Here is a 115343-nt window from a genome sequence, read left to right as displayed (position 1 = left end):
GGAATGCGATGAGCAGAGAGAACAAGTTGATGGACACCGTGTTCCATAACAGCCTCCAGAAATAATACGAGTTGAAAAACCGTTCGAAATGCCCGAAGCCTTCCCATGGGCTTCCGAAAATACCCTTTGCCGGATTGAAATTTTTGAATGCGATTTGCAGCCCGTACAGTGGACCGTAGTTAAAGATTAAGTACCAGGCTATCGGCAGAAGCAGCATAAGGTACAGATCATACCGCTTGGCTATATTCCTGACCAGGCTGTTTCCGCGCCTCGGCTGGATATGGGACAGAGCGGCTGCACCTTCTTGCGCGCTCTTCATGAGCATTCACTCCTTATTCATGCGGTGTCGGTCTTATTTCTCCATCTTGTCGTAAGCTTCTTGATAGAGCTGTTCCAGCTCATCGATCTTCATTTTTTTCAAAGTAGCCTGGAATTCCTCCCACTTATCGAAGCTGAGTGCGCCGACGATAAATTTCGTGCTTTGCTCGTCGATATATTTGTCGATGTCGTTGCGCAGAATGTTAACCTTCTGAGCGGTCCCTTCATCGAACATCGGAGCAGCATAGCGGATCTTCGGCATGTACGGCTCCAGCTTAGCGAACGCCTCTTGAACTTGCGGCGGATTGATGAAAGACGCTACCTTGTCGCTGATCAAGTGAGGCGCGCCGCCACCTGCGTACGGTGTCATCTTTCCCTGCGCGCCTGTTATTGCCAGAAAATCCTCTTTGTAATACGGCATGCCGTCCTTCAGCTCATAATTCTCGCCCTCTCTGCCGAAGCGCAGCAGGGTGGAGCCTTCGTCGCTGTAGAAATAGTCGATCCAGCGCATCGTCGCTTCCGGATATTTGTTCACGGATGTAATAGCGAAAGCTCCGAAGTCGCGTGGCACCGGTGCTACCGTGCTTTGCATCTGGTCGCCATGCGGGCCGGCTGGAGGAGCGGTGCCGACATATTGATCCTGGATCGGCAAGAAATTGTTGTTCGTCTGGTCGAAGAATAGACCCGTATTGCCCGATCCTTGCTTAGCAAGATATTGTGCTTCTGTATGCGTGAAGATTTCCGGATCCAGAAGCTTCTCCTTATACAGCTTGTTCAAATACATCAGCAGCTCTTTGTGCTTCTCGTCGCTGCTCCAAATATTTATTTTGCCGTCTTCGATGTTGATGTTATAGCCGAGCTGCAAATCCAGGCCAAACGATCCGGCCATCATGTTTACGATAGGTATTCCCGCTGCCGCCTTACGCGCGGTCATAGGAATTTCGTCCGATTTGCCGTTGCCGTTCGGATCTCCATCCCGGAAGGCGAGGAGCACTTTATATAGCTCATCCGTCGTTTTGGGCTCTTCCAGGTTCAGCTTCTCGAGCCATGCTTTGTTGATCCAGCGTTTGTCCGTACGCGCTGAGCCTGTCGTTACGATGCCAGGGATCGAGTAAATATGTCCTTCCGGAGTCGTAATGCCCGAGCGGATCTCCGGATATTGCTCCATCAAGTTTTTCAAATTAGGCGCATACTGCTCAATCAAATTCTCTAACGGAATCAGCTGGCCGGCCGTCCCGTAGCGAATAGTTTCAAGCGGATTAAGCTCCGATCGGTACAACGCATCGGGAAGCTCGTTGGCCGCGAATAATAGATTCTTTTTCTCTGCGAAGCCGTCTGTAGGAGCTTCGGTAAATGCAACCTGAATGTTGCTTAATTTCTCATATTCTTGGAACACCGGCATATCTTTGAATGGCCCGTTAGCGGGAGCGATTCGAGTGAACATCTTGAGCTTGATCGGTTGTTCCACGATAGGGAATCCTTCCACTTTAACAGCGCTTTCAGATGCAGGCGAAGGCTGGTTCTCTGTCTTTGAGCCTCCGTTATTGTTGCTGCAGCCAGCCAGAATCAGACCGGAAACGATCATCGTGGCTAGCGCACTTCTCCCCCAATGTCTAAGCATATATCTGTGACCTCCAATGTTCTATTCACCGAGTTGTGAAATTGTTTACTCACGGTGTCCACTCATTATAATTCACCCGTTTCGCCGCAAAGTTATAATAATATGACTATTTACTCCACATATTTTACGACCTCGCTTCAGATCCCCCGCCTACCAATCCGTTCAAATACGCCTGGGGTGTCACGCCGGTCATTTCCTTGAACACTTTGAAGAAATAGTTATAGGTAGCAAAGCCCGCTAGATTGCTAATTTGCTTAATCGAGTACTGTCCGCTCCCCAGAAGCTTACGCGCCGCATCGATTCGAACCCGGTTTACGTATTCCGAGAACGTCGTCCGCGTCTCTTCTTTGAAGATCCTGCTTAAGTACGACGAGTTCAGACCGATGGCGCCTGCCGCCAGCTCCAGCGTAACGATGCCCGAATACTTCTCCAGAATGAATACGATCGCTTGCGACACATGACGGGAATACGGTCCCGCTGCATGCGTCTCCTTGAGCAGGCTCAACAGGCTGGCATAGAAGGACTGCAGCCATAGCTCCATCTTTCCGACGCTATCTAACGTGCCCAGCTCGCTCCTTGCTGGAAGTTTATCCATCGCCGAGTCGACCTGGGGCATCCCTTTCTTCAACACTTTATCACCGATATGCAGCAGATCACTGATGATCATCTGCACCGAATGGGAGTGCACGGGTTGCATTCTTATGGAGTCGAATACGGATGAAATCAGCCGCTGCACGCCTTCCTCATCGAGCATCTCGATCGATAGCAGCAGCTGTTTCTGCTCCTCGATGGTTAATGAGACGCGCTGACCGTATACGCCGCTTCCCCATCCAGCCACTTGACCGGTAAGCTCCTCAGCTGGAGAAAAGTCAAGCAATCGCTCTGCGGCACCGTAGCTCTCTCCAATGCGTGACAGGCTGCTGCATAAATGTCCGACGGCATAGACGCACTTTAAATTCAGGAATAGCTCCAGCGCATGGCGAAGCTTGCTCATCAATCGGCCAGCCTCGCTTGCGGCTGCATGCTCGCTTCGTTCCTTGAACGAAAATACGACAACCAGACGTCCGTTCTCAAGGTAAGCAGCTGTATGTTCTTGTATATCACCCAGACTCTGCTGCATGATCTCAACAGCCTGCTGAACGAGCCGATTGGTCTGTACGTCGCTGCAGGATTGCGTTAACAGCAGGAAAGGGACAATCTGAAGAGACGCTGCAGCATAGCTCACCGTCTGAGGATATAGCCCATTCTTCCGTGCAAAGGCTTCAAGCTCCTGGGCGGACTGCGGTTTCCCTCTTACCAAATCGGCAATATAACCACGGATGAGCACGGGATTCATTCGTTCCGCCATCGCCTTCTGATCATTGCGGTCCTCCAGCAACCGATCCTCCTGCTGCAGCTCCAGTACCGCCTTGTTCAACATGCCAATAAGCGTTGCGCCGTCGAGCCGATGCTTCAGAAAATAATCGATGGAGCCATTTTTCAGGCAATCACGCACATAATCATAGTCGTCAAAGCTGCTAAGCATAATCGTCTTAATGGCCGGATACCTTTCTTTGATCGTTCGATTTAGCTCCACACCATTCATTTCGGGCATATTTACATCTATAATTGCGATATGCGGCGGAGACTGCTCGATCATTGCCAAGGCCATGACTCCGTTGTGCGCTTCGCCACATATTTCAAAGCCGTGCTTTCGGAAATCTACTAGCGTCCATAAGTTGTTGCGGGCCAGTGGCTCGTCGTCAACCAGCAGCACTTGAAACATAATCTATATCACCTCTTGATCTGATTTTCCCGTGTCCCGCAGAACGGGAACTGTAATTACGACCTTCGTATACAATCCCATCTCGCTGTACAGCTTGACGCCGTAAGGTTCTCCATTCATGCGAACTATTCGTTCATGCACATTGCGCACCCCCATGCCGCTGAAACGTGAAGGAGCCTCCCCTTTGCTATGCTCGCCCAGCAGCAAGTCCATTTGCTCCAGAGTCATACCTTTTCCGTTGTCCGTCACTTCGATCTTCAGGTTGTGATTGTCTTCGCAAACGCGAATGATGACCATTCCCCCTTCCTCCGTCGAACCGATCCCATGAATGATGGCGTTCTCCACGATAGGCTGCAGCATGAGCTTGGGCACCCGGCATTCCAGCAGGGCTTCATCCTCAATCTCCTCATATACCGGAATCGGCTGCATGTACTTATATTTCACGATGGAAATATAACTTCTTACATAGTCCAGCTCCTCTCGAACCGTAAGATATTCGTTGGAATTGCCTAGAACCCCACGCATCAGCTCGATCAACGAGCCGGATACCTCCTCGATATTGGGCACCCCGTTCAGCTTGGCCAAATATTTGATCGTATTTAGGGAGTTATATAGGAAATGCGGACGTATCTGCGCCTGAAGAGCAGTCAACTCCGCCTCGCGCTTCTCCTTCTCACTGATTCGAATCCCTTCCAGCAACCGTTTCAATTCCTCCACCATGCTGATAAAGACGTGGTACAGCTGACCTACCTCGTCTTTCGTTTTAATTTCCTTCATAGGGAACGTCAGATTCCCATCCTTCACCCGCATCATCATGGACTTCAGGCGACGAATATTTATGGTGATCCGGGAGGACACCTGCAGTGAGCAGATTAACACAACGATCAAAACAAATACCGACACCTCACCCATCAGCTTGCGAAGATTCGCAGATTCCCTAAGCAGCGAATCCATTGGTATAAGCGCCAGCGTAGTCCAGCCCGTATATTCCGATGTACGTCTAACGACGGTATAGGTTCTTCCATCGATGATCATCTCTGCCGCATCACCGGGGCCCTTGAATTCCTGCTTGATGCTTACGATCTTCTCAATAGGAGGAGCGAAAGACGGCGCCGATTCAGACTGATAAACGAATCCTCCTTCCTTATCGAGCACATACAGCATGCTATCGGCGGTCGGCTTCACTCCGTACGTTTTTTTGATAAAATCATAGTTCAAATCCACCATGACAACGCCGATCGTCTCGCGGTTATAACGGATTTCTCTGCCTACGGTAATAGCATCCGACACGCCGGTCTGCTTCAAATATGCATGGCGCGATCCGTTTCTCAGCGTATAATCCATCATCTGTGACCCAAGGATCGTCCGGTCCAGCCAAGGTCCACCGGTGAAAAAAACCTTTCCGTTCAACCCAACAACGGCAATCCTAGAAATGTAGGGCTTATAATCGATCAATACCGATAGAAATTCTTCAATTCGCTTCTGTTCCAAAAACCATTCGTAGCTGATCTCTTCCGACGGACTGAGCAGCGTATCGATCACCGTGTTTTTGTTAGTCACTACTACAGTGTTCAGCCGGTCGATCTCTTCCAGCATAATATTTAGGGATTCATCCGCCTGGCGAATACTATCCGACACCGAAGTGACTGCGTTATTCTTAATAGTCTCGCGCATATTCAAATAGACAATGCTAGATATAGAAAAAATGGAAAGCAGAGCGACTAGACTGAATGCGATAAATATCTTCCCCTGGATGCTTAAACGGGGCGAAATCCATCGTTGAAGAGTGGATAACTTCATATCAAGAAATCTCCTTTATGAACATAAGGAAATGTTTATTTTGTAATCGTTTTCAAATTAATTATAATTACTCGTGATTAACCGTTTGTCTTCCTCAGAGTTAGGGGGGACTCCTTGAAATAAATCTTGAAAGCTCTGGTGAACGTATAAAGATTCGGATAACCAAGGGACAGAGCGATCTCCGTTATCGTCGCGTCCGTATCGATTAGCAGTTGCCTTGCTTTGTCCATGCGGATCTTCTGCATGTACTTCATTGGCGGCATGCCCGCTTGGCTCGTAAACACTTGGGTAAAGTAGGAGCGATGAACACCCGCGAAATCCGCTACCTGTTGGACGGATATTCCCTCTGAGGCGTGCAGCTCTATGTATTTCATGCTTTCATGAATCCAACCGGCAAGCTCGGCCTCTTGAACAGGTACCGACTCCGGGATCAACTCGGCGAATAAGGCATAAATATGACTTTGCAGCTCAAGTGCGACTGCTGGATTCCACCGCTGAGTGCCCTCAAGCGTATGGATGACTCGATCTGCCAATGTCCTGACTCGCGAGGTCAGCGCCTTCTTGCGAAACGGATGCTCATGCGTTAAGCCCGCGAGCTCTAGCAACGATGAAGCCCTATCGCCATCCACCGCCAACCAGCTCATTTGAAGCGGCCGGTCAGAGGGGAGCATGTCGTAGAAATATTTGCGGTAGGGAAATAAACAAAACACGTCGTCCTTCTGCAGCTCCACTTGCTTGCCTTCGTACTGCAGCCGAAGCTTTCCTTCCTGCACGTAGTGAAGACTGTAGCACTCGATCCTCTTGGGCCCTACTTTGTAGTTAGGCTTGGCTAAGCAGCGCCCCGCTCGAACCGGCCATATACGACATTCCTTATCCAGATTACCAGGCGTATAGTAAATGAAATTAGCAAACTCGTAATCGTATTCCTGCATCGCAGCTATCTCACCCATTCCTTAATTATTTTCGAACATTTATAACATAATGACAACTGTATCATTTTTCATCACTCAAAATAAAGCGCTTTATTATAAGCATTATAATAATAGGAGTGGATTGTTCTTGTCCAGTCCACCTGACATAATGCTAATTTATTTTCATTGATAGATTAGATCATAAATTTCCTTGTTATCATGAAATTTATTATTTTCGAATTTAGCATGATATCAAGGCTGGACTGCCGCTTGTCGCGGCAGTTTTTATGCTGTCATTACGAAAAAGTTAGTCATGCGAAAGATGTTAAGTGAGAGATTGGGGCAATTATCCGAAGGTGTTAAGCGATAGATTATTGTAAATGTTCAAGCTGTCGTGGTGGGAGTAAGATGTAATATTGACTGGATATGTTAGGGGAAAGAGAGGTGAAGAAGGGTTTGCCAACCAAAAATCCCGGGAAATCGCGTAATTCTCTTAAACCATCAGAAAAAGGAGGCTCTATCAATCTTGCGTAATTTGAAACGGTACCTTTCTCTCGCACTCATAGTTGCGTTGGTTTTCTCATCCGCCATTTCCGCAACGGCCGCAGCGGGCGATCCCATCTCCGAATCTAAGGTTACCGCTGGGCTGAATTATGATCAATACACACCGCTGAAGGACGTATACAAGGATTACTTCATTATGGGCATCTTCGGCGCGGGCGAGAACAATGCCTTGATCCACAATTTCGCCGCGTATTCGCCCGGCAATGAGATGAAGCCTGAAAGCACACAAAATGTCAAAGGCACCTTTACTTATAACAGCGCGGACAATGCGTTCAAGAACCTTACCGACAAGAACCCGAATATGCTTTTCTACGGGCACACACTGGCGTGGCATTCGCAATCGCCTACGTGGATGTGGGATGCCCCGCCAGCCAGATACGGACAACCGGGCACGTTCGACAAAGACACCGCCCTGGCCAATCTCAATAATCATATCGAGAATGTACTCGAATACTACGGCGGACGTCTTATAGGCATAGATGTGGTCAATGAAGTCGTTGGCACCTCGAACCCGAACGATTGGAAGGCCTCATTGACTAAAGGGGAAGGCTGGTATAATGCGCTCGGCTGGGAGTGGGTTGAACTCGCCTTCTTGAAAGCAGCCGAAGTGGTTGACAGTCACCCTGAATGGGATGTCAAGCTGATCTACAATGACTTCGGTCTTGACTCACCTAACAAAGCTCGTGTCGTCTACGAGATGGTCAAGGACATCAACGAGCGTTACAAAGATGTCCGTCCGAATGGCAAACCCTTGATTGAAGTCATCGGCATGCAGGCGCACTACAACCACACGACGAGCGCCGCGAACGTCGAGAACTCCATCAAGCTGTTCGCGACGCTCCCTGGCATCAGTATCAACATTACCGAGATGGATATCGGCACTCCTCCAGTCGGCGTTCTCACGTCCGATAATGAGAACAACCAAGCCGTGAAGTTCGCCGAATTGTTCCACATTTACAAGAAGTACGCCGCGGGTCCAGCCAACAAGACGAACAACCCGAAGGTCATCGATCGCGTGAGCATTTGTGGCGTCAGAGACGCGACCACCGGCTGGCGTGCAGGTGAATTTGCGCTGCTGTTCACATCGAATGGATTGGCCAAACAAGCGTTGTTGGGGGTTCTGGATCCCGACGCGTATCTTGAGACACATCAATACATTGAGCAGGAGACCGAGCAGGAGCAAAAGCACGTTGACGGCGTCTATGTCTATGACGCGAGCAAAGGAAACATCAAATGGTCTGGCGCGAATATCATCCTGGGCAATGACGCCAATGCGTGGCCATGGTCGACGGCGGGCGCCGACGGCAAAGTCGCCTTCATCCCGGAGAAGGACGCGACATATCGTCTCACTTTAAACTACACCGCGAAAGGTACGACTGCCCTTCGTGTGCGTTGGATAAAAGATGAATCAAACGACGGCTACACCGCCCAAGACGGCCAGGTCGTCAGTACTCCACCCTATAGTAGCTCTCTCAATCCTAATCAAGTAGCTACCGCGATACCCGCATACTTCAACGGCGGTATGGTGAATATGGGAAGCTACACCTTAACCACTGAAGTCAAATTGGATGGTTCCCAGCCCGCCAATGGCTTGATTGGCAACATCGGCATCCGCGGCGGCGGCGGTGGCAACGCCTTCTCGATCAACTGGATCAAAGTGGAGAAGATCGGTACCGATGGCGCGGCCGATAAGCTTCTGGTCAATTGGCCGGACGGCAAGGGCGACGACGATACAACGCTGCCTGCAGATGTTATCTATTATGAAGGCTTTGAGAAAGGAAACACGCTTCAGCAGAACGGCACAGCGACAATTGCCGTGACGACTGACAAAGCTGCGGCCGGCAAGAGCAGCTTGAGCGTCGCTCCGACGGCTGCGAACAACTATAGCGGTGTTTCCCTACGCAACGACTCATTGACGACGCCAATGCTGCCTGGCGGCAAGTATAAGCTGACCGCCAAGGCTTTCAGCGGGAAAGACGCCACGTTGGGTGTGTGCGCGTGGAGACCAAGGACAGCGCAGGCAAAGATACGTATGGCAACGTTGGCAGCACCAAGGTGAATCTAACTGCTGGCCAATGGAAGGATATTTCATTGGAATTCACCGTACCGGCAGACCATAAGTCGGTTAGTGCCATCGTCTTCCACAACGATGGCCAAATCCAGGATTTCACCTTCTATCTGGATGAGGTGAAGCTGCAAATCATAACCCCACCTGTGAAAGAACCTGTGGAAGAGCCAGAGATTAAGGAGTTGCTGAAGTTCAACTTCGACGATAAGGCGGCGCAAGGGAGCCTCTTCACAGCGGCTGCTTCCTCGCAGATTGAGTGGATCAACGAAACAGGCGCGGGGAAGAACGACAACTCCGCCCTGAAGGTAACACACATTGACGGCAAGAGCTATAACAGCGCTGAAAACGCTGTTCGACTGACGCTTGCCGAGCCGCTTCCTGCCGGCGGGGTTTACAATATCTCCGTTTGGGTCTACGCCCCGGCTGCCGGCAACGAAGGCAAGAGCACGCTTACCGGACCCGGCGTGGTGCTTAATGGGGAATACGGCCGAAGCGATTACAAGCTTCCAAGCAATTTCGGCACCCTGCCGATCGGTCAATGGAAAGAGGTAAACATTCGGACACCATTGATGGAAACACCGCTCAAGACGATCGATATTCGTTTGGTTGTCAACGATGCGGATAAACACGCTGATGTCTGGCGCATAGACAATATTGTGATCAGCCAAGTCGGCGACCTGCAGGAGGTTATCATCCCCAAGTGGGATCTTAATCTAGCCTCTATCGCAGATACCTATAAGAACAAGTTCCTGATCGGCAATGTCATGAGTCCCGGTCAGACGACGGATGCCGAGCTTACCGCCATGTTCAAGCATCAATACAACATTATGACGCCCGAGAACGACATGAAGCCCCAGTATTTAAGCTCCGCCAAGGGTGTGTACAGCTACACGAATGCCGACACGCTGGTGAACTGGGCTCAGGCGAATAACATTATGATTCATGGCCATACGCTCGTATGGCACTCCCAGTCGGCTCCTTGGCTGACCACGGGCACGGATAATAAACCGCTTACCCGTACAGTTGCCAAGTCTAATCTGATGGAGTACATCAACAATGTCGCCGGTCACTTCAAGGGCAAAGTTGTGTCCTGGGATGTCGTGAACGAAGCCTTTGACGGGGGATCTGGCATTCCTACGGATTGGAAAACGGTACTGCGTAAGGATTCGCCTTGGTATAAGGCCTATGAGAATGGTGCCGATAAGACCAAGGGAGAGAGCGGCGCCGACTATATCTATGATGCGTTTGTGTTAGCGCGTCTCGCGGATCCTGGAGCTACATTGTATTACAACGACTATAACGAAAACGAGGTCTGGAAACGGGAAGCTATGGCACTGATGGCTGAAGACCTCAACAAAAAGTGGAAAACAGATGAGCGGAATACCGAGCCAGGACGTTTGCTGGTGGAAGGCATCGGCATGCAGGCGCATTACTGGATCGAGAGCTTGAAAACAGACACCGTTGATGCAACCATCGCGCGTTTTGTTCAAGCGGGCGTTAAGATCAGCGTATCCGAGCTGGACATTCCCTCCACTGGCACTACTGGCAAGCTTACGAAGGAAGAGGAAGCTTTACAAGCCCAGCTGTATGCACAGTTATTCAAGATCTACAAGAAGTACGCGAGCAGCATTGAACGCATTACCTTCTGGGGCAAGGCGGATTCCCAGAGCTGGCGCGCCTCGGGCAGCCCTCTGCTCTTTGACAAAGCATTTGCCGCCAAGCCTGCATACTATGCAGTCATTAATCCGGAAGGCTATCTAAACGAGGATCCAGACAACGGAAACACAACACCGCCGACCAATACAGTCGGATCCGGAGGAGAGCCTAACAGCGACGTGAAAGTGACGATTGATTCCTCCACGATGAACAAGGCGATCTCTGAGGCTGAGGCGGGAACCGCTAGGCTTACGGTGAAAGCTGCCAATGGGGCGAAGCAGTTGACGGTCACGATTCCGGCCGACCTTGTGAAAGCAGCGAAGGATTCAAACATTAGTCAGATTGCAATTGTTTCTGATCTGGCTACGGTGACATTGCCGATATCTCTGCTAGACAAAGCCGGAGCCAACGTCGAAATGAAGATCGATAAAGTAGATAACAGCAAGTTATCCGACGAACAACGCGCGAAGATCGGCACAAACACCGTATTCGACTTCAACCTGAGCGTCGGTGGCGAGAAAATCACCAAATTTGGAGAGGGTCAAACGGTCCACGTATCGGTGCCGTATACGCTGCAATCCGGCGAAAACCCGGAACAAATTGTGATCTACTATCTGTCCGATGACGGCAAACTGGAAGTTGTCAAGAATGGCAGATACAATGCCGATACAGGCTTGGTAGAATTCAGAGTCGAGCACTTCAGTAAATATGCGGCTGCATTCGTCAATGTCAGCTTCGGCGACACCGCTTCGATTACATGGGCGAAAGCAAGCATAAATGCGCTGGCGGCTCGCGGTATTATTAAAGGCGAATCAGCGGATACCTTCGCTCCAAATCGCGAGGTAACAAGAGCAGAGTTCACTCAGATGCTCATTCATACGCTGGATCTGGTGCAGCCGAATGCAAAGAGTACTTTCAGCGATGCCAAGGAAGGCTCCTGGTACTACGAAGCAGTCGCATCTGCCCAGAAGCTCGGCATTGCAACGGGATTACCAGACGGATCTTTCGGAATCAACAGCAAGATCACTCGTCAGGATATGATTACGATGGTTGACCGCGCATTAAAGATTGCGGGCATTACCCTGCATGACGAGGTAGCAGCCGTCGCGTTTACAGACGATGCCGCAATCGCAGCATATGCCAAAGAAGCAGTAGCGGATATGCAGAAAGCTGGCATTATCAGTGGCATGGGGAATGGTACCTTAGCTCCGCAACAAGCGACAACTCGCGCACAAGCAGCAGTCATGCTGCATCAGCTGCTGCAAAGATTGCTCTAGTCACGAATTGAAATACCTCGAACAGACGGGAAGCCTCTTGTAAACCTTACGGTTTATAAGAGGCTTCCTTGTTATGGAGGCATATTTGGTGAGAATGATTTTCGCATCTCAAAGTATTCTAACGAGATAATTCCCGCCTATTTTTGAGAATCAAGAATAAACATTGATGCATCCTGTCCCATGAAAATTTTACTTCCATTATAAAAAGTTTTGGATTGAATATTCCTGTACCCTATTTTAGTCATAATGTCAGTTAGCTTTACTTGATTAAATCCGTTATGAACGATATCTGAAACTACTTTCTCATTTTCATTAAAATCTACGATTAATAAATGTCCTCCTTCATTTAGAACATTAAATAATCTGGATAAAACGAATTCAACATCATTAATATGGAGTAGAACCTGAGCCATAAAAATATAGTCAGCATGTAAACCCGATAGACCTTCCTTCTCAAAATCAAAGCATAATGTATCTACATTCTGAATATTAAAATCAGAAATTTTTTGCTTTATTTGATTAATCATATTTTGTGAAGTGTCCAGAAAAAGCATAGAATTGAAATCGTTTAACAAGCTCATTCCAACAAGACCAGTTCCACAACCAAAATCAATAGCATTCTTACTATTAGTGTCAACTAAATATTCACGAATGGCATCAGATGATACCTTTGCAATTTGAATTCTTTCAGAAGTGTCATATATATTAGCTATCATTTCAAACTTATCCGTATTTCCCATTATCACCTCTCCAATCTGCCTTAAAAAATTCTGAATTCTATCGAAGCATTAGCATTTAGTCCACATTCTTATATTATAATCGGTTCTCATCGCTAACTAAAATGACAAGCATCTAAAGCAAGAGGGTGTCCCAAAAGCCATAGGCTTTAGAGGCACCCTCTTTTATTTATTCGGTCCGCAAAAGTTAACGGACACAGGAGCACTTATTTGCTGCAAAAATCACTTTTTCGAGCTGCTTATGGACCTCAGAGCCCTTATTGGCTCGAAAAGCCCCACATATGACCCGATCCAATGAAAATAACGGCTCTCATGTCCGTAAACTTTGCTTTTACAGCTAATTCACTCATATAACGTACCTCATCGGGTTAACCCCCTAATTCTGGACACTACCACGTTCATTCTAATAAGTTCGCATCATAGCGCAATATCTTTAGGTTTTATCAATCCTTGTTTGACTAAAGAAAGATATTCCTTAGGTGGCCAGTCCTTGAGGCTGCCATGAATACGATGGTTGTTGTAGTACTTCAAAAAACGATCTACCTCGGTAAAAGCTTCTGCGTAAGTCTCAAAACAATTACGTTGGTAGCATTCTCTTTCCAAGATGCTGTGAAAGGACTCAATATAAGCATTTTTGTTAGGGGTTCGGTTTGGCGTACGTTCATGTTCAATGCCAGCCTGTTCACAAAAGGCATAGAAAGCCTTGCTAATGAACTGCGGTCCATTATCTGTGCGAATAACCAAAGCATGGTCTTGTACATTCACATTTCGCTTCAGCAGCGCTTTTTGTAAGGTAAGCAGCACAGCCTGCGTATTACAGGCCTTCCCTTTGTAATAGGCGACGATGGCTCTGTCAAATACATCAATAATACTAGCTAAATAGAAATGACGCCGTTTACCTGCTACATAACCGTACTTAATGTCCATTTGCCACAATTGGTTAGGTCCCGTTACCACTCGGTTATTCGCTACACGTTTAGGTACTTTATTTGTACGTTCCCTTTGCGGCGCTAGGATATATAATGCTTTACAGAGGCGGTAGACCTTTTTCTTGTTAATCACGAGTCCATATTTTCGACGTAGAAGAACCGTCAACTTGCGGTATCCAAACGCTTCGTTAGGGCCGCCGATCAGTTGCCTTAAGTAGCTTTTAATCCGCGTGTCTGCCACTTTTTTACCGTTGATGTCAAAAGAGAAACCAGGAATGGGCCGCCCTTTACCGATTGGCTTCTGAGGTTCAGAATGCTTCAGGCGATAATAGTACGAAGAGCGTGGCACCTGGCAGATGCGTAGAACCGTACGGATGGGAAAACCTAGGCTAATCCAATACATCGCTATTTCCAGTCGGGGTACTTTTTTTTAACCAGATCTTTAAGAATGTTATTCTCCAATTCTTTTTCGCCCAGCAGCTTCATCGCTTCGTTGTATTTCTTTTGAAGCCCATCAAGTTTAGCTGCGTCCTTTTTTAGCTTCTCCACATCATCTTGTCTCTTGACCATTAGCTCGCCCACCTCGTCCTGATATTGACGAACCCAGTTGCTTAGCGTTTTAGGAGACATACCATGCTTTCTCGCCACCACCTCTGTACGGTAGCCGGCTAGCACCTCTACGACAAACTCCTTCTTTGCTTCAACAGGGCACCTAAACCTTCTTTTCATCGATCTATTCCTCACTTCGTTTAGTGTATCTGAAGTGGCAGAAAGTGTCCAAGTGGTTTAGGGGGCTTTATAGTCATGTCCGTAACTACTCGTTCAATGATCCTATATGCCTATAACCATCTCATAAATCGTCTATGAAAAAAGGATGGCGTTGAATTTTCCGCTTACCTGCTGTTAGAGAGCGAACTTCATGCTTTTATGACACCCTCCTTGTAAAACCCTTATACCATTGTCAGTCCCGTCCCGCCTCGTAAAGTTTCTGCGCCACCATAGCCGGCCTTGTGCGTGAGTCCGTCATGTGGTCCCCATCGCCGACGATCAGCCGGAACAGACCGAGCCGTGAGGACATATGCGGATTCCAGCCGAAGCCCTCTCCTTGTGGCAATACGTTGTCTTGATAGAAATAGACATAGCTTCTCGGCGTAGGCAATACGTAGAATGCTTTAAGATCCAACTTCTCGAAAAGCGGCTTAGCCGGTTCAGGAGTGACGCCTGCATATATCCATTTGGCCTCATCCAAGGTAGCTGTATTGACGAACAAATCCCGAAACAACGGAAACGGAAGCATAATCGTATCGTCCTTCGAGCTTGCTCTAAGCTGCTCGAATCCTTGCTTCGTTTGAGGCGGTAACTCGTCTGCAAGCGATTCGCCGTCTTTCAATACGAATGCGTCCCAAAAGACGAGGCGCTTAATACGGTCTGGTACCTGTTCGGCTGCCTTCTGAATTACTGTTCCGCCAAAGCTGTGCCCGACGAGAATGATGTCGCGCAAGTTCATCTTCGTAATAAAGTCGACTACAGACTTCGTGATCATCGCATGCGTGACATTCTTATTCGGATCTTCTCCGTGACCGGCATATTCCGGCGTATAGACGGTATGCCCATTCCTATGCAGTACCGCCGCTATGCCATCCCAGAAGTGAGCATCGGCCCATGAGCCATGCACAAGCACGAAGGTAAGCCGCTGCTGCGCATGCAGCTGATAGCTTTTGTCCGATTCCAGGACTCCATGCCCCCAGAACCACTCACCTTCATAATTAGGGGAGTAATATCTGTGAGGCATATACGGGTAGTCTAAATAGGGGAATTGATGAATTTCCGGGTAATAAGGATACATGCACAAACACCCTCTCAAATCAGCATATATCAGCTTATGCCCAACGCTTTTGAGAGGTTCATGCACTCGAATTTCGTTGAGTTGATGAGCCATCGATTCAAATCGTTTTTCCAAAACACCAATCTCATCAGCCCGATTCTGAGATCGTTCCAATGTAAATATCCCCATTTCATCATCGCCGGTACTTCCCAATTACTATCTCTAATCAATCTTATAATGCTTTAGGTACCTACATTAATGGTATCTTTTCCTCCAAATAAGTTACTGCAGGTAGATCCCTTCCATTAAAATGAAATTTCACTACACTTAATAAACGACATTGTTGATAAAAACCAAACATCCTCCATGATAAAATTTATTTCGTTATCATAAACCCGTTTCCATTCGGATCTGTAATATAAAACGGGTTTGCGTACACAAACAAGCCGCCACAACCCTGCACGGCTGAAGCGGCTTTACTCTTTTCTTCTCATAATGCCCGACCGGGGCGCACCTGCCTTAAGTGTCGTAACTAACCAAATAAGGTTGCAGATCCGTCCGGTAATAGCCGATGCTGTACTCGACAAGCCGACCCTCGACATCGTACGTGTGGCGCAGCCGCATGAGCATCGGCGTCCCTGCCGGTATACCGAGCAGACTCGCAGTCTCGTCCGAAGCCGAACCTACCGAGAAAGCGTCGCGGAAGTTGTCTAGTACGATATTTTGCTCTTCCAGCAAATCGTACAAAGACTCAAACGACGGCTCACCTGCCTCCTGCTCTACTTCCGACAATGCAGCAGCAGCCAGATAATGCACGATGTGGATGTACGGCCGGTCATTCAGCTCATACAGCCGCTCGATGCGGAACGCCTCCGGTCCCATCAAACCATGCAGCTCCGTCCCAGACTCCAGCCGCTCGCAGGCCATCGATAGCAGCCGTTTCTCCAAACGGTACCCCTCTTCAACCAGCAGCTCGGTGAACCGCTTGCCCTTGGAGAGGCGGGAGACCGACGTGTTCGTGAGGACAATAGTGCCGATGCCGCTTTTTCTCTCGACGTAGCCTTCCTCCGCCAACTCCCGGATCGCATTGCGCACCGTCATCTTGCTGACGTTGAACTCCTTCTCCAGCTGCGGCTCCGGCGGGATATGTCCGCCCAGCGGATAGATCCCGTGCAGGATGCGATCCTTGACAATCTTCTTGACCTGCAGATACAGCGGGCCTTTCTTGCGTGTGATAGTCATCCTAGCCCCCCTTCCCTTTCCCCGTCTTCGTCTTACCTCTCTACGTCGCCGGCCGTGCGGGACATCGCCTTCACGACATCGGCCTCCGTCGCCATCGGCGTGTCTCCGTGCACCGTGTGCGCCAGCACCGCTGCGGCCGTCGCATAATCGACCGCATACTGCGGATCGTCGCCGCGCAGCCGGGTGTGGATGATGCCGCTCGCATACGCATCACCCGCACCGACCCGGTCGTACACCGAGAAGGTGGCCGGCTGGGAGAAACAGAATGCCCCTTCCGTATACAGATAGCCGGTCAGCTTATGGGTGTTATCCCCATTGACCAGACGATGCGTGCCGGCGATCAGGCCGATCCCGTATTGCTTCGCCGTTTGCGGAATGAGCTCCTGCAGCTGCTCCATCCGGTCGGCGCCGCGGCTCTGCATGCCGAGTGTAAATATCGCGTCCTTCTCGTTCATAAAGACGATATCCGCCAGCTCCAGCATCTCGCGGTAATGCGGCGCTGCCGCCACATAGCCGCCTTCGCCCCAGAGCGATGGACGGTAGTTGCAGTCGAAGATTACCATGCCGCCGCGGCTCTTGACCTCACGGGCCAACTGCTTGATCTGCGTACGCGCCAGCTCGTTCATCGCCAGAGTGATGCCGCAGAAGTGCACCGCGTCCACCGAAGCGCTTATCCGCTCCCAGTCTCCTTCGACGTGGGGCACGGTGTTGAAGCTGCTGCCGAGACGATCGGTGTAGGTCACCTTACTGGGACGGATCCCGAAGCCATGCTCCAGAAAATACATCCCGATATACCTGCCGCCCCGGTTCACAAACGACGTCTGAATGCCCAGCTTACGCAGATACGCCAGCGCGGCGTCGCCGAGCGGATTGTCCGGCAGCGTGCTGGCCAGATACGTCTCATGCCCGAAGCGGGACAGCGCCGAGACGACGTTGACCCCGGTCCCCGAGAAGGAATAAGCAAGATTGCTGCTCTGGACCAGCGTCGAGAAGCCCGGCGTCTCCAGGCGCATCATCACTTCGCCGAATGCGGCAATTCTAGACATACCGATCGACCAACGCTTTCAGCTCGCCGAGCAGCGTCCGTACGTCCTCCGCTCTCGTATCACCGCTCGCTGAATCAATGATCGACGAGTATACATGCGGGATCACCTGCGGAACGCCAGCCTCCAGCGCGATCTCAAGGATCTTGCCGAAGTTGTCCAGATCGATACCGCCGGTCGGCTCCAGCGCGAAGCCTTCCTCGCCACAGGCCTTGGCAACGGCGCGGTATTCGTCTTCTTGCTTCAGTCCCTGCATCGGGAAATATTTCAGTGCATGACCGCCCATATCCCGCACCAGTGCAATTGCTGATTTGACCGGGACGATGGCCTTGTCTTCGTTGGCTGCGCTGATCACGCCCGTTGAGATGTTCACGTAACCCGGTCGGCCGCAGGGCGACACGAGCGCGTTAATCCAACTCTCGCGACTGCCCAGATTGGCGCTGGTGGCGCCGACGGCCGGGAAGATCTGGTTGATGTGATTGCCCTCATACATCTTGACGATCTCAGCCACGACCGCGCCCTGGCGGTTGTCGCCCGCGCCGAGACCGATCGATACCGCATCCTCGATAGCTGCGCCGTATTGCTTCATCGCCGCTGCCGCCGCCTGCGCATCGGGATACGCCTTGGAAAGCACGCCGACGACCACATAGCCTTCCGCCGCTTCGTATATCTCGCGCGCATTGTCGATGCTGCCTGCCAGCACATTGAGCGCTGCTTTATTCTTGTACAACCGGTTATAAATGTCTGCCATTAGTGTTTCCCCCCGATAATGTCTTGGATGCGTGTGATGATCACTTGCAGATCGTCGCCCTGCAGCGAACGTGGATCGAGGTCAAAATACCCCTGCGCCAATCCATAATCCCGCGTATAGACCGCAATGTCGCCGCCGCGCAGCCCATCGTTGACCTCCCGTGCGGACAGGCCTGCCGCCGCTTCGTCGATCTTGATACGCCCCCGGAAGATCGCACGGCCGGCCTCGTCTTGGACGATGCCGACGCTTACGCCCGGTAGCGCGTCCAGTACATCGAGCGCCGCCAGTGCCGCGCGCTCTTCCTCGCTCTTGTCTTCCTTTACAAAATACTCGTCCAGCGCCTGCAGTAGTCCGAAGATCGACTCCTTACCCACCTTCATGCTTCGACCAATGCCGTACAGCTGCGCCTTCACCCAGCTGACATAGCCGGCTTTGCCTGCCACGATACCGGAAGTTGGCCCTTCGATCGCCTTGGAGCCGCTGTAGATAACCAGGTCGGAGCAGGTCACATACTTGCGCAGATCCTCCTCGGCGGCAGCGTCGACGATGAGCGGCACTTCGCAGCGCTGCGCCACTTCCCAGGCATCCTCGACCTTGATCATGTTCTTTTGGACGCAGTGATGCGACTGGACGAACAGAATCGCCGCCGTTCGCTCATTGATAGCCATCTCCAGATGCTCCTTGCGGCCTTCGTTGGCGTAGCCGACCTCGACGAGCTTGCCGCCGCCGAGCGCAACCATCGTCTCCACCGGAGCGCCATACTGGACATTATGTCCCTTGAACAGGATGATCTCGTTATTCGCGGGCAGTTCCTGATGAAGACTCAGACTGGCCCGCTTGTCGCCGCGCGTAACAACGCCCGCCACGGTCATGGCAATTCCGCTGGAAGCGGAATTGACGACGACCGCATCTTCGGCATGAAGAAGCTTCGCCACGTACGCGCCGGACTTGTCGACCAGATCGGCCATCTCCACATAGTTTTGACCGCCTGACTTCACCGCAGTCATTACGCCGTCGGTAGGCGCAGAGACGCCGAGGATACTCATCCGGCCGCTGGCATTGACGACTCTTTTCAACCCGTATTTAGCATGCAAAGTATGATCCATCGATAACTGCTCCTTTGACTTGAATATAAGTGTCCGCCGTACGCGTCTCTCCTTCGGAATCAATCAGTGTCTTGCTGCCTTGCACGACGTCGAACAGCGTCAGATCGGCCACTCCGCCAACCTTTATCTCGCCGAGCTCCGGCCTTCTCAGCCATTGCGCCGCTTTGACCGTAACAGCATCTATAACCTCCTGCAGACTGTAGCCGAGATAGAGAAACTTGCTCATCACATCGGCCAGACTGTAGACCGGCCCGCTGAGCCGGTTGCTCTCGTAGATATCCGTGCTGATCGTATGCAGCGGCAGTCCGGCCGTCCGGGCCTGCTCCGCCACGCGGAACGAGAAGCTTGCCGATCCGTGGCCGACATCTAGATGCACACCGCGCGCTACCGCGTCCAGTAGTACGGGCAGCGGCAGTCCTTCCTCGTTGAATAGATTGTTAGCCTTGCCATTCAAATAGTGGGTGACGATATCGCCCCTCGCGAGCAGCGCCATCACTTCGCCAATCGCCGGCGGTCCCGAGCCGATATGAACCATCAGGGACAGTCCCGTCGCCTCGGAGAGCCTGCGGGCGCGTCTTAATGGCTCGATGCCCTGCTCCTTCACCACGCTGCTGCTAATCCGCGCCTTGAGCCCGACGATGAAGTCCGGGTACGCCCGGAGCGCCTCCCGTACAGCCGTCTCGTCGATCCATGCCGGATTCGACAGCTCGTCGATGCGCTCCAGACCAATCCGGGAGATATTCAGAAATGCCAGCAGTCGGGTGGCCGCCCGGGTCCCTCCTGCCTGTAGCTCGCCGATACGGTCGGCGCCGCAGCTGCCGGCATCGACGATCGTCGTCACCCCTTGCTTCACGCCGATCTCATCGATCGCATCGCCGTACGGCTTAAACTCGCGGAAGGCGTGTACGTGCATGTCGATCCAGCCGCTGGATACGCAGCCGCCCTCGGCGACAACCTCTCCTTCGCCCGTCCCCGGAGGGGCTATCGCGGCGATCTTGCCGCCGTCTATGACAATATCGGCCGCAGATCCGTCCAACCGTTTCATATTACGCAGTACAGTACCCATGTTCTTGAAGCGACCTTCCCTTCTGTGACAACGCCTGAACGTTGTCCAAATATTTCTTCGTCAATAGCTTAACACATCCTAGTATTCAAATAAATATAACGTTATAATGTATAAATAAAAAAATAACTAGCCGAGTCCGTCCAATACTTTGTTTTATCGAACACAAGCCCTAGCAGACCTAATGGAACTGTCTTCACGCCCCTATTGTCTGCAGCGAAATGGCATCAGCCAAAATGGTATACTGATCTGATACACCAAGTAGCACTTATTTCCGGGAGGTCATCATGAAACTATCCGTTAAGCCATCCAGCATGAAATCGGGCATCCGCTTTAATTGGAACCGCTTTAAGTCCAAATTGCTCGTGACCTATACGCTCTCTTATATTCTTATCTTTTTGGTTCCGCTTTCATGCGTCACCTTCATCATCTATCATAACGCGACGACCAATCTGCGCTCCGAGATCGAGCAGTCCAACGTCAACCAGCTGAACCAGGTGAGGCTCTCCATCGACAATCAAATGAACAACTTGCTGGAGACCGCCAACACCATATCATTCGACGAGCATCTCACCAAGTTCATGGTCTCGCATCCATACTACAGCCGGGAAGCCATTGCCTCGCTGGCGCGTTACAAGACCAGCAACACGATGCTCGAGGAACTGTTTCTCTACTATCGCGGTGACGATAAGATCTACTCCAGTCAGGGGATGACTGATCTCGACCTCGTCTTCGGCGACATGTTCCGCTTCGATCGCTGGCAGCCCGAGGAGATCAAGCAGTCGCTCAACGAAACGGCGGTCACGACCGTACGCCCGGCCGAATACGTCACCGTTCACTCACGCAAAGAATCCATGCTGGCTATGCTCTTCCCGATCAAGACCAACGATCCGTACCCTTATGGCACCATCCTCTATCTCATGAAAGAAGAGCAGTTGACGGGCGTCATGGATTCGATATTGAACGACTTCTCTGGAAGCAGCTATATTCTATCGGGCACGGGCGATGTGTTGACGGCCAACTACCGGGGTGATGCCCTGCGCGGTAACGATTTGAGATCGCTGATCAAGCTCGAACCTGGCATCCACAATATAGAGCTGGGCGGCGAGCGCTATTCGGTCGTCACGGTCAAGTCAAGGGTCAATGGCTGGACGTACGTCACGGCCATTCCCAGCTACCAATTTTTCGAGCAGGTCGGCCAGATCCGAACGATCATTCTGCTCGTCTTTTTCATCACGGTGCTGGTCGGCATCGCTGCGGCGATGCTGCTCGCCAGACGGCAGTATCATCCGATCCGCGACTTGCTGGAGTTCGCTTCGCTGCAAGACGGCGTCAAGGAGAAATCGAAGAGCCGCAACGAATGGGACTGGATCAAACAGACAATCCATGATTACCACGCCCGCATCGACATGCAGGAGCCGTTCGTGCGCAACCAATACCTCATGCTGCTGTTCAAGCACGGCAAGCCGGACGATCCCGAAATCGAACGGATGATCGTCCAGTCCGGGCTGGAGCTGCCGGAGCAGGCCTGCTGCTTCACGATCATCCTGAACTTGGACGAGCAGAGCCGCGACGAGCAGTCGTGGGAGGATCAGCAGGCGCTTCGCGCCTGGCTCAATCAGTTGGACCTGTCCGAGCTGCAAGCCCGGATCTACGGCGTCGAATTCTCCGTCACCCATCAGCTTGCCCTCATGGTAACGCTGCTGCCATCGGAGGAGGAAGATATGGCGAGCCGCGTCAGCCTGGTCGTCGACGAGCTCGACGAGCAACTGGCGCAGCGGCTGTCAAGACGGCCTAATCTAGGCGTCGGCACCGTATACGACGATTTGTCCGGTTTGAACCAATCCTTCCTCGAAGCCGCCTCGGCGCTTGAACAGCGGAGGCTGACGTTCAGCAGCCGGGTCGCTTACTTCGATGAGTTGGCGGAGCCTTCGGCGGCCGTCTCCAGCGAGAGCTACTGGATTCCGAAGAAGTCGCTGCTTAAGCTGGAGCAGAGTCTCAAGCAAGGCAACGAAGCCACGGCGATCCAACTGATCGCCGATATGATGGAGATGCTGAAGCGAGAGAACCTCTCGGTCGGCTTGCTTCGCTGTCTATGCTTCGACGTGCTCAACTCCCTGCTGCGGACCGCCGCCGAGCTTGGCATGGACGAGGTGCATGGCGAGATTTCGTCGTTGCATGCCTTCGAGACACTGGAGGGGCTGGAGAACAGACTCAGCTCACTCGCAGTGCAAATCTGCAGCGAAGCCACGCACCAGACCGAGACGGCACAGCCGGCGCTCATGGATGAAATCGTCGCTTACGTCGCTCAGAACTACGCGGACTATACGCTCAGCCTGGAGCATATCGCCCTCAAGTACGATACCTCGACCTCGTACCTGAGCCGAAGCTTCAAGGAGAAGACAGGCCTCAACTTTACACAGTACATCTGGCAGTGCCGGCTTAAGGAAGTGATCCTCCAACTCAACCACACCAGCGCGCCGCTCAAAGAAATTATCGAGCGCGTCGGCTATCTGGATGCGCCAAACTTTATCCGCAAGTTCAAGAAGGAAACCGGCTATACGCCCGGTCAATATCGCAAACTGCACAGCATAAGCGGTTCCGTCCCCACGGAGGAATAATTCCTTAGCTCCCTAGCGTAAACGGCTGATGCCGTCCTTTGGAGGGAAGCAATCGTGTCGCGATGAAATATAAGCAAAGTCTAATGGAAGTTTATATATTCATGTATGTCAACAAAAGGAGCTGTCCACCGTTGTCAGACGTTCAGGACAGCTCCTACTTCTTTACCAGCAATTTACGTATTCAACGACAAAAGCTGAGCCTTACTATTGCCGGCTTGAACCAACGTTCTATTTCTCTTAAGCCTTCGGCTCATTCAGAATGTACTCCACCAGCTCATCCAGCGGGACGGTCGCCAAAGCGATCGCCGTATCTGTCACGCCGTAGTAGATGTAGAGCAGACCATCCTTCACGACATTGCCGGTCGGGAAGATGACGTTCGGGATCTGGTAGCCGAACTTCTCGTAATACGTCTCCGGCTCCATAATGAAGTTGTGCGTCCGGGCGATAATCTTCTCCGGATTATCCAGATCGAGCAACAGCGCTCCGACCCGATAGACGATCTGGTCATCGACACCATGGTAGAGGACGAGCCAGCCCTTGTCCGTCTTGACCGGCGGCGTCGAGCCTCCAATCTTGCGGGATTCCCAGGCCATGTTCTCGGCTTTGGCCAAGAGCCTCGGCGCTTCCCAGTTGATCAAATCGTCGGAGTACGTAATCCACATGGCCGCTTTCTCTGTGCCGAAAGCTTCGCCGACATATTCCTCCGGCCGGCGCAGCAGGACATACTTGCCGTTAATTTTCTCCGGGAACAGGATGTTGTCGCGGTCATTAATGTCCAGTTCGGTCGTATCCGCAACAAACTCCCAATCGACGAGGTTGTCCGACTTGACGATGGACGAGCGGGTCAGCCAATGTCCCTCTTGTTCGCCCCAGCCGTCCGGGTACTTCGGGAACGAACGTTCCGGAACGCTCGTGTTCGTCGGATAATAATTCATCGCGCAGGGCCGAAGCGCATAGTTCATGTAGAACGTGCCGTCGATCTTGACGACGCGCGGATCCTGCACGCTGCCGTACGGGAAGCCCAGCTCGTCGGGTGTCAGTACCGGTTCGTCTTTCACATGGGTGAAGTGCACGCCGTCCTCGCTCTCCAGCAGGCCGAGGTAGTTTTTGCAGGGGGTAAGCGAACCGGCGGTCCGCTCGATCATATAAAATTTGCCCTCATCTATGATGACGGCCGGATTGAACACCGTCGCTTTCCGCCACTCGTATTCGCCGGGAACCACGATCGGGTTGCCGGGATGTCTCGTAATTTTCATGGGATTATTCCTCCTGTGCAGGCGCACTATCTGTAATTTTGATGGTCTTAACTTCATAAGGCCGGAAAGTAAGAACCAGTTGCCCGCCTACTGTTGTCAGCAGGCCGGTCTCATCCTCCAGAAGATTGACCTGGGAGATGTGTTTTGCATCAGCGGTCGAACCGCAGTCTGGTTGTTCAACGGGTCCATGAGCTCGGGGAATGGATCAAACAACTCGATGTCCAGCTGCAGCCTTCCCTCTTGTTCCTCGGGCAGAGGGTTAAACCAGTGGGTCCCCTCCTTCTGATTAATGCCTCATAAATCCCCTACTTTGTTAGGTTTGAAAGAGAAACTCTCCGACAGCAGAAGCCTCGGAGAGTTCTCGATCGATGATAAGGTCCGGTGCTTAGTTGGCCTTCCAGCGGTCGTAGGCTGCTTGGTAAATCTCAGCCATACGTTCGCCGCCCATCTTTTTGATTGTGCCGATATATTTGTCCCAATTAGCTATAGGCTCGGCACCTGTTACGAACTTTGCTTCCATTTGACGCACATATGTGTTGAGGTCGGAGGTCATGGTCGTAACCTCAGCCTGTTCTTCCGGCGTCAGGAACAGCACCGGGAACGGTATGCGTGCGCCGCGGTCGAGAAGCTTGGTCTTGGTCTCGTTCTCGATCCAGGCGTCCACGTCGCCCATCAGACCTTTGGAAATCTCTGGAAGGTTGATCGTCGGAGCCGGAATACCATAGTTCGGCGTAATTTTGGAGCGATATTCCTCTCGGTCTCCGCCGTCCGGAACAGGCAGGTATTCCTTGACGTAATTTTCTTTGTCCGTGTATTGCCACAGGATGCCTTCCGGTCCTTTGCTGAACATGGTTGCGCCTTCAACCGAGTACGAATAGTCAATCCAGCGCATGGAAGCCTCAGGCGACGGATTCGTATTCGAGATGGCGAACGCACCGGTGTTGATGCCTTTGTTCTTGGCAATGGCCGGCTTATCCACGGATTCGCTCACCACCGGGCTGAACATCGGGTCGGACGTATTCGGCTCTTCGCCCATCATCTGGAAGGCGGTCCAGGCCGAGAACAAGCCCACCTGGTTGTTGCGCGCCTTGGCTTCGCGCTGCTCTGCCGTTTGCGAGAAGCTCTCGTGATCCAGCAGGTCTTCGTTCCACAGGCGGTTAAGATACGTCAGATATTCCTTGTATCCCTCTTCCATCGGGGTATAGTGAACTTTATCGCTGTCGTCGACATAAATTTCTTCTTCATAGATGCCGAAGGCGCCGAGCAGCCAGGTGCGGATATCGCGCAGGCTGTTGCCCGGAGAAGCGGAGGACAACGGAATTTCGTCGGCCTTGCCATTCTTGTTCGGGTCTTCTTCCTTGACCCGCTTCAGGTACGTATACAGCTCTTCGGTCGTTTCCGGCAGCTTGTCCATGCCAAGCGCTTCCAGGAAATCGCCATTGTACCACAGCGGATTGCGATACCAGGGCTGGTTGAATTCAATGACCGGCAGCGCATAGATGTGGCCGTCTGGCGCGGTGATCGATTTGCGGATATCCGGGTTCTCGTCGAGAAGCTTTTTGATATTAGGCGCGTAACCCTCGATCAGGTCCTCAAGCGGAACGAGAATGCCCTGTCCGCCGTAATTCACTTGCTCCGCCGGCGTCAATCCCGCAGCATAGAAAATATCGGGATAAGTACCGCTGACGAGCACAAGGCTTTTTTTCGTCTCAAAGGCGTCCTTAGGCGCATTTTGGAATTCCATGTGAATGCCCGTCAGCTTTTCCATTTCTTCAAACAGCGGCATCTTGTCCCAATTCTGGATGCCGACATCAGGTCCCATCATAGTGAGCGTCATCGGCTCTTTGACCACCGGGAAGCCTTCCTTACTCACCTTGTCCGCGGTCTCGTTTGGTTTGTTGCCGGACCCTTTCTCTTCCGCCGAGCCGCAGCCGGACAATATACCGGCAAGCATTACACCCGCTAGCATCAGACCCAACCCTTTTTTTACTGTTTTCATTAAGTACTCCTCCTTTTGATAAAATGCTATTGGTTCTTATAATAAACGAAGACGACGGGATTTCCCTAAAATCGAACGCTCATAGGAGGTAAGAATGACATATGTTTGGGGAAGGACCCGACCTTCGGTTATTAATGCACGAAATTACCTTCGTACCGCATGACGACTGGCATTCCGCCAATTGCCGGTCTGCCGGCGCACGCGGTGGTTCCGGACAGCCGTTCGTTTGACGGCGGCTTTAGGCGGCTAAGCCGGCAGGAAAGCCGGCCCGCCCCTTAGCCCTTCACCGAGCCGATCATCACGCCTTGCACGAAGTAGCGTTGCAGGAACGGATAAACGGCGATTATCGGCAGCGTAGAGACGATGATGACGGCGTATTTCACCAACGAGGCGACCTCCGCCTTGGAAGCTGCCAGCTGCGCCATCTCGCCGCTTAGCGCCGCTCCGTTCGTCTCCGCGCCCATCTGCTGGAGCACGAGAATTTGCCGGAGCACCATCTGCAGCGGGAACTTGGTATCGTTATTAAGATAAATTAGGGCAGAGAAATAGCTGTTCCAGTGCCCAACGCCATAGAACAGCGCCATGACGGCGATGATCGGCGCCGACAGCGGCAGCACGATCCGAATAAACAACCTCATATTGGTACAGCCGTCGATATGCGCCGCCTCCTGCAGCTCCTTGGGAATCGTAGACTGGAAGAACGTCCGGGCTACGATGATGTTCCACACGGATGCGGAGACCGGCAGGATCAGCGCCCACATCGAGTTGATCATACCGAGATCCTTCACAACCAGGTACATCGGCACCAGACCGCCGCTGAAAAACATTGTAATCAGGATCAAAATCATAAAGAACTGCCGGCCAAAGAAGTCGCTGCGGCTTAACGCATACGCAGCCGGCAGTGTTACCGCCAAGTTAATCAAAGTTCCGATGATTGTGTAGATAATCGTGTTGCGGTAGCCCATCCATATCTTGGCGTTCTCGAACACGAGCCTGAAGCCTTCCAGCGTGAAGCCTTTGGGCAGCAGCCACATCTCACCGGAGTTTACATACTTGGGTGTACTGATCGATGCGCTTAGCATGTAGATCAGCGGGTAGAGCACGACGATGAGCGCCGCTGTCAAGAAGAGATAGACCAGGACAAGAAAGATCTTGTCCCCTTTGGATTCTTTAAAAGCCGATATCATCGATGTGACCTCCTATTACCACAAACTGTTGTCGCTAGTCTTTTTGGCGATTCGGTTGACCGTTATAAGCAGGATTGCATTAACCACGGAGTTGAATAAGCCTACTGCCGTAGAGAAGCTGAGCTGATTGTTCAGCAAGCCTGACCTGTACACAAAGGTCGATATCACATCGGAGGATTCGATGTTCAGCGAGTTTTGCAGCAGCAAGATTTTCTCGTAGCCGACACCGAGGATATTGCCCACGTTCAGGATCAGCAGGATCGAGATTGTCGGAATAATCGTCGGGATATTGATATGAATGACCCGCTTGAGACGGCTCGCGCCGTCGACGATGGCCGCTTCATGCAGCTGCGGATCGACGCTCGACAAGGCGGCCAGATAGATAATCGTGCCCCATCCCGCGCTTTGCCACACGCCCGAGAGGACGTAGACCGTCTTAAACCAACGCGGATCCTCCAGAAACGACGCCGGCTCTAAGCCGATCCACTCGATCATACGAATCAGGATCCCCGAGGAAGGACTCAGGAACGTGATGATCATCCCCGCCATGACGACGATGGAAATAAAATGCGGAGCATAAGTAACCGTTTGCACGCTTTTCTTAAAAATACCGTTCTTGATCTCGTTGAACGCCAGCGCCAGAATAATCGGCAGCGGGAAGCCAACCGCCAACTCATACAAACTGAGGCTGAACGTATTCCACAACAGATCCCAGAAATAATAAGAATTGAAAAACCGTTCAAAGTGGTCGAACCCGACCCAATCACTTCCGGTTATGCCCTTGGTTGGAAGGAAGTTTTTGAAGGCGATCTGAACCCCGTACATCGGTACGTAATGAAAAATAATGAAATACAATAAACACGGTGCGATAAATAGGTAGAGCTCCCAATTGTGCATTATTCTTCTTCGCCAGGAGGTCTTCTTGATTCCCGGCTTTGTCTGGAGCGCCAGTTCTTGACTTACTTTCAAATCGTACCTTCTCCTTTCCCTTGGCTCAGCCTCTGTACCGCCCTCGCATGACGGCGGCTGATTTTCCATAAAGCAAACGCATTCATATCCGTCTTGCCCAGCTCATACGTCAAATTGTAGGAGACGCAGCGGGCCTTGGTAAATATGTCGAATGTGCATTGTCATGCCAAAAAGCCTGTCATACCAGGCATGACAAGGCTTTCAACATTTGGAGCGCGATCCCCGAATTGTCATTGTCAGGAGCAAAATGTGTTGTATTTTACCCTCCATTCCACCTTCAAATGATACATATTGTGCTTTGCTGCGGGGTGTGACATTCTTTCTTGAGACCGATTACATCTCTACAGGAGGTTGTCCACCCCATGATTGTACCTGCATCCATAACCCGTTTCCTTGACCAGGCCGACGATCAGCTGGCCCACCGGCCCAAGCTGCAGCGGCTGTTCCGCAACTGCTATCCTAACACGCTTGAGACGACAACCAAGCTGCTCGACGACGGTACAACCTTCGTCTTCACCGGCGATATCCCGGCGATGTGGCTGCGCGACTCCACCGAGCAAGTACGGCACTATCTGCCGCTCGCCAGAGAAGACGAAGAGCTCCAGCGCATCCTGAGCGGACTGATCGCCCGGCAGATGTTCTATCTGACCATCGACCCGTATTGCAATGCCTTCAATGAAACGGCCAGCGATGCGCACTACCGTGCTAGCGACGACTGCGATCTGAACCCTTGGATGTGGGAGCGCAAGTATGAGCTCGACTCGCTCTGTTTCCCGGTACAGCTGCTGTACTCCTATTGGCAAGAGACTGGGCGCACCGATGTGTTCACCGACACCTGCTACCGGGCGCTCACGTCCGCCGTTAATTTAATGATCACCGAGCAGCGGCATATGGAACGGTCACCGTACCATTTTATCCGCGAAACCCATCAGGAGACCGAGACGCTGCAAAACGACGGCCGCGGCCTTCCCGTGAACTATACCGGCATGACCTGGTCCGGCTTCCGCCCGAGCGATGATGCTTGTCTGTTTGGCTACAACATCCCGAACAATATGTTCGCCGTGGTGGTGCTCGGGCATATCCGCCAGATCGCCAGCGAGATCTTCAAGGACGAACGGTTGGCCGAGCGGGCCGAGAAGCTGCGCAAGGAGATCGACTTCGGTATCCGCGCCTACGGCATTGTGAATCATCCTAAGTATGGCCCCATCTACGCGTACGAGACGGACGGCTTTGGCAACTACTGCCTGATGGACGACGCCGGCACGCCGGGACTCATCTCGATCCCGTATATCGGCTACACCGGCACCGACGATCCGGTCTACCGGAACACGCGGCGGTTTGCATTGAGCTTTGACAATCCGTTCTACTTTGAGGGCAAGCATGCGCGCGGCATCGGCAGCCCGCACACTCCGGGAGGCTATGTGTGGCATATGGCCCTCTCCATGCAGGCGCTCACCTCCGACGACGACGACGAGATCCGCGAGCTGATCGACATGCTGGTGAACACCGACGCCGATACCGGCTACATGCACGAGGGCTTCCACCCCGACGACCCTGCGGACTTCTCTCGTCCATGGTTCGCCTGGTCCAACAGCCTGTTCGCTACCCTCATCGTCAAGGCGATGGAGCGCGGTTTGGTGTAGCAAATAGTCTGACGCACTCCCGGTTAGCCAACGTTTGAACAACTAGCCCGGTGGTTAACCATCATGTATACGCAACCGAAGCAGGCAGGCCAACCGGCCTGCCTGCTTCTTGTAGTGATCTTATCAACAATGAAATTTAGAAGGCTACCTCAAAAGCATCACAGCGATAAATTGATTTTAAAAACTTCCCCCTGCATTGCCGCCAAATACGATTAACCCACCTTCTGGCAGTACGACTGAATGGTTCATGCTGTTCTCATAATGAGATACTAGCTGCTCTCCCGATTCGAATAGCTCAATTTCAAATTCTATATTTGACTTTACCGATAGTGTAATCAGGATTAGCCGATCGTCCGTTGCATTGGATTCAATAGAAACTGACAAAAAAGTATCCCAACAGTATAATTGTTTAATATATCCTATAGTGGAACTGACCTGGAGGACGGCATGCAATTTCAACCAATGTATGATAATGGGGAATTATTTTTACCGAAGATCGAATTAAATATGACATCGAACCAATCGATTGGCATTATAACGGACTTGAAGCGAAAGCAGCTTTTAATGAATCAATTAGTCAATTATTCTGAGTATTATTTATTTCGAGCTGGGCAAGGCGAGTATATGCGTTTAACGGTGGAAGAGCTAATCACTTTTCTAATCAAAGTAACGGAGAGGAATGAGCGTGTCGCTTTGTTAATGGATTATTTTGCTTTAAAAGAAGAACGGAAGGTAAAAATCAAGGATCTAAGCTCATCGAAAAGGATGTATGTGACATTGCTGCGTGTCTTTTTTGCGCATCAGCCTACACTTGTACTGGAGGAACCCTATTTTTACTTGGAAGAACAAGATCGTCGTCATTTTAAACGGATTTTAGATGACCTTTCGAAAGAAAAGCAGATTTTAATTTTAACTTCGAATTTAGAGGATGCCATTATTTCCTGTGATGCCATTTATCGATTGAACGAGTCCGGATTTCATCCTTTGGATATTCGGGACTCAGAAGAGGATAAGCAGGAAGTACAGAAACAAGATGAGGCCAATATAACCTTACAGAAGATCTCTACCAAAAGAAATGACAAAGTGATTTTATTTAATCCGCCTGAAATTGATTTTATAGAAAGTATAGAAGGTTCGATCCTTGTTCATGTGGGTGGGGGAAATTATGACTGTGCTTTGACGCTAACCGAGCTGGAGCAGAGATTGTTGAATTTCGGTTTTTTTAGGTGTCATCGATCCTACATCGTTAATCTGCAAAAAGTAAGAGAGATTATTACATGGACGAAGAATAGCTACAGCTTGCGGTTAAATACAGGTCAAGATGCCGTGGTTCCGTTATCCCGTTCAAAATTGCACGAATTAAAAGCACTTCTTAACATTTAAATGGTACCATTCAGGCGATAATAGCTACATTTCGGCGGGTTTTGATGGCTGGAAGCATGCAATCTTAATATACTTAAGCCATCAACGCTAAGGAAGTGGTGTTAATGGATGTTATCCAAGTAGAACATATTCGAAAGAGATTTGGAAATAAGGATGCATTAGCAGATGTCTCTTTTTCAATTCCAAAAGGAGAAATTTTTGGTTTCCTAGGTCCGAGTGGTTCAGGAAAAACAACATTAATCAAGATTTTAACTGCGCAGTTAAATGCTACAAGTGGACAGGCAAGTGTATTTAACCTACCAGCGGAGTTGATGCATCAGTCTGCACAGAAGATGCGCTTTGGCATTTTGACGGATAACAGTGGTCTATATGAGAGATTATCGATAGAGGAAAATCTAGAGCTGTATCGCCAATTATATGATCTTCCTAGATCTTCGATCGATAAGGTCCTGCAGTTTGTAAACTTAAGCGGAGAGCGCAAAAAGAAAGTCAGTCTCTTATCTAAAGGGATGCGTCAGCGAGTCTTGTTGGCATGCGCGATTATCCATGAGCCAGAATTGTTATTTTTAGATGAACCTACTTCGGCTTTAGATCCGGTAAACTCAGCACATATTTATAAAGGCTTACGCTACTTAAATGAGAAAGGGACAACGATTTTTTTAACTACGCATGATATGGCTGAGGCAGATTTGATATGCAACCGTGTAGCGATTCTGTATCAAGGACAAATCCAAACTATCGGCTCACCCGAAGGAACTTAAACGACAGTACCGGGATAACGTGGTTTGTGTTGACTTAATAAATGGGGAAAACTACGAGCTTCCGTTAGATGAGGGAACTGCTGATCAAATAGCCGATTGGATGAAACGAGGGTTAATTGATACATTAGAAACGAAAGAGCCAAGTCTGGGTGATATTTTTATTAAAATGACAGGAAGTGAGTTACTATGAGTATCTCATTAAAACGTGCCCGGGCGATATTTGTGAAGGATTACAAAGAGTTCACACGCAATTATGCCGTCTCCATTATGTTGATTTTCCCAATTATCCTTGCACTTCTTTTTCGAAGTGTAGACCCGTCTGTGCCTGGAATTTTCGCTGTAGTTCTAAATCTTTCGTTTGTGATACTGTCATGCTTCACACAAGCATGCTTGATTGCGGAAGAAAAGGAGCGCAACACTTTACGATCATTAATGATGACTCCGGCCACGACAATGGATGTTTTGTTCGGTAAAAGTAGTTTAGTCTTTGTAATGTCTGCTGTTGTTCTGGGTATTGTTACGTATATATTAGGCTATGAGCCAACTAGTATATGGGCATTTGTGGCAGTAATCATTCTTTCGATTATTCTATACACAGCAGTGGGGACGATATGTGGTTTATTCTCCAAGACGGTGCTTGAAGCATCATTAACTATACTTCCTGTGATATTCATATTCACTGGGGCGCCATGGGGAACGTTACTAGTAGATGATTTTCCGATATTCAAAGTGTTGGAGTACTTACCAAGCACTCAACTTGTGTATTTTCTAGAAGTACGCAATACAGGCTTTACGATGGGAGATTTATTCCCCCCCCTCCTCATTACTTTGGCATGGACGGTTGTATTAACGATTGTATCTGTTGTTTTGTATCAACGACGGTTAAAGGATGAGTAGGAACGGACTATTCGATGTTCGGCTTGCCGTATGGCGTTACCGTGAATTATATTTTAGCCACTTTAGAATCGCGTATTTCTACTGAGGGGAGATCAAATTCCTATGCATATAGCCGTCAAGTTGATGCAAAAATTCAAAGACCGCGAAACCCAGAATAAGCTGAAAGTCTATCAGGACAAAGCGAAGCTCATCAGGAAACGGAATTTGGAAGCATGGGACGATGGGCAGCTTCAAGCGGAATCCCTCCGGCTGCAAAAAGAAGCAAAATCGGGTACGCCTTTGGATGAGCTGCTTGTCGATGCATATGCGTTAGTCTGCGAGGCAGCGAAGAGAAAGCTCCGATTACAGCCTTACGATGTCCAGATCATGGCTGCCATCGCTCTGCACGAGAGATTTCTGATCGAGCAGCATACCGGTGAAGGAAAAACGCTCTCTGCTGTTATGCCTGCTTATCTAAATGCGTTGACCGGCGAAGGTGTTCATGTGCTGACTTTTAACGATTATTTGGCAAATCGAGATGCGGAGTGGATGGGCCCGATCTATCGTTTCCTCGGGTTAACCGTAAACTCGGTTCAAGCGGGCATGAGCCTATCTGAGAAACAGGAAGCGTACGCCGCAGATATAACCTATGTTACGGCCAAAGAGGCGGGATTCGATTATTTGCGCGACACGATCGCACTGGGCGAAGACGATACCGTGCATCGTCCTTTCCACTACGTCATCGTCGACGAAGCGGATTCTCTGCTTCTCGACGAAGCGCGGGTGCCGCTAGTCATTGCCGGCGAGCCGGGCTCTTCCATTAGCGACGGTATTCGTATCGCAGAAGTGGCTCGGCAGCTCAAGCAAGTTGAGCATTACGACTTCGACGAGTTCCAGCGGAACGTTTATTTAAATGAAGTGGGTTCTTGGAAAGCGGAATCGCTGCTGGGATGCGGCAATTTGTACGAAAGCCATAATAGTCATTTGTTATCGTCATTAAATTGCGCGCTGCATGTGGAATCGTTATTGAAAAAAGACGTCGATTATATCGTCCGGGACGGGAAAATCGAGCTAATCGACGAATATACCGGCCGCGTGGCGGAGAACAGGCATTTGCCAGACGGGCTGCAAGCCGCGCTAGCGGCCAAAGAAGGGCTGCAGTCGACAGCCGGCGGGCAAATTCTCGGGACGATTACCCTTCAGCACTTCCTTAGCCTGTATCCCAAGATTTGCGGAATGACGGCTACCGCGCACGCTTCCGCAATGGAATTCGAAGATATTTATGCGCTGCAGGTCGTGCAAATTCTGCCGAACCGGCCAAACATCCGGATCGACCATCCGCTCCGGATTTATACTCACAAAGAAGCCAAACATAAGGCGCTTGTACAAGAAATCTCGTCCGTCCATGCGACGGGACGTCCGATTCTCGTTGGTACGTCAAGCGTTGAGGAGTCTGATATGCTGGCGGAGGCGCTAGCGGCTGCCGACGTACCTTGCCATGTTCTGAATGCGAAAAACGACGCAAAAGAAGCCGAGATCATCGCCAGAGCGGGAGAAGTCGGCGCCGTGACGGTGTCTACGAATATGGCGGGACGCGGCGTCGACATTCGCCTCGGCGGCGGCAACCCCACGCAAGCAGAAATTGTCGCCAAGCTGGGCGGGTTGTACGTGATTGGTACGCATGTGAACGAAAGCGTGCGGATCGACGACCAACTGCGCGGGCGTTCTGGCCGCCAAGGGGACCCGGGAGCTTCCATATTTTTTGTAAGCTTGGAGGACGAGTTGTTGCTTCGCTTCGGCATTGATAAAGAGTTTCGCAATCTTAGGCAGGATGAGGCTCTCGAAAAGCCGGTACTCCGCAGCAAAATCGCGCATATTCAGCGCGTTACTATGGGCCAAAACTTCCATATCCGCCAGGAACTGAACTGTTATTCGGATATGGTAGAGGATCAGAGGCGAATTCTATACGAGGAGCGGCTCGGAATTTTGAAAGGCGAGAAGCAGATGAGCCCTTCTGAGCAGCGGGTACGGCTTTTTTATATCGACGAGTCCTGGGCCGACCATCTGGCATACGCTTCTTACATTCGCGAAAGCATCCACTTGGAGAGCCTTGCTAGCCGCAATCCGATCGACGAATTTCATATGCAAATCGTCCAAGCATACGAGCAAATTCCGGCTAAAATAAATAGAGAGTCGGCGAATATGCTCGCAAGACTCGGAGGTTCGAATGATCCGGCGGAGTGGGAAAAGTTCGGTCTGAAGAGCCCTACTTCCACTCGGACTTATATTATCAACGATCAATACATCCAGAATAATCGCAGCTCATGGACCCCAGGGACGATAATCGCTTATTATATTCGCAAGATTTTGAGTCCAGTATTCGACCGGGTATTTTCTGCACTAAACAAAGGCTGATTGCGTTGTCCCCACTTGCTGCACGAAATAACGGCTGTGTGAAAAAAAAGCATGTACCAATGGATCCATTGGTACATGCTTTAGGCAAGTGATTGTCCTTTTTTCGCGACGATAGAGACAAATAATTTAATAAAATAGCCTACTAAAAATGCGGACACAACCGTGCCAATACCAATGCCATTAAGACTGTGGAAAGCGAAGAGAGAGATTAGTGTAGCAATAATAACGAGGGTCCAGTCAAATGCCATCTTTACAGTACCAAATTCTTTATTTAACTTTCTGGATATCACCTTAACGAGGCCTTCACCCGGATTGATAATGAAATTAGCTTTAACCTGAAGGAAAATGCCCAACGCTATAACCGCACAGCCCCCCACAAGAGCAAATCCTTTAAGGAAGTAGTTGGATGGAGGTGTGAAATCGAATAAGAACATGCTTAAGTCAATAAAGAGGCCAAATAGAGGCCCGACTAGAATCTGTGTATATTGGAACTTTGGAAATGCACGCCCCAAAATAGCAATTTCAATTAAAATAAATACCATGCTAACGATTAGTGTTAAAACGCCAAAGGACATCGGTGAGATCATACTCATTACATAGGGTATTGTCGAAATCGGTGATGTACCTAAATTTGATTTGGTAACTAAAACAATGCCGATGCTCATCAGCATCATACCAAGTACAAAAAGGAGGCCACGTTGTACAATCTTTTTACTCATATGCTAATCCTTTCTTAATTTATTATTTACATCGTTAAATAATGCAATCTTATTATTTTAACACAAAAATAATACGCTTGTTTAAGAACAAGCGTGTTTCCATGTTTTGTTTCTCAATTTAACAAGTTCCCTCATTGAATATGCACGAAAAAAGCGGATCAGGCTGTTAAGCCCGATCCGCTTGCTTTTCATTGAAAGATTCTCTAGTTGTGTTTGAACTCAAGCGCTTTAAGTAGAACCGTAACCGCTTCCGCTCTTGTCGCTGTGTCCTTCGGAGCAAACCGATTGTTGCTACGGCCTTTAACGATACCACTTTCTACCGCTGCTTCAACTGCTGCTTTAGCCCATACCGGAATGTCGGCATCATCAGCAAATGAGGTTGAAGCCCTTGAATCTTGCACGATGCCAAGCGCATTTGCCAGCATCATAACCATCTCAGCGCGGCTAACTTTAGCATTTGGCCTAAAACTGCCGTCCCCGTATCCTTTGACAATGCCTGCTTGCACCGCTTGTGAAATTGCTTTCCTAGCCCACGAGCCAATGGTTGCTTCGTCGGTAAAGTTCAGGACAGCCCCATCACCTTGAAGGTTCAGCGCATTGGCCAGCATGACTGAGAACTCAGCGCGTGTAACAGTTCCATCAGGTTTGAACGTACCGTCAGCATAGCCGCTTACTATGCCTTTAGATGCAGCCAATTTTATGCTATCCATCGCCCAATGGCTTGCAATGTCGCTGAACACCGTATCTGGATTCATAGACTTCTTGTCTACGGCAAAAACCGCAAATTTGGTGAAGTGATTCACTTCAACTGTAACATGATAGCCGCTTGCAATACCTCCGATTTCCACCCAAACCTTTTTATCCTCGTCATAGAAGAATACAGATGCAGTTTGACCTTCTCCAAGTTTATGCGGGTCGATTACGAAGGTGAGCGTAACCGGAATAGAGAAGTTCTTAGTGAAGTTTTTCAAAATTTCAAAGATTGGGCTAAGAAGAACATCCTTATCTGTAATGAGTTGTGAAGTTTCCTTCACTTTCTCTACCGATAAATTTAATTCCTGTTGGGTTGCGCCTTCAGGTATTGTAATGATCATGGATTCTTCAAAGCTAGTTGTTCCGCCTTTACCGGCGGGTAATTTCACTTGGTTCTCTTTAGGAGGTACGATAATGACTGGAATGCTACCGCCGCTGTTGTTTGCAACTGCTCGGTTAACGATAATAACATACTCTTTTTCTGTGTTATCTTCTGCTACCACCTTCACCGTTACCGTGTTTGCCCCTACCACAAGGCCATTTGCACCGCTCACTTCAACAGTGGCATTCTCGTCCTGTTTCGTGTACGATACCGTCACCGAATCGGTGCTATTCGGCACATTCATGACATAGATCAACTTGTCTGATCTAAATTCGCTCACTGTCGTTCCGTTTACCTTCAGGTCGCTCAGTTTTGAATTGCTACTGCTGCTGTTGTTTGCAACTGCTCGGTTAACGATAATAACGTACTCTTTTTCTGTGTTATCTTCTGCTACCACCTTCACCGTTACCGTGTTTGCCCCAACCACGAGATTGTTTGTATTGCTCACTTCGACCTTGGCTTTTACATCCGATTTCGTGTAGGATACCGCTAACGAAGTCGTGCTATTCGGTACATTCATAATATAGATCAACTTGTTTGCACTGAACCCGCTTACTGTAGTACCGTCTATCTTCAAATCGCTAAGATTTGCATTTGACGACGGTGCACGTTTGATTGTGATAACAAAAACTTTCTTTGTTGACAAGTCTTGTGCAGTCACAGTTACTTTTACGGTGTTGTTTCCAACAACCAAATTGCTTCCGCCACTGATGACAACCGTCGCATTCTCGTCAGCCTTCGTGTAAGTTACCACCGTGGAAGAAGTGGTATTCGGTACATTCACGATATAATCCAACTTATTGCTGTTAAACCCACTAACAGTAGTTCCATCCACTTTCAGGTCAGTTAGCTCTGCATTCGATGATACAGGATTTGTCCGATGTCTAGGATAGTCATTTCCTTCATTAATCTCCCATACTTTAACAAAATCCCATCCAACAAATGTAGATTTCATCTTCATTTCCGCTGTCGTTTTACCCGTTCCATAGACACTAGTAAGCTGATTGGAACTTTGGGTATCCCAATAGGATGAAGTTATGGAATACTTCGGTGAAGGACCGTCCTTAACGCCGCCGATCAACCCGCCAACATCGGTTTGTCCGGACACTTCTCCAACAGAGTAGCTATTGGTAACCTTACCGAAAACATCATTTTGGTTATCCAGATATCCAGTGAGTCCTCCAACGTACTGAACGCCGGTTACCTTTACATCTGTGTAGCTATTAGATATCGGTGATCGTTGACCTCCTCCTACTAACCCTCCGACATATTGATTTCCAGTAACCGACCCTGTTACACTTGAATTTGCAATGGACCCGCTTCCGCCCATATAGGCAACCAATCCGCCGACCCTATTCTTCCCGGTTACGTTTACGTCTTCCAATCTAACATTTTTATAATGAATTCCTGTCGAATAACTGAAAAGTCCCACATAGTCCATAGTAGGTCGATTGATTGTTAAACCGGTTATCTTGTAGCCATTACCGTCGTAAGATCCTCGGAATTGAGCAACACTATCCCCAATCGGTAGCCAGCCCAATCCGTCAGCTGCACTATATCCAGACAAATCTATATTCGCCCCTTGTTTAAAGTGGGCAGACAGATTATCCCGGATCAAGTTAAGATGTATCGCAGATGTTACGATATACGGATCAGTAATCGAACCAGAACCCGACATCGTTTCTTCTGGTGTGGGGATATACGGCCCACGTGTAATGACCAATAAATAAATTTGTTTGGTTCCGTCTTCCGCGGTTACTGTAAACTTAACCGTATTATCGGCTACCTGCAAATTGCTTACCGTGTTGCCTGATAGGGCAAGCTTACCGACGACACCAATATCCAGCATTGCATTCGAACCTTCCTCAACGGCTGCTTCTACCGTCAATTCGGTCGTACCGTGAGATACATCCATCATATAATAATGGACACTTGGGTCAAACCCTTCGAACGTTTTTCCATTGACTTTGAGATCCGCCAAGTTCTTTTTCGAAGATTTTACATCCGCCTCACGGCTCACGGTTATCTCATAAGCTTGTATCGTTGAATCTTGTGCCGTTACCGTTACCTTAACAAGATTCGGCCCGAAAACCAAAGCGCTTCCTCCCGTAACCTCGAGCTTCGTGTTCGAATCCGCTACGAATGTCGCAGATACGGTTACAGAATTGACGTCTTTCAAAACGTTCATTGTATAACCCGTTAATTTATCAGCTGAAAAACCAGCCAGAGGGATGCCATTGATGCTTAGTCCCGACAAATTAACATTCTCCATTGCATCCGGTCGCAGGCTTCTGTGCGTTGGATAACTCACTCCTTCGGATATTGTCCATAAGTTGTCGAAATCCCAACCCACAAACGTGGATTGTTTCTTCATATCCGCGGTCGATTTTCCTACGCCGCCGCTAAAGCTTGTTGGTCTAGCCGATGTAACGAGATCCCAATAAGAAGATACAACTTGTGGAGAGGTAGCACTGCCGCCTCCGAGAATTCCGCCTCCGATCGACACCTTTCCTGCCGAATAACTATTAATAATTCTTTCTTTTGCAGCAGATGAGGATGTTTTCCCGGCTAGTCCTCCTACATTACTATTGTTCCCGGTTACATCTACAATCGCATAGCTGTTCAAAATGGTTGTGTGCTGCAGATCGCCAATTAATCCGCCGACTGATCCAGTCCCTTTTACTACGCCGGTGGCGTAAGTATTTTCAATGACACTAGGCTGTTGATCACTCATAAGACCAATTAATGCGCCTACTTCGGTTTGTCCTGTGACATGGACGTTTTCCAGTCTGATGTTTTTGAAAATGACTTTCCCTTTCGAATAACCGAATAATCCCACATCTTTAGAAATGTCCGGACGGTTGATGAACAAATTGCTGATTACATAGCCGTTGCCATCAAGCGAACCATAGAATGGATTAGCCATTGTCCCGATCGGCATCCAACCTTTGCCGTCTCCAGCATCAAATCTATCTAGATCGATGTCAGCACCAAGCTTATAATGCCATGCATAATCCCCCGGTTGACTCGTCTGACCCAATTTATCGCGAATACTATCGAGATGAGCTGCAGTCTTGATAATAAATGGATCACTCTCTTTTCCTGTTCCAGTCATACCCTCGCCGGAACTTCCCTCGCGATTGACTTTAATCGTATACTTTTTAACTTCAGTATCATTCTGATTAATTGTTACATATACCAAGTTTTCACCTATTACCAAGTTATTTCCACCTGTTACAACAACTTTCGCATCCGAACCTGTAAGAGTTGTTGTAACAACGGCAAACTCTATATCATTGCTTACATTTACTTCGTAATCTAGTTGACCATGATCAAAACCACTTAGAGGCTGACCATTCACTTTCAATACACTGATGTCTGCTGATGCTGGTGATGGTACCTCAGATGTATCCGCAGATTGAATCGTGAATGTATCCAATACAACTCCAGAATCACAGGTTCCTTTTCCCTTTTTCGCCAACAATTCTTCTTCTTGTTTCAATCTTTGTTCGGCGTTCATAAACCCTCCGGATGGACCGCAATAAAATTCGCCTGCAATTTTATCTTCTTCGAAGGTTAATTGTAGTGCTCCCCATTGATAGAATCGCTCAGCTGACCAGTCTGGAGCAGGACATTCCGACCATATGCAACCATCTACGATTGGGGGCCCATTAAGATCTACACCGCCGGTTCCTACCGTAATAAAGACAACCCCATCGGTTACTTCCGGATTAGTCCGTTCATAATTATGGTTGTGGCCATTCAAATGCAGTACATACTTAGGATATTTTTTCGCAAAATTTCTGAACATACTCTGAAGCGTTGAATCACTAGTTCGGGATGAAGTTGCCCAAACTTGCCGATGAGTCAAAGTGACAATAAATGTGATGTTCGGATCCAGCTGCGCCTGTTCATAGATGGGATCGACTTGTTCTACCCAATTTGACCAGGTTTCCGTATTGTAAGGTTCAGGCTGAATGATAAAGCGTGTGTTACCATAATCAAACCAGTTCCAATCACCCTTGCCGTAACTGATCTTTGGTGAAGACGCTTCAGTCCGGGAATTTGGCAGATCGAATCGCCCTTTATAATTCGTTAAATTGTCCCCAGGTCTATCCCATTCATGATTACCCCATAATGGCATAAAGGGTACATGCGTACTCCATAACATAACATCGTTAAAGTGACGTTCAACGACGCGCATGCCGAATGTCATATCGCTCTGTGTATTGGCATAGGTGTAATCTCCCAGTCCAAAGTACACATCTGCGTTGAGGCTGGCAATCAATTCATTGATCGGGCCGACAGATCTTCCATGGTTTAGCGTTGAACCAACGTCTCCTGTCGTGACGAACTTAAATCCAGAATTACCGTTCGGCAGTTTCTTCTCAGGCATATTTCCTGGGATCGGTGCAGTTCTAAATGTGTATTCCTCATCCTCGTTAATATAATAATGATAAGTCGTATCGGGTTTAAGCCCGGTGATTCTCGCCTCTCGCCACGGCCCTTCCGAGGACATCGGCACAATGTCCGGTTCGCCGGCTTGAACGGCCTTTACATCACTTGATGTTTCCCAGTAATGAATTTCATCCGGACCGGCCTTCCAATCAAATGTAACGGAATGCGGTCCCGTAAGCGTAAAGTGTATTTGCTCTGCTTTCCCGGAATCCGGTTCTTCCACCTGCTCCTCTACCGCCAAGTTATATCCAATAAACTCGAAACGATCAATTCCTGAATAATAGCTGGTAGAGTCAGGGTGTTTTTCAGCCTTTGGAACTAATTTGATCGTATGGGTTCCTACTTGATCCCATTGCTTGTAGAACAGACTCGATGGTCCTTCCCAAACTGGAGTGTACAAATCCACTGTTGCTTCTTTAACACCGTCTATGTAGACATCTGTTACGCCACGGTTAAGTCCTTTGGCATAATACCAAGAAATTTCATTTCCAGTAAATGTTAATTCTACTGAACTCTCAATTCCCGGATCTGCGTCAATAAAAGTTTGTGTTTGACCGAAAAACCCCGTATTGGTTCTATCCGTATTCCAATGCCCCGTATAAATGAGATTCGGATGAGTATCGTCTACATTAACTGTTACTAGAGGCGGATCCATGAAACGAACTTCATAAGCGTCCAGAGTGATGATTCTACCGTTCACTCGTACATCTCTTGGAAACTTGTATTTGTTGATCAGCATCGTCTTCTCTACTGTTGCCAATACTTCAATATTCGGATCGGAGGATGTTGCTTTCACGAGCCTTTTGCCTGCAGAGAAATAGTCATGCATCCCTTTGTACACATAGTAGTGTGGGGTAGGTTGTCCGCCGCCGGCATTATCTGTTGATGTAAACAGGTTGTGCTTGACAAAGTCTTCACCTTCTGTGGGATTCCACAGAAGCGCATTTATTTCTCTGCCGCCCGCAGCTTTAATCATATGATAGTAAATCGATGCCATAGCGGCGCCGACATATGGGCTGCTATCTTCGGCATTTTGATGCGAATAGTATTCGGAGAACCAAATCGGCAGGTCCGTCTTCGCCTTAATATCTTCAATAGCCTTTCCGTAAACCCATGCCAGCTCCAAGCCGTCTTCCAAGGTTATTTTATTCGGATTGTTCCAATCCTTGAACCAACGGTCAAGCGCAATAAAATCGGCTCCTACTTTGTGCGTCAGCCAATATTCCATTGCATCCATATCTTTGGCGTTGAACGGTACATGAGTATTGTTGCCTTGGTACCTTAGCGTCTCAGAACCGTCACCGGTAAGAGAAAGATAGAAGCCCCCAACAACCGCATCGGGACGTACTTCTTTTACTGCGGTATATACTTTGTTATACATTTCAGTATATTTGATGTAGTCATAATTCCCTTTGGTACCATCACTATTCACGATATTTCCGTTCCAGTATCCTTTGAACTCATTCCAAATCTGGAAGTGCTTTACATCAGGGTAGTTCTTTGCAATTTCCGCGGCAAGATATGCAAAATCATCTACATGCTCATCTTTCACCCGGTCATCCATATTCCAATCGTTGCCGCTTGTCTTCATCCAGCCTGGCGCGGTACAGAACGTAATCACCAGTTCTCCGCCAAGCTCTCTCATCATGTTTATCCGTTTGTCCAAAGACGAATAATCAATATCTTCGTCTTTGGATTTCCACGGATTCTCTGCTCCCCAGCCCATGATATGAACGTTCTGGAAATTAATAACGGGCTTTAATAAATCTTTGGCGCGCTGTACCGCTTCCGCTTCACCAGCCTCCCAAAATTTATGGGTATGAGTGACACCAAGAGAAAGGTTGCTTGTACCGTCCATGATCGTAGTGTCAACATCAACAATGGGTGTAAGGGAACTGGCCTCTGCAGGAGATGGAGCTAACCCTGCGGAGCAAAGCCCCAATATAAGAGCAGCTGCCAATATCATATTTAGCATTTTGTATTTCGATCTTCTCATTTTCCTTATGGACATTTGATACCCTCCTAGTTTTTGGGAGCGCTTTCAATTCCCTGCTTTTTACTTGCAGCCAATTTCCTTAGACAGGTCTTAATTATGAACTACACTGCATAGCATTTCTCCTTTTTCGATAATATCGCTTTCATTCCGATTCTCTACGCCTTCATTTTAGTATGTTATTTCCACAAATTATATAAGAATAATTCAAGATCGATTATACTTTATTAATCATATTCATTTATAGAAAAACCACTCACTTTCGGTAACTTATACCGTAAAGCAAGTGGTCTACAGCCCGGGCTATTCGACCGATTCGGCGCTTAAATGCTTTGTGGTCGCGTACTCCAAATTCCATTTATCTCCTTGGCGAACATATTTGTTCAGCGCACACATCTTCCCATCGAAGCCATCCGGTGATTCTGGGTGGGCGAGCACCCTCGCCGCCGTCTGCGTGGAAGCGCCGTGCCCGACGATCAGAATCGTACCTCCATATTGCTCAGAGATAACATTCAGTGTACTCTTAATCCGCTCGAAAACGCCAACATTATAATCCGTTTCTGGATATTCCGGTTCGAATAACGGTCGATAGCCCGGATTGACGCTTGAAAACACGGATGAGGCCTCTTCTAATGACATAAGAGTGGGATAAGCAGGAAACCACTCCGGTTTTAGCATCTCTATTAAACCGCTTTCTATGTTAACGGTCCGACCCACAGCTTCTGCAACGAAATGAGCAGTCTGCAACGTGCGAAAAAAAGGGGAAGCAAAAATATGATCGATTGGTTCTGACTTTAAAAATTGTCCCGTTTCCTTCGCCTGTGTGATCCCCCGGATCGAGAGCGGCATGTCGTGCGGCCGCTTAAGGTAATGGTGATAATGCTCATCGTCAATATCCAGCCGGATGCCGTGACGTAAAATGATAATCGTATTAAGCTGAGTGCTCGTCGTCATAATTGTTCTTCCACCTTTACCTATTAATTTGACTCATTCCCGGAAGTGAATTGAATCACTTGGTAGGCGTAAGGTTGAATCTTAAGTTTCCCTGCGTTCAATTGCTCACCAGTCAGCATATCCATAGCCTCGGAAGGTAGTGAAACCCAGCCGCCATTTCCGTCCATATTGATTGCAATCCATACTTCTTCACCAGAACCTCCGCGACGCGGCGCCACCACTGTGCCATATGACGTATCAAACCAATGACGAATTCCCGTTTCTTTAGCGTAGTGCCTAACCAATTCCTGGATCATAAGTGAACCTTCTTCTCCCTGCGGCATCGAGCCTAGCATCACGATTTTCCCATTGCCATGTTGATGTTCTGTCAAGAAAGCCATTCCTGGTGTAACCCCGCCTTCGATTGTACCCATGACTCGGGCACCGTTTGTTTCGAAGACAGAACTCCATAATCCCAATGAAGCCGACAAGCCAAAAGCATGTCCAACGGCATCTGATCCGCTCATCGGATACGTGTAAACGGTCTCCACACCTGCCAGCGTGTCCAATCTGCCAAGTCCAGCCCCTGTATGAACAGTATGCTCTTCTGTTCGTCCTCCCGTTAGCGGTCCAACAATCCAGACCCCCCCCTCTTCCACAAATTGCAAGGCTATGTCAATATATGAATCGGATAGGTAAGGAACAAATGGCGTGATCAGTATTTTATACCCCTTCAACTCATGGCCTTCGTGAATCCAGTCGCGATAAATACCTGTACCTAAGACTTCTTTATACCAATGATAAGCCATAGTGCGATATTCCAAATTCTCCAATGGCTCGGTCAAGAAAAACACTCTCGCCCGATCAGAATAGGTCATAGCCACTTCAGCTTGACATATCGTAGTAGAAAGTAAAATTGGCTCTAGCCGCTTTCTCGCTTCACTAACAGCCAGTACATTTTTATATCCAACAGTAGGCTTACCCCACGCGCTCAGAACTGCCCCGTGCGGCAGCTCGCAGCCAGAGCGTTGTTGGCGCCATAGCCAATGATTAAACCCCTCAGCCCCGAATGCGTATGCGGCGACCGCTTCCGCTTCCAAATAACCGTTGCGGTGGGTTTTTTGATATCCAGATAGATTTCCGTTGTGTGAGGTGCTCGTCTCCATGACCCAAAATGGGCGGCCTTTCTTGATATTTCGAAATAAATCATATTGGTGAAGCATGAGTTCATAATTATCACAATCTGGATAATCGTCGAACGATGCAAAATCCAAATTTTTAAATAATAGTTCGTTATCCAATGCAAACCAGATATTGGAGTTATGCGTTATCGGCGCATCCGAATATTGTCGAATAATATTAATCTGCTCGTTTTGGAACTCGGCAATTTTCTCCTGTGTGAATCTTTGGTACATTGTGGTTAATGAAGCATTATGATGAAACGGCGCTTTGAATGGCTGTGGCACTTGATCGAAGAGCTGGTATTTTTCGCTCCATATCTCAGTTCCCCAAGCTTCATTAAGATTATCTATAATACCGTACCGATCTAATAACCATTCATGCCATTGCGCTTTGCAGCTCTCGCACATGCACTCGCTCACGTGACACTTAAATTCATTGTCTGTTTGCCAGCCAATCACCCCAGGCAAACGCCCGATCGCTTCTGCTATAGCCTTGACGATTTTACTAGAGCGCTCGCGGAAATATTTATTGTTCGTACACATATGCTGCCTGGCTCCATGCACCATCGTTGCACCGCTGCCATCCACATGCATGCGTTCCGGATGCCCGTGCGACAGCCATATCGGAGGTGTTGGAGTCGGCGTGCAGAATATCGTTTCGATTCCTTCGTTATAAAATCGTTCAATCATACGTACAAAAAAAGACAAATCGATCTCGTTTTCTTTCGGTTCCATCTTAGCCCATGCAAATTCGCCGATACGAATTACATTTATTCCCGCTTCTTTCATATAACGAATATCCTCAATTATCGCCTTCTCGGGCCACAGCTCGGGATAATATGCCGCACCGTAGTATAATTTTTTCATATTCTTCCCCCCGTATCATTTAAAGGCGGACGCTTGCCCGCATGCTGTACTTCTGTCTTGTTAAATAGAATTAGAGTATTGAATCTTGAACAAGCTGCTAATTTCAAAATCCGGAAATGCAAGCGTTCCGCTGTAATCTTGTGAATATTCCAAGCCATCATGCCAAGGTGATATAAACTGGACATGGCCGGTTTGTTTGCTCCATTCGGACAGGTTGATATTCAACCCCTCCAACTTCTGCGGTTTAATACCCTGAATGAATAATCGTTGCCAATCGTCTCCACGACTTCTTGCAAGGCCGATAAGATGATTTTTTCCGGAAAGCCCCAAAAGCCAAACCTGATCATTCGTAAGTTCGAAAGGAACGAAATTCTCAGATGGAAGATCGATTCCATCCATTAATTTGTGCAGCGGACGGAATAAATGCCATAAATTATTCTTATCCACATATTCATCCCAATGCCATATTTGTCCTGGGCCTGCAGCTCCTGCGAACAGGGCGGGATAAACAGTGTCGTGAAAAATAACGCCTTGATGATCTGCACGATACCACCGAAATGGGCCTGTGTGGCAATCGTTGACTGCACCCGTCTCCGCCAGCAATACTGGCCTATCTTTGCGTTTAGTCTGCTGTACAGCATCAACTCCAAGACGGAATGCTTGATGGCAAATATCCAACTCTGCGCCTTGGTCCAAATATCGATGCACTTGCTGGAATGCCAACTGATCCATATGGAAATCATCATAGACAGGCTTCCATTCTGCCTTATCAAAGCTGCCTAGCGAATTAACAACAAGTTGGTTCGGCACCAATGGCTGTAATTTAGACGCGGTTGTTTTTGTCCAATCTCGCAAGATAGACCAGCTGGAAGTGCTGCAAGCGTTGATTTCATTCCATAGCTCCCAAGCCATAACGACCGGGTCATCCCCGTACCTCGCAACATACGCTTCAACCTTGCGCCACCATAGACTTTGCCATTCCTCGTTGGTGAACCAATCATCCATATCTTTAGGATGTTTGCCGTTTAACGGATGCTCTAAAACCCGATTAGACCATTCGGAGCGGAACGGATCCAATGTACGAAAATGCTCCAAACAAAATTTCAAGCGGATGCCGTAAACTCTTGCAAGCTCCACAACTTGGTCGAGGCGAGCTAATTTCACCAAATCCAGGTCGCCGGCTATGCCTGTTTCGGGTTCAAAATAAGAGCTGGAAAGCCATAAGCGAACGAAATTCCCTCCATTTTCGCTAAATTCGTGAAACCAACGATTATAGTCAAGCAAGCCTAGCGTCCCAAATTGATCAGAGATTTGAAATTCTTTGCCCTCCGATAAAGGATAGCTTGAAGCTGAGCAAAGATTAATCCCGAATACGCAAATGGCTTCTCCGTTGCTGCATTCAAAATAACGCCCATCCCGTTCACTGATGACAACAAACCCAGGATGATTAGAAGTCTCGCATTCGAGTTCCCCTTTCTCAACAACCTCCTGATTGCTATTAAACGCCTTCCATCCGTAGGTCCCAAGTTCTGTTGGCGTGAAACGAACAGCAATAACGATATCGCCATCAGACACGATCCTCTCATATCCATGATCATCGTATACGAGATTGGCAGGCTGATGAAGAAAAGCGCTGCGTACCGTCCTATGCCCAGAAGGTGCGCTAAAAACAACCGATTCGACACCCAAATCCAGCACAAAAAACTTCGTCCACCGATCGTATCGCTTTATAGCATTAGTTATGGTCACATCTTCCCCTCCCATCAATCGAATAAAATTTTAATCCGTCCTGTAAAACCAAATGGAAACACTGTGTTCGGGGATTTCTTTAGAGATCAGATCCCCACATTGCAGCGTTCTGCTGCTCTCTACCCGATTAAGAGGAATCAACTGGCCTGGAACGTTGAATGAAAACTGCGCCTCAGCCATGTCCCCTTCGTTGATCAGGATCAATATTTTTCCTTGCGGATGACCTAATACCCTTAAACGAAGCTGACTACTGCTGTTTATTAACTTAACCTCCTCAAACAGATGTCGGCCGACAAGATTACGTAAAAATGATAAAAGATTAGACTGAGGTTTCGCAAAATAATGTTGAAAGAAACTAGTTCCGATTCGAATCATTTTCCCTTCGCCGATTCGACGTTCCGTTATAGCAGGACGGCCATCGAAAAACGTTCCCAACACGGTTGCCGATTCGTCTGCCTGAAGAGGCAATCGATAATACCAACCTTCCAGGGTGTCATTTTGTTCCAGCGTTATTCGCAGCTTTTCTCGATCTATCTCAATATCTTGAACGATAGAGCCGAATAATTCACCAGATTGCCTCCATACCGTCCGGTTCATATTTCCATTCTCACCCTTCATCGCCGTTAGACCATCTGCGATGACTGTTCCGCCATGACGCGCAAATTTTTCAACCTCGACAAGCATGGACTCGGTTAACACAATCGAGTTCGGCAGGATTAGAATTTGGGCACCTGCAGGGATTCCCTCTTGCTCCAACCGACGATCATTTATGAACTCTGCCGTTATGGATAGATCGGAAAACATCAAATAACTTCCTGCCATAGCGTCCGCGTACATATTTTTGTTTCTCGGATTCAACAGATCATGTCCATCTCCTTCTAACTGACCGAGCGCCCAAGATGGTTCCGAATATAAGATCACTACTTTCCCGCACTCGGGATGAGCGAGTGAGAACAATTTCTCATTCTTTCTTAGAGTCTCGGCCACTTCTTTGACTGCTGCCAGACGAGGTGAAGGCTGTTCCAACTGATTAAGCAATGACCATTCTCCAGCCTCGTACCCGCTGTTTCGTGAATTGAAGCACCAGAATACAACCGCTTTTGCCCCGCTGCCAATGCTTTCCCACATCCAGCTCTGGAGAGTTTCTTTAGACGGTGTATACGTTTGCCCCGCCGAAAAGATGGACGCTCCCCCCTGTAGTTCCGTTACCCAGAATTTTCGCTCTGGGTGCTGAGTAGCACTCTTCATCAGGTCTGCGAAGAAACCGACCGATTGTGTCCAGCGACTTAATGGGAATCGTAAAGAGTGCCAAACGGGATGCGCTGAGCAGCCCAAGAAATCGACGATTTTGCTCTCTTCCCATATGGATTGCCCCATGGATTGCATATCCCCTTGCAAGTTATGCGGGTTTACTTGAACGGGGTGTATGGAATCGTATTTCCGAATCTCATCACGAATGAATATCAAATTTTGATTCAGATTATGAACGGAGAAACGCATCCATTCCAACTGCTCAGCGTATGACTTGAAAGGCAGGTCGTTAACGACGCCACTCGATTGCGTCTCTTCCGCCAATTCATCAAATGAACGATACTGTTGATAAGTCATTAAATTGTAGGTTTCGATTTTTTTATATTTCTTGCGCACATAATCCGCATACGCCCGCATCGCATGTTGGCCCATTGAAATACTTCGGGAAGCTTCATTCCATAAAATCCAGGAATCCAGATTTTTATAATCTTTGTATTTCGTCACTATTCGTTCAATGTAAATTTTCATTCGTTTTTGGTATGCAGGATCGTCCAGATCGGCAACGGACTGCGGCCCTTGCGTAAGACGCATCCACCCCGGTGGACTAACAGACATGAGTGTCGGAACAACCGAAAGACCTAATGACAAAGCTTCATCGAAACAAGCGTCATAATTGTCAAATTGCCATTCCCCTTCTGTCGGTTCCAGCTGCTCCCAGACCATAAATAAACGAATGATGTCCAGTCCGTTTTCTTTCATGCTCCTAACCATTTGTCTTACGTAATTAGGCGTATCATCTTTATTAATATATAACTGACTGCCAAGCAGAACTGGTTCTTTCATATCCCTAAACCCTCCTACGCTTCACGTCTTGACTTTTTAACTTATAAAAAAAAGGACGGAAATCGGAATATACCGACCTCCGTCCTTTGGATGAGTATGAAGTGATTAAGAATTATTTCCCGCCAACAGATTTGTACCAATCATTCACTTCACTAGTCAATTGCACCCCGCCAAGGTCACTCCATTTTTTAACAAAACTATCGAAATTATCTATCGGTGCTTTTCCGTAGATTATTTCCGAAAAGGTTTCTCCTTCTATTTTTTTCAAGGCTTCTCCTTTTTCTAGTAGTGTTTTGGTTGCTGCTCCAGTATACAAATTATGAAGTCCTCTGTCTTTTTGCGCTTCCGCCATTAAGTCGGTTTCATATCTGATTCTGGCGGCCTCGTCGGTTTTAATATTTTCCGCCGTCACTTGATCCCGCGGGGAATCGATCGGTTCATTGTTTGCAATTTTTTTCATCAGATTCAATTCGTGATAAGGATCAAGCGGTGCCTGCATCAAGAAATATTTTTCCGGATAAACTTGACCGCCCGGTACATCGTCTCCGTTATAGCTAGGTTTTCCATCAATCATTGTATAATCGTAATCTTCATGCCAACCATACATGAACTCTCCGTCTTTCGCGATTGCTCCCGCAGCCAGCGTATTCAGATACAAAATCAAGGCATCGATATGCTTAAAATCTTTGCTGATCATAAGCGCTCCATCCGGAATTGGAGAACCGTGTAGGCCTGATTTCCCTGATGGTCCAGATGGTACCGGATAAGCTTTATACTTCGCGTCCGGATTATTCTGCTGAAGCACATCGCGCATCGGCCAACCCGCCATCCACATCGGTCCGAAAATAAACCCTGAGCTTCCATTTGTAAACAGTTCAGAAGCTTTGCTTTCGTCGGACAAACCAGCATCCGGTGAAATATAGCCTTTATTGTACCATTCGTTCATTTTGGCCAACGCTTCCTTGGCTTCTGGTCGAATAGAGCCGTATTGCAATTCGCTAGCACCGTTCCACTTGTTCCAATACCCGGGAATGACGCCATAACCGCCGAAAATCCAGCTGGCATCAGACATCCAGGTTGCATAGCCGTTTTTAATTCCAACCGCCATGCCGACCGGTTTTTTGACATTTCCTAAATTGGCTTCTATGAAAGCGTCCATCACTACTTCCAGTTCGTCAAAGGTTGTAGGCGCTTGCAAATTCAACTGTTCCAGCCAATCTTGTCGAACCCACATTAATGGATCATTCTGCAAGGAAAAATTGAGAATTGGAATTCCATATTTTTTGCCGTCTCTTGCTGCTCCGTACCAATAGGAAGGATCTTGATTGTAAATGGCTTTCAGTTCTTCCGAAGCGTATTGGTCAAAAGCAGATGTGATGTCCATCAGCTTGTCGGCTTCAATTAAGTCGTTGATGAGATTCTGATCATGCATGCGCATGACATCCGGCAGCCGCTCTCCAGAGGAAAGTGCTAAACGAATTTTGGTGGAACATTGGTCATCCGCTGTGACCCAGTTGTATTTAATATCAATTCCTAGCCGATCTTTCGCCCATTTGGTATGTACGTTGTTTTCAAGCGTTTCTCCGTTCTTAAACACATACGCTGAGTTGGTACACCCCGACGTTGTAATGGTTACCGGCGGATCAAATTTCCCTTTCGAAAAATTATCCTCGGTAACGGCCTCTGGTGCCTTACTTGCTTCCGGACTTGAATTTTGCCCTGCGTTGTTACTGTTCGTCTCCTTGCTGCATGCAGTAAATACAGAAAACGAAAGGATTAAGATAAGTAAAACCATTAAGCTCTTCTTGGGTCTATCCAACATTTTGTTTCACAACCCCTTTAATTTATTGTTAATTACACCATAATTTTATATCTGCAATATTGTGCTTAGATATAGAAAACTTTCAATATCCATTCCACTTTATTAACCAAACCCTATTCTTTTACCGCTCCTATTACGATTCCTTTCACAAAATAGCGTTGAAGAAAAGGGTAAACTGCGAGAATTGGCAGTGAGCCAATAAAAATCTGAGCCGCTTTTACCGTCTGCTGAGAGAAGTTTTCAAGAATTCGCGGATCCATATTATTTTGAAGTTTGGTCGGATCTGGCATCACAATCAGCGTCTGAAGCAAGGTGCTCAACGGCCATTTGGCCTTATCCGACAAGAAAATCAAGCCGTCGAACCAGGAATTCCAGTGCCCCACAGCTACAAACAAAGACAGTGTAGCTATAGCGGGCATTGATAAAGGAACATAAATAGAAATTAGTGTCCTGAAATGTCCCGCACCATCGACTAAACTTGCTTCCTCCAATTCTCTCGGCAGTGCGCGCAAAAAATTGATTAACAATATAATATTCCAAGTTCCAGCTAATCCGGGCAGTATCAATACCCATATCGAATTAATCAGCCCAAGCTTTTGAACAAGAATATAGAAAGGTATCAATCCTCCGCTGAACAGCATCGGAAACACGAAGTACCATGTCATCCAAACTCTGCCTTTCATCTCTCTTGCTCCAATCTTCGACAATGGATATGCGGTTAACAAGGTGACCATCATCCCAAGCGTTACACCCAAGCCAACTCTTACGCTGGAATTCCAAATAGAAAGTAAAAAGTGGTTATCGCCAAGCGTTTTTTGATAAGCATCCCATGTGAAATGAACAGGCCATAGAGACACTAGATTTGCGCTGGCTGCTGCTCCCGAACTAAACGAAACTGCTAGGATATGAATGAGTGGAAAAATGCATAGAAGCGAGATAAATATTAAAAAGATACTATTAATGAAGTAAAAAATACGATATTTGGGATTCTTGTAATACACGGTTACTCACCTCTTTTTCAATAGTCATTATTAAAAAATTCGATAATTCGCAAATTTACCTGAAGACCAATAAGCTAATGCAATTAATATAAAGCCAATTACAGATTTGAACATGCCGACTGCTGTCGCAAAACTGAATCCACCGCTAATGATCCCCGTCCGGTACACAAAAGTATCGATAATGTCTCCCTTAGAATAAACAAGCGGATTATATAGATTGAAGATTTGATCAAAGCCGGCATTCAAAATATTTCCCAACGATAATGTGCCGACTACGACAATAATAGGCGCGATAGCAGGCAATGTAATATTCAGGGTTTGCTTCCAGCGACCGGCACCATCCACTTCTGCAGCCTCATATAAGGAGGGATTAACACCAGCCAATGCGGCAAGAAACACAATGGTTGCAAACCCGAATTCTTTCCAAATATCGCTGATCACGACGATAATTCGAAACCAATCCCCATCCGCCAAAAATAATATTGGTTTCCCGTGATTCAATTTTTCAACCCAAGAGTTGATTAATCCGGAAGACGACAGCAAATCGGTGAGAATCCCCCCTAGTATGACCCAGGAAAGAAAATGAGGTAAATAGACTAGGGTCTGTACTGTTTTCTTAAAAAATAATTGACGCACCTCGTTTAACAATAAAGAAAAAACAATTGGAATAATTAAGCCCGCCGTCAATTTCGCACTGGAAATGATTAGAGTATTCCATATAATTTGTACACTGTCATCGCGTAGAAACATCATCGCAAAGTGATCCCACTGCACCCAATTCGATTTTAACATTCCAAGCCATGGTTTATAATCCTGAAACGCAATAACTAATCCCCCCATGGGGAGGTATGAGAATATAAGGGTTAGGACGATTCCGGGAATTAGCATCACATACAAGGCGATGTTTTTACCCCATTTAAAATGCGTTTTTGGTTGGCGTATGACCTTTTGTTGCTCTATGAGCGGTTGATTTTCCATCCATTTCACTTCCTTCGATTGTTCTTCGCTACTAAAAAAAATGGTTGTGTTGTATCATGTGTGTTTGTATCATGTTTAAATAGTACATGATTTTATAGTAGGTCTATAGAACAAAATCTAAAGATACATTGCACTTTATTAACAATTATTTTAGAAAATTATAGGGGGGGAAGGATGTTGTGAAAATTAAATTAAGTTTTTTTTCTAAGATAAATTTACTGATTATTTCTCTCATTGTACCTATCATAGGTTTAACTGCTTATTTAACGAATACTGGTAATTCAGTGTTAAAAAGTGAGATACAGTTAAATAATCTTAGCTACTTATCTTTAATAAACAGTGAAATTGACGCTAATATAAATCAATTGTCTACTTTTGCCGTCACATTAATCAGCGACTCCGCTGTCCGTGAATTCGCTCGGCCGTTTGTTAACCCATATGACCGAGTGAAAACATATTTAAATCTTGAGGAGAAAATAAAGCTGAACAATGCTTCAGCCGCTTGGAAACATCACATTACCATTTACGCTCCTCAAAAACAGGAAGCATTTTTCATGGATGGTTTGATTAGCTATGACGAAGTTAACCTGCAAAATCCATTATCTTTACGCTGGACGTACATAGACACGGATAATGAAAAAGATGGCCATTTTATACTTGATATCGTGGGAAAGAAATTTGATAACCCAAATCGCACAGATCATGAATTAATCATTGAATTGGTCCTGCCTACAGATGATATTAAGGCCATACTTAATAAGATTAAGACCGACGGACGAGGAGATCCATTCTTCTTCTCGCATGAAAACAAGGCATTACTGTTAAACTCTACAGCCAATCAATCACTTACCGAAGATTTATTGAATCAGCTCGATCTTACGAATCTCAAAGTCAATGGCAGTCAAGTTGTTGTTTTAAATCAAAAAAAACATATGGTCATGTATGAATTTTCCAGAACACTTGGATGGTATTTATTCAATTACATTCCCGTAGAGGATATAATGGCTCCGATTACAAAAAGCCTTCAAATCTTTTATGCCACATTAATTGTTCTTGTTATACTGGCATTTCTTGCCTCATTTATTTTTTATAAAAATGTGCAATTACCCATTCGAAGCTTAGTCTCAAGATTGCGAGCGGTCGCAAAAGGAAATTATTCCGTCCGTTTGGATCGAACTTCTAATTACGAATTCCAATTTTTAAATGACCAATTTAATCATATGGCGCAACAAATTGAGGAGCTCATTGAAACAGACTACAAATCACAAATTCGATTGCAAGAAGCTGGCCTTAGGCTGTTGCAGTCGCAAATAGATCCGCATTTTTTATATAACTGCTTATTTTTCATTAAAAACAATGCTAGATTGGGGAATGAAGAAGGAGTCGTGGCCATGTCATTAAATCTGGGGATGTATTATCGATATTCTACTAAACTGAGTAATTCCGAAACTTCAATTAGAGAAGAATTGGAAATGATCGAAAATTACTTAAATATACATAATTTGCGATTAAACCGGATCCGATATGAGATAGAATTCCCCGATGACATGATGAATCTTCAAATACCGCGCCTATTGCTTCAACCTATCGTTGAAAACGCAATCATTCATGGTATAGAGCCTAAAATGAGGGAAGGTCTCATTAAATTGAGGGGAATATCATTGATCGATGAATATCAAATCATTATTGAAGATAACGGCACCGGAATTAGCGATCAACAATTGGACGAATTACTGAAACATATAAACTTCCATAACCCTGGAACGAGTTTCGGTTTATGGAATATCAACCAAAGAATGAAGATTCGCTTCGGCGGTAATAGCCAGCTTTATTGCTCCTCTTCCGCTTTAGGTGGTTTAAAAATCTCGTTAGTTTGGAAAAAACAAACAGGAGAGTGACTATAGTGTATAACCTATTAATCGTTGACGATGAATTCTCGGTAGTCGAAACATTAGCAACTACTCTTCCCTGGACTGATGTAGAAGTTCATACCGTATATCAAGCGACATCAGCTATGCAAGCTCTAGAAATCATAAATACTCACACTGTAGATATTGTGATTACCGACATTAGAATGCCCGAGAAGTCGGGTTTAGAGTTAATTAAAGAAATTTATCAAATGAATACCAAAATAAAGTGTGTCTTGTTAACGGGGTATGCGGAATTTGAATATGCTAAACTAGCCATTACCAATCAGGTAGTCAATTATTTACTAAAGCCAGTAAGTGATGAGGAAGTTTTAAATACAATTAGTGGAATAACGAAACAGTTATCAGAAGAATATAAAAAAATTGTGGAATTACAACGAGTCATGAAAACACTCCAACATCATAAACCAGTTTTACATGCAAATTTCTTGAATGACTTATTGAATGGAAGAAAGTTTTCTAACGAAGATTTGCTTGATAAATTGGCGCTTTTAGAAATTCCATTTGGCTTACATCAAGACTTTACTATGCTTGCTGTTCGGTTAGAACAAGATTTTTCAAGCCATGATAGGAATTTCGCCCTCTTTGAGTTTGCAATAGGTAACATTGCTGAAGAAATTTTTAAAGAAAATTATGATTTGTTTTGGGGAAAAGATTCTCAAGATTATCTTGTCTTCTTGATTAAATATAAATCTCATAAAGAGAATTTATTGAAAGAACGTAATGATTGGGTGGATATAAAAAATAGTTTATTGCATGAGACCGCATTAAAATTACAGACTTCCGTTAAAAAGTACTTAAAGGGTACAATTTCGATGATGGTGAGCAATTGGGGGCTATTTCCGCTTGATATACCTGTTCTGCATCAAGAATGCATTACAACCATTCGAAAACGGATAGGCAAAGATCATGAATTATTTATAACATCAATGGAGCAAGACGCCTCAATTGAATTCCAAACCATTCAAAGCTTTTACGAACCTCCGTCACTGCTACAACTTTTCGACACAGGCCGATGGGAAGCCATCTTCGAAAAGTTATCATTCGTGTTTGAAGAGTTGGTTAATAGATACGGAAACTCGCAAGAGCATATTTTGGAAATTTATTATGGCATTTCTGGAGCGTTTACCTATTACGCCCACAAAAACGGAAAAAGATTAGAGGATATCTTAGGCGAGCATTTCAAGCCTATGGTTTCACCCTCTTTATTTCGATCGGTTTCCATTCTTCAAAATTGGTCGAACAAGGCGTTGAAAATACTAATGGATGACACGATAAAAGATTTCAAACATGGTCGATCATCTGTTATCCAATCCATACAAGAATTTGTAGAAAATCATTTAGAGGAAGATATATCGCTTCAAGTCATTGCGGATCATGTCTATTTACACCCAGTATATCTTTCTAAAACATATAAATCAGAGACTGGCGAAAACTTAAGTGACTATCTCCTTCGGTTAAAAATGGAGAAGGCATCCTACTATTTGAAAAACACGAATGCTAAAATATATGAAGTCTCGACAAAGCTTGGTTACCAAAATCCACCTTATTTTAATAAAGTATTTAAAAAATATTATAACGTTACTCCTCAAGAATATCGGGAGATGGGAACTCAAAGTTAATGACCAGAAAATAGGGAATGGTCAGCGAACGCACACTCAAGCCCTTCATCTTTATTTATATTTTTAGTCAAAAAGAAACGCAGTAAGAATTGGGAATGCAAATAAAGAAGAGGAGTTCACACACAACGTGCGAACTCCTCTTCTCGGTCGTATACAACGTGCGAGCAAACCCATATCCATATAATGTTATCAATTACACGCACCTTAAACGACGTTCCTTACCCTATTTTGTATGCGTTGTTGACTCTAGATTGATTTTTTCTTGCAAACATTCGAATGCGTTGACTTCAACTAATAAAAACCTTAGACAATGAAGTTCGAATCTCATAGTGTCAATATGCTTACATCAAAGTGCGCTCGGTTTAAGGCTATGTGGAAATGGTTTCAAGTAGTGCACGTTGACTCCTATTTGACTTAGATCATATAAAATACATCGCCCAAGGTAACTACCTCAAGTGGCGATGTATTCAAAATTGATATAATGCTATGCTCACTTCATCCCTTATTCCTCTCCCACCGCAACCGGGTTCCCCTCCACCGAACTCCAATCGCTCCAGCTCCCCGCATACAAGCGCACTTTCGTGAAGCCTGATTCCTGTAACGCAATGACGTTCGGCATAGCCGTGACACCGGAGCCGCAATACACGATCAGATCGCCGTTCTTGTCCAGATCATGGAACAAGTGGCTATGCTCTGGCCCGATGCCCGGATAATCGAGCCTCGCGGCGATCGAATACGTCTTTCGCGGCTGACCTTCCTCGTCCAGCAGCACCAAGCAATTGAAGCCGTGAATCATGCCCGGAACGCCTTCCGTTAAGGTCGGGGCTTGATCGGGTTCAACGCCGATCACGCGAACGCTCGGCTCGTCGATGTAATGAGCGAACGCTCCAATCGCATTGCTGCCGCCGCCCGCACAGGCTACCACCTTCGACTCTTCGCTGATGACCGCCTGAAAATGCTTAACTATCGTCGGAAACGGATGCGGGCCAACCGCGGAACTGAGTAAATAAAACGTATTTTTATAATTGCGAACCAAATCGCCCAGCGCTTCGTCTACGGCGTCCTTCAGTCGACCCTGACCCTTATCAACCGGTACGACAGTAGCGCCCGGCGGCGCGTATCTTCGGCTTCCATATAGATGACGCATTCCATAATAAACATAGCGCAGGGCGTTGCCGTAGCGACCCCATGCTGTCCAGCGCCAGTATCAGCGATAATCCGCTTGGCGAGCAGAGTCTGACCAATGGCGTTGTTAATCTTATACGCCCCAGTATGATTCAGATCTTCGCGCTTCAAGTAAATTTTGGGTCCTCCCTATGCTTTGGACAGCCGCTCCGCATACGTCAGCGGACTCTTGCGACCAACATATTCACGTAGGTAATAGCTAAGCTCTTCCTGGAAGTCCGGATCGTCTCTGAACTTGTAAATCGCTTTGTGTATCATACGAAAAAAAACCATCAATTAAGAGTAATAACCCCTTATCCAGTGGATAAATCAACATTACATATCTATTTCAAAAAGTAATCCTGATTTAAACTCAATGGTAAACTTAAACTTATCTTCTATCAGTTATTTTTTCTATTAGCCGTCTCACCAGTTGCTCTTCATATTTCTGAAAGTCGCATGACTGTTCATTCCACTCCCAGCAAGGAGTCTTTACCAATAATTTCGCCCTATTCATGGTACGGTTCATCTTATCATCTATAAAGCGAATAACGGCATCTTTCTGAGGTGCCGTTAAGGATTGCACCTATGCTTGGGCACCTACGTTACAACGTAAAATTGCAACTTGCTTTTAGATCCATTATAGTGATCTATTTTGTCCGGACTTCCGCATCCTTATTAAAAAAATACCAAACAAACCTTTCTTCCCTGACAGACAGATGTCAACAAGGATTGTTTATGATGGGTTCAGATGATTGTTCACCAATCAACTCAGGTATAAGAAGGGAATGGGAGTATATGAAAAACAAATTAACAGCAATCGTTGGAGGACTGCTGCTTGCACTTCTGATGGCGTCTATGGATAACACGATTGTATCAACGGCAATCGGCACGATCGTCGGAGAGATGGGAGGACTCGACAAGTTTGTGTGGGTCACCACAGCGTATATGGTCGCGGAAATGGCCTGCATGCCGATCTTCGGCAAGCTGTCCGATATGTATGGACGCAAACGTTTTTTCATTTTCGGGATTATCGTGTTTATGATTGGTTCGGCGTTATGCAGCATGGCGCAATCCATCGTTGAGCTAAGCCTCTATCGGGCTGTGCAAGGGGTCGGAGCAGGGGCGATGGTGTCCATTACGTTCACGATATTGTTCGATGTAATGCCCCCCAAGGATCGCGGAAAAATGATGGGTGCATTCGGAGCCGTGTTTGGCCTGTCGAGTGTGGTTGGTCCGCTGCTCGGCGGTTACATCACCGATCATCTCAACTGGTCGTGGATCTTCTACATTAATTTGCCGCTGGGATTCATTGCCTTGCTGTTGATTGCCGTGTTCTACAAGGAGTCGGCGACGCACTCACGGCAAAAAATTGATTGGGCGGGTTCGGTTCTGCTCGTAGGAGCTGTCGTCTGCCTTATATTTGGACTTGAGTTGGGCGGCAAAACGTATGCCTGGGATTCCCCGCAAATTATTGGGTTGTTCGCCGGCTTCGCGGTTCTCGCTTTCTTGCTTGTCCTCGTTGAGAAAAAAGCGGCGGAGCCAATCATCTCGTTCAGCTTGTTCCGCAGCAGACTCTACACTACAAGCAATTTGGTCGCCATGCTCAGCGGCGCAGCGTATATGACGGCAGCGATTTTCATACCGATTTACGTGCAGGGCGTGCTTGGCGGTTCCGCCTCCAATTCGGGGCTGACCTTATTGCCGATGATGGTTGGTTCGGTTGTTACCGCGACGCTTGGCGGTATTCTGATGACGAAGCTGCAATACCGGACCATTATGATCGGGACGCTGGTCATGCTTCTGATGGGACTTGCTCTTCTCTCGCAAATTACGGTAGAATCTTCTCGACTTTCGATTACAGGGATTATGATTCTGATCGGTCTGGGGATTGGCGCTTCCTTCTCGGTATTAAGCACTGCGGTGCTTCATTCGTTCCCGGCGGCGCAGCGCGGGGCGGCAAGCGCAACTTTGAATTTCAATCGTTCGCTCGGCATGGCGCTTGGCATTACCATTTTCGGAATTGTCCAAAGCCATGGCCTGCTCTCCAAGCTTACCGAATCGCTTGGCAAAGGCGACATACCGGTTCCGGCCGACTTAAATTTAAGTGATCCCCATTCGCTGCTGAACCCGGCGTTGCGCCAATCTGTCGATCCTCAGCTTCTGGATGCCATTACCGCCGGACTATCCGGCTCCATCGGAGCAACCTTTGCCTGGAGCCTTATTCCCGCCGGTTTGGCGCTGATTGCGGCATTCCTGATGACAAGGGATACGATGGACCCGGCTGCCGAAAGCGATGAATACGCAACCGCACACTAATTCATATATCGGCAGGCTGCATCATGCCGACTTAGGAGAGATGACCATGAAGCTTGAACGGTTAATGACCATAACGATTTTGCTGCTCAATCGAAAGCGGGTGCAAGCGCAGGAATTGGCGGATCAGTTGGAGGTATCTCTGCGCACCATTTATCGCGATCTCGATTCGCTTGGTCAGGCTGGCATTCCCATCGTCTCCTATACCGGCATGGAGGGCGGTTATGAGATTATGGACAGCTTCCGGCTGGATCGGCAACTGCTCTCCTTCGACGAACTGACCGCCCTCTCCACTGCGCTTCGCGGTCTAGAGTCTACAAAAGCTTACGATCGATCGAATATGGATCTCCTCCTCAGCAAGGTTGGCGCGATGGTGGCGCAAGCCGAGCAAGGCCGGGCCGGAGAAGGAGACCGTATTCATATCGACTTTACCCCTTGGAAAAATAGCGAGGAGGATCAAGAACGTTACGATTCGCTTCGCCAGGTCTTAAATGAGCGAAAGCTCATCCGCTTCAAATACACGAGCAGAACGGGCGGCGAACAGGAGCGCGAAGTCGAACCGATGGCGCTTGTGCTCAAGAATTATGCGTGGTATTTGCACGGCTACTGTCGCTTGCGCGACGATTATCGCATATTTAAGCTGACGCGGATTCGGGAATTGATCTTGCATGCCGAAACCTTCATACGTCGTGCGGAATCGCTTGCGCAGTTGAACGACAGATGGAAGACACCTGAGATCCATGAGGCAAATGAGAGGTTTGCAGTTGTCCTTCAGTTCAAAGCGTCGGCTGCCGTATCTGTCATGGACCGTTTCGATGAAAAAGATATTGAACGATTGCCGGACGGTCAGATTCTTGTGCGAACGACCTATTCGAATGAACGTTGGCTGATTCGTACTGTATTTCATTATATGACCGATGTAACCCTGCTTGAGCCTGCCGATATGGCCGCAAAAGTGAAGCAAATGGCTCTGGATATAGCGAAACAGTATGGTGGATTGGATATGGAATAAGTTCAGAGAGGAAGCAGGTGGTCTTTAGGAAGACCACCTGGACGGTTCACCGTATTGTATCGAAGGATAAAGTTCGATTTGACCCTAAGACTCACATTTCTTTATAGACACAAAGCCACTCCAAACAATGGAGTGGCTTTGTTGATGTAGCTTCTCTTTATTTGAAATCGCATTTCACGTTTAATGATGTGACGATTTTTAACAGAGCAAATGATTGCCACGTTAGCGAACATGTCTAAGAAACACCTACATTGCGATCCAATTGAACACGGATCCCTTCACGGTACCATAATGGCACTCCCATATTTTTCGATTCTATCTTAACAATGTAAGTATTTCTTTTACAGAATTATCAACAAATACTCGCTCAGGACGAGATTTCATGAACACAGTAAGTCCTATTACCGATATGACTAGTGTCTGCGCTAAACCCTTCGCGTTAATACCGCTATCAAGCTCACCTGAGCGCAAACCTCGTTCAATCGTTTCTTGGAATATTACCGAGAGATACATCTGATGTTCTCTTGTTAGGATTTCAAATTTCTCATCATGAGGCGCAAGTTCCACCATCGAATTGATGCAAAAGCACCCCCAGTTCGGACTTTTTTCATATTCTTTTGCCACCATATTTTCAAAAAAGGCACGGAATGCCTCTTTAACAGAAGAATTGTTTTGAAGAGTGGTGCGAACATAGGCAGCATGGGAACTCGTATATTTTCGCAAAGCAGCTTCAAATAATCCTTTTTTGTCTCCAAAGGTGGAGTATATGCTTGGACGCTGAATGCCCATTCTTGATGTCAAGTCGCTTAAAGAGGTAGCTTCGAACCCTTTTTCCCAAAATAGTTGCATAGCTGCATCCAATGCCTTTTCCTCATCAAATTCGCGTCGTCGAGCCATAAGCAACCCCCTCTTTTCATATCGAACGGTATATTATAATTATATTAATTGAAGATTATCCTGTCAATAAGATTAAGCTTTTACAGCTCTTAGATCTCACATGATAGCAGAATAAAAAGTGTTCTCGCTCGATTTCAGCTGTCCTCTACAGTAATCTCTTGACAGTTATCTTTTTTTAGAGTTATATTTATCAGGCAACATTTCATACCGATCAGTATTTTATTTTATAAATCTGATAAACATAAATTTAAGGAGGCGTTATCTTTGGGGAAGTTTGTTAAAGAACCGAAAGTCATTACCGCGGATTATACAAGCAAACACGTTGAACCAGCTCAAGAGGCGCTTATAGCATCAGATTCAGCGCCCGCATCTTTAATGTCTCGCAATGTTGCACTCTTATTTGCGATCGCTTGCGGACTGGCAGTCGCCAACATATATTACGCGCAACCCTTGCTGGACGCTATTTCAAACGAGTTCGGTATTACTCATTCATCCGTCGGCATTGTTATTACAATCACTCAAGTTTGTTACGCACTTGGACTGCTATTGCTAGTGCCCCTCGGCGACTTATTAAATCGACGTTGGCTGATCGCTGGACAGATGCTAGTATCCGTGTTGGCTTTGATTGTGGTTGGCATCGCCCCCACCAGCATGGTGTTATTCATAGGCATAGCCGCGGTTGGATTGCTTGCCGTAGTGACACAGACGCTCGTTGCATTCGCGGCAACTTTGGCTGCCCCAGCCGAACGTGGGCGTATCGTGGGTGTTGTGACAAGTGGAATCGTAATTGGTATTCTACTGGCGCGAACTTTCGCTGGCGTATTAACGGATTTAGCCGGTTGGCGTTCTGTCTACCTTGTCTCTGCGATATTAACGCTAATCATGGCATGTGTATTGTTTAGGGTACTGCCGCATTATGAGCACAAAAGAGAATCATTATCCTACCTACAGTTGCTTCGTTCGCTGCTTACATTGTTCGCACAAGAACGAATCCTGCGAATCCGTGCTGCACTAGCCTTGATGATTTTTACCGCTTTCAGTATATTCTGGACTTCCCTAGTGCTGCCTCTCAGCGCTCCGCCGTTTTCTCTTTCACATACTGCGATTGGAGCGTTTGGTCTCGCTGGAGTTGCTGGAGCGTTAGCAGCAGCGCGAGCAGGTCGTCTTGCCGATCGAGGTTTAGGGCAGAGGACCACAGGCGCGGCATTGATTCTATTGCTTATATCATGGTTGCCAATAAGTTACACTCAACATTCACTTCTCGCATTAGTCGTCGGTATTGTCCTTCTTGACCTGGCAGTACAGGCCGTACATGTCACCAACCAAAGCATGATCCTTACTTTGCGCCCTGAGGCACGCAGTAGGCTTACTGCTGGTTACATGATTTTCTATTCCATTGGCAGCGCCATCGGGTCAATCGCATCTACCAGTATTTATGTTTACTCAGGCTGGAACGGAGTGTGCTTGTTAGGTGCAATTGTCAGTGCTTTGGCTCTTCTATTCTGGGTATTGACCCGTCGCCTTAAATAATTAAATTCGGGTGAATACTAAGTTTACTGTTGGTACGCGCATTGAGATGAAGTTATCACTATCGCTAACCGCTAAGCCCAATCACAACGTATTGAAAGGGAAGAGCCCCAGAAATGGGGCTCTTCTTTTACGTGAGATCAGTTAGAATTTACTAACTGAGCATCAATGACAACTTCAAATCTCCGCTTTACCACTATTTGTGATACGGTTCTCCGCGCTGTCTGTAACGGCAAGGGCCATCCTATTGCGGGATGGCCCTTCCAAGACTAAATATTTCGTTTATCATACCCAAAGGGATCTTCGCATGAGTATATTTCATGGAAAAATCCCATATAAGGGATTTCGTTTTCCAACCATTTAATGCGATTTGACAACTCTTCATCGCAATCCGGCTCTTCGCCTTTGTTCCGCATGACCTCGAATGCATCTATAATATTTTCCATGAGGTTTACTTGGATAAACAACGGCAGCTTATCTAGCATCGAATTTTCGATTCCGGTCTCGGATCTGTATCCTTCAAGTACTGTTTTATAATAATCAATCGGTCTGGAATCAATGCCCGAACTTTTTCTTTCGTTAATCCGGAATGACCCTCTTGGCAAATAAATAATTTTGGTACCAATATTCCTCTTCTTTCTCGTCATGATGAATATTGCTGACGACTACCCCAATTCCGGGTTCATACGTATGAAGAATTTTGCCGTCACCCATATAGATGCCGACGTGCCGAACTTTGTTCAATCCCGTTTCGTTCGGGAAATCTTCATCGGAAAAAAACATCAGATCCCCCTTGCGCAAATTGATAAACGGAACTTCGATGCCTTGCAGGGCCTGCTCTCGCGAGTTGTATCCTAGCGCAATGCCATGTTTGTTGTAGAGGAACTGGACGTAAGAGGAGCAATCGAACGTTTTGTCGTTGAACCGCTCTGCTCCGAATACATAGGGGGTTCCCATATATTTCACCCCTTCGGCGATGATCGAGTCGGCGATACTTCTCCACTGTTCGGTACCTTGTTGTTGTTTGATACTCAAGCGTCTCTCTTCCTGTATCGCATACGGCTTGTCCCCGCCTTTTCCTTGCGACCCGGTTCCCTTGTTTGTACAAGCGCCCAATCCCCCGGCGATAAGCATACAGAAAATCAATGTGACCAATATGTTTTTTCCCATATCCTTCCCCCCTTTAAGGTATTATTCATGACTGAGGGACTCTTTATTCAGGCGGGTAAAAAGTAGCTGGAACGATTGGCTTGACACAGGTGAAGTCAGATATGTAGGGGAGTATGACAAGCCGTAGTCGGAGATTGATTTCAGGAGCCGTTTGCTAACACGATTCATGAGCACAGTAGATCGCTTCAAAGGCGGTCGGCTTCGGATATGTGAATAGAAATAGATTCGTTATCCTCACGAACCCCCATGCTTGGAAGGTTCCGATGCCGAAAAGTAGGGGTTCTGATCAGCACGGCGAGAATGCATCGGAGGATATGCCAGCGCCCATGTGCAACGACCTCCCTTGGCTACGCTTGAGAGGACTTGTGGAGAAAGAAGCCCGTGGAGGACGGGCCTGGTGGAACAGTATGGTTTGAGCCAAGGCGAGGCATCCATCTGTGGCTGAACCAAACCGAACGGAACGCCAACAAAAGGCCAAGTGAAGCAAGGTAGTACCCAGAAGGGTGAATGGGCTACAATGCTACTGTTTACAGGGTGTTGAATGGTTGTTTGCAAGCCATCACAATTGAACTATCTTGTTCCGTTAGTTTAGCTTCCCGTAGGCTATTGACGATAAACATGAATTCCGAATGAGAGAGCAATATTTCAAACGTCACCTTGCAATATAATTAACCATGAATTCCAAACAAGGAGATGAAGGCATGAGTAAGTTGAAGGGTAAAATCGCTTTAGTAACCGGTGCAAGCCGGGGGATTGGTCGTGGCATTGCGTTGCGTCTGGCGCAGGAGGGCGCAGTAGTTGCAGTTCACTATGGAAAAAGACAAAATGAAGCAGAGGAAGTTGTTCATCAGATAGAGCGCAACGGAGGTGCCGCATTCGCGATCGGTGCTGACTTAAGTACCCTTAACGGCATTCATGATTTATATGCGACTTTGGATGAAGCCCTTCGGGAACGTACAGGCGATAATCGTTTTGACATTCTTGTGAATAACGCTGGAATCGGACAAATTGTAACTCTTGAAGAGACGACGGAAGAATCTTTCAACGAGGTCATGAACATTAATGTCAAAGCACCGCTTTTTGTTACCCAACAAGCTTTACCGCGTCTGAGAGATGGAGGCCATATTATCAATATCTCTTCGTTTGTAACACGTGTGGCCTCCCCCAGTGTTTTCGCCTACAGCATGTCGAAGGGTGCAGTCGACACGCTTACGCACGTCTTGGCTCAACAGCTTGGGAGCCGTAATATTACGGTGAACGCCATCCAGCCTGGCATCATTAATACAGAGATGAATGCCGGGACGTTGCAAAATCCCAATGGACAGAAATCTGCCGCTGGTCTTTCAACCTTCAAGAGGTGGGGGGAGCCTGAAGATGTTGCAGATATTGCTGCCTTTCTGGCCTCGTCGGACAGCCGTTGGGTCACTGGTCAATTAATTGATGCAAGTGGGGGATCTCATCTGTAAATTAACGGGTTCGAAAACCTGTCTGAAGAGCTAGGCTTTTATGCCTGACGGACACCTTAAACCGAAAAATCGCAGCATCGTAGCAGTCACTTGGGTGCATCTTTGCTCCGGTTGATTGCCACTTGTCATAGTATGGCAGCGAACGGAAGTCGTGACGAAAGCTTGGCGGAGCAAGTTTTGCTACGTTGTTACCAGAAGAAACCATTGCGAATCGAAATACCGGGGACGTCACCAAATGCAATCGAATCGCTCCGTATGAAGATCTTGCACTTGCTCCACACGAAAGGATTCACAGTTCCTGTTCTGGACGGACTGAGAAGGGGGGACAAGCATTCAAGAACAACCTGTCCCGACCGCCCTGTTGTGGCTGGCTCTGGGCTTCCTGCAACCACTTTCCTCGACTTCTTGTTTGCAAGCTGTTGAACGGCAAGCCCAAAGAGGGCTGCAACAGGTCACTTACTCCTAACCTGTCACAGCCCCCAAACCCGCGTGTGACGCGGCCTCTCGATTCTTATTCTTCTCCCGTCGCAATCGGATTCTCCTCGTACGAAATCCAATCGCTCCAGCTCCCCGCATACAAGCGCACTTTCGTGAAGCCTGATTCCTGTAGCGCAATGACGTTTGGCGTGGCCGTAACACCGGAGCCGCAATACACGATCAGATCGCCGTTCTTGTCCAGATCACGGAACCGATCAGATTGAGCGTCGACGTCCTTCCACGCGCCGGATTCCGTTAAACTGTCTTTCCAGAAACGGTTAATCGCGCCCGGAATGTGGCCTGCGATGCGGTCGATCGGCTCGACCTCGCCGCGGTAGCGAGGAGCTTCGCGCGAATCGATAAGCGTTACTCCCTCGCTGCCCAGCAGCTCCCTAACCTCATCCATTTCCACTAGCATATTGTGCTGCACCGTGGCAAGGTACGTCGCAGGCTGGACCACTTCCTTCTCGGTTGCTACCGGCAACCCTTTTTTGGTCCAAGCCGAGAAGCCGTTGTCCAGCACATAGACCTGCTCATGCCCCATATACTTCAGCAGCCACCACAGCCGTGAAGCCATCGCTCCGCCTTGATCGTCATAGGCGACCACAATCGAATCTTCGCTTATGCCAGCCCTGCCGAATGTCACCGTCATTGCAAAAATATCCGGAAGCGGATGGCGTCCGCCATGTTCCTCGACCTCGCCGGACAGATCCTTCTCCAGGTCCATATAAACAGCCCCCGGGATATGCGACTCCTCGTACGCTCTGAGTCCCGCATCGGGATCGTCCAAACGAAAACGGCAATCCGCGATGACTAGTTTCGGCTCACCCATTTTCTCCTTCAGCCATTCCAACGACACGATGTTATTCATTCTGACTCGCCTCTTTCGTTCATTTATGTAATCCAATATGGAACCTTTAGCCTTAGCTTGCTCCGTTAGCCTTCATATCTATAGTATATGGTGTGATTCCAATCTTCAATGGTGCGCTTCAGCCAATTATAAATCAAAGACCGGGAGTCTCTCCATTGAGGAGGCTCCCGGCCTGCTATTCCTTATTCTAGATCACTTAGTTGCAATAGCGACCGTTCTCGTAGTCCCGTACCCTATCCCGCATAGATGCAGTCAGCGGTTGTTATTATTTGATCATCTGAAATACTTGCTCGACATCTTTGTCTCCGCGGCCGGACAGGTTAACGATCAGGATCTGATCCTGATCCATTGTCGGCGCCAGCTTCTTGGCATAGGCAACCGCGTGCGCGCTCTCCAGGGCAGGGATAATACCTTCCGTACGGGAAAGTTCTTGGAACGCTTCCAGCACTTCCTCATTGGTAACAGTCGCATATTCGGCGCGCCCCGTCACCTTTAAGTGGCTATGCTCCGGCCCGATGCCCGGATAATCGAGCCCCGCGGCGATCGAATACGTCTTGCGCGGCTGACCTTCCTCGTCCAGCAGCACCAAGCACTTGAAGCCGTGGATCAGTCCTGGAACACCTTCCGTTAAGGTCGGGGCTTGATCGGGTTCAACGCCGATCAGGCGAACGCTCGGCTCGTCGATGTAATGAGCAAATGCACCAATCGCATTGCTGCCGCCGCCCGCACAAGCTACCACCGCATCAGGCAAACGACCTTCCTTCTCCAAAATCTGCTGCTTCGACTCTTCGCTGATGACCGCCTGGAAATGCTTAACCATCGTCGGAAACGGATGTGGTCCAACCGCCGAGCCGAGCAAATAAAACGTATTTTTATAATTGCGAACCAGATCGCCAAGCGCTTCGTCCACTGCGTCCTTCAGTCGACCCTGCCCCTTATCCACCGGTACGACAGTAGCACCGAGCAGTTCCATCCGGAACACGTTGAGCGCCTGGCGGCGCATATCTTCGGCTCCCATATAGATGACGCATTCCATATTAAACATTGCGCAAGCCGTTGCCGTAGCGACCCCGTGCTGTCCAGCGCCAGTCTCAGCGATAATTCGCTTGGCGCCCATCCGCTTGGCGAGCAGAATCTGACCAATGGCGTTGTTGATCTTATGCGCCCCAGTATGATTCAGATCTTCGCGCTTCAAGTAAATTTTGGGTCCTCCCCATGCTTTGGACAGCCGCTCCGCATATGTCAACGGGCTCTTGCGGCCAACATATTCACGCAGGTAATAGCTAAGCTCTTCTTGGAAATCCGGATCGTCTCTGAACTTGTAAAATTGCTCGCTCAAATAGTTTAGCACTTCCTGCAATTCCGGCGGAACGAAGCTGCCTCCGAATTCCCCGAAGTACCCCTCTTGCTGCAACTGTTGGTCCATAAGTAAGCGCCTCCATAAAATAAAATGGTAATCTATCAAAACTATATTACCATAAATTCCAGATATATTTTATATACGCGTTTTGTTATCTAATAGAATGATAAACCAGATATTTACAATAATAGACCGAGCGAAACAGTTATACTCCCATTTTCATCGTCTTCATTAAGAAATGCAGTAATAGTAAATTTATCCTCCTCGCTTTATTCATGATTAACTTATGGTACGGTTCCCCTCAGCGCATCTAAATGAGGTTTCCTATATGAGCAATAAGCCATTCCCTTCAGGTGTTCACGTTTTTGCCGGACCTTTTTTTGGCTTCGCTTGGCCCAACCTTTGCTCTCGATAGTCCTGATTTGCTGTCACCTCAATGCAACAGAGCCACTCCGGAGTCATCTGCGGGTGAATAAGGGCAAAAGGCATGCAAGGGTGCAACCTGATTTCTTTTCCTATATGTTCAAACGAAAGTAAAAAGAAGGGACGTTCTCGATTCAAAACATGAGAACGTCTCCCTTTTCGCCAACATAGCTTATCATTTTATGGTCTTAATAAAATTTTCCCTGTGCTTTTGCGGCTTTCTAGAAAACGATGCGCTTTGCGGCCATCTCGCAGTGCAAATACCGTAGGCTCAGATACCGTTACTTTCCCCTCTTCTATCCAGCGGAACAACTCGGCTGAACGGGCTGCCCGTTCCTCACGGGAAGTAAGGACATTCCAAAGATCCCCACCAGTCAAAGTCTTTGACGTATCCATCAACATTCTTGGGTCAACTGGAGTAGGGTCGCCCCCTGCCATTCCAAAAAATACGACCGTTCCCCCAATGCGAGTTGCAGCAAAACTGTCTTCGAGCGTGGAGCCTACTGAGTCATAGACTACATCCACACCTTTTCCGTTTGTCTCCTCTAGAACCTTTCTCTTCCAATCATCCGAGTACAAGAAAACCTGATTCACTCCAGCTTTCTTAGCTGCGGACGCCTTCTCCATAGAGGAGGTTAAACCAATGACCCTTCCACCGAGGAGCTTTGCAATTTGGACGAGTAGCTGTCCAACGCCCCCTGCTGCCGCATGAACCAGAATTATATCATTCTCCTTAACCGCATAACTATCTTTTGTTAAATAGTGGGCAGTCAAGCCTTGCAGCAATACGGAAGCCGCCTCTTCAAATGTAATGGTCTCTGGAAGAGGAATTGCCTTTTCCATCGGAACAGCCACTAGTTCCGCGTTAGCATATGGGACATCGGCAAATGCAACAGGGTCGCCAACACTGATTCCTTGGACATTAGCTCCCGTCTTTTCAACGACTCCCGCCCCTTCATAACCTAAAATAAACGGGGATTTGCCAGCAAGATGATAGTTCCCTTTTCTTCTATAAACATCTGCAAAATTCAATCCAATTGCTTTCATCCTTACTAATATTTCATCAGGCTCGATAACCGGATCCGCAATTTCAAGATATTCTAGTACTTCCGGTCCTCCGAATGTATTAAACACAAGTGCTTTCAATTGAACGACCTCCTCTTATATATTTTTTCGATACATTTTAATTTAATTACGATTGGAAATGCAAATCAGTTTCTCTCCTTTTGGAAGGATAAGGTGATTGATAGAAACCTCACTCACAATGCGTGAATACGGTGTTATGCGATGCCTATGCCATCTACGATATGCCCTCACAATCTCTACCCAACAGCCCAGAGAAAAACTCACCCGTCAGCGCAATAGCCTGCTCCAGCTCATCCGTCGTTCCGTCAAAAGGATGCACCGTCCCGAATGTATGGTTTGCACCCGCCAATTTCTCGAAGCGGTGCTGCGGAGCAGCTTCGCGCAGACGCTGAAAGCCTTCAAGCAGCCTTTCTGAATCCTGTTCGCCCTGAATGAACAGTATCGGCGTTTCCATCTCCGCCGCGCGGCTTACAATATCGAATCGCTCCGATTGCGATCCAGATCCTCGAAAAACGCTGCCGTGATCGGCATTTGCTGCTTCGTCCTTGCGTTCGCAACATAGCCTACTCCATCACGCAGCACCTGCTCGCGGAATGCATCGCCGAACAAGTTGACATCCGCTATCCCATTCCATGACGCAGCGCCGCGTATTTCGGGATGCTCCGCCGCGAACAGTACGCTGTTGCCGCCGCCCCGGCTATGTCCCACTAAAAATATTGGCTCCTTATTCATCTGCTCCGACAGCGGAAGGGTGCCCTCAAGCACGGCTGCAAGGACAGCCGCTAGATCCTTCTGCTCCTGCGAATAGGTATTCGCACCGAAGCGGTAGAGCTCATCGAAATCACTCTCGTTCAATCCAACTCCATTATGTGAGAAGTTAAACGTAATAACCGCAAATCCCAGATGAGCGAGCTGCTCAGAAGCATAAGGCATGAAGCCCCAATCCTTAAAGCCTTTGAAGCCATGAGCAAATAGGAGAACTGGCTTTGCCTGACCATCCTCCTTCACCCTAATATTCCCTCTTATACAGCTTCCAGGCTCCAGCTCTATCGTAAACGTCCGATGCACACGGTTCTTCAAACTCATCAGCAGCACCTTCCCCACAGCTAGTTTAATCATACCCATGCGTCCTTCGAATACCCCCTCTGCTCCCAATAGCCCGTATGCTCTTCGTCAATGAGCTCAATTCTATTCAGCCATTTCACGGATTTGTATGCATACATCTTCGGAACGACCAGCCGAACGGGACCGCCGAGGTCGCTTGGAATCGGCTTGCCGTCATGCATAACCGCAACCATGACATCGTCCATGTCAGCTTGCTCAAGCGTTAGCGTATCCGTATACACACCATCACCCGAGTAAAGCTTCACCGTTTCAGCACCAGACTGTACACCTGCCATCTTGAGCAGCTCCTTGAGCGGTATACCCTCCCATGTGTTTTTATATACGGACCAGCCGGTCACACAGTGGAAGTCACTAACCTGCACCGTGCGTTTCAGGGCAACAAACTGCTTCCAATCCCATTTCATCGCTTGGTTTACAAGTCCGTCTATCGTAAAGAACCAGTTATCATTCGAGAAGGAAGGGATCGGCGTTACCGTATATACGCGGAAATTGCCTGTTGCACCGCCGCCAATCGGCGGGGCGGAATCAGGAAGCGGATCCGGTGCCGGCAGCAGCTCATTAGTATCATTTTCGATTAATTTATCTATGGTTTGACCGCCCCCGATGGAGCCAAGCGAGCTGCCAAGCCACTTTAGAAACGAAGGCCCAACCGTGACAGCTAAGCCAATGCCAATCGCACCGCGAATGAATGCCCTGCGCGTATAAAGGGACTGCGGTGCTCCTGCGGGATGCAGTTCCGCTGCTGCTCTCTCACTCTTTATTGTGCGACGATTCGGCTCCTTAAGCCATTTGACCCGTGTAATTGAATGATAAATGATATAAGGAAGGCCGATCCACGTAAGCAAATCATGCACCGCCAAAGCCGTATTAGATACGCTGGGCCCAACCGCTCTGAACTGCCAGAGCAGCACGCCTGACCCGAACCAACCGAGCAGCAAAGCGAGTACGACGAGCACATTGAATCGCTGCCAAGGCTTCTGCTTAAGCTGCTTCCAATGCTTGCCTGCCAGCGCCAAATAATAAATCACAGGCAGGATCGAAGCGACGCCGACAACAATATGCAGCCACTTAAGCCATACCCTTCCCTCGCCAAGTACACCGCGCCAGAAGCCGCCAACGAGTATCAGCCCGGTCAATGCCAAAATAACAACAATCCATCCGTTCCACGTATGTAGAGACACTAATTTTTTGCCATAGCCTTTGCGCAATCGGTCAATGAATCCACTCATTTCGCAGCCTCCTCTTTTCTCTATTATAGCGCCGATAAGCAGCATATACGACTGCCCCCTATTTCATATCTTTTAACCATATAAAGTAAGCAGGTCACCCTCCGATTATCGGAAAATCAAGCTGCAGGAGCATGCATGAACGAAACAAAAGCCGAGTGAGATGCAGGAATTGTCCTGTCTCTCACTCGGCTTATTCTACATATTAGCTTGCGCCTTCTGAAAATTCGATATCATAAGCCGCACCCGCTTCGGTATCCAACACCTTCTTCTGAGCATTGTAAGCTACCCTGCAGGTTCCTCCATTGACCGAAATAATTCGGCATTGCTTCAGCATGCCATTATGCCATTCCATATCGATCTGGAACCCGCCGCGTGCGACAAGCCCCTTCACCTTTCCTTCTTCCCATGCCTTTGGCAGCGCAGGAAGCAGCTCCACTTCATCCCCGTGGCTTTGCAGAAGCATCTCGGCAATGCCTGCCGTTCCGCCGAAATTGCCGTCGATTTGAAACGGGGGATGACTGTCGAATAAATTAGGAAGCGTCGATTTCTTCAATAGCATTTCAAGATTAGCAAGAGCCTGCTCGCCGTCCTTCAAACGCGACCAGAAATTGGTGATCCATGCACGGCTCCAGCCGGTATGTCCGCCCCCATGCCGCAGCCGATATTCCAGCGTCTTGCGTGCGGCATCCATTCGCTCAGGAGTGGATGAATAGGTATATTGTGCTCCTGGATGAATAGCGTACAAGTGAGAAATATGGCGGTGGCCGGGCTCGACCTCTTCTACATTCTCATACCATTCCAAGAGACGGCCATCCGCTCCTATACCGGACATGGCCAGCTCCTGCCAAACGGCTTTCACTTGCTCGGTGAATTCATCGCTTATGCCTAATACTCCAGCAGCCTCAACCACACAGGCGAATACATCCCATATGATCTGTTGGTCCATCGCCGGGGCCATACATAGCCCCGCGCTTCTGCCATTCGATGCTACATACAAATTTTCCGGTGAAGAAGAAGGACCCGATACCCACTCCCCTGTTTCTGGATGCCGAACGAGCCAGTCCAGGAAGAAGAGTGCAGATTCTTTAAGGATCGGATAAGCACGCTTCTCCAGAAACGCCCTGTCTCCGGTAAATCGATAATATTCCATGAAATCGCGAACACACCAGCCCGCTCCCATAGGCCACATGCCATAGTTGACCATGCCAACCGGAGCTGTAAATAACCATGCATCAGACGTGTAGTGCGCTACAAAGCCACGGCAATCATAGACTTCATGTGCCGTCTTCCTGCCCGGCTCAACCAGCCCTTCAATCAGCTTGAAATAAGGAAGATGGCATTCCGCTAGATTCGTTACCTGTGCAGGCCAATAGTTCATCTGAATATTAATATTAATGTGATAATCACTGTCCCAAGGAGCTGCCATATGCGGATTCCAAATGCCTTGAAGATTAGCCGGCATATTGCCCAGACGACTTGAGGAGATCAGCAAATATCTTCCGAAATGAAAATACAAAGCAATCAGGTCTTGATCCTCACCGCCTTGTTGGAAAGCTTCCAGTCTCCGGTCCGTCGGGACGGAATCCGCAAGCGTTGAATGCTTGAGCCCAAGCTCTACGCGCCGAAACAGCCGCTGATGCTCCTCTATATGCTCTCTCTTCAATTGTTCGTAAGGTTTCTTCATGGCTCTCTGCAGATCTTCTTCGCACAGCTCAAATAAATTGTGGTGAAGCGGCTCCATTGGATTGTCAAAATGATAATCGGTGCGAATCGCTAGGTATAAGGTTAAAACCGTGGCACCGCTTACGAGAAGGGTTCCCTTTTCCGGCTTCACCGTGCCTCCTTCCGCTACCGCCCTTAACAAACCAGTGAATTTCACGCCCAGATGCGTAGTTCCATGAGCAGCCTGCGCGGCAAGCATCAGACAATCCTCATTCTTGACCTCGGCGAGAGTGTCTTCACCTCTTGTCAAATCAATCCTTGTGTTGATTTCGCTTTGGCCATCCGTATGCCATCGAATAACAAGCACCTGATCATTTACGCTTGAGAATGCCTCGCGGAAATGATGAACTCCCGCTTGCAGGTAAGAAACGGTTGCAACTGCCGTATCGAGGTCCAACTCGCGTCTGTATTCACTTATCGCTTCTGCATTGGAAGCTCCCAGATCATGAAGCCATACATCTCCAAACGGCTGATAGCTTCTTGGGCCTGTATGCGGAGAAAGCACCTTCTCCTGAACCAGCTGTTCTGCTTCTTCACTTTTGCCCGCGAACAACAGCTCTCTGGCTTTATGAATCGCCTGTTTCGCCTCTGGCTGGTGCATAGGCACTGGCGGACCCGCCCAAATGGACTCTTCATTTATTTGAAACCGTTCAACGGGACAATCGCCGAATACCATAGCTCCGAGTCTCCCATTTCCGATCGGCAGCGCCCGGTTCCAGCTTTCTTGCTCATCCCCTGTATTCAATGTGGATTGACGGTCGTACCATAGCTTTGTATTTTCTCCCATCGATCAGCGGCCCCTAACCTATTAGAGTCATTGTGATTCCATAACGTATGTATGCGCTTCCTACTTTCTAATAGTCAATGATACTATTCATGTGCAACACCTGCAATTGTTGTAGATACAAAGAATGGTAAATATTACTCCTGCACAGATTCTATGAATCTTCCAAAAGGATACTATATTGCTCCATTAAAAAACAGTAACCCGAGGGTGGACACTTTGTATGAAAAGTGTCCTCTCTCGGGTTACCGTTAATGCTTCATCAATCCCAGCGCGTTAATACGATGGGACCTTCCTTCGTTATCGCAATCGTATGCTCGAATTGGGCTGCCCACGCTCCATCTCTTGTACGGGCCGTCCAGCCGTCATGCGCAATGTAGATGTCGGGGCGTCCAGCTGTAATGATCGGCTCGATCGTAATGACCATCCCCTCCTCAAGCTGAATGCCCTGGCCCGGAATACCGCTGTGCATAACCTCCGGATATTCATGCATGCTTCTCCCTATTCCATGTCCGACAAAGGCGGTTACGACCTGAAAGCCTGCCCGTTCCGCTCTCGACTGAACCGCATAGCCAATGTCCCCCATCCGTTTGCCTGGCATCGCTTGCTTAATCCCTTCAAGCAGCGAGGCTTCAGCTGCGAGCATCAGCTTCTCCGTTGCGGATGTCGTGCGGCCAATCGCATATGTCCATGCCGAATCTGCCTTCCAGCCGTCCAAATCGGCAACCATATCAATCGTAACGATATCTCCAGCCTCTAGGGGCATGGAATCGGGAAATCCGTGACAGACAACCTCATTAACGGAAGCGCATGTCGCGAATGGATAGCCTTTATATCCCTTCTGGGCGGGAGTAGCTCCGCGATCAAGCATGAACCGCTCAACAAATCGATCAATTTCCTGCGTCGTAACGCCCGGCGCAATTCTCTTCGAGAGCGCTTTGTGGCAAGCAGCGACGATGCGCCCAGCCTTGCGAATTCCGCGAATATGTTCCTTCGTTTTCAGATCCACTGCCATGTGTGAACGGACCTCCTTCAAGTTCTGCATAAGCCAAATCTACAGCAAGCGAATACAGTAAAGTTCCCCTGAGCTGCACGCAAGCAGATTTGTCTATGCCTAAACTTATTCACGGAAATCGAGCCACATGCCGAATGTGCGTGACGAAATTATGTTGATCTAATAATCGATTCGATAATCGATGACCGTACCATTCACAAGCAGCTTCTTCCCTTCACGGCTTCTGATGCCATCAGCAGGTACAAGCACAATAAGCACGGCACTGTCCGCCGGAATTGTAATCATTGTATTTCCGCTGACGCTGGTACCGAGGTTAACGTGCGTGATCGCATCATATATATCACAAGCTTCAGATCCAAGCTCTACGCTCACTCTTTTCTCTTCATCATGAGGGTTATAGTATAAGTACGTTGGGTACGCAGCATTCCTGAAATAATCCGTTCTCAAGCAGTCCAGCTGCAATATAGCGGGTTCATTCGTATAGGAGATTATACCTCCGAATATACCCACATGAGAGGAACCGTAAAGTCCAAGATCGATAGATCCCCAGCTGTAACGGATGGCGTCGCCTGTCGCATACGGACTTTGATGATCCCATTTCTTCCGCAGCCCTTCATAGGCAATGACATGCTTAGGGTCACTTCGGAAGAAATGACAGGATTGTTGAATCGGCGGCAAGGCATCGGGATAAAACAACCGTGCATTGTTAGCGGCATTCAGCATCCATTTCCCCAAATCGCGGGCAAATCTGGAATCATACCGAACAAGTGGAATCAATGAAGCTGCAAGAGAAAACGTATTCGCTGCGAACGCGTATCCGCTGGAATCCTCGCGATATTCATTAGACGCATTCGCCTGCATCTGATCCCAGCGCTGTCCCCAATCCGTCAAGCTTCCGCATAATCCGTGAGCATCATAATCTCCCCAGCGTTCCGCAATGACACCCCAGCCGGAACGGCATGCGCTATCGCCGTCAAAACACCAATTCAGCATTTTGGCAACATCATAATCATATCCGAGCTCGGCGTTCATTCGGGCTGCTGTATAAGCACCGTAAGGAAGCAGGATTTCATAAAACGGATTATCCGTTGACCGTTCCAAAAACGCCATGCACCATTCTGCAGCCTCCAGATGACGGGAATTACCCCATTTGGCGTAAGCTGCATACTGCAGCCACGCGATGCCTGCAGCTGCTTCCGGCTCTTTCCACTTGCCATTATCGACGGGCTGCTGAAGCTTAAAGTCATACGACAGATGATTAAAATCTGCAGCACCGTTCTTACCGCCTAATTCATAACAAGCTTCATACCATTTATCAGCCGTCTGCAGCATAATATGCTCCAGCTTGCCTACGCTGGGATAGAAATGCGCTAGCGAATAGATGAGAACATGGGGATACACCTCATACCAGAAGCTGCTTCCCGAATTCGCATCGGTACGATTCAAGACCAAATTCTCACCGTTATCGGTATTGTAGTAGCTCTCACACATTTCTACCCAGTTATGTCCATGCTGTTCGCTTTTATCAATGCCGGCTATGGTCGCACCCAGCACCGCTGTTACACAGTTAATCGCTTCATGATTAGCAGCATCCCTAGAGGCTCCAATATAGGAGGGGAGAGCAAATGTCGCCCTTCCCGTATTTCTTCCTGTCCGATCCCACCAAATGAGCGGCAAAAAATCACCTTTCGCTTCAAAATCAAATATAAGCTCATCATAATCAGCTGCGACCTGCTTCCAATCTTTCATATGGAAGGGCGTTGGCAAGCTTGGCATTTGTTCCACTTTTCGAATCATAGGGCTAATTCCTCCTATATAAGTGTAAAATGGTATGCTGGATCGGATTTTTTTTACGTAAAATCAATCAGAATGGCGGTTTTGTCATCTGATTTTTTGACACGCGGAAAGCGAAGGCACTGCGGATCTCCTTCTTCCAATTGAATCTGCTGCTGAATATAGCCTTCGAGTCCCAAAGCCGATACGGAACGAGCGACGTCCTCCGCATTTGCCGGTTCTTCCCCGCCCGGCTTCGGCGCATATAAGCCGTCCGACATGAGGAGCAGCGTTTTTAATTTAATGCGGTTTATTTTCCCAGACTCGATGAAGCGCGACAGCTCGGGATCACCGTTTAGCACGCCGTAGCCCTCTCTCGTATTAGCGGTATGCCGGCCGCTGACGATCTGCGGCTTCACGTATGCCCATAGCTCTTCGTTTGTTCGCAGGCCTGCTGCGACCCCCTCCGCCCAAAGCGCTCTTGTTTTGTTGTCTATATGCGCAAGCTGATCATGTGTAACGGAACGGAATGAGCCATCCTCGTACTGGGCGATCAGCATACAGTCTCCCGCATGCGCGTATTCGATAAAATCATCGTCCACTCGAATTAGGATAGCGCAGGCTCCCCATAGCTCTTCCTTTCGGTCCGCTTGGATGCCGTGCTTAATCATTTCTTCACGTAATTTCTGATTCGCTTGCAGCAGAGCTTCCGTAGGAGACCACTCAGTATTCGCAGGGCACGGCAAGGCTTGTAAAAAATCAGATAGGATTTGGGCGGCATAATAACCGCCCGTTTCACCATTCTTGCCCTTGAACGGGACAAGCGAGGTCGCACCGTCAATGACGCCATACATATTTAATGAAGGATTTAGAGCAAGCGAATCCTCATTAAGCGGACTGCTGCCTTTCACAGTTATGTTAGTTAGCTTCATGGTACTTTCTCCTCCGTATCGTAACAATAAATACAAGAACACCAACTAAACCAGCGGCTATGATTGCGTATAACCATCTCATGCTATTGCCATTCTCCACATACTCAAGCTCGAATGAACGAACGCCCACGCTCGCTTTGTCCGCACCTTCTGCAAGAAACCACAATTGCATCTCGACATTATCATCCAGTTGAAGCTCCGGATAGGCTTCCTTCAGCTTCACCTTTAAATCGTAGGAGGCTTTGCCAATCGAGCTTGTCGGTGCTTGGACAACCAGCCCTTCCTGTTGCCCGCGCATATAGAGCATAATAGACCATTGATCTGTAACATCTGCAATATCAACCGTCAAGACGGGGTTCTGCGCAAAATCAACGGTCATAAATGGCGAGCTTACGCCGCCTCGATTAAGAATGCTGTCCTCTTGGATGACAGCCGTATCTTGATCGATAATGACTCCCCCTTGAAAGGACGGCGCCGATTGCCACTCAACCATGGAAGACGCCTTTTGCAGACCCGACCATTCCTCCTTATTAAGAGGCTGATCATCCTGATAGAACATATCCACGCGTTGGAACTCGGCCTGCGCACCTTCCGCGCCCGCAGCAATCAACCATATTTCTACATCTTGTACGCCCAAATAGGTCATATCCGGATGCATACGCCGCATTTCCTTCATCACGTCAAGAATAAAGTGCCCCGTTTCCGTTCCATCCGGTTTCACATAATAACCCCAAGGCTCGCCCTTCACATGCATTTGCAGCGCCCATTTGGCACTGACGCTGTCTATGTCGACGATTGCGTAGGATTTCCTGCTGAAATCCAGCTGGAAGACTGGGCTCGTTATTCCACCGTAACCGCCAGCATCATTATTCTCAGTAACCTTGAGCTTGCCTTGATCAGCCGCAGCGTAACCAGGCATCGCTTCAATAGGCTTCCACTCCAGCATGCTCTCCGGTCCAGCGTTCAAGATGGATTCTCCGCCTTCATTTCGAGCGAACAGCTCAATTTCCGCTTTATCGATTTGGCCGCTCGATGATTCCAGCACTGCTTCCAGTTGGTGAAATCCATTGCCGAACGCGGTCGTGTCTAATTCCAGTTGGCCCGGAAACCCTTCTCCTGAGTAAATCTCCTTGCCTGCGAAGGAAACCGTCAGCTTACGGATCGTCTGCTTAGCCGGTACGGCCGTTTCCAAATCTAGCTTTAGCTTTCCGCTAACCAGCTGTCTCTTCTGCAACGAAACAATATTAACCGCTGGTTTAGCAGCGGGCGCAACGAATACGTCATTAATATGCGTTTGCTGCTCTTTCGTGGATAGCGATCCTTCTGCAGGAACGATGACGATGACCGCTGCCGTATCGCCGCTCATGCGAAGCTCAGCCTTGTCCTTCACATCCTTTGCCACATAGCTGCCTGTAACGGAGTCGTACAAATCAACGGGCTCATTGCCTAAGTCGGTTATCTCTACGTTTTGTTCAGACTCATAAGGATTATAATACAAGAAAGTCGGATAAGCCGCTTCATGATAATAATCCGTTTTCAAAGCGTCGATTTTTAATATGCCTTCCACGTTCGTCTTCTCAATCAAGCCGCCAAGATAACCGGCGAATGATCCGCTATATAGAGAGAAATCGGTATTTCCCCATGCATAAACCGTCGGATCACCGCTGGCGTAAGGTGATTTTCCGTTAAGCTCTTTTCGCAGTCCCTCATAAGGAATGACATGCTGCGGGTCTCCTTTCCAATCGGAGCCGGATTGATAATCTGAAGGAAGCTCGTCTGCGTAGAACAATCTTGATTGATTGGCTGCGTTCAGCATCCATTTGCCGATATCACGCGCATAACGCGGATCGTAACGAACTACCGGGGCCAGCGCGCCGAACGCTGCGAATGTATTCATAGCAAAAGCATAGCCGCCATTATCATTAAGACTGCCAAGCAAGCCGTGAACGTTGTAATCTCCCCATTTCTCCGTCATGGTTCCCCAGCCGTCCCTTACCTTGCTGCCGCCGTCGAACACCCAGTTGATCATTTTGCTCACATCATACTGTTTGCCCTGCTCAGCATTCATCCTTGCGGCTATATATGGAGCCGAATAAAGCAAAACCTCATAGAGCGGATTATCCTGCTGCCGTTCCAGAAAATCCATGCTCAGCTCAGCCGCCTTCAAATAATCGGCATTTCCGAATTTCGCATAGGCCAAATATTCCAGCAAAGCTACACCTGCGGCTGCATCCGGCTCTGTCCATTTCTCGTTTCGGAAGGGCTCCATCTTGTGAAAATCAAAAGCAGTATAATTGAAATTCGCCCGTCCGTATTTCCCGCCTAGCTCCTGAACAGCCGCCGCCCACTTGTCTGCCGTGTCGCGCATAATTTGCTCAGCGTCCGCAACATCAGGATAATAAGAGGTCAACGCGTAAAATAATACGTGCGGCAGCAGTTCATACCAAAACGTTTGACCGCTCACCGTTTTCGGGTTGTTCAAAATGACGTTTTCTCCGTTATCCTTATTATAGAAGGTTTGCAGCATTTTCACATAATCATGGCCGTTTTGATCACTCTTGTCGATACCGACCAAAGTTGCGCTCAGCACGGCAGCCATCATATTGATCGCTTCCTGTGATCCGTCTGCTCCCTGCGAGAATTTGCCGACATACGACATCAGACCAAACGTATCCCCGTCTAAATTATGGTGGGTCTGATCCCACCAGCCTACCGGCAGAAAGGTTCCCTGCTTCGTAAAGTCAAATACGAATCGGTCATAGGCGAGAGCCGTTTCCTTCCAGTCCTTAATTAGAAGAGGCTCTGGCATATTCGGCATTTGCTGCATGATATTAATGCGCTTTTGTACGGCTGGCCCCGATGCCTCCTGCTGTACGCTTTCTCCATAAACGGCATTACCGCCGATTTCTCCTAACCCTAAGCTCCCTATTAAAATGGCTAATGCCACAATTAATCCTTTTCTCCACATGAATTGGCTTCCCCCACTCTATCCGCTTATAAAAAACACCCGCCGTTGCCGGAGTTTATGCGCTCCGTTGGCGGCAGGTGTTCATTCAGGCAGTACCTGTTATTTTGTAATCGTGTTAATTTTATCGATAGTGCTCTTCACAGCTGCATTCACGTCATCACCTTTTTCAATGGCTTGAGTCAGCTTCTCCCAGATCGCTCCATCAATTTCGCCTTGCTTCGGCTGGTTGTTGAAGCCCCTAGCAACTTCTGATGCTTGACGAATAGTTTCAACTGCATATTCTTTTTCTGGGCGGCTTGTTTTAATTAGATCAAATCCGCTTTTTGTTGGCGCTACTACTTTCCACTGGTGGATTGCATTTGTCATATCTACAAGCGCTTTAGTTGCAATTTCAGGATTTTTCGTTGAGCTTGCCATTGCCGTTACTCCGATCCAGCTGAACGTTACTTTCTCTGTTCCATGCGGAGGCAAGACCATACCTACTTTGAAGCTCGACGATTTCTCGAAATCATCACCCGCACCGCCTACGAACATAGCTACTTTTCCTGTTTTGAACATATCGCCGTTACCCATGGAATCCGCTTGAGCACGTGCTGGAGCAATTCCGGATTTCACAACGGATTGATACATTTCCAAGCCTTTGATCGATTCAGGAGAATCCAGCTTGATGTTGCCGTCTTTATCAAATACATCGCCGCCGTATGACCATGTGTACATCGCCGTTGGGATATTGTTCAACAAAGCGCCCCATTCGCCGTCCTTGGTCAATTGCTTGCCAGCTGCTATAAAGTCTTCCCAAGTCCAGTCATTAGTCGGAAGCTCAACGCCCGCTTTTTCAAACATATCTTGGTTGTAATAAAGCATATAAGGCTGGGAGATCCATGGCAATGCATACAATTTATCTTTATATTGTCCTACATCAATTGTACCTTGGAAATAGTCGTCAGCTTTATAGCTTGCTAGTCCATTCAGATGCTCATCAAGCGGAGCGATTGCGCCCAAGCTCGCATATTGCGCAATATATTCCTGAGACAGCCACATGAAATCTGGAGATTGTTTACCAGCAATCATGGTTTGCAGCTTTTGATAATAGTCAGCAGGAATACTTTGTACTTCAATCACATAATCTGTTGCAGTTGTATTCACTTTTGCTACCAATTCTTCAAATTCTCTCAGCTCTTCTGCTCCTGCCCATGTCGCTACCTTCAGCTTCACTTTATCAGCAGGCTTCTCCGTGTTTTTCCCGTTGTTAGCGGGTGCATTGCTGCTATTTGAGCCGCCGCATGCAGCCAAAACAACAGTTAATGCTAGCATTATTGCGATAAGAAGTCCAAATCTTGCCGTTACATTCTTTTTCATGTGTAGAAATCCCCTTATTTTATATTTGAAATTGATTCCGACTGTATCATCGGATATCAAGATTCATCGTGTCTGCGTTCTTTATCCCTTAATACCGCTTAATTTAATACCTTCTACAAAATGTTTTTGGGCCATAAAGAAAACGATAAGTACCGGAAGAAGAGCCAGGATCGAACCTGCCATAAGCGGGCCCCATTCTACCTTCATTACTCCCTTAAACATAGACAATCCAAGAGTAAGCGTAAATTTATCAACATCATTCAAATAAATAAGCGGACCGAGCAAATCGTTCCAGCTTCCTTGGAAGGAGAAAATACCGATCGTAACGAGTGCAGGAATAGATAGCGGAAGAAATATTTTGCAAAAAATCGTAAAGCTGCTTGCTCCGTCGATAACGGCCGATTCTTCCAAATCCTTCGGAACCGCTAGAAAGAACTGCCTGAGAAGAAAGATGAATACCGGAGCGCCTCCAAAAAAACCAGGAATGACAAGCGGCAAGATTGAATTGCTCCATCCAATTTCACTAAACCCGATAAACACCGGAATCATTGTCACTTCACCTGGAAGCATGATCGTGGAGAGTACGAGCATAAACCATATGTTTTTACCAGGAAATTGAAATCTAGCAAACCCGTATGCCACAAAGGCGGAAACAAATACATTAGCCAACAGTTGTAATACAGTAATGACTAACGTGTTCTTAAAGAGAACAAAAAAGTTGATTTCCGTGATAGCCCTTGTGTAGTTATTCCAATGCAATCCGTCCGGCAAAAACTGAGGAGGGATTTGAAAGATGACATCTCCTGATTTCAATGAAGTTGAAATCATCCATATAAGCGGAAACAAGGTGCTTAAGGAGAATATCCCAAGCAAGATGTACAAGCTAATGCTGCGAAAAACCTTTTGTTGTTTTCTCCCCATCCCGTAAGAAGCCATTATCTCACCGTCCTTTCCGTTTTTTTGGTTTGGCTTCGCTCTCGTAGTAAACCCAAGCCGAAGACGACTTAAAGGCCATCAGTGTAAGTAACATGATAATGACGAATAATATCCATGCCATTGCGGTCGCATAACCCATTTTGAAAAACTTAAACGCATTCTCATACAAATAGATCATGTAGAAACGTCCCTCATTATCTGCGCCGCCGATAATATAAGCGTCTCCGAACTTACGCATTGCACCCACAATCCCCATAATAAGATTGTAGAAAATAACCGGTGTCAGCATCGTCAGTGTAATATGCTTGAACTTCTGGAAGGCATTCGCCCCATCAATATCCGCAGCCTCATACAAATGACCGGGAATATCCTGCAAACCCGCGAGATAAGTAAGCATGCCGCCTCCTGCTCCCCAGAAAACCATCATCAAATACGATGGCATAACGAGAGACCCTTCGGTTAACCAGCCAAGCGGAGCAATACCAATCTTAGAGAGCAGCAAATTGATCAGTCCGAAATCCGTGTCCAATATCCATTTCCACAGCAAGGAGATCGATACCCCTGATACGATAGCCGGCAAATAGAGCGCGGTTCGGAAGAAATATACCCCTTTAACCTTCGTGTTCACCAAGATTGCGATTAGTAATGAGGTCGCAATGCCTAATGGTACAGAAATGATTGCGAATCTGATTGTCACCCATAAAGCTTTCTGGAAATCTTCGTCTTTCATGAGATTTAAGTAATTATCAAACCCGACATACTTCGGTTTATTGAACGTGTCCCACTCCGTTAAGCCTACATAAAATGCAAAAACTAGAGGAGCGACCGTAAATACAAGAAATCCGATGATCCACGGAGATATATACATATAACCCGTATATTTTTTTGACCGCACATTGTATCCCCCTATAAATCAGTTGTCTTATTCAGCATGACAGCTAACCAAACAAGATGAATTGTAATGTTGAATGTAACCGTTTTATATTTCATATTCTAAATTACTTTTAGATTTTGTCAACATTATTCACAAAAAATAATTGTGAATTATTCGCATTTGTAATGTGTATTTGTAATGTTTAGTCATGCATCATACAAAAAAAGAAATGTAAAGAAAAGAAAACAGTCTGATAGACTGTCTCCCTCCCCCTTCTTCCTTCATTACTCATAGACCATGCTGTTTAATATCTCTTTAAGGCTGAGCTCTGCACAGGCCATCGAAGTATCAGCAACGCCATAGTACATTTTCACAATATCCCCATCGACAATCGCTCCGCAGGAAAATACAACATCTCCAAAGAAGCCTTTCTTCTCATAAGGAGCGTCCGGTTCCAAAACCGGCTTATCCGAGCGCGCAATTACCTTCGCAGGATTGTCCAGATCAAGCAAAACAGCCCCCATACAGTAACGATGCTCCTTCGTCGCTCCATGGTACAATTGGAGCCAGCCCTTTTCTGTTTTGATAGGAACCGCTCCGCCGCCGATCCGGCCGCTATCCCACATTCCGTCCCGCAGGCCCATCAGATGCTTGTGATTCCCCCAATAAAGCAGGTTGTCTGATTCTGCGATCCAAATCTCCGGCATGCCGACGCTTTTCATCGTGGGACGATGGAGAGCATAATATTTGCCGCTAATTTTTTCCGGGAAAATGAGCACATCCTTGTTATCAGGGCAGAAGATCATCCCATGATGAGTATAGCTGGCAAAGTCTTTGGTGGAGACCATGGATTCGCCAATCCCTTCCGGGGACACAACGGAAAAGTAAATATAATAAACATCGCCGATTTGCGTTACACGCGGGTCCTCCACCCCAAATATTTCTTGAGCGTTGGATGGATAAATAAACGGAACGTCATCTATTGTAAATCGATGACCGTCCTTGCTTCGCGCGATGCGAACGTAAGAAATAGAAGTCAAATAGGCAAAGGTTGCGCTTTGTGTACGGTCTCTAACGACACGGGGATCGGAAAAGTCATATCTCTCATCATTACGATTCAATTCGACAAGATCTAGTTTTCCCGTGCCCGTATTGTATACGGGAGCCAATACGATATTCGGGTCATCGCTTATCGGTTGCTCAGCCACTCGAAGAAGCAGCAGCGTTTCACCGTTATATTGGGCAACACCAGCATTAAATGCACCAATAACCTTGAAGCCTTCATGATAAGGCATCACATCGGCAGGCGTTATTAATGGATTTTCTTCATAGCGATAAATGTTCATCCTTTATTCACCTCTAAGCCTTCAAATTTCTGAAAAGGATCAGGAATCGTTATTCGATGAGCCTCTGCATCGCTAATTCCTGCATACAGGTCGGCTGTACCGTCTTCGCGTCTTACAAGCCCGCCGCTGAAAACGACATCAACCAAATCCTTTCTTTTGGACTCGCCCGGTAGAAACTTATCGCGAATCGCTATCAATTCAATATCCGAGAACTCGCCCGTAATCGGATTAATTGCAAATACCATAGGATAATAATGGCGGTTCTCAGCATCATCGAAGCTTGCGATGTGGCCCAAAATTCCAATTAATCCGTTCGACAGCACATGGACTTCATTCCCGCCGCCCCACTCCGCTTCGATGAATTGGTTTTGTAGAAGAGGTGTTTGCTCAATCTGTTCAATCGTTAATTCCGCTAGAGAAGATAGGCGCATGAACCCGATTTTGCCGCGTCCGCCCTTCTCTCCCTGCGGTCTTGTTAACAGGGCAATGCTGCCGTCATGAAGCTCTGCTATACGAAGATCCTTCATGCCGTTCGGGCCGGTAAAAAATAAAGAAAGATCTTGAAGACGCTTACCTTTGTACATCACAGTTCTCCACGCAAGCGCGCCTTCGTTAACGGGATGAGGATAAACCTCTACTCCGCCAAGCACTAATTCTCCATTTACTCTTGTAAAGAAAGGGTCCTGAAGCGTCAGCTCCGGCATGCCATCTCTAGGCACCCATGCTCCGTCCCGTTCAACGAAAAACATAATATTCGAATGCTCGCTGTCTCTAGATTCGACGCGTCCGGCAATGACCTGCTCGCCTTCGTCTTCAAATGGAGCCGTAATGTTATACACATCGCGCTCCCCTACCCCTGTAAAGCTTAATTTAACAGCGTTCGCCGTATGCTCGCCTTTGTTCAAATACTCATTCAGCAGTGCTGCGCACGTTTTTACTTCATTTTTAATCAGCTTTGTCATCATAAAGTCCCCCTCTATTTCAACCTTGATCGTAATAAAATTGATAAAATTACCAAAAACCTTACGTGAACCATTAAGTAACGTTACAATAGAATTACTATTCTTCATTACTTTTATTAACGTTCATTATTAATGACAAGAATTAAAATGTCAATTAAAACTGTAAAGTTAACAAATACCCTTTAATAACTGTTCCTTTTTCGTGTAAAATACGATATAATTTGTAACGTTACAAAACATTCACTCAACTGATTATCAACTAATCGGAAAGGAGCGGTTCCCTTGAAGCAGCAGAAAGTGACCATGCAAATGATTGCGGAAACTTTAAAAATCTCTAAAAACTCCGTGTCGCAGGCTCTTACGGGCAAGGATGGGGTCAGCGAGGAAACGAGGCAGCTGGTTATTCAAACAGCGGAACGGCTCGGTTATTCCTACTCCGAAACCCGAAAGAAAAAGCAGAATGAGCGGAACGGAAGCATTGCTTTGATTGCTTCAGACTTCGCGTTCTCCCAAAGAAGCTTTTTTGGAGAAATTTATTTATCTATCGAACAGGAATGCTCCAAGCATGGAATGACTTTACAGATCCAACCCATAAATCCTCATGCGAGAGATAACCTTGTGTTACCGTCCTTTCTACAAAACCAATCGGTCGACGGCGTGCTGGTTCTTTCTCACATTAGTACCGAATATATTAATGCCGTCTTAGCTACAGGCATTCCGACCGTGCTCATTGACCATCATCATCCGAATATCCATGCGGATTGCATATTAACGAACAATCGCTTTGGCGGATATGAGGCGGTTCATCATTTAATCAAGCTGGGACATAAAAAAATCGGCTTTTTAGGCGATATCTCTTTCTCTCCCAGCTATCATGAAAGACTGGAAGGCTACAACCTGGCGATGAACGAGGCCGGTCTGGAGATTAATCCGGAGTGGTTGATAAAGGATATTGCTGAGGAGGCTGCTAACGTAACCAACAAGCTGTCACAGCTGGCTTCCATGCCTACGGCATGGTTTTGCGTTAACGACGGATTAGGTTTTTTATTAATTTCGTCCTTACAGCAGATGGGCTACAAGGTGCCTGATGATTTCTCCGTATGCAGCTTCGATAACGGACAATTGTCACGAATCAATACCCCGACAACAACTACGATTGCAGTCGATTTAAGCAAGTATGGTCAAAAAGCGTTTAAACAGCTGCTTTGGAGAATGAATAATCCAGCAGAATCCTTCTACGAAATTCATCTTCCAACCACCTTGATCGAAAGAGAATCGACAAGCCGGCGGTCAGACGATAATAACTAAACAGTTTCTGATTTTAAACAACTCTTTTGCAAGCAGATACGCGTGAAAGAGTTGTTTGGCAGTACTGGAAATATACCCTTAACGGCATAAACAAAAAAGCTTTGCAGCCTGTTCAAGAACAGGAGCAAAGCTATACGATAACCCCTCTTAATCATAACCGCCCTCTGCTTCGGGCAGCTTTTTGTATTCTTCTTTGTCTTCCACAAGATGCTGGATATAGGTTCGCAGTTCCAGCAATTGCTTCGCATCATTCGTCAACTCACAATGCTTTTCCGACCAAGTAAATGATTTTGTTTCTCCATTCAACCTAATTTCCCAGCTATCTTCATTATAAGGGATAACACCACAATTACTGGTGGATGGTGCCAGCACTTTCGTTCCCATGATGTTTATTTCCCGCATTTTCTCATAAATGCTTTTTAGCTCTTCCGGGGTAAAAGTGATGTTTGCAGTTGCCGTCCCCTTCACTATCAAATCTTTCGTGACCGTATGTTCATAGGTGTTAATCTCATTTTTCTGGGCTTCTCCATAGCCGTAACGTACAATGAAATTGAAGTCATTCGGCATTTCCGTCTGCATATTGTTTTGCTGCTCAATGACTTTAATTGGCGGCGGTTCACTTTCGGAGCTTCCCTCTACATTTGCTTTCGTTCCGCAACCGGTTGCTGCAAGAAGCAGTATAAACAATAAGTACGATATTCGTTTCATTGCGCGGCCATCCCCCTTAGCAGAAGCATCAACTATACTAACCATTCACTCATTAAAGACTTCCAGCATTAAGTAAATGTTGCATAAAAAACAAAAAGGCTTTGCTGCCTGTTCAAGAACAGGAGCAAAGCCTTGCTATACGTGTGAGCTAGCTGACCGAAGAGTTGATTCTGCATAATTCATCTTGAACCAATATGGTTAATTCATCCTCGTAACCACCTGTAATACGGTACTTACGAATGTATTCCTTAACAAATTTACGCGGGTCCTTGGGTTGAAAAATTCTCGTTAGTTCCTTCAGGCTTTCCTTGACTTCATTTTGACTATGTTTCGCCATGAAATCTCCTCCCCTTTACGTTGGATGGTCGTCCTAAACAGCAATGTACGAGACCGCATGCGATGTTGATACACCGCAAGAACCCCCACTCGGTGCAGCTAGCTCATGGCTAATTAGTCACAATGTTTGCATTTTTCTTACTATTATAACATTTAGGTTATAAATAAGAAAGTGAACAATTTTTAATCCTGCCGCATAGCTTGTTCGGAAACTGCCTCCGGGCTCTGTCCATTATCCTTTGCTGCCGCTGGATATTTCGGACGTGGAGGTGAGACAATGGGTGCCGACTGCGCTCGCGAATCGAGACGGTCTTTACGAAACATTCTTAAATAAGCGATTACGCAAATAACAGCAATTACAATTCCAAATGCTAAAACAAGCAGCGTTACCCAGCCCTGCACCATATTCTCACCTCCTCTCCCATAATACATGTATCGGAATATTTCACGTTATTATGAATCTTTTTCCATCTGCAAGTTCTTTCCATATATTTGGTATTATAGCGAATCCGGCACGGTCAAGCAAATAACGGGCAGCATATGTTCAAATAAGCCGGTATGCGCCGCTTCCCCATGCCAGCAGCTTGCCGTTATCATCCTTCACCTGTGCACCAAGCGTTAATGTACGGTTCGTTCTATGCACCAGCTCTGCCTCGCAAAGCAGCACCCCTCCCTTGCTGCTGGAGAGGAATTGTGTATTCATATTCGCAGTAACCGTTCTTTCATCCGCTGCAGCCAGCATCACGACAAGCCCCATTGCATTATCTAACAGCGACATTAGAACACCGCCATGAACGATACCTAGCAAATTCAAATGACGCTCTGACGCATCGAGGCTAATCGTCGCTTTAGCGGAGTTCGCCTGTACAATCTCACAGCCCAGCAATCCCCAGAACGTCGCCTGCGCTCGTTCGGCCAGCTTTGATAGATGCCCGGCTTGATCGCCCTGTTGAATGAGCCATTCCTCATCCATGCCGTTCATCCTCCTTCATCCTCGGTCGAACGATTCTTCCTGGCTTCGGACTCAGCCTCCTCCTCCTGCAGCTTCCGCCTTAGTACCTTTCCGATCATTGTTTTTGGAAGCGTTTCCCGAAATGTGTATTGATGCGGCACTTTATAGGCGGCCAGCCGTTCTCTGCACCAGCGATCCAATTGACTGCTTGATACATGCCAGCCATCCTTGAACACGACAAAAGCCTTCACTGTCTCGCCGCGATACGGGTCACTCACACCGACTACTGCCGCTTCACGCACAGCCGGATGCTCGAACAGCACCTCCTCCACCTCGCGCGGATAAATATTAAAACCGCCCGCAATGATCACATCTTTAATTCGATCCATAATTGTAAAATAACCCTCTTCGTCCATCGTTGCCAAATCTCCGGTGTATAGCCAGCCGTCCCGCAATACCTGCTCTGTCTCCTCAGGCTTATTCCAATAGCCCTTCATCACCTGTGGTCCGCGAACGACCAGCTCGCCCAGCTCTCCCACGCCTAAGCGCTCACCTGTAGCGGGGTCAACAATAGCAGCATCTGTATCCGGTAAAGGCACACCTATTGTGCCGATTTTGCGTCGTCCCCATATTGGATTAGCATGGGCTACCGGAGAAGACTCCGATAGGCCATAGCCTTCAATTAGCCTTCCTCCGGTAAGCAGCTCGAACTGCTCCTGCACCTCAAGCGGCAGAGCAGCAGAACCGCTAATACATACATTAATGGATGAGAGATCTGTTTTAGCAGAATCCTTATGATGAATGAGCGCTACATACATCGTCGGAGCGCCCGGAAATATCGTCGGCTTCTGCTGCGTAATCGTATGCAGCACGGTCTCTGCCTCAAATCGCGGCAGTAGAATAAGTGTACCCGCTCGGAAGACGGACATATTCATTAATACCGTTAATCCAAATACATGAAACAGCGGCAGCGCAGCAAGAAATCGTTCTTTGGCATCCTCGGCCTTATAGCACCATGCCGAAATCTGTATTGTATTCGCAACGAGATTTCGATGCGTCAGCATCACGCCCTTAGGTGTTCCAGTCGTTCCTCCCGTATATTGCAGCGCCGCCAGATCAGCACCTTTGGCTGGGTCAGGCAAAGAAGCTGCTTCCTTATTCACTGCAAGCAGCTTCTTGTAGGCAACGACTCCTAAGCTGCCATAGGGAATGGTTGCACGAAAGCCTTCTTTCCGCTGTTTAAGGGGATAGAGCATATTTTTTGGAAAAGGCAGTCCGTCCTTAATCGATGTGATAACCGCATGCCGCAGCTTTGGCAGTGCCCCCGTCGCCGGCTGATCGCCTCTGACACGGGATAAGCGGGGATAGAGCAGGTCAACCGTAATAATAGCGACAGCACCGCTGTCCGCGAGCTGATGCTCCAGCTCCCGCTCCACATACAGCGGATTTGTCTCTACGACGACGGCTCCCGCAAGCAGCACGCCATAGAAGGCAATGACCGCCTGCGGACAATTCGGAAGCATAATGGCAACGCGATCTCCCTTAGCTACGCCAAGCGACACCAGACCCGCCGCTAAACGAACCGCATCGGCATGAAGCTCGCGGTACGTTAGCGTTTTGCCAAGGAAATGAAGCGCCTTTTGATTGGGATAGCGATCAACCGCATTCAGCAGAAATTGAACGACACTCTGATCAGGATAGTGAAGCGAAGGAGGTACTTCCTCCGGATAATAAAGAAGCCAAGGGCGCGCCGGCTCCTGAGATCCAGCAGACTCTTGTTCGGGCAAAAGCGGGTCTTGCGGTATGAGCGGATCCATCTATGCTCTCCCCCTTCACACGATATAATGCTCGCTTCGAATTATTCGAGCAGCAATCATTCGCTTCAATGAAACGGTATCGGATAGCGGCGCCCGCATCAGCTTCTTCAGGACCGACAGCTGCATTTGCAGTCCGTCCCCTTGCTCAAGCGCGGTAAGCGCAAGCTTCGCAAGCGATTCAACTCTTTCCATCGCCTCCTGCACGAATACGGTCGTCATATGGATGACATGCTCCGTTTTGTCCGAGACTCCGCTTGCTTTTACTATTTTTTGTGTACGAAGAAGAGCACTTTCCATTGCAAATATTTCAATCATTAGATCCGCAAGGGAGCACAGCACCTCCTGCTCCTGCTCCAAGCGCATCCCCAGCTTCTGAACAGCAAGCCCGCCGACAGCAAGAAACGTCTTCTTTGCTTGGCCGACGCGGAACGCTTCCTTGCTAAGCGGTTTTTCGAATGAAGGGAGCGGCATAGGCTGAACCAGCTCAGCTTGGAGCGCACGCGCTTTCCGCAGTAATGGCAGCTCTCCTTTAAGCGCTTTTTTCATCAAGGTACCGGGAATGAGCATGCGGTTAATTTCATTCGTTCCTTCAAAAATCCGATTAATCCGCGAATCCCGGTATATCCGCTCCACCTTATACTCCCGAATATAGCCGTAGCCTCCGTGAATTTGCACACCTTCATCCGCAATGAAATCAAGCGTTTCAGAGGCAAATACTTTCACAATCGAGCATTCTATCGCATACTCGCTTATTGCCTTTGCCGCTCCCATCCCATCGTCTGATTCCGCCCACCGCAGCATCGCATCAATCCAGCCTGCCGTCCGGTAGACCATGCTCTCCAGCACGTAGGTTCGAATATTCATGTCGGCCAGCTTAGCGCCGATCAGCGGATAAGAGGATATGGCGCGCCCGAACTGCTTGCGCGTATTCGCATAGGTAGATGCCAGCTCAATCGTCTCCTTCGACGACCCGAGGCATGCCGCTCCCAGCTTAAATCGACCAATATTCAAAATATTAAATGCGATTTGATGTCCTTTGCCAACCTCCCCTAGCACATTTTCAACAGGTACAGCCACATCTTCGAAATATAAAGGGCAGGTGGAAGAACCCTTGATGCCCATCTTATGCTCCTCCGGCCCAATACTGAACCCCGGCATTCCCTTCTCGACAATAAAAGCGGTAAAGTATTCACCATCGATCTTGGCATACACAATAAACAAGTCGGCAAAGCCGGCGTTCGTAATATACAGCTTGGAGCCGTTCAATATATAATGCTTGCCGCTTGGCGATAGTCTGGCTGTCGTCTTCGCCCCTAATGCATCCGAGCCGGAAGCCGGCTCTGTCAAGCAATAGGCTGCAATTCGCTCGCCGGAAGCAAGCAGCGGCAGATAGGCTTGCTTCTGTGCAGGGGTGCCAAAAAACACGATCGGCAGCGTACCGATTCCCGTATGCGCGCCGACTGAAAGGGCGAACGAGGAGGAACGCGACAAGGTTTCTGCCAGAATAGTTGTGCTTACCTTATCAAGTCCCAGCCCCCCGTAGGCTTCCGGCACATCCGCTCCCAGCAGTCCGAGATCTCCGGCCTTGCGCATGAGCTCCACAGTGAGGTCGTAATTAAGCGCTTCTATATCCGCGTCGCGCGGCGCAAGCTCCACCTCCATGAACTGCTGCGCCGCCTCAGCCATCATCCTCTGCTCATCCGTGAAATCCTCAGGCGTCACGACCAATTCTGGATCGCTGTCCTCCACGACAAACCGTCCGCCAAAACGTATCGTTTCCTTCATGCGCAGTTCTCCCTTCCGCTTAACTTAATGAGGTTGATCAGCTTCTCCATACACCTCGATCACTCCGGCTGCGCCCATCCCTCCTCCTATGCACATCGACACAACGCCGATTCCTCCGCCCCGGCGGCTCAGCTCATGAATAAGTGATACCGTCAGCTTCGTTCCCGTACAGCCGAGCGGATGACCGAGCGCAATGGCTCCTCCGTTGACATTCACGAGCTCCGGATTAATGCCCAGCTCATTAATAATAGGAATACATTGCGCTGCAAAAGCTTCATTTATCTCAAATAGATCAACCTGTTCGAGCGAAATGCCTGCCCGGCTCAAAGCTTTGGGAATCGCCTCAATCGGTCCGATGCCCATAATTTCTGGAGCGACGCCTGCCACGCTGTAGCCGCGGAATGCAGCAAGCGGGCGCAAGCCCAGCTCTGCCGCACGGCTGCGGCTCATGACGATGACAGCTGCCGCTCCATCGCTCATCTGCGAGGCGTTGCCTGCTGTAACCGTCCCTTCACGCGCGAAGGAAGGCTTGAGCGGCGCCAGCGTCTGCTCCGTCGTTTCTGGCCGCACTCCTTCATCTGTATGGAATTCAAATACGCTCTCCCAAGGCCGGCCAGCATCATTCACGCCCGAGCGCGTAACGGTCAAAGGTACGATCTCCGCTTGAAAGCGCCCCGCTTCAATGGCCGCGGCTGCCTTCCGATGACTTGCCGAAGCGAAGGCATCCTGCGCTTGACGCGTAACGCCGTAACGCCTTGCAACCTCTTCCGCCGTGTGCCCCATTCCCATATACACTTCAGGCCGCGCATCTACAATCGCGGGATGAGGCGACAGCTTAAAGCCCGTCATCGGCACATGACTCATGCTCTCGACGCCGCCTGCTGCGACAACACTCGCATCGCCAAGCCGTATCCGTTCCGCAGCGTAAGCAATAGCCTGCAGACCGGAAGCACAGAAGCGGTTGACGGTTACGGCAGGCGTCGTTACCGGCAAGCCTGCATATAACGAAATGACGCGTGCGAAATTAAGTCCCTGCTCGCCTTCCGGCATCGCACAGCCGATGATGACATCCTCAATGAGCGCCGGCGATAGTTCAGGCACTCGCTCCAGCGCGCCTTGGAGAACAGCCCGGCCTAAATCCTCCGCCCTCGTCTCCGCCAAGCTTCCCTTCGATGCTTTGCCGACCGCCGTTCGAACCGCGGCTACGATAACAGCATCGAGGTCATGATCGGTAAACGGTGATACAGCTGACATAGTGATTTCCTCCTTTGGTAGAACAAAGCTTAGATTGCTGCGCTAATTGCGCAGCGGCTTTCCCGTCGAAAGCATATGGCTCATGCGGTCCTGCGTCTTGCGTTCACCGCACAAGCTGAGGAAGGCTTCACATTCGAGGTCGAGCAAGTACGACTCGCTTACCTCTGTACCCGGCTGGATATCGCCTCCCGCGAGCACATGCGCCAGTTTGCCGGCGATAAGAGCATCATGCTCGCTAATGTGGCCGCCCAGCTGCATCGCTTGAACCGCTACCTTGAGCACCGCTTTCCCCTCGCGTCCAGCAGCGCGAATTCGCGTCTCGGCCAGCGGCGTATAGCCTGCTCGGTCCAGCTCAAGCACGGCGCGCTTCGCTTCCGCGATCCGCGAGTCCTGCCGCATAATGACAAAGTCCTGCGGCCGCATCAGTCCCAGCCGGCTAACCTCATGGCCGCTAGAGGACGTCTTGGCTAGCGCAATCGTCTCAAACAAGACATTCAAATGCGGCTGCAGGTCTCCTCCTGTCTTGCCGCCGTTTGCAGTATGCGCCCGTTCAGCTGCCATCGCAGCCGCTTCCTTGCAGCCCCCGCCCGCAGGAATAAGGCCAACTCCCGTTTCAACTAATCCGAAATAAGTTTCCGGTGAGTAAATAATCCGGTCCGCTGGCAAGCATGCCTCTACCCCGCCGCCCAGCGTCATCCGGTGCGGTGCGGCAACGACTGGACGATCCAGCCGCTTCAGCTCCAGCATGCTGCTTTGGAAGAAGCGAATAATTTCCTCGACCTCATCCCACTCGCCGTTCTGCGCCTCCATCAGCAGCAGCATCAAATTCGCGCCTACGCAGAAATTTCTACCTTCATTAGCGATTACAAGCCCGCGCCAGTTTTGGGATACCTCTTCCGCGGTCTGGCGAATAGCCGTTAATATATCTCCACCGATTGCATTGTTGGGAGAGTGGAACTCCAGAAGCACAACTTCATCGCCGATATCGATTAAGCTGGCGCCGGATGTAGAGAGTACGGTTTTGCCGGAAGCTTTCAACGCTGCTAATGAGATTACATCCGCCTCCGGCGTTTCCAGCTTATATGCTCCGCTTGCCGCATACGTCCGTTGGTTCTTCTCCATTACATAGAAGCTTTGATTGCCAGCCTCGACCCATTCCGCCACCCACGCCGGTATTTTTTCGCCCTCCTTCCGCATTTGCTGCACCGATTCCACAAGACCGATTGCATCCCACAGCTCAAAGGGCCCAAGCTCCCAATTAAAGCCCCAGCGCATGGCGCGGTCGATATCCGAGATGGAATCGGCAATTATGCCGACCTGGGCAGCCGAATAAAGCAACGTTTTCTTAATGGTAGACCATGCAAATTGAGCATAACGGTCACGCGGGTCCGTTCGGAGCAATGCCTTCACCTTCGCCGCAGCTCCCTTGGCAGTCTTGGCTGCGTCGATAACAGGCGAGTTGATCGGGCGTTTGGCCCCATATTCCATCGTATCCAGCTTCAGCGATTGGATTTCACTGCCGTCCTTCCCCTTCACTTTGCGATAAAAGCCTGCTCCCGACTTTTCACCCAGTCGTCCCGCCGCCGTTAACTGTTCCAATAACGCTGGTCTGGCATACGCAGCCCGCTCTTCCTCGTCGCTGCTTCTCTCCCGCACATTATCTATGACATGCAGCAGCGTATCGAGTCCTACCAAATCCATCATCCGAAAGGTCGCCGTCTTCGGCCTTCCCATCGCCGGCCCCGTCAGTGCATCCACTTCCTCTACTGTAAGCCCAAAGCTCAGCGTATCCTCAAGCGTCACCAGCATGCCGTAGGAGCCGATCCGATTCGCAATAAAGTTTGGCGTATCCTTGGCGATTACGACGCCCTTGCCAAGCCGTTTCTCGCAAACCTCTTTGAGCAGCCGAACGACCTCGGGGATCGTGTCCGCAGTAGGCACAATCTCAACAAGCTTCATATAGCGGGGCGGATTAAAAAAATGCGTCACTCCAAAATGCTGCCGAAACTCCTCGCTCCTCCCCTCCGCCATTGATGCAGCGGATAAGCCTGACGTATTCGTTGTTACAATTGTTCCTGGCCTCCGTGCCGACTCGATGGCCGCAAGCACCTGCTGCTTAATATCCAGCCGTTCGACAACCGCTTCAACGATCCAATCCGCTTCTCCGAGCGCAGCGAGATGGTCGGAGAGATTGCCTGGCGTGATTCGTGCGGTCCAAGCAGAATCATAGAGCTGCGCCGGCTGGGCCTTGCTCATCCGCGCAATGGCGCTGCTCGCCAGACGGCTGCGCACCTTGGTATCCTCCAGCTTCAGCCCTAGCTTCTCTTCCTCCGGCGTCAACGCCTGCGGAACCACATCCAGCAGCACGACGCGCATGCCCGCATTCGCCAGATGAGCGGCAATGCCCGCTCCCATCACACCCGAGCCAATTACGGCGGCTTTGCGAATGGAGCTGGCGTTTTTTGGCGATGCCTGAATCGACGTCATAAGTCCCCTCCTCCTCTATCCTTTCATTCACTGGCTTAGTCACCAAATATACTTTCTGCCAGCAGCTCTGCCACATCGCGGGCAATTACTTTCTCGTCTGCGGACAAAGCCTTCAGACCGTCTTCCATCATCGTTAAGCAGTACGGACAGGCGGAGCTGATAACCGTCGGCTTCACCTCCAGCGCCTGGACGGTCCTTGCGTGATTGACGCGCGTTCCCGAATGCTCCTCCATCCACATGAGCCCGCCTCCTGCGCCGCAGCACATTCCGTTTGAACGGGAGCGCTCCATCTCCTCGATCGTTACACCCGGAATCGCTCGCAGCAGATTGCGCGGCGCCTCATACGTATCGTTGTAGCGTCCAAGGTAGCAGGAATCATGAACCGTAACACGCTCAGCTATTTCATACACCGGAATTAGCAAGCCTTCATCCAACAGCCTGGCGAGCAGCTCCGTATGATGCTCGATGCGAATGCCCCCGTCTAGACCGAAATCAGGGTATTCATTTTTGAACGTATTGAATGTATGCGGACAAGCCGTCACGATGTGAGTGACGCCGTACTTGGTGAGCGTATTGATATTTTCACGGCACAGCTCCTGGAACAGCAGCTCATTCCCGACACGCCTTGCCGTGTCGCCCGAGCTTTTCTCCTCAAGACCGAGCGTAGCGAAGCTGACCCCCGCATAGCTGAGCAGCCGCACCACATCATAGAGGACGCGGCGGCTGCGCATATCATAGGCGCCCATAGAGCCGGCCCATAGCAGAATGTCGGCTTTGCGGCCTTGCTGCTTCAGCTCTTGCATCGTCTCAACGCGTATGCCGGTCCGGCTCTCGCAATCGGCGATCCACGCTGCCCGCTCGGCACGCGGCAGCCCCCAAGGGTTGCTTTGCCGCTCAATATTTTGCAAAGCGCGCTGGCCGTCGGAAGGCAATTTACCTTCCATCAGCACGAGATAACGCCGCATATCGATAATTTTGTCCACATGCTCATTCCCGACTGGACACACCTCCTCGCAATTGCGGCAGGTCGTACATGCCCACAGCTCTTCCTCGGTTATGACCTCGCCGATGAGCTCCACCTCCTCCGGTTTAACTCCTTTTCGTTTATTCCAAGCTTCCGCTTGCGCGTTCATCGTCGGCTCGATCATCGTCCCACCTTCCGCTGCAGTCTCCCATGCTGGAATCACAGCTCCCATCATATGGGCGTGAGGCTCCTTCGATTCCCTCTCCCATAGACCAGCAGGCAGCCAAGGCGATTTGGACGTGATCGCAGCTCCTTTCTCCGTCAAATGATCCCTCAGCTTCACGATGAGATGCATCGGCGAGAGCAGCTTGCCGGTACTCGAGGCTGGACAAACATTGGTGCATCGTCCGCATTCCACGCATGCATACAGATCAACCAGCTGCTTTTGTGTAAAATGCTCCACCTTCCCCGCGCCGAAATACTCCGCTTCTTCATCCTCCAGATTCAAAGGTGCAAGGCGGCCTGGCGGCGTGCTGCGCCGGAACCATAAATTAACCGGAGCGATCAACAGATGGAAATGCTTCGACTGCGGCACATAGACAAGAAAGCTGAGCAGCACAAGCAGATGCAGCCACCAAAACCATTCAAAGCCGGCATGAGCAGCCAGGCTGCCCGGTTGTACGCCAGCCGTATGAATCAGCTTCGCAAGCACGCTGCTAATTGGCGCATAATTTGAAGCTGCAAGCGAAGAACCATTGCCGCTCGATGAAAGCCTCTCGAACGCTAAGCTGAAAAGAATCGTGAACATCAGCGTCCCAATAAACCACATGACGAGCGACGGCTTCCAGCCGCGCTTCAGCCGCGGAAGCCGTTCCCCATACCTCCGGAAGGCGCCATAAAGAACAGCCGCCAGAACTAACGCTACCGTCACCTCCTGCGTCCAAGTAAACCAATCATAATAAGGAACCTGAAGCGGCTTGCCTCCGTTTAGCCCCTTCCATATCAAATCTGCCGCACCAAGCTGAAGCACAATAAAGCCATAGAAGTAAACCAGATGCATGATGCCGCTTCTGACATCATTCAACAGCTTGCGATGCCCGAATACTTGACCAGCAAAGCTGTTTTTACTTTTGCTTTGGCGTTTGTACCGAGCAAATACCGTCGGTACACCCAGCCGGATATAATCGACTCGCCTCATCACAACTGCTGCAAACATCCATATAGCAAACAGCACAATGGATGCGAACAACAGCCATCTGCCCCATTCCACCAGCTGTTCAGATATGGTGGATATCGAAAGCGACATCGCTGCTCCATATCCGCTCCAAGCTGTCAGCCCCTCGAACAGTAAAACCTTAAAAGCAATCGCCATGTGCCCGGACAGTAAAACCTTAATTGCAATCGCTATGTCCCCCAGCAGTAAAACCTTAATTGCAATCGCCATGTGTCCGGTCAGTAAAACCATAAATGCAATCTCCATGTGCCCGCCCCTCCTTGTATGCCGGTTCATGCAACCAACACGCCTAGCGCGAAGCAGTTGGACAAGTAATAAAGCGCTTTCAAAAATAGCCGCGGTGCTTTATGTATATGAGCTTTCAATCGCGAACATGCCGCCCTCAGGCGATGAAACAGAGCGGTCTATTCCGCGTGGGCCGATCATATCGTAGCACTGATGGACAGTATGCAGCTTAACGGACGAGATCAGGACTAACGTTGATCCAAGCTTAGAAAGGAGCTTCTATGCTGAAAATAGTGGTGCTTCTCAAACAAACCTTTGATACGGAAGAGAAAATAATGCTTACGCAAGCGGGCGTGGATGAAAGCGATGCAAAGTTTATTATTAATCCTTACGACGAGTATGCATTAGAAGAAGCCATACGGCAGCGGGAGCTGCTTGGCGGAGAGGTCATCGTCGTCACTTGCGGGCCTGAACGCTCCCAAGAAGCGCTCCGAACAGCGCTTGCTATTGGAGCAGATGAGGCTATTCGGCTGGACGGAGAGGCTTTGTCACAGGACGCCTCGTCGCTAGCTGCTGCCTTAGCCGCTGTCATCGAGCCGCTTGCGCCCGACCTGCTGCTGGCGGGCTTATTTGCGGTTGACAGCGGCTCCGGAAGCGTCGCGCTTCAAGTCGCCGAGCGGCTCCAGCTGCCTCATGCCTCCGCAGCTGTAAAGCTGACGATCGCTTCCGCAGCAGAGCTAAGTGCTTTGGGCGAAGCCATAAGCGCGCCGGATGGACACAGCGCTAAACATTATGCCCTCATCGAGCGCGATGTCGAGGGCGATACGGAAACCGTGTCAATTCCGCTGCCAGCGCTCATTACAGCCCAGCAAGGGCTCAACGAGCCCCGCTATCCTTCTTTGCCCGGCATTATGAAAGCCAAGCGCAAGCCGCTTCGGACGGTGACGGTCAGCGAGCTGTTCGGCAGCGATGCAGCTGCAGCCGAGCATGCTTCACCTCGCACCGTGCGCGCGCAGCTTATCCCACCGCCGCCTCGCACAGCCGGCAAGCGTCTTCCCGGCGCGCCGGCCGAGCAAGCGGCCGCGCTCATCGCGCTGCTTCGGACCGAGGCTAAGCTGCTGTAGCTATGGGTAGGAGAAAGACAGTGATATAGAAGACGGGATGCTGCAAGTGCAAACCTCCTTGGGTGGCATTCATTCGTTGAAGAACGGGAGAATGTTAGTCATTACACTGATGGATTTAGGCAGACCGCACGAAATCCCTAGGGTAGAGTGAACGATGCTGCAGGTACGGCCCAGTTCGTTCATTGAAGAATGGGAGGATGTTAGTTAATAAACGAGAAAATTGATGCTGCCTCCACGAACTCTCAGGGTAGAAAGAACGATGTTGTTTGTTGAGGGATGACCATAGGTTAGAGGAAAGGAGCTGCTTCATATGTCCAAAACGATTCTGGTGTTTGCGGAGAGCCGGGACGGCGTGCTCCGCCGCGTGGCGCTGGAGGCGCTCGGCGCAGCGCGGCGGCTCGCAGGCAAGGACGGCGCTGTCCATGCCGTCCTTGCCTGCTCCGGCGGCGCGGCGGAAGAAGCCGCCGCGCTCACAGCGCGGGGGGCGGACGTCGTGCATATTGCCGACGATCCTTCCCTCCGCGCCTATGCGCCCGAGGCGTACATCGCCGCCCTCGGCGCAGCCATGGCTGCGGTGCGGCCGGACGCGCTGTTGCTCGGCCACACCGCAATGGGGCGCGAGCTCGCGCCCCGCGTGGCCGCGGCCCATGGCGCCGGCCACATCGCCGACGTCACCGCCATCGAAGCTTCTGACGATGGCGGCGACGTCGGCTTCATTCGCCCGCTCTACGCCGGCAAGGCGTTCGAGCGGCGCAGCTTTCTGCCGGGCCATCCGTGGGTCATCACGGTGCGCCCGAATAATTTGCCGGCGGCGGATGTGCTGGACGCCGCCGAACAGACAGGCACCGTTACGGCTCTGCCGTTCACGGTGCCGCGGCTTTACACCGCCGTGCGCAGCCTTGTGCGGCGCGCCGGCGGCGAACTTGATCTCGCCGAAGCCGACGTCGTCGTATCCGGCGGCCGAGGCGTGCGCAGCGCGGCGGGCTTCGAGCCGCTGCGCGCGCTGGCTTCCGCGCTAGGCGGCGCGGTCGGTGCCTCCCGCGGCGCCTGCGACGCAGGCTATTGCGATTATGCCCTGCAGATTGGGCAAACCGGCAAGGTTGTAACACCGCAGCTATATATCGCCTGCGGCATTAGCGGCGCTATTCAGCATTTGGCCGGCATGAGCCAGTCTCGCGTCATCGTTGCCATCAACAAAGACGCCGACGCCCCCATCTTCGGCGTCGCCGATTACGGCATCGTCGGCGACCTGTTCGAGATTGTGCCTCTGCTATCAGCAGAGCTGCAGCAGCTTCGCTAGCAAACCCTGCTCTTTTGGCTCTTCCACATAACCTTACGGACACCAGAGCTGTTATTCATACGATTTCTTCGCATTTGGAGTGGCTTACGGACATGAGTCCCGCTATTCCCGTTGCCAAGGGCCATATTTGCTTGTTTTCCGCCCAATAACGACTCTGGTGTCCACTAACCTCCCTTTGAAGGCACATTTGCAGCATATAACGGCTCCTATGTCCGTTAGCTCCAGTCATATGCCTATCCACGAAGGTGGAGCTGGGCATTGAGCACATTGAGCACATCGCACACGAAAAAAACACCTGATTCAGGTGTTTTTTTGTACATATTCATCCAGCAGCATATAATGGCTCCTAAGTCCATTAGCTCGATTAATATGCCATTGCACGAAAGTGAAGTTGGTTATGAAGCCGATTGTTTATTGCATATTTCAACTCATACTCTCCCAGCAGCATCCGCGCTGCCAATCACTCTATTCCGCCCCGCAGAAACGCCAAAGAAAAATAATAGAACCGTTATTCCGAGCAGTACAATAAGCGGCGCAGTCCAGCCGTTTGAAATATCATGCAAATAGCCGAATAAAGTAGGTCCCAATGCTGCCAGTAAATAGCCTACTGATTGCGCCATTCCCGATAATTCAGCAGCATCATGCGCATTTGCAGTACGAAGCCCAAACATCATCATAGCTAGGCTGAAGGCGCAGCCCGATCCAACTCCGATCAATAAAACTCCAATAATGACTACAGTATGGTTTCCTGAAAGTAGTCCTCCAATGCCAATAAAGAATAATGCTGCCGTCAGCATCATTAGAGCAACTTGGTTTTGCATTCGTCCAGCCATAATCGGTACGATAAAAGTTACCGGAAGCAAACATATCTGCATCAAGGAGAGGATCCAGCCTGCAGAGTCGGAGCTCATCCCCAAATTTCCTAGAATATCTGGCAGCCATGATACGACGACGTAGAAAAGCATCGATTGCAAGCCCATAAATAAAGTAACATGCCATGCGAGCGGCGACTTCCATAAGCTGGTCCGCTTTTCGCTCGATGCTGATGTTTTAACCTTTTGGCTTGGATTTCGTCTTATTTGAGGAATCCACACAATCAGAGCAATCAAAGCAAGCAAGCTCCATATCCCGAGTGCTCCCTTCCATCCGAGCCCGGCTCCAGCCGATAGCGGAACACTGATTCCAGATGCGATGGCACCACTTAAATTCATGGCTACCGAGTAAATGCCGATCATTAAGCCAATTCTCAAAGGGTAATTTTGTTTAATCAAGCTTGGCATGAGTACGTTGCAAATCGAAATTCCGAGGCCTAGTATGACTGTACCGAGCAGCAGTGAACTAATGCCTAATGAAGAGCGCAGTGCCATTCCTATAACAAGAAGAATCAATGATCCGAATAGAACGGTTGACGTTCCGAATCGGCGGGCTAGCTTAGGCGCAATAGGCGAAAGTAGGGCAAATGCCAGCAGCGGGAGCGTAGTAATCATGCCAGCTAACGTATTCGATATGCCTAAGTCATCCCGTATCGTTCCGATAAGCGGGCCTACTGAAGTGAGTGGCGCACGCATATTAGCCGCAATCAAAATAATGCCTAAAACAAGCAGCCATCCCTTGGATGCGTGCATTTCTTGCGTGCTTGACTTATGTTGTGAGTCCCGCTTCTTGGATGCACCCATTTCTTTTGTGCCTGACTTATGTTGTGAAGCATCCACTTAATTTTCCTCCATCTCTACCTCTTGTTTTAATTGATAAATATATTGCTGCACAATTTCCGCAGCGGCAGCGGCATCTTGCACGGCAATAGCCTCTACCAGCTGATGATGTTCGTTCGGAGGAAGCGCATCGGCAACCTTTTTTCTTAAAAAGATAGTAATTGATTCCTTAATCGCTTCGGTAATATGCGCATAAAGATCAATGAGCATGCCGTTACCGCTTGATTCCACGATGGCCTGATGCAATTTAATATCCGCGTCCACATACATCTCGATATCGTGAACGGCTGTAAACGAGCTGCATTCCTGCTGAAAAAAACGAATCCGCTCCAAGTCCTGTTCCGTCCGCCTTTCAGCGGACAGCCTTGCTGCTTCCTGCTCAAGCGCATTTCTCACTTCCAGCGTATGGAGCAAGCTCGACTTCTGAATTCGGCGTTGAATAGCCGCGCCAAGCATGCTGCTGGAGGTCACATAGGTCCCGTCCCCTTGTCTCGTTGTTAACACACCCGTATGACAGAGTGCCTTTATGCCTTCACGCAGTGTATTGCGGCTAACGTTAAGCTCTTCTACAAGCTCTGGCTCGGCTGGTATTTTTTGGCCTACAGGCCATTCGCAGGAATCAATTAACGCTTCTATTTGCAGGATCACTTGATCCACAAGAGTAAGGCGAGTTGTCTTACTAAGCATCTTTCAAACCTCCAAACATAGGATGATTGGTTCTTTGCTTTAACTATATCATATTAATGATATACATGGCTAATCCCTAACAAGCTTAACTACGCTGCCGAAGAACTAATTTGCATCAAAAAAGACAGGCGAATATTACATTCGACCTGTCCTTTAATCACTTCGTTGATCCCATTGATAGTATTTTTACTTTTACTTTTGCATGAACTTCCGCTTTGGAGAACGTATCTTCCCAGTTATCCTGAACCTGTTTCCAGTGGGGATATTCATAGGCTCTCGCATATAAGCCAAGTCCGAATGGATCGACCTTAGCCCGCTGAACCTTTTTGACCAATTGCTCTATTTTCTTTTCAAGCTCTTTTTGAATTTCCTTCTCGAGTTCTGCTTCTTTTTTCATTATATCATAGCGGAACAGACGCTCCGTCACGACTATTCTCATGTCAATGCCATAATTGAATATAAATTTGTCATCCGCAAAACTTGTCTTTACTTTGACTTTAGTAGCATTAGGAAAAAAGCTCATTCTATTTTTTTGGAACAACCCGCTACTCGGCTGCTCTGGAAGCTGGATAGTGAAGCTAAATTCCCCATCCGTTTCATTTTGTAAAATTCTTAGCCATTTGGTTTCGTCCAGGTCCAGTGACAGCTTGTATAAACCATCGCGATTCAATATAGAGGTTCCTGTTATCGTGACTTCGCCGTCTTTTTTCAGCTCCGTCACAGTGGGACTTTCTCCTTTCTCCCAAAATTGACGATGAAGCTCTTGAAGCGAAGTTTTGACGGTTAAATTTTGTTCGTGAGCTGTATCAATCAGCTTCAATAAGTATACTGGGAGACGCGGTTTATCTTTAGGCTTGAATTTCATGAGCTCCTCCACCGCGCCGTCTACAAGAACGACCCGAGACAATGTTGTGTTCTGCCCGTTCCGATAAATCGTGTCCAAAATATTGAACCAATCTTTATGTTGAAACACACGTTTGCCGATGAGCAGCATTTGAACCTTGCCTCGACTCGATAAAGCCGTAATTGTGGCATCGAATTCTCCTTCAGATTGTTCCGGAGTGATCGCGATAACGGACGTGTTCTCTTCCTTCTCCTCCGCTTCTTTATTAAAGACCGGGCTGGAGGACGAAATAACTAGACGGTTATCTTCATCGAGATCAATCCCTACCATTAAGGAAAGGGAAATATCTTCAATATCGACCTCATCGACGCAGCCTGGCAGAACGGTGAGCGACAATAGTAGACAAACGAAATAAATTCGCTTCACTTAGATTCACTCCGTTGAAACCGATTGTAAATACCAACATAGATGTAAAGCAAGAACGGGAATAAATAGGCGAATCCGATCCCTGCTTGATTTATGATCTGCGTCCACTTATTTGACTCATTCCAGGAGGGGTGGGTGAGTAAGATGAGCAAAATAATGAACACTACCAGTATAGCGGCAATCGCTTGGGAATTCTTTTTGCCAAGCCATATTTCCGTGCTAAGGATTGCCCCGAACGCATATGGAAGCCAACAGGTCGTTACCACAAATAAATAAAGAGCCAAGAAAACCATGTCAAAACGCTCTATGAAGTGGAATTCAATCACTTTCAGTAAATTGAAAACAGGCTCATTATATTCTGTAATGCCATCAGGACTAAAAAAAGCAAAGCTTATCAAGGTGATTCCTAGATGTATGGCTAATGTAATCGTGTTAGCTAGGACGACTCCCCGTACAGCCAAATGCTTTTTTTGAAGAAAGGGGTATATAACAAATAAAATCTCAAATCCGAGAAACGGATAAATCGTAGCTGCTACTCCTTGGAATATGGGCAGCCAGCCCTCTTTAACAATCGGCAGCAGATGAATCCAGTGACTGTCTTTTATAGCGAAAATTAAAATAAGAAACAACCAAATAGTCATATAAAAAACAAGCTCGCTATAACGGCCCAATACACGCGCGCCTTTGCTCGCTACCAAATACCCAGGCACAATCAACAAAATCATCACCACATAGTCTGGAGTCATCGGCAAAAACCATCCCTTGACATATAGCATCGTGGCTATGAGTATGTTCCAGACCATAAAAGCGAAATAAACAATGATGGGGAGGATTAAAATTCTCCCTACTATTTTACCAAAGAGACGGATCAATAAATCCGGTAAGGTATCGTTCGGATACTTCTTAAATACCTTTATGATTACTACACTGGCAATCAAATTGCAGCACCATGCCAGAATGACTGAAATCCAACCGTCCGTTCCTGCTTTCTCAGCGAGAATCCTAGGCAGAGCAAATATCCCCGTACCGACTTGACTCCCATGAAGTATGAATACAAATTGTAAAAATGTGATTTGGTTAGCCGCATATTTCTTCAAGAATCCTCACCGCCGCGCTCGCTATTATGTCCCTGTCTAAAGGTTTGCACTGCTCCTGTGCTTTTTGGCCGCTTATTCATTCCCCACAGTGGGATTCGGATAAATACATCCTTCATATCGGGGAATCTCATCGGAGCCAGCGGACTGCCATAAGGAGTTCCCATGGACTCAAGGGAAACGAAATGAGCAACTAATACAATTGCACCGCATACAATACCGATAATTCCAAACATCGCTGCCAATATCATCATGGGAAACCGCAGAAGCCGAATGGTAGCGCCCATATCATAAATAGGAATAATGAAGGAAGCAATGGCGGTGGAGGAAACGACGATGACCATAATATTGCTGACAAGTCCAGCTTGTACAGCAGCTTGGCCGATTATAATACCACCCACAATTCCTATCGTTTGTCCGATTTGAGCGGGCAAACGAATTCCAGCCTCTCTCAACATTTCAAGCATGATTTCCATTATTATGGCTTCTACTATTGGAGGGAACGGAATTCGCGCTCTCGTCTCCGCTATCGATAGAATGAACTGAAAAGGTATCACTTCATAGTTAAATGAGATGAGCGCAATATACACAGACGGCAAAAATAAGGCGATAAATAATGCAAAAAACCGCAGAATCCGAGTGAACGAAGCAATCGTCCAGCGGGCATTGTAATCATCGATGCTTTGAAAAAATGTGGTAAAGTTAACAGGCGTAATCAACACTGTGGGTGACTTATCCACCACCAATGCATACCTTCCCTGGAGAATATGCGATGCTGTCGTATCCGGCTTCTCCGTCAATATAACCTGCGGGAAAGGGGAGAACGGACTATCCTCCAGAAATTCTGCCAGCTCACCCGTATTCATAACCGCATCAACATCAATCTGTTTCATCCTTTTCTCAAGTTCCTTGAGCACATCCGGATGAGCCACATCAGCTAAATATATTATTGAGCATTTGGATTTTCCGCGTTCTCCTACCGTTATTTCCTTTATCTTAAGCTGCTGGTTGGGAATATACCTGCGAATTAACGCGATATTCTGACTCCCCGTTTCAACAAAGCTCTGATGAGCCCCTCGAAGAGACGCTTCGATCCGTGAATCCTCGACCGCTCTTTGCGGCCACCCTTTGGTCTCGTAAATACGAACCTTCGACTGCCCATTAATAAAGAGCACACTATCCCCTTGTAAAATGGAATTTTCAATGTCATCCCATTTCGATACTACACGAACACTCCCTAAACTTACTTCTGGTATTTCATTATCAATAGCTCCACGATGGATCAACTCATGCAGAATGTTATTGTTTATCAAATCCTTGTTAACCAAGCCTTCCAGATATACAAGTGAAGCTGCAGTACCAACCTGTTCCATTTGAATTCGGCGAATAACCAAATCAGGAGTCAAATCAAAAAACTGCTGAAGATGCTTTATGTTATCGGACAGCTCGCTGCTAACCGAACTAGCACTTGAAGAATCCGATTTAGACAGCTCACTGTACTTTGAACTGCCCCATCCTAGCAGAAACTTTAATAATGCAAACATAACGGATCATCCTACCTCCACCTGTGACTGATTTCAAATAAAAGGAATATATTTAAGGATCTACCATAAGGACAATAATGATACGCACGATCAGCTAAATATTGCAGGTTTTGAATTGGTAATGGTTATTATGTCCATTTTTCGACAAAAAAAGAGCGTCATCCGTCCAACCGCTTTATCAAGAAAGCGGTCAAACGAATAACACTCAATGTTAAAAACTCAGGCAAAGTCTGGTCTGATCTCCCTGATGCAATCCGGGGATTCGTACAAATCATCATGAACTGCATTTGTGACGGGATAAGCGCGCATGAGATAGGAGTCCATCGCCTCCAAATGCTTGCGCAGGCTGCTGAACTCCGTTATACAGGGATTAAGCCAATCCTCTATGCCCTCTTCATCCAAAATAACCGGAACGCGAGGCTGCCAGACTGACATTGCACCTGAAGCGGCGGCGGTGATCATCGTGAAGGCACGCACTTCCTTGCCGCTTACATTTTTCCAGCAATCATAAATGCCCGCAATCCCGAATAACTGCTGGCTTGGAATAATAACGTGCATGGCCCGCGGTTCGCGTTCCTTCCCGAACTGCTTCTGTCCATAGAATCCGCTGCACGGGAGAATACAACGCTGTCTGCGCAGCATTCTCCCGAGAAACGGCTTCCCCATCAAGGTCATATGATCCGCATTTACGGAATCCTTCGCCCAGAACGGGAACAACCCCCACCTTGACTCCTGCATCGTCCTCTGATCAAATCGATCATTCATAACAATCGACACATTCTGTGTCGGAACCACGTTGAACCGATTGGTATATCCGCGGACAACTTTTTTCACTTGAAACATATCCACCATATCATTAATATCTGCCGTTAACGAAAACCGTTCAATCATCGCGACCACCCTTTTCACGTTGTTTGAACCAGTTTTTGTTAAAACAAAATAAATTATGCATGGAACATACAGAAGCTATAACGATTATTTCAATACTTTTGACTTTTATTATCTCAATTACATGGTGAACCGTTTCCGAAATTTCAGCGGCGGCATCCCCGTATGCGCTGCGAAAAGTCGAGAGAAATGCGGCGTTTGGCGAAAGCCCGTTTCCTCTGCAACGCGTGCAATGGTCCAATCAGTCTTAATAAGCAGCAGCTTCGCTTGATCCAATCGATAATACAGCAAATATTGCTGCGGCGTGCAATCAAACACCTCAGCCATACAGCGTGTTATGTAATTGGTATGAAGCTGCAATACATCGCTCAGCATCGTGTTGCTGATAGGCGTACGATAATTCAGCTTTAAATAAGCTGCTGCCCGCTCCGCTACCGATACAGCAGCCTTCGCGGCATCTGAGCGCCAGCCCTCATCAAGCATCTGCAGCAAGTGCAGAAAGCGCTGCTGACGGTCCCAGAATGCGCCGTGCGATGAGCTTTTGGCTGCTTCGTGCAGCTGTTGGAATATAAGCTTCGCTTCATCGGGATACGTTAATTTCATTTTTTTGGGCAGACGTATAGCATATGTATAATAATCACCGCGAAGCGATCCGCATTGGTTGCCGACCGTTTCTTCCCAGGCTCCTACCGTTTGGAAATGGATCCAATCAAACACCGTTTCCTCATCGCAAGGACGAGTCGAGTAATGCCAGCGGTCCGGCCGCAGAATGAGCACATCTCCCGGTCCTAGTGTCCAGCTATGGTTATCTTCTGCTACATGCAGCGAGCCCTTATTCACGAATAACAAATCAAAAACGCCAAGATTCGTCCGATTAGGATGCTCTTCTCCTGCGTGATAGGTTAATCGGTTCGATTCAATAAAGAACGGTAATGGGGGCGAGCGAAACGTTAGCAATAAATCCTCTGACAATCTAATCTCTCCTCTTAAAAGTTTTGCGCAGCAAAACTTGACTTCGTAAGCATTCGCTTAGTTTTGCAGAGCAAAACTTTACTTCGTAAGCATTCACTTAAAAGTTATATGCAGTAAATCGCACTTTGCATGCAATTCCATGTGCAAATATGCAAAAATACTAATGACCATGTTACTTGTGATCCCTTCATTTGTCTATAAAAAAACGAAACCTCAGCCGCATCTTTGAAAGGATGCAGCCGAGGCTCATAAAAGACAGCTAGAATCAGCTATTCTCGATATTTTTTCATTTAGATTGCACATGTACAGTCCAAGTTTAATGGAGCAGCTGATGGCAGCATGCTTTTGACTAAATACATATAATCGAGAGATTGCTTATACGTATCTTCGTTTGGCTTAAAGACAACGCGCTCGCCGCCCAGTACCGATAGCACCTCAATGCGGCTGGGCAGCCTCCCGAATGCACTCTTGCAAAAAACCGACGTCATATGGAAAAGCAAATCAAGCACATCCCCATCCAAGTCAGGCGATTAGTCCACCATTTCTCGACCAGTTCCTCCAATACAGCATGTGTACGTAATTGAAGCGGAAGCATATAGAATTCATTGACGCTGTGCAAGGCAGCGAATAGAACCATTTGTCGCCAGCTGACCTTGCTTGACCGCTTGCGATCCGACTTTATTTCGCCGAATCGTTCTGTTCCACGCACCAGTTGTTCCAGCTTATAATCTTCTATTCGTATTAATGCTGGTGCTTGCTCCATCGTCTCAGTCGCCTCTCATTCTGCAAACTTACTTAACACATTGGACTGCTCACTTAACACGGGTAGGCATATTATGCTCCTATCCTCATTAACCGGCAACTGCTGCTAGACCTGCCACTCGGCGGCCTAAGCTTCTTCCTTGCTCCTTCTCCGTTTCTGTGGGATTGTATTCGAATTTAATACATTCGCATACAATCTCTGCCCCCACCTCCTTCAGCTTCGCCTCAACAATATCAACCGCTCCGCAATAGATCGGATAGGAGGTGTCGCCTGATCCAAAAACAGCTGCCTTTTTGCCGCTTAGATCCAAGCCATCCATCTCCTCATAAAAATCAAGAAATTCATCCGGCAGCTCGCCATCGCCCCACGTATATGCGCCAATGATGATGCCATCGAAATCATTGAGCTCAGATGCGCTAGCATCGAAAGCCTCTTTTGAAACAACCTGGGCGCCTGCTTCCTTTGCCCCCTCTGTGATGGCCTCTGCCATTTCCTCTGTATTTCCAGTCATGCTCGTGTATACAACAAGTATTCTCGTCACTCATCATTCCTCCTAGTGCTCACTCTTTTTATTAAACTTGTATCGTTTGAATACCTTCGAATAAAGTAGCCATATATAGATCATCACCCTGAACATCAATATCCGTGACCGGACAGCCAATCTTAACAGCCAGCAAGGTGACTTGATTACATAAATAAGTAAGCCGATACAGCCCCCGGTCGGTGCACACATAAACTTCACTTCCTTTGGCTACTACGGAGAAAATGAAATTCTGGCCAAATTGGATGCGGTTAAACCTTCCCTGCTTATCACCAATGAGCAGCTCGCCTTTATCGCTCGTTCCAATAAGATGTCCTCTAAATACAACCAAGCTTGTAACGCTCAATTGCAGTTCAAATTGCGCCCAATCATCCATAAAGCGGTCATACAAAGATATACCGCTGTCATGCGCGATAATGAGGTATTGCGGCAAATTAATAAAATCGTAAACATGCTTATTCGCACAGGCAATCCTTTCCCACTTGAATCCAGCATTGGACCATAAGCCATCATCGGTTGCCGCATAACCGGTTCCGCCTATTTTGCGATATTGATAGCAAGGGATTGTTAAACCGTCACAATTCCATTCCTCTCCGTTCCATTCATATAAACCGGTGCTCGTGCATGCATGAAGCAAATCATGGTGCAGCTGCAGCCGATTCACACTGCTCATCTCAGGCAGCCCTTGATCGAGCTTTGACCACTCGCCCTCCGCATTCATTTCATAGATGCCATATCCGACTGATGCTGCGAACAATCCATCCGGACCCGCCTTCACCGATGAGAAGGGAAAAAGAAGCCAATTCCAAGGTTTGCTTGTTTCTGTCTGCATAACTCTCTCCTTCTGACAATTATGTCGATTAAGCTGTATTTGCTTGCTGTATGTTCTCTTATATGGTTTACTTGTCAGCTGCGTAAGCTTGACAGCTGTTACAAGCAAAAATCATGTTTACTTACTTCGTTAATTTCTCCGTCAGCCGATGTATCTTTTGCAACTGTGTAGCAATCCCATGTCAATAGCCCTCCATTGAACGCGAATATGTAACCCACATCAGAAACATTTAGCCAACAACAAAATATTGATAATGATTATCACTATCGTATAGATGATAACTATTCTCAGTTGTATTGTCAATCAATTTCTACAGCCCTATCCATCCCTTAGCAAACTCGAACCCAATCTACCATTTGAGAACGCTCGTTGTACAAACATCCAATTCTGAATATTTGGATCATAGTCTATGACTATACAGTTACCTACCCAATCAATAGATAGAGTATGAGCGTACTATAAGACATCTAAAGAGGAGGTGTTTT

General features: G+C 48.1%; 83 protein-coding genes and 2 pseudogenes (1 of these 85 only partly in view). 17 read left to right on the top strand and 68 right to left on the bottom strand.

Annotated elements, in window-relative coordinates; translation table 11 throughout:
- The 5 genes from CEF13_RS02865 to CEF13_RS02845 form a co-directional block, all read right to left on the bottom strand.
- Nucleotides 1–319: the 5' portion of an ABC transporter permease gene (locus tag CEF13_RS02865; RefSeq protein ID WP_102709330.1), read on the bottom strand. It extends 638 nt beyond the left edge of the window; 319 of the gene's 957 nt are visible here — the first part of the coding sequence; its start codon is at nt 317–319; its stop codon lies off the left edge, out of view.
- 33 nt (nt 320–352) lie between these two features.
- Nucleotides 353–1939: an extracellular solute-binding protein gene (locus CEF13_RS02860; protein WP_102709329.1), complete on the bottom strand. Its 1587-nt coding sequence runs from the start codon at nt 1937–1939 to the stop codon at nt 353–355.
- 124 nt (nt 1940–2063) lie between these two features.
- Entirely contained in the window at nt 2064–3704 is a 1641-nt protein-coding gene (locus tag CEF13_RS02855) for a response regulator (RefSeq protein WP_102709328.1), read from the bottom strand.
- A 3-nt stretch (nt 3705–3707) separates the two neighbouring features.
- Entirely contained in the window at nt 3708–5504 is a 1797-nt protein-coding gene (locus tag CEF13_RS02850) for a sensor histidine kinase (protein WP_102709327.1), read from the bottom strand.
- A 77-nt stretch (nt 5505–5581) separates the two neighbouring features.
- Nucleotides 5582–6436 carry an AraC family transcriptional regulator gene (locus CEF13_RS02845; protein ID WP_102709326.1) on the bottom strand — a complete coding sequence of 285 codons (855 nt, stop codon included), beginning with the start codon at nt 6434–6436 and terminating at the stop codon, nt 5582–5584.
- Between the two features lie 505 nt (nt 6437–6941).
- On the opposite strand from CEF13_RS02845, the gene CEF13_RS02840 reads away from it, so the two are divergent.
- Both CEF13_RS02840 and CEF13_RS02835 read left to right on the top strand, forming a co-directional pair.
- Nucleotides 6942–9038, top strand: a complete 2097-nt coding sequence (locus CEF13_RS02840; RefSeq protein WP_102709325.1) for an endo-1,4-beta-xylanase — start codon at nt 6942–6944, stop codon at nt 9036–9038.
- Entirely contained in the window at nt 8978–11980 is a 3003-nt protein-coding gene (locus CEF13_RS02835) for an endo-1,4-beta-xylanase (protein WP_102709324.1), read from the top strand. Before CEF13_RS02840 ends, CEF13_RS02835 begins: the two co-directional genes overlap by 61 nt.
- 137 nt (nt 11981–12117) lie before the next feature.
- Here the strand turns inward: CEF13_RS02835 and CEF13_RS02830 are convergent, their stop codons facing one another.
- The 9 genes from CEF13_RS02830 to CEF13_RS02790 form a co-directional block, all read right to left on the bottom strand.
- Nucleotides 12118–12720 (bottom strand): class I SAM-dependent methyltransferase, encoded by a 603-nt coding sequence (locus CEF13_RS02830; protein WP_102709323.1) that lies wholly within the window; start codon nt 12718–12720, stop codon nt 12118–12120.
- Nucleotides 12721–13134: 414 nt separating this feature from the next.
- Entirely contained in the window at nt 13135–14049 is a 915-nt protein-coding gene (locus CEF13_RS02825; protein ID WP_102709322.1) for an IS3 family transposase, read from the bottom strand.
- Nucleotides 14050–14051: 2 nt separating this feature from the next.
- Nucleotides 14052–14375, bottom strand: coding sequence for a transposase (locus tag CEF13_RS02820; RefSeq protein ID WP_102709321.1), 324 nt, complete (start codon nt 14373–14375; stop codon nt 14052–14054).
- 232 nt (nt 14376–14607) lie between these two features.
- Nucleotides 14608–15645, bottom strand: a complete 1038-nt coding sequence (locus CEF13_RS02815; protein WP_244917036.1) for an alpha/beta fold hydrolase — start codon at nt 15643–15645, stop codon at nt 14608–14610.
- Nucleotides 15646–15990: 345 nt separating this feature from the next.
- On the bottom strand, nt 15991–16713 hold the full coding sequence (locus tag CEF13_RS02810; RefSeq protein ID WP_102709320.1) for a GntR family transcriptional regulator: 723 nt from the start codon (nt 16711–16713) through the stop codon (nt 15991–15993).
- A gap of 32 nt (nt 16714–16745) precedes the next feature.
- Nucleotides 16746–17759 carry a sugar kinase gene (locus CEF13_RS02805; protein WP_102709319.1) on the bottom strand — a complete coding sequence of 338 codons (1014 nt, stop codon included), beginning with the start codon at nt 17757–17759 and terminating at the stop codon, nt 16746–16748.
- Nucleotides 17752–18507 carry a 2-dehydro-3-deoxy-phosphogluconate aldolase gene (dagF, locus tag CEF13_RS02800; protein WP_102709318.1) on the bottom strand — a complete coding sequence of 252 codons (756 nt, stop codon included), beginning with the start codon at nt 18505–18507 and terminating at the stop codon, nt 17752–17754. The genes CEF13_RS02805 and dagF overlap by 8 nt, the downstream gene beginning before the upstream one ends.
- On the bottom strand, nt 18507–19613 hold the full coding sequence (locus CEF13_RS02795) for a DgaE family pyridoxal phosphate-dependent ammonia lyase (RefSeq protein WP_102709317.1): 1107 nt from the start codon (nt 19611–19613) through the stop codon (nt 18507–18509). The genes dagF and CEF13_RS02795 overlap by 1 nt, the downstream gene beginning before the upstream one ends.
- On the bottom strand, nt 19591–20679 hold the full coding sequence (locus CEF13_RS02790) for an amidohydrolase/deacetylase family metallohydrolase (RefSeq protein ID WP_102709316.1): 1089 nt from the start codon (nt 20677–20679) through the stop codon (nt 19591–19593). Before CEF13_RS02790 ends, CEF13_RS02795 begins: the two co-directional genes overlap by 23 nt.
- Before the next feature lie 284 nt (nt 20680–20963).
- Between CEF13_RS02790 and CEF13_RS02785 the strand changes: the two genes are divergently transcribed.
- Complete coding sequence (locus tag CEF13_RS02785; protein ID WP_102709315.1) at nt 20964–23297, top strand: helix-turn-helix domain-containing protein; 2334 nt, start codon at nt 20964–20966, stop codon at nt 23295–23297.
- A 237-nt stretch (nt 23298–23534) separates the two neighbouring features.
- On the opposite strand, the gene CEF13_RS02780 is transcribed toward CEF13_RS02785, so the two are convergent.
- The 4 genes from CEF13_RS02780 to CEF13_RS02765 form a co-directional block, all read right to left on the bottom strand.
- Entirely contained in the window at nt 23535–24554 is a 1020-nt protein-coding gene (locus CEF13_RS02780; RefSeq protein ID WP_102709314.1) for a glycoside hydrolase family 130 protein, read from the bottom strand.
- 385 nt (nt 24555–24939) lie between these two features.
- Nucleotides 24940–26553 carry a type 2 periplasmic-binding domain-containing protein gene (locus CEF13_RS02775; RefSeq protein WP_102709313.1) on the bottom strand — a complete coding sequence of 538 codons (1614 nt, stop codon included), beginning with the start codon at nt 26551–26553 and terminating at the stop codon, nt 24940–24942.
- 275 nt (nt 26554–26828) lie between these two features.
- Nucleotides 26829–27740, bottom strand: a complete 912-nt coding sequence (locus tag CEF13_RS02770) for a carbohydrate ABC transporter permease (RefSeq protein WP_102709312.1) — start codon at nt 27738–27740, stop codon at nt 26829–26831.
- 15 nt (nt 27741–27755) lie between these two features.
- Entirely contained in the window at nt 27756–28709 is a 954-nt protein-coding gene (locus CEF13_RS02765) for an ABC transporter permease (RefSeq protein ID WP_102709311.1), read from the bottom strand.
- A 362-nt stretch (nt 28710–29071) separates the two neighbouring features.
- Here CEF13_RS02765 and CEF13_RS02760 point away from each other — a divergent pair, with 362 nt between their 5' ends.
- Nucleotides 29072–30352 (top strand): glycoside hydrolase family 125 protein, encoded by a 1281-nt coding sequence (locus CEF13_RS02760; RefSeq protein WP_102709310.1) that lies wholly within the window; start codon nt 29072–29074, stop codon nt 30350–30352.
- Between the two features lie 177 nt (nt 30353–30529).
- On the opposite strand, the gene CEF13_RS02755 is transcribed toward CEF13_RS02760, so the two are convergent.
- On the bottom strand, nt 30530–30736 hold the full coding sequence (locus CEF13_RS02755) for a hypothetical protein (protein ID WP_102709309.1): 207 nt from the start codon (nt 30734–30736) through the stop codon (nt 30530–30532).
- 180 nt (nt 30737–30916) lie between these two features.
- Here CEF13_RS02755 and CEF13_RS02750 point away from each other — a divergent pair, with 180 nt between their 5' ends.
- The 4 genes and pseudogenes from CEF13_RS02750 (at nt 30917) to secA2 (ending at nt 35787) form a co-directional block, all read left to right on the top strand.
- The gene (locus CEF13_RS02750; protein ID WP_243864677.1) at nt 30917–31735 is read left to right on the top strand and encodes a LytTR family transcriptional regulator DNA-binding domain-containing protein; all 819 of its coding nucleotides are present in this window, start codon (nt 30917–30919) and stop codon (nt 31733–31735) included.
- A gap of 104 nt (nt 31736–31839) precedes the next feature.
- Nucleotides 31840–32686: pseudogene (locus CEF13_RS02745) on the top strand (ABC transporter ATP-binding protein).
- On the top strand, nt 32683–33393 hold the full coding sequence (locus tag CEF13_RS02740; RefSeq protein ID WP_102709307.1) for an ABC transporter permease: 711 nt from the start codon (nt 32683–32685) through the stop codon (nt 33391–33393). Before CEF13_RS02745 ends, CEF13_RS02740 begins: the two are co-directional and overlap by 4 nt.
- A gap of 102 nt (nt 33394–33495) precedes the next feature.
- Nucleotides 33496–35787, top strand: a complete 2292-nt coding sequence (gene secA2 / locus CEF13_RS02735; RefSeq protein ID WP_102709306.1) for an accessory Sec system translocase SecA2 — start codon at nt 33496–33498, stop codon at nt 35785–35787.
- Between the two features lie 80 nt (nt 35788–35867).
- Here secA2 and CEF13_RS02730 read toward each other — a convergent pair whose 3' ends face one another.
- The 9 genes from CEF13_RS02730 to CEF13_RS02690 form a co-directional block, all read right to left on the bottom strand.
- The gene (locus tag CEF13_RS02730) at nt 35868–36506 is read right to left on the bottom strand and encodes a YczE/YyaS/YitT family protein (protein WP_102709305.1); all 639 of its coding nucleotides are present in this window, start codon (nt 36504–36506) and stop codon (nt 35868–35870) included.
- A 203-nt stretch (nt 36507–36709) separates the two neighbouring features.
- Nucleotides 36710–44110: a cadherin-like beta sandwich domain-containing protein gene (locus CEF13_RS02725; RefSeq protein ID WP_102709304.1), complete on the bottom strand. Its 7401-nt coding sequence runs from the start codon at nt 44108–44110 to the stop codon at nt 36710–36712.
- A 285-nt stretch (nt 44111–44395) separates the two neighbouring features.
- Nucleotides 44396–45046 (bottom strand): histidine phosphatase family protein, encoded by a 651-nt coding sequence (locus tag CEF13_RS02720; protein ID WP_102709303.1) that lies wholly within the window; start codon nt 45044–45046, stop codon nt 44396–44398.
- Between the two features lie 23 nt (nt 45047–45069).
- Nucleotides 45070–47073 (bottom strand): beta-galactosidase, encoded by a 2004-nt coding sequence (locus CEF13_RS02715; RefSeq protein ID WP_102709302.1) that lies wholly within the window; start codon nt 47071–47073, stop codon nt 45070–45072.
- A 60-nt stretch (nt 47074–47133) separates the two neighbouring features.
- Nucleotides 47134–48822 carry a glycoside hydrolase 5 family protein gene (locus CEF13_RS02710; RefSeq protein ID WP_166742862.1) on the bottom strand — a complete coding sequence of 563 codons (1689 nt, stop codon included), beginning with the start codon at nt 48820–48822 and terminating at the stop codon, nt 47134–47136.
- Between the two features lie 30 nt (nt 48823–48852).
- The gene (locus tag CEF13_RS02705) at nt 48853–50916 is read right to left on the bottom strand and encodes a beta-galactosidase (RefSeq protein WP_102709300.1); all 2064 of its coding nucleotides are present in this window, start codon (nt 50914–50916) and stop codon (nt 48853–48855) included.
- A gap of 112 nt (nt 50917–51028) precedes the next feature.
- On the bottom strand, nt 51029–52738 hold the full coding sequence (locus tag CEF13_RS02700) for an extracellular solute-binding protein (RefSeq protein WP_102709299.1): 1710 nt from the start codon (nt 52736–52738) through the stop codon (nt 51029–51031).
- Between the two features lie 113 nt (nt 52739–52851).
- Complete coding sequence (locus CEF13_RS02695; protein ID WP_102709298.1) at nt 52852–53739, bottom strand: carbohydrate ABC transporter permease; 888 nt, start codon at nt 53737–53739, stop codon at nt 52852–52854.
- Between the two features lie 30 nt (nt 53740–53769).
- Nucleotides 53770–54717 (bottom strand): ABC transporter permease, encoded by a 948-nt coding sequence (locus CEF13_RS02690; protein WP_102709297.1) that lies wholly within the window; start codon nt 54715–54717, stop codon nt 53770–53772.
- Nucleotides 54718–54896: 179 nt separating this feature from the next.
- On the opposite strand from CEF13_RS02690, the gene CEF13_RS02685 reads away from it, so the two are divergent.
- Nucleotides 54897–56615 carry a sensor histidine kinase gene (locus CEF13_RS02685; protein WP_102709296.1) on the top strand — a complete coding sequence of 573 codons (1719 nt, stop codon included), beginning with the start codon at nt 54897–54899 and terminating at the stop codon, nt 56613–56615.
- Nucleotides 56616–56620: 5 nt separating this feature from the next.
- Nucleotides 56621–58267, top strand: a complete 1647-nt coding sequence (locus CEF13_RS02680) for a response regulator transcription factor (protein ID WP_166742863.1) — start codon at nt 56621–56623, stop codon at nt 58265–58267.
- A 502-nt stretch (nt 58268–58769) separates the two neighbouring features.
- On the opposite strand, the gene CEF13_RS29120 is transcribed toward CEF13_RS02680, so the two are convergent.
- Both CEF13_RS29120 and CEF13_RS02675 read right to left on the bottom strand, forming a co-directional pair.
- Nucleotides 58770–58913, bottom strand: a complete 144-nt coding sequence (locus CEF13_RS29120; RefSeq protein ID WP_244917141.1) for a rhodanese-like domain-containing protein — start codon at nt 58911–58913, stop codon at nt 58770–58772.
- Nucleotides 58914–58946: 33 nt separating this feature from the next.
- Nucleotides 58947–59689: pseudogene (locus CEF13_RS02675) on the bottom strand (pyridoxal-phosphate dependent enzyme); the annotation flags it as partial.
- Nucleotides 59690–60229: 540 nt separating this feature from the next.
- On the opposite strand from CEF13_RS02675, the gene CEF13_RS02665 reads away from it, so the two are divergent.
- Nucleotides 60230–61750 carry an MDR family MFS transporter gene (locus CEF13_RS02665; RefSeq protein WP_102709293.1) on the top strand — a complete coding sequence of 507 codons (1521 nt, stop codon included), beginning with the start codon at nt 60230–60232 and terminating at the stop codon, nt 61748–61750.
- Nucleotides 61751–61796: 46 nt separating this feature from the next.
- Nucleotides 61797–62759, top strand: coding sequence for a helix-turn-helix transcriptional regulator (locus tag CEF13_RS02660; RefSeq protein WP_102709292.1), 963 nt, complete (start codon nt 61797–61799; stop codon nt 62757–62759).
- 315 nt (nt 62760–63074) lie between these two features.
- Here CEF13_RS02660 and CEF13_RS02655 read toward each other — a convergent pair whose 3' ends face one another.
- On the bottom strand, nt 63075–63656 hold the full coding sequence (locus tag CEF13_RS02655) for a TetR/AcrR family transcriptional regulator (RefSeq protein WP_102709291.1): 582 nt from the start codon (nt 63654–63656) through the stop codon (nt 63075–63077).
- A 375-nt stretch (nt 63657–64031) separates the two neighbouring features.
- On the opposite strand from CEF13_RS02655, the gene CEF13_RS02650 reads away from it, so the two are divergent.
- Entirely contained in the window at nt 64032–65186 is a 1155-nt protein-coding gene (locus CEF13_RS02650) for an MFS transporter (protein ID WP_102716172.1), read from the top strand.
- Between the two features lie 576 nt (nt 65187–65762).
- Here the strand turns inward: CEF13_RS02650 and CEF13_RS02640 are convergent.
- The gene (locus CEF13_RS02640; RefSeq protein ID WP_243864680.1) at nt 65763–66353 is read right to left on the bottom strand and encodes a C40 family peptidase; all 591 of its coding nucleotides are present in this window, start codon (nt 66351–66353) and stop codon (nt 65763–65765) included.
- A gap of 701 nt (nt 66354–67054) precedes the next feature.
- Here CEF13_RS02640 and CEF13_RS02635 point away from each other — a divergent pair.
- Nucleotides 67055–67819 (top strand): SDR family oxidoreductase, encoded by a 765-nt coding sequence (locus tag CEF13_RS02635; RefSeq protein ID WP_102709290.1) that lies wholly within the window; start codon nt 67055–67057, stop codon nt 67817–67819.
- Between the two features lie 511 nt (nt 67820–68330).
- Here the strand turns inward: CEF13_RS02635 and CEF13_RS02630 are convergent.
- The 16 genes from CEF13_RS02630 to CEF13_RS02555 form a co-directional block, all read right to left on the bottom strand.
- A complete protein-coding gene (locus tag CEF13_RS02630) occupies nt 68331–69167 on the bottom strand; it encodes a sulfurtransferase (RefSeq protein ID WP_102709289.1) in 837 nt (278 codons plus the stop codon).
- 265 nt (nt 69168–69432) lie between these two features.
- Nucleotides 69433–70593, bottom strand: a complete 1161-nt coding sequence (trpB, locus tag CEF13_RS02625; protein WP_102709288.1) for a tryptophan synthase subunit beta — start codon at nt 70591–70593, stop codon at nt 69433–69435.
- Nucleotides 70594–71130: 537 nt separating this feature from the next.
- Complete coding sequence (locus tag CEF13_RS02615) at nt 71131–72096, bottom strand: quinone oxidoreductase family protein (RefSeq protein ID WP_102709286.1); 966 nt, start codon at nt 72094–72096, stop codon at nt 71131–71133.
- Nucleotides 72097–72250: 154 nt separating this feature from the next.
- The gene (locus tag CEF13_RS29115) at nt 72251–72490 is read right to left on the bottom strand and encodes a hypothetical protein (RefSeq protein ID WP_243864681.1); all 240 of its coding nucleotides are present in this window, start codon (nt 72488–72490) and stop codon (nt 72251–72253) included.
- A gap of 14 nt (nt 72491–72504) precedes the next feature.
- On the bottom strand, nt 72505–73155 hold the full coding sequence (locus CEF13_RS02610) for an alpha/beta hydrolase family protein (RefSeq protein WP_243864682.1): 651 nt from the start codon (nt 73153–73155) through the stop codon (nt 72505–72507).
- The gene (locus CEF13_RS02605) at nt 73152–74390 is read right to left on the bottom strand and encodes a molybdopterin-dependent oxidoreductase (RefSeq protein ID WP_102716170.1); all 1239 of its coding nucleotides are present in this window, start codon (nt 74388–74390) and stop codon (nt 73152–73154) included. The genes CEF13_RS02610 and CEF13_RS02605 overlap by 4 nt, the downstream gene beginning before the upstream one ends.
- A gap of 202 nt (nt 74391–74592) precedes the next feature.
- Nucleotides 74593–76899 (bottom strand): glycoside hydrolase family 95 protein, encoded by a 2307-nt coding sequence (locus CEF13_RS02600; RefSeq protein ID WP_102709285.1) that lies wholly within the window; start codon nt 76897–76899, stop codon nt 74593–74595.
- 259 nt (nt 76900–77158) lie between these two features.
- Entirely contained in the window at nt 77159–77911 is a 753-nt protein-coding gene (map, locus tag CEF13_RS02595) for a type I methionyl aminopeptidase (RefSeq protein WP_102709284.1), read from the bottom strand.
- 159 nt (nt 77912–78070) lie between these two features.
- Nucleotides 78071–79708, bottom strand: a complete 1638-nt coding sequence (locus CEF13_RS02590) for a hypothetical protein (protein WP_102709283.1) — start codon at nt 79706–79708, stop codon at nt 78071–78073.
- 53 nt (nt 79709–79761) lie between these two features.
- Nucleotides 79762–80616, bottom strand: coding sequence for a protein phosphatase 2C domain-containing protein (locus CEF13_RS02585; RefSeq protein ID WP_102709282.1), 855 nt, complete (start codon nt 80614–80616; stop codon nt 79762–79764).
- Nucleotides 80603–83584 (bottom strand): hypothetical protein, encoded by a 2982-nt coding sequence (locus CEF13_RS02580; protein ID WP_102709281.1) that lies wholly within the window; start codon nt 83582–83584, stop codon nt 80603–80605. The genes CEF13_RS02585 and CEF13_RS02580 overlap by 14 nt, the downstream gene beginning before the upstream one ends.
- Nucleotides 83585–83683: 99 nt before the next feature.
- Nucleotides 83684–84943 (bottom strand): sugar ABC transporter substrate-binding protein, encoded by a 1260-nt coding sequence (locus CEF13_RS02575; protein WP_102709280.1) that lies wholly within the window; start codon nt 84941–84943, stop codon nt 83684–83686.
- A gap of 81 nt (nt 84944–85024) precedes the next feature.
- Entirely contained in the window at nt 85025–85879 is an 855-nt protein-coding gene (locus tag CEF13_RS02570) for a carbohydrate ABC transporter permease (protein WP_102709279.1), read from the bottom strand.
- Between the two features lie 4 nt (nt 85880–85883).
- On the bottom strand, nt 85884–86774 hold the full coding sequence (locus CEF13_RS02565) for a carbohydrate ABC transporter permease (RefSeq protein ID WP_102709278.1): 891 nt from the start codon (nt 86772–86774) through the stop codon (nt 85884–85886).
- A 263-nt stretch (nt 86775–87037) separates the two neighbouring features.
- Nucleotides 87038–88099: a BtaManbiosPhlase gene (locus tag CEF13_RS02560; protein WP_102709277.1), complete on the bottom strand. Its 1062-nt coding sequence runs from the start codon at nt 88097–88099 to the stop codon at nt 87038–87040.
- Nucleotides 88096–89061, bottom strand: a complete 966-nt coding sequence (locus tag CEF13_RS02555; protein ID WP_102709276.1) for an MTP-1 family protein — start codon at nt 89059–89061, stop codon at nt 88096–88098. Before CEF13_RS02555 ends, CEF13_RS02560 begins: the two co-directional genes overlap by 4 nt.
- Before the next feature lie 282 nt (nt 89062–89343).
- Between CEF13_RS02555 and CEF13_RS02550 the strand changes: the two genes are divergently transcribed.
- Complete coding sequence (locus CEF13_RS02550) at nt 89344–90369, top strand: substrate-binding domain-containing protein (RefSeq protein ID WP_243864684.1); 1026 nt, start codon at nt 89344–89346, stop codon at nt 90367–90369.
- Nucleotides 90370–90516: 147 nt separating this feature from the next.
- On the opposite strand, the gene CEF13_RS02545 is transcribed toward CEF13_RS02550, so the two are convergent.
- The 9 genes from CEF13_RS02545 to CEF13_RS02505 form a co-directional block, all read right to left on the bottom strand.
- Nucleotides 90517–91077: a hypothetical protein gene (locus tag CEF13_RS02545; RefSeq protein WP_102709275.1), complete on the bottom strand. Its 561-nt coding sequence runs from the start codon at nt 91075–91077 to the stop codon at nt 90517–90519.
- A 148-nt stretch (nt 91078–91225) separates the two neighbouring features.
- Nucleotides 91226–91414 carry a hypothetical protein gene (locus CEF13_RS02540; protein ID WP_102709274.1) on the bottom strand — a complete coding sequence of 63 codons (189 nt, stop codon included), beginning with the start codon at nt 91412–91414 and terminating at the stop codon, nt 91226–91228.
- 182 nt (nt 91415–91596) lie between these two features.
- Nucleotides 91597–91818, bottom strand: coding sequence for a hypothetical protein (locus CEF13_RS02535; RefSeq protein ID WP_102709273.1), 222 nt, complete (start codon nt 91816–91818; stop codon nt 91597–91599).
- A gap of 139 nt (nt 91819–91957) precedes the next feature.
- On the bottom strand, nt 91958–92386 hold the full coding sequence (locus CEF13_RS02530; RefSeq protein WP_102716168.1) for a PaaI family thioesterase: 429 nt from the start codon (nt 92384–92386) through the stop codon (nt 91958–91960).
- A gap of 5 nt (nt 92387–92391) precedes the next feature.
- A complete protein-coding gene (locus tag CEF13_RS02525) occupies nt 92392–94182 on the bottom strand; it encodes a long-chain-fatty-acid--CoA ligase (protein WP_102709272.1) in 1791 nt (596 codons plus the stop codon).
- 15 nt (nt 94183–94197) lie between these two features.
- Nucleotides 94198–95967 carry an acyl-CoA dehydrogenase family protein gene (locus tag CEF13_RS02520; protein WP_102709271.1) on the bottom strand — a complete coding sequence of 590 codons (1770 nt, stop codon included), beginning with the start codon at nt 95965–95967 and terminating at the stop codon, nt 94198–94200.
- Between the two features lie 24 nt (nt 95968–95991).
- A complete protein-coding gene (locus tag CEF13_RS02515) occupies nt 95992–97221 on the bottom strand; it encodes an acetyl-CoA C-acyltransferase (protein ID WP_102709270.1) in 1230 nt (409 codons plus the stop codon).
- A gap of 42 nt (nt 97222–97263) precedes the next feature.
- The gene (locus CEF13_RS02510; RefSeq protein WP_102709269.1) at nt 97264–99708 is read right to left on the bottom strand and encodes a 3-hydroxyacyl-CoA dehydrogenase/enoyl-CoA hydratase family protein; all 2445 of its coding nucleotides are present in this window, start codon (nt 99706–99708) and stop codon (nt 97264–97266) included.
- 35 nt (nt 99709–99743) lie between these two features.
- Nucleotides 99744–101978 (bottom strand): (Fe-S)-binding protein, encoded by a 2235-nt coding sequence (locus CEF13_RS02505; protein WP_208414628.1) that lies wholly within the window; start codon nt 101976–101978, stop codon nt 99744–99746.
- Nucleotides 101979–102415: 437 nt separating this feature from the next.
- On the opposite strand from CEF13_RS02505, the gene CEF13_RS02500 reads away from it, so the two are divergent.
- Entirely contained in the window at nt 102416–103255 is an 840-nt protein-coding gene (locus tag CEF13_RS02500) for an electron transfer flavoprotein subunit beta/FixA family protein (protein ID WP_102716166.1), read from the top strand.
- Between the two features lie 310 nt (nt 103256–103565).
- Complete coding sequence (locus tag CEF13_RS02495) at nt 103566–104555, top strand: electron transfer flavoprotein subunit alpha/FixB family protein (RefSeq protein WP_102709268.1); 990 nt, start codon at nt 103566–103568, stop codon at nt 104553–104555.
- 428 nt (nt 104556–104983) lie between these two features.
- Here CEF13_RS02495 and CEF13_RS02490 read toward each other — a convergent pair whose 3' ends face one another.
- From CEF13_RS02490 to CEF13_RS02440, 11 genes are all read right to left on the bottom strand, one after another.
- Complete coding sequence (locus CEF13_RS02490; protein ID WP_102716165.1) at nt 104984–106180, bottom strand: CynX/NimT family MFS transporter; 1197 nt, start codon at nt 106178–106180, stop codon at nt 104984–104986.
- An 87-nt stretch (nt 106181–106267) separates the two neighbouring features.
- A complete protein-coding gene (locus CEF13_RS02485) occupies nt 106268–106954 on the bottom strand; it encodes a FadR/GntR family transcriptional regulator (RefSeq protein WP_102709267.1) in 687 nt (228 codons plus the stop codon).
- A gap of 157 nt (nt 106955–107111) precedes the next feature.
- Nucleotides 107112–108224: a Ger(x)C family spore germination protein gene (locus CEF13_RS02480; protein WP_102709266.1), complete on the bottom strand. Its 1113-nt coding sequence runs from the start codon at nt 108222–108224 to the stop codon at nt 107112–107114.
- Nucleotides 108221–109321: a GerAB/ArcD/ProY family transporter gene (locus CEF13_RS02475; RefSeq protein WP_102709265.1), complete on the bottom strand. Its 1101-nt coding sequence runs from the start codon at nt 109319–109321 to the stop codon at nt 108221–108223. The genes CEF13_RS02480 and CEF13_RS02475 overlap by 4 nt, the downstream gene beginning before the upstream one ends.
- Complete coding sequence (locus tag CEF13_RS02470) at nt 109318–110862, bottom strand: spore germination protein (protein WP_102709264.1); 1545 nt, start codon at nt 110860–110862, stop codon at nt 109318–109320. Before CEF13_RS02470 ends, CEF13_RS02475 begins: the two co-directional genes overlap by 4 nt.
- A 219-nt stretch (nt 110863–111081) precedes the next feature.
- The gene (locus CEF13_RS02465) at nt 111082–111753 is read right to left on the bottom strand and encodes an SOS response-associated peptidase (RefSeq protein WP_102709263.1); all 672 of its coding nucleotides are present in this window, start codon (nt 111751–111753) and stop codon (nt 111082–111084) included.
- Nucleotides 111754–111870: 117 nt separating this feature from the next.
- Nucleotides 111871–112722 carry an AraC family transcriptional regulator gene (locus CEF13_RS02460; protein ID WP_102709262.1) on the bottom strand — a complete coding sequence of 284 codons (852 nt, stop codon included), beginning with the start codon at nt 112720–112722 and terminating at the stop codon, nt 111871–111873.
- Nucleotides 112723–113012: 290 nt separating this feature from the next.
- Nucleotides 113013–113222, bottom strand: a complete 210-nt coding sequence (locus tag CEF13_RS02455; RefSeq protein ID WP_102709261.1) for a hypothetical protein — start codon at nt 113220–113222, stop codon at nt 113013–113015.
- Nucleotides 113207–113485 carry a hypothetical protein gene (locus CEF13_RS02450; RefSeq protein WP_102709260.1) on the bottom strand — a complete coding sequence of 93 codons (279 nt, stop codon included), beginning with the start codon at nt 113483–113485 and terminating at the stop codon, nt 113207–113209. The genes CEF13_RS02455 and CEF13_RS02450 overlap by 16 nt, the downstream gene beginning before the upstream one ends.
- 88 nt (nt 113486–113573) lie before the next feature.
- Nucleotides 113574–114026, bottom strand: a complete 453-nt coding sequence (locus CEF13_RS02445) for a flavodoxin (protein WP_102709259.1) — start codon at nt 114024–114026, stop codon at nt 113574–113576.
- Between the two features lie 31 nt (nt 114027–114057).
- Nucleotides 114058–114858 (bottom strand): hypothetical protein, encoded by an 801-nt coding sequence (locus CEF13_RS02440; protein WP_102709258.1) that lies wholly within the window; start codon nt 114856–114858, stop codon nt 114058–114060.
- Nucleotides 114859–115343 lie beyond the last annotated feature (485 nt).

The sequence above is a fragment of the Paenibacillus castaneae genome, from assembly GCF_002884445.1.
GTDB lineage: Bacteria > Bacillota > Bacilli > Paenibacillales > Paenibacillaceae > Pristimantibacillus > Pristimantibacillus castaneae.
Note: the sequence above shows the minus strand (reverse complement) of the source record. Positions and strands in the feature narration are given on the sequence as shown.

Bases quoted from the DNA above. Each gene is read 5' to 3' on its own strand.
- CEF13_RS02810 (WP_102709320.1), bottom strand. From the start codon at position 16,713: ATGACTATCACACGCAAGAAAGGCCCGCTGTATCTGCAGGTCAAGAAG.
- CEF13_RS02850 (WP_102709327.1), bottom strand. From the start codon at position 5,504: ATGAAGTTATCCACTCTTCAACGATGGATTTCGCCCCGTTTAAGCATC.
- CEF13_RS02525 (WP_102709272.1), bottom strand. From the start codon at position 94,182: ATGGATCCGCTCATACCGCAAGACCCGCTTTTGCCCGAACAAGAGTCT.
- CEF13_RS02515 (WP_102709270.1), bottom strand. From the start codon at position 97,221: ATGTCAGCTGTATCACCGTTTACCGATCATGACCTCGATGCTGTTATC.
- CEF13_RS02560 (WP_102709277.1), bottom strand. From the start codon at position 88,099: ATGAACATTTATCGCTATGAAGAAAATCCATTAATAACGCCTGCCGAT.
- CEF13_RS02465 (WP_102709263.1), bottom strand. From the start codon at position 111,753: ATGATTGAACGGTTTTCGTTAACGGCAGATATTAATGATATGGTGGAT.
- CEF13_RS02705 (WP_102709300.1), bottom strand. From the start codon at position 50,916: ATGAAAGAACCAGTTCTGCTTGGCAGTCAGTTATATATTAATAAAGAT.
- CEF13_RS02845 (WP_102709326.1), bottom strand. From the start codon at position 6,436: ATGCAGGAATACGATTACGAGTTTGCTAATTTCATTTACTATACGCCT.
- CEF13_RS02690 (WP_102709297.1), bottom strand. From the start codon at position 54,717: ATGGAAAATCAACCGCTCATAGAGCAACAAAAGGTCATACGCCAACCA.
- trpB (WP_102709288.1), bottom strand. From the start codon at position 70,593: ATGGACCAACAGTTGCAGCAAGAGGGGTACTTCGGGGAATTCGGAGGC.
- CEF13_RS02740 (WP_102709307.1), top strand. From the start codon at position 32,683: ATGAGTATCTCATTAAAACGTGCCCGGGCGATATTTGTGAAGGATTAC.
- CEF13_RS02630 (WP_102709289.1), bottom strand. From the start codon at position 69,167: ATGAATAACATCGTGTCGTTGGAATGGCTGAAGGAGAAAATGGGTGAG.
- CEF13_RS02440 (WP_102709258.1), bottom strand. From the start codon at position 114,858: ATGCAGACAGAAACAAGCAAACCTTGGAATTGGCTTCTTTTTCCCTTC.
- CEF13_RS02470 (WP_102709264.1), bottom strand. From the start codon at position 110,862: ATGTTTGCATTATTAAAGTTTCTGCTAGGATGGGGCAGTTCAAAGTAC.
- CEF13_RS02855 (WP_102709328.1), bottom strand. From the start codon at position 3,704: ATGTTTCAAGTGCTGCTGGTTGACGACGAGCCACTGGCCCGCAACAAC.
- CEF13_RS02780 (WP_102709314.1), bottom strand. From the start codon at position 24,554: ATGAAAATTACGAGACATCCCGGCAACCCGATCGTGGTTCCCGGCGAA.
- CEF13_RS02640 (WP_243864680.1), bottom strand. From the start codon at position 66,353: ATGGGAAAAAACATATTGGTCACATTGATTTTCTGTATGCTTATCGCC.
- CEF13_RS02635 (WP_102709290.1), top strand. From the start codon at position 67,055: ATGAGTAAGTTGAAGGGTAAAATCGCTTTAGTAACCGGTGCAAGCCGG.
- CEF13_RS02505 (WP_208414628.1), bottom strand. From the start codon at position 101,978: ATGTCGCTTTCGATATCCACCATATCTGAACAGCTGGTGGAATGGGGC.
- CEF13_RS02715 (WP_102709302.1), bottom strand. From the start codon at position 47,073: ATGAAAAAATTATACTACGGTGCGGCATATTATCCCGAGCTGTGGCCC.
- CEF13_RS02450 (WP_102709260.1), bottom strand. From the start codon at position 113,485: ATGGAGCAAGCACCAGCATTAATACGAATAGAAGATTATAAGCTGGAA.
- CEF13_RS02820 (WP_102709321.1), bottom strand. From the start codon at position 14,375: ATGAAAAGAAGGTTTAGGTGCCCTGTTGAAGCAAAGAAGGAGTTTGTC.
- CEF13_RS02795 (WP_102709317.1), bottom strand. From the start codon at position 19,613: ATGGATCATACTTTGCATGCTAAATACGGGTTGAAAAGAGTCGTCAAT.
- CEF13_RS02510 (WP_102709269.1), bottom strand. From the start codon at position 99,708: ATGACGTCGATTCAGGCATCGCCAAAAAACGCCAGCTCCATTCGCAAA.
- CEF13_RS02545 (WP_102709275.1), bottom strand. From the start codon at position 91,077: ATGAAACGAATATCGTACTTATTGTTTATACTGCTTCTTGCAGCAACC.
- CEF13_RS02495 (WP_102709268.1), top strand. From the start codon at position 103,566: ATGTCCAAAACGATTCTGGTGTTTGCGGAGAGCCGGGACGGCGTGCTC.
- CEF13_RS02785 (WP_102709315.1), top strand. From the start codon at position 20,964: ATGAAACTATCCGTTAAGCCATCCAGCATGAAATCGGGCATCCGCTTT.
- CEF13_RS02665 (WP_102709293.1), top strand. From the start codon at position 60,230: ATGAAAAACAAATTAACAGCAATCGTTGGAGGACTGCTGCTTGCACTT.
- CEF13_RS02700 (WP_102709299.1), bottom strand. From the start codon at position 52,738: ATGTTGGATAGACCCAAGAAGAGCTTAATGGTTTTACTTATCTTAATC.
- CEF13_RS02585 (WP_102709282.1), bottom strand. From the start codon at position 80,616: ATGAAGCTAACTAACATAACTGTGAAAGGCAGCAGTCCGCTTAATGAG.
- CEF13_RS02520 (WP_102709271.1), bottom strand. From the start codon at position 95,967: ATGAAGGAAACGATACGTTTTGGCGGACGGTTTGTCGTGGAGGACAGC.
- dagF (WP_102709318.1), bottom strand. From the start codon at position 18,507: ATGGCAGACATTTATAACCGGTTGTACAAGAATAAAGCAGCGCTCAAT.
- CEF13_RS02590 (WP_102709283.1), bottom strand. From the start codon at position 79,708: ATGATTCGAAAAGTGGAACAAATGCCAAGCTTGCCAACGCCCTTCCAT.
- CEF13_RS02600 (WP_102709285.1), bottom strand. From the start codon at position 76,899: ATGGGAGAAAATACAAAGCTATGGTACGACCGTCAATCCACATTGAAT.
- CEF13_RS02610 (WP_243864682.1), bottom strand. From the start codon at position 73,155: ATGATTAAACTAGCTGTGGGGAAGGTGCTGCTGATGAGTTTGAAGAAC.
- CEF13_RS02720 (WP_102709303.1), bottom strand. From the start codon at position 45,046: ATGACGACGAGCACTCAGCTTAATACGATTATCATTTTACGTCACGGC.
- CEF13_RS02655 (WP_102709291.1), bottom strand. From the start codon at position 63,656: ATGGCTCGACGACGCGAATTTGATGAGGAAAAGGCATTGGATGCAGCT.
- CEF13_RS02805 (WP_102709319.1), bottom strand. From the start codon at position 17,759: ATGTCTAGAATTGCCGCATTCGGCGAAGTGATGATGCGCCTGGAGACG.
- CEF13_RS02775 (WP_102709313.1), bottom strand. From the start codon at position 26,553: ATGAAAACAGTAAAAAAAGGGTTGGGTCTGATGCTAGCGGGTGTAATG.
- secA2 (WP_102709306.1), top strand. From the start codon at position 33,496: ATGCATATAGCCGTCAAGTTGATGCAAAAATTCAAAGACCGCGAAACC.
- CEF13_RS02750 (WP_243864677.1), top strand. From the start codon at position 30,917: ATGAATCAATTAGTCAATTATTCTGAGTATTATTTATTTCGAGCTGGG.
- CEF13_RS02570 (WP_102709279.1), bottom strand. From the start codon at position 85,879: ATGGCTTCTTACGGGATGGGGAGAAAACAACAAAAGGTTTTTCGCAGC.
- CEF13_RS02580 (WP_102709281.1), bottom strand. From the start codon at position 83,584: ATGTGGAGAAAAGGATTAATTGTGGCATTAGCCATTTTAATAGGGAGC.
- CEF13_RS02830 (WP_102709323.1), bottom strand. From the start codon at position 12,720: ATGGGAAATACGGATAAGTTTGAAATGATAGCTAATATATATGACACT.
- CEF13_RS02540 (WP_102709274.1), bottom strand. From the start codon at position 91,414: ATGGCGAAACATAGTCAAAATGAAGTCAAGGAAAGCCTGAAGGAACTA.
- CEF13_RS29115 (WP_243864681.1), bottom strand. From the start codon at position 72,490: ATGGAAACGCCGATACTGTTCATTCAGGGCGAACAGGATTCAGAAAGG.
- CEF13_RS02725 (WP_102709304.1), bottom strand. From the start codon at position 44,110: ATGTCCATAAGGAAAATGAGAAGATCGAAATACAAAATGCTAAATATG.
- map (WP_102709284.1), bottom strand. From the start codon at position 77,911: ATGGCAGTGGATCTGAAAACGAAGGAACATATTCGCGGAATTCGCAAG.
- CEF13_RS02530 (WP_102716168.1), bottom strand. From the start codon at position 92,386: ATGGATGAGGAATGGCTCATTCAACAGGGCGATCAAGCCGGGCATCTA.
- CEF13_RS02535 (WP_102709273.1), bottom strand. From the start codon at position 91,818: ATGGTGCAGGGCTGGGTAACGCTGCTTGTTTTAGCATTTGGAATTGTA.
- CEF13_RS02760 (WP_102709310.1), top strand. From the start codon at position 29,072: ATGATTGTACCTGCATCCATAACCCGTTTCCTTGACCAGGCCGACGAT.
- CEF13_RS02650 (WP_102716172.1), top strand. From the start codon at position 64,032: ATGTCTCGCAATGTTGCACTCTTATTTGCGATCGCTTGCGGACTGGCA.
- CEF13_RS02605 (WP_102716170.1), bottom strand. From the start codon at position 74,390: ATGAGTGGATTCATTGACCGATTGCGCAAAGGCTATGGCAAAAAATTA.
- CEF13_RS02575 (WP_102709280.1), bottom strand. From the start codon at position 84,943: ATGAAAAAGAATGTAACGGCAAGATTTGGACTTCTTATCGCAATAATG.
- CEF13_RS02490 (WP_102716165.1), bottom strand. From the start codon at position 106,180: ATGCACGCATCCAAGGGATGGCTGCTTGTTTTAGGCATTATTTTGATT.
- CEF13_RS02860 (WP_102709329.1), bottom strand. From the start codon at position 1,939: ATGCTTAGACATTGGGGGAGAAGTGCGCTAGCCACGATGATCGTTTCC.
- CEF13_RS02660 (WP_102709292.1), top strand. From the start codon at position 61,797: ATGAAGCTTGAACGGTTAATGACCATAACGATTTTGCTGCTCAATCGA.
- CEF13_RS02485 (WP_102709267.1), bottom strand. From the start codon at position 106,954: ATGCTTAGTAAGACAACTCGCCTTACTCTTGTGGATCAAGTGATCCTG.
- CEF13_RS02825 (WP_102709322.1), bottom strand. From the start codon at position 14,049: ATGTATTGGATTAGCCTAGGTTTTCCCATCCGTACGGTTCTACGCATC.
- CEF13_RS02770 (WP_102709312.1), bottom strand. From the start codon at position 27,740: ATGATATCGGCTTTTAAAGAATCCAAAGGGGACAAGATCTTTCTTGTC.
- CEF13_RS02790 (WP_102709316.1), bottom strand. From the start codon at position 20,679: ATGGGTACTGTACTGCGTAATATGAAACGGTTGGACGGATCTGCGGCC.
- CEF13_RS02730 (WP_102709305.1), bottom strand. From the start codon at position 36,506: ATGAGTAAAAAGATTGTACAACGTGGCCTCCTTTTTGTACTTGGTATG.
- CEF13_RS02555 (WP_102709276.1), bottom strand. From the start codon at position 89,061: ATGACAAAGCTGATTAAAAATGAAGTAAAAACGTGCGCAGCACTGCTG.